This window comes from Streptomyces sp. NPDC053432, from assembly GCF_055585365.1.
The window spans coordinates 1-110,059 of the sequence record NZ_JBVJKF010000002.1; the positions used below are offsets into that span (position 1 = coordinate 1).

The 110,059-nt window shown below is 72.9% G+C and carries 102 protein-coding genes and 4 pseudogenes; 46 read left to right on the forward strand and 60 right to left on the reverse strand.

The window, feature by feature from the left end:
* Nucleotides 1-405 precede the first annotated feature (405 nt).
* On the reverse strand, nt 406-939 hold the full coding sequence (locus tag ACZ6Y1_RS03025) for a MarR family winged helix-turn-helix transcriptional regulator (RefSeq protein ID WP_469621768.1): 534 nt from the start codon (nt 937-939) through the stop codon (nt 406-408).
* Between the two features lie 97 nt (nt 940-1,036).
* Between ACZ6Y1_RS03025 and ACZ6Y1_RS03030 the strand changes: the two genes are divergently transcribed.
* Entirely contained in the window at nt 1,037-2,347 is a 1,311-nt protein-coding gene (locus ACZ6Y1_RS03030; RefSeq protein ID WP_469621771.1) for an SgcJ/EcaC family oxidoreductase, read from the forward strand.
* A gap of 35 nt (nt 2,348-2,382) precedes the next feature.
* Here ACZ6Y1_RS03030 and ACZ6Y1_RS03035 read toward each other — a convergent pair whose 3' ends face one another.
* Nucleotides 2,383-3,228: a hypothetical protein gene (locus ACZ6Y1_RS03035; protein ID WP_469621774.1), complete on the reverse strand. Its 846-nt coding sequence runs from the start codon at nt 3,226-3,228 to the stop codon at nt 2,383-2,385.
* A gap of 221 nt (nt 3,229-3,449) precedes the next feature.
* Here ACZ6Y1_RS03035 and ACZ6Y1_RS03040 point away from each other — a divergent pair, with 221 nt between their 5' ends.
* The 3 genes from ACZ6Y1_RS03040 to ppnP all read left to right on the forward strand — a co-directional run bounded on the left by ACZ6Y1_RS03040 (nt 3,450) and on the right by ppnP (nt 4,564).
* A complete protein-coding gene (locus ACZ6Y1_RS03040) occupies nt 3,450-3,809 on the forward strand; it encodes a hypothetical protein (RefSeq protein WP_469621777.1) in 360 nt (119 codons plus the stop codon).
* A 98-nt stretch (nt 3,810-3,907) separates the two neighbouring features.
* Nucleotides 3,908-4,192 carry a hypothetical protein gene (locus ACZ6Y1_RS03045; RefSeq protein ID WP_469621780.1) on the forward strand — a complete coding sequence of 95 codons (285 nt, stop codon included), beginning with the start codon at nt 3,908-3,910 and terminating at the stop codon, nt 4,190-4,192.
* Between the two features lie 90 nt (nt 4,193-4,282).
* Nucleotides 4,283-4,564 carry a pyrimidine/purine nucleoside phosphorylase gene (gene ppnP, locus ACZ6Y1_RS03050; RefSeq protein WP_469621783.1) on the forward strand — a complete coding sequence of 94 codons (282 nt, stop codon included), beginning with the start codon at nt 4,283-4,285 and terminating at the stop codon, nt 4,562-4,564.
* A gap of 34 nt (nt 4,565-4,598) precedes the next feature.
* Here the strand turns inward: ppnP and ACZ6Y1_RS03055 are convergent, their stop codons facing one another.
* Nucleotides 4,599-6,140, reverse strand: a complete 1,542-nt coding sequence (locus ACZ6Y1_RS03055; RefSeq protein WP_469621786.1) for a protein kinase domain-containing protein — start codon at nt 6,138-6,140, stop codon at nt 4,599-4,601.
* A gap of 244 nt (nt 6,141-6,384) precedes the next feature.
* Between ACZ6Y1_RS03055 and ACZ6Y1_RS03060 the strand changes: the two genes are divergently transcribed.
* The gene (locus ACZ6Y1_RS03060) at nt 6,385-7,635 is read left to right on the forward strand and encodes an SUKH-4 family immunity protein (RefSeq protein WP_469621789.1); all 1,251 of its coding nucleotides are present in this window, start codon (nt 6,385-6,387) and stop codon (nt 7,633-7,635) included.
* A gap of 347 nt (nt 7,636-7,982) precedes the next feature.
* Here the strand turns inward: ACZ6Y1_RS03060 and ACZ6Y1_RS03065 are convergent, their stop codons facing one another.
* The gene (locus tag ACZ6Y1_RS03065; RefSeq protein ID WP_469621792.1) at nt 7,983-8,414 is read right to left on the reverse strand and encodes a hypothetical protein; all 432 of its coding nucleotides are present in this window, start codon (nt 8,412-8,414) and stop codon (nt 7,983-7,985) included.
* An 89-nt stretch (nt 8,415-8,503) separates the two neighbouring features.
* Nucleotides 8,504-9,211: a helix-turn-helix transcriptional regulator gene (locus ACZ6Y1_RS03070; protein WP_469621795.1), complete on the reverse strand. Its 708-nt coding sequence runs from the start codon at nt 9,209-9,211 to the stop codon at nt 8,504-8,506.
* Nucleotides 9,212-9,526: 315 nt separating this feature from the next.
* On the opposite strand from ACZ6Y1_RS03070, the gene ACZ6Y1_RS03075 reads away from it, so the two are divergent.
* The gene (locus tag ACZ6Y1_RS03075) at nt 9,527-10,192 is read left to right on the forward strand and encodes a deoxynucleoside kinase (RefSeq protein WP_469621798.1); all 666 of its coding nucleotides are present in this window, start codon (nt 9,527-9,529) and stop codon (nt 10,190-10,192) included.
* Nucleotides 10,193-10,326: 134 nt separating this feature from the next.
* Here the strand turns inward: ACZ6Y1_RS03075 and ACZ6Y1_RS03080 are convergent, their stop codons facing one another.
* Nucleotides 10,327-10,827 (reverse strand): hypothetical protein, encoded by a 501-nt coding sequence (locus ACZ6Y1_RS03080; RefSeq protein ID WP_469621802.1) that lies wholly within the window; start codon nt 10,825-10,827, stop codon nt 10,327-10,329.
* A 174-nt stretch (nt 10,828-11,001) separates the two neighbouring features.
* On the opposite strand from ACZ6Y1_RS03080, the gene ACZ6Y1_RS03085 reads away from it, so the two are divergent.
* Both ACZ6Y1_RS03085 and ACZ6Y1_RS03090 read left to right on the forward strand, forming a co-directional pair.
* A complete protein-coding gene (locus ACZ6Y1_RS03085; protein WP_469621804.1) occupies nt 11,002-12,216 on the forward strand; it encodes a 4-hydroxybenzoate 3-monooxygenase in 1,215 nt (404 codons plus the stop codon).
* Nucleotides 12,217-12,368: 152 nt separating this feature from the next.
* A complete protein-coding gene (locus ACZ6Y1_RS03090) occupies nt 12,369-14,189 on the forward strand; it encodes a methyltransferase (protein WP_469621807.1) in 1,821 nt (606 codons plus the stop codon).
* A 210-nt stretch (nt 14,190-14,399) separates the two neighbouring features.
* Here ACZ6Y1_RS03090 and ACZ6Y1_RS03095 read toward each other — a convergent pair whose 3' ends face one another.
* The 3 genes from ACZ6Y1_RS03095 to ACZ6Y1_RS03105 form a co-directional block, all read right to left on the reverse strand.
* Complete coding sequence (locus ACZ6Y1_RS03095; protein ID WP_469621811.1) at nt 14,400-15,044, reverse strand: dihydrofolate reductase family protein; 645 nt, start codon at nt 15,042-15,044, stop codon at nt 14,400-14,402.
* Nucleotides 15,045-15,127: 83 nt separating this feature from the next.
* Entirely contained in the window at nt 15,128-16,183 is a 1,056-nt protein-coding gene (locus tag ACZ6Y1_RS03100; RefSeq protein ID WP_469621814.1) for a PP2C family protein-serine/threonine phosphatase, read from the reverse strand.
* Between the two features lie 108 nt (nt 16,184-16,291).
* The gene (locus ACZ6Y1_RS03105) at nt 16,292-17,275 is read right to left on the reverse strand and encodes an aldo/keto reductase (RefSeq protein WP_469621817.1); all 984 of its coding nucleotides are present in this window, start codon (nt 17,273-17,275) and stop codon (nt 16,292-16,294) included.
* A 107-nt stretch (nt 17,276-17,382) separates the two neighbouring features.
* On the opposite strand from ACZ6Y1_RS03105, the gene ACZ6Y1_RS03110 reads away from it, so the two are divergent.
* On the forward strand, nt 17,383-17,964 hold the full coding sequence (locus ACZ6Y1_RS03110; protein WP_469621820.1) for a TetR/AcrR family transcriptional regulator: 582 nt from the start codon (nt 17,383-17,385) through the stop codon (nt 17,962-17,964).
* Nucleotides 17,965-17,968: 4 nt separating this feature from the next.
* Here ACZ6Y1_RS03110 and ACZ6Y1_RS03115 read toward each other — a convergent pair whose 3' ends face one another.
* The 3 genes from ACZ6Y1_RS03115 to ACZ6Y1_RS03125 all read right to left on the reverse strand — a co-directional run bounded on the left by ACZ6Y1_RS03115 (nt 17,969) and on the right by ACZ6Y1_RS03125 (nt 20,281).
* Entirely contained in the window at nt 17,969-18,868 is a 900-nt protein-coding gene (locus tag ACZ6Y1_RS03115; RefSeq protein WP_469621823.1) for an NAD-dependent protein deacetylase, read from the reverse strand.
* 106 nt (nt 18,869-18,974) lie between these two features.
* On the reverse strand, nt 18,975-19,487 hold the full coding sequence (locus ACZ6Y1_RS03120) for a dihydrofolate reductase (protein WP_469621825.1): 513 nt from the start codon (nt 19,485-19,487) through the stop codon (nt 18,975-18,977).
* A complete protein-coding gene (locus ACZ6Y1_RS03125) occupies nt 19,484-20,281 on the reverse strand; it encodes a thymidylate synthase (protein WP_469621828.1) in 798 nt (265 codons plus the stop codon). Before ACZ6Y1_RS03125 ends, ACZ6Y1_RS03120 begins: the two co-directional genes overlap by 4 nt.
* A 252-nt stretch (nt 20,282-20,533) precedes the next feature.
* On the opposite strand from ACZ6Y1_RS03125, the gene ACZ6Y1_RS03130 reads away from it, so the two are divergent.
* Nucleotides 20,534-21,964 (forward strand): amidohydrolase family protein, encoded by a 1,431-nt coding sequence (locus ACZ6Y1_RS03130; RefSeq protein ID WP_469621830.1) that lies wholly within the window; start codon nt 20,534-20,536, stop codon nt 21,962-21,964.
* Between the two features lie 72 nt (nt 21,965-22,036).
* Here ACZ6Y1_RS03130 and ACZ6Y1_RS03135 read toward each other — a convergent pair whose 3' ends face one another.
* The 5 genes and pseudogenes from ACZ6Y1_RS03135 to ACZ6Y1_RS03155 form a co-directional block, all read right to left on the reverse strand.
* On the reverse strand, nt 22,037-22,546 hold the full coding sequence (locus tag ACZ6Y1_RS03135) for a hypothetical protein (RefSeq protein ID WP_469621835.1): 510 nt from the start codon (nt 22,544-22,546) through the stop codon (nt 22,037-22,039).
* Between the two features lie 174 nt (nt 22,547-22,720).
* Nucleotides 22,721-23,383 (reverse strand): CE1759 family FMN reductase, encoded by a 663-nt coding sequence (locus tag ACZ6Y1_RS03140; protein ID WP_469621838.1) that lies wholly within the window; start codon nt 23,381-23,383, stop codon nt 22,721-22,723.
* Entirely contained in the window at nt 23,380-24,510 is a 1,131-nt protein-coding gene (locus ACZ6Y1_RS03145; RefSeq protein WP_469621842.1) for an LLM class flavin-dependent oxidoreductase, read from the reverse strand. The genes ACZ6Y1_RS03140 and ACZ6Y1_RS03145 overlap by 4 nt, the downstream gene beginning before the upstream one ends.
* Before the next feature lie 121 nt (nt 24,511-24,631).
* Entirely contained in the window at nt 24,632-25,327 is a 696-nt protein-coding gene (locus ACZ6Y1_RS03150) for a response regulator transcription factor (protein WP_469621845.1), read from the reverse strand.
* A gap of 281 nt (nt 25,328-25,608) precedes the next feature.
* Nucleotides 25,609-25,752, reverse strand: a pseudogene (locus ACZ6Y1_RS03155) (IS630 family transposase); the annotation flags it as partial.
* Between the two features lie 7 nt (nt 25,753-25,759).
* On the opposite strand from ACZ6Y1_RS03155, the pseudogene ACZ6Y1_RS03160 reads away from it, so the two are divergent.
* Nucleotides 25,760-25,888 (forward strand): annotated as a pseudogene (locus ACZ6Y1_RS03160) (helix-turn-helix domain-containing protein); the annotation flags it as partial.
* 180 nt (nt 25,889-26,068) lie between these two features.
* Complete coding sequence (locus tag ACZ6Y1_RS03165) at nt 26,069-26,545, forward strand: cupin domain-containing protein (protein ID WP_469621848.1); 477 nt, start codon at nt 26,069-26,071, stop codon at nt 26,543-26,545.
* A gap of 131 nt (nt 26,546-26,676) precedes the next feature.
* Here ACZ6Y1_RS03165 and ACZ6Y1_RS03170 read toward each other — a convergent pair whose 3' ends face one another.
* Nucleotides 26,677-27,795, reverse strand: coding sequence for a nucleotide disphospho-sugar-binding domain-containing protein (locus tag ACZ6Y1_RS03170; RefSeq protein ID WP_469623654.1), 1,119 nt, complete (start codon nt 27,793-27,795; stop codon nt 26,677-26,679).
* Nucleotides 27,796-27,945: 150 nt separating this feature from the next.
* Here ACZ6Y1_RS03170 and ACZ6Y1_RS03175 point away from each other — a divergent pair.
* Nucleotides 27,946-28,690, forward strand: a pseudogene (locus ACZ6Y1_RS03175) (PIG-L deacetylase family protein); the annotation flags it as partial.
* On the opposite strand, the pseudogene ACZ6Y1_RS03180 reads toward ACZ6Y1_RS03175, so the two are convergent.
* The 6 genes and pseudogenes from ACZ6Y1_RS03180 to ACZ6Y1_RS03205 all read right to left on the reverse strand — a co-directional run.
* Nucleotides 28,655-29,158: pseudogene (locus ACZ6Y1_RS03180) on the reverse strand (maleylpyruvate isomerase family mycothiol-dependent enzyme); the annotation flags it as partial. The pseudogenes ACZ6Y1_RS03175 and ACZ6Y1_RS03180 overlap by 36 nt on opposite strands.
* A complete protein-coding gene (locus ACZ6Y1_RS03185; RefSeq protein WP_469621853.1) occupies nt 29,155-29,751 on the reverse strand; it encodes a TetR/AcrR family transcriptional regulator in 597 nt (198 codons plus the stop codon). The pseudogene ACZ6Y1_RS03180 and the gene ACZ6Y1_RS03185, both read right to left, overlap by 4 nt.
* 66 nt (nt 29,752-29,817) lie before the next feature.
* On the reverse strand, nt 29,818-30,357 hold the full coding sequence (locus ACZ6Y1_RS03190; protein ID WP_469621855.1) for a DUF3291 domain-containing protein: 540 nt from the start codon (nt 30,355-30,357) through the stop codon (nt 29,818-29,820).
* Between the two features lie 32 nt (nt 30,358-30,389).
* Nucleotides 30,390-31,109, reverse strand: a complete 720-nt coding sequence (locus ACZ6Y1_RS03195) for a helix-turn-helix transcriptional regulator (RefSeq protein ID WP_469621858.1) — start codon at nt 31,107-31,109, stop codon at nt 30,390-30,392.
* A 265-nt stretch (nt 31,110-31,374) separates the two neighbouring features.
* Nucleotides 31,375-32,541, reverse strand: coding sequence for an alanine--tRNA ligase-related protein (locus ACZ6Y1_RS03200; protein ID WP_469621861.1), 1,167 nt, complete (start codon nt 32,539-32,541; stop codon nt 31,375-31,377).
* Nucleotides 32,542-32,874: 333 nt separating this feature from the next.
* Nucleotides 32,875-34,167: an NAD(P)/FAD-dependent oxidoreductase gene (locus tag ACZ6Y1_RS03205; protein ID WP_469621863.1), complete on the reverse strand. Its 1,293-nt coding sequence runs from the start codon at nt 34,165-34,167 to the stop codon at nt 32,875-32,877.
* Between the two features lie 202 nt (nt 34,168-34,369).
* Here ACZ6Y1_RS03205 and ACZ6Y1_RS03210 point away from each other — a divergent pair, with 202 nt between their 5' ends.
* Together ACZ6Y1_RS03210 and ACZ6Y1_RS03215 are read left to right on the forward strand one after the other, a co-directional pair.
* Nucleotides 34,370-35,125 carry an alpha/beta fold hydrolase gene (locus ACZ6Y1_RS03210; RefSeq protein WP_469621866.1) on the forward strand — a complete coding sequence of 252 codons (756 nt, stop codon included), beginning with the start codon at nt 34,370-34,372 and terminating at the stop codon, nt 35,123-35,125.
* An 88-nt stretch (nt 35,126-35,213) separates the two neighbouring features.
* Nucleotides 35,214-36,455, forward strand: coding sequence for an MFS transporter (locus ACZ6Y1_RS03215; RefSeq protein ID WP_469621869.1), 1,242 nt, complete (start codon nt 35,214-35,216; stop codon nt 36,453-36,455).
* On the opposite strand, the gene ACZ6Y1_RS03220 is transcribed toward ACZ6Y1_RS03215, so the two are convergent.
* The 4 genes from ACZ6Y1_RS03220 to ACZ6Y1_RS03235 form a co-directional block, all read right to left on the reverse strand.
* A complete protein-coding gene (locus tag ACZ6Y1_RS03220; protein ID WP_469621872.1) occupies nt 36,417-37,652 on the reverse strand; it encodes an FAD-dependent monooxygenase in 1,236 nt (411 codons plus the stop codon). The genes ACZ6Y1_RS03215 and ACZ6Y1_RS03220 overlap by 39 nt on opposite strands.
* Before the next feature lie 110 nt (nt 37,653-37,762).
* The gene (locus ACZ6Y1_RS03225) at nt 37,763-38,104 is read right to left on the reverse strand and encodes a class I SAM-dependent methyltransferase (protein ID WP_469621874.1); all 342 of its coding nucleotides are present in this window, start codon (nt 38,102-38,104) and stop codon (nt 37,763-37,765) included.
* Nucleotides 38,105-38,120: 16 nt separating this feature from the next.
* Nucleotides 38,121-38,888, reverse strand: a complete 768-nt coding sequence (locus tag ACZ6Y1_RS03230) for an NPP1 family protein (RefSeq protein ID WP_469621879.1) — start codon at nt 38,886-38,888, stop codon at nt 38,121-38,123.
* Nucleotides 38,889-39,633: 745 nt separating this feature from the next.
* Nucleotides 39,634-40,509, reverse strand: a complete 876-nt coding sequence (locus ACZ6Y1_RS03235; RefSeq protein WP_469621882.1) for an SDR family NAD(P)-dependent oxidoreductase — start codon at nt 40,507-40,509, stop codon at nt 39,634-39,636.
* 132 nt (nt 40,510-40,641) lie between these two features.
* Here ACZ6Y1_RS03235 and ACZ6Y1_RS03240 point away from each other — a divergent pair, with 132 nt between their 5' ends.
* A complete protein-coding gene (locus tag ACZ6Y1_RS03240; protein ID WP_469621885.1) occupies nt 40,642-41,115 on the forward strand; it encodes a MarR family winged helix-turn-helix transcriptional regulator in 474 nt (157 codons plus the stop codon).
* Between the two features lie 243 nt (nt 41,116-41,358).
* On the opposite strand, the gene ACZ6Y1_RS03245 is transcribed toward ACZ6Y1_RS03240, so the two are convergent.
* Nucleotides 41,359-41,991 carry a TetR/AcrR family transcriptional regulator gene (locus ACZ6Y1_RS03245; protein WP_469621888.1) on the reverse strand — a complete coding sequence of 211 codons (633 nt, stop codon included), beginning with the start codon at nt 41,989-41,991 and terminating at the stop codon, nt 41,359-41,361.
* A 64-nt stretch (nt 41,992-42,055) separates the two neighbouring features.
* On the opposite strand from ACZ6Y1_RS03245, the gene ACZ6Y1_RS03250 reads away from it, so the two are divergent.
* Nucleotides 42,056-43,660: an FAD-binding oxidoreductase gene (locus ACZ6Y1_RS03250; RefSeq protein ID WP_469621895.1), complete on the forward strand. Its 1,605-nt coding sequence runs from the start codon at nt 42,056-42,058 to the stop codon at nt 43,658-43,660.
* A gap of 52 nt (nt 43,661-43,712) precedes the next feature.
* Here the strand turns inward: ACZ6Y1_RS03250 and ACZ6Y1_RS03255 are convergent, their stop codons facing one another.
* Nucleotides 43,713-45,707, reverse strand: coding sequence for a hypothetical protein (locus tag ACZ6Y1_RS03255; protein WP_469621898.1), 1,995 nt, complete (start codon nt 45,705-45,707; stop codon nt 43,713-43,715).
* 216 nt (nt 45,708-45,923) lie between these two features.
* On the opposite strand from ACZ6Y1_RS03255, the gene ACZ6Y1_RS03260 reads away from it, so the two are divergent.
* From ACZ6Y1_RS03260 to ACZ6Y1_RS03280, 5 genes are read left to right on the forward strand one after another with little or no spacing between them, the layout of a single operon-like run.
* Nucleotides 45,924-47,270 carry an ABC transporter substrate-binding protein gene (locus tag ACZ6Y1_RS03260; protein ID WP_469621901.1) on the forward strand — a complete coding sequence of 449 codons (1,347 nt, stop codon included), beginning with the start codon at nt 45,924-45,926 and terminating at the stop codon, nt 47,268-47,270.
* A complete protein-coding gene (locus tag ACZ6Y1_RS03265) occupies nt 47,267-48,199 on the forward strand; it encodes a carbohydrate ABC transporter permease (protein ID WP_469621903.1) in 933 nt (310 codons plus the stop codon). Before ACZ6Y1_RS03260 ends, ACZ6Y1_RS03265 begins: the two co-directional genes overlap by 4 nt.
* Nucleotides 48,196-49,029: a carbohydrate ABC transporter permease gene (locus ACZ6Y1_RS03270; RefSeq protein ID WP_469621906.1), complete on the forward strand. Its 834-nt coding sequence runs from the start codon at nt 48,196-48,198 to the stop codon at nt 49,027-49,029. Before ACZ6Y1_RS03265 ends, ACZ6Y1_RS03270 begins: the two co-directional genes overlap by 4 nt.
* A gap of 2 nt (nt 49,030-49,031) precedes the next feature.
* Complete coding sequence (locus ACZ6Y1_RS03275; RefSeq protein ID WP_469621909.1) at nt 49,032-50,816, forward strand: glycoside hydrolase family 36 protein; 1,785 nt, start codon at nt 49,032-49,034, stop codon at nt 50,814-50,816.
* The gene (locus ACZ6Y1_RS03280) at nt 50,813-51,826 is read left to right on the forward strand and encodes a LacI family DNA-binding transcriptional regulator (protein ID WP_469621912.1); all 1,014 of its coding nucleotides are present in this window, start codon (nt 50,813-50,815) and stop codon (nt 51,824-51,826) included. The genes ACZ6Y1_RS03275 and ACZ6Y1_RS03280 overlap by 4 nt, the downstream gene beginning before the upstream one ends.
* A gap of 26 nt (nt 51,827-51,852) precedes the next feature.
* Here ACZ6Y1_RS03280 and ACZ6Y1_RS03285 read toward each other — a convergent pair whose 3' ends face one another.
* Nucleotides 51,853-52,662, reverse strand: a complete 810-nt coding sequence (locus tag ACZ6Y1_RS03285; RefSeq protein ID WP_469621915.1) for a DeoR/GlpR family DNA-binding transcription regulator — start codon at nt 52,660-52,662, stop codon at nt 51,853-51,855.
* A 124-nt stretch (nt 52,663-52,786) separates the two neighbouring features.
* Here ACZ6Y1_RS03285 and galT point away from each other — a divergent pair, with 124 nt between their 5' ends.
* The 5 genes from galT (at nt 52,787) to ACZ6Y1_RS03310 (ending at nt 58,794) form a co-directional block, all read left to right on the forward strand.
* Complete coding sequence (gene galT / locus ACZ6Y1_RS03290; protein WP_469621917.1) at nt 52,787-53,839, forward strand: galactose-1-phosphate uridylyltransferase; 1,053 nt, start codon at nt 52,787-52,789, stop codon at nt 53,837-53,839.
* Nucleotides 53,836-55,050, forward strand: a complete 1,215-nt coding sequence (gene galK / locus ACZ6Y1_RS03295; protein WP_469621918.1) for a galactokinase — start codon at nt 53,836-53,838, stop codon at nt 55,048-55,050. Before galT ends, galK begins: the two co-directional genes overlap by 4 nt.
* A gap of 150 nt (nt 55,051-55,200) precedes the next feature.
* Nucleotides 55,201-56,592: an MFS transporter gene (locus tag ACZ6Y1_RS03300; protein ID WP_469621920.1), complete on the forward strand. Its 1,392-nt coding sequence runs from the start codon at nt 55,201-55,203 to the stop codon at nt 56,590-56,592.
* 76 nt (nt 56,593-56,668) lie between these two features.
* Nucleotides 56,669-57,373 carry a response regulator gene (locus ACZ6Y1_RS03305; RefSeq protein ID WP_469621924.1) on the forward strand — a complete coding sequence of 235 codons (705 nt, stop codon included), beginning with the start codon at nt 56,669-56,671 and terminating at the stop codon, nt 57,371-57,373.
* The gene (locus tag ACZ6Y1_RS03310) at nt 57,370-58,794 is read left to right on the forward strand and encodes a sensor histidine kinase (RefSeq protein WP_469621931.1); all 1,425 of its coding nucleotides are present in this window, start codon (nt 57,370-57,372) and stop codon (nt 58,792-58,794) included. The genes ACZ6Y1_RS03305 and ACZ6Y1_RS03310 overlap by 4 nt, the downstream gene beginning before the upstream one ends.
* A 4-nt stretch (nt 58,795-58,798) precedes the next feature.
* On the opposite strand, the gene ACZ6Y1_RS03315 is transcribed toward ACZ6Y1_RS03310, so the two are convergent.
* Nucleotides 58,799-59,767: a TAXI family TRAP transporter solute-binding subunit gene (locus ACZ6Y1_RS03315; RefSeq protein WP_469621934.1), complete on the reverse strand. Its 969-nt coding sequence runs from the start codon at nt 59,765-59,767 to the stop codon at nt 58,799-58,801.
* 19 nt (nt 59,768-59,786) lie between these two features.
* Nucleotides 59,787-61,019: a PP2C family protein-serine/threonine phosphatase gene (locus ACZ6Y1_RS03320; protein WP_469621941.1), complete on the reverse strand. Its 1,233-nt coding sequence runs from the start codon at nt 61,017-61,019 to the stop codon at nt 59,787-59,789.
* A 231-nt stretch (nt 61,020-61,250) separates the two neighbouring features.
* On the opposite strand from ACZ6Y1_RS03320, the gene ACZ6Y1_RS03325 reads away from it, so the two are divergent.
* Nucleotides 61,251-61,928 (forward strand): dioxygenase family protein, encoded by a 678-nt coding sequence (locus tag ACZ6Y1_RS03325; protein WP_469621944.1) that lies wholly within the window; start codon nt 61,251-61,253, stop codon nt 61,926-61,928.
* A gap of 110 nt (nt 61,929-62,038) precedes the next feature.
* On the opposite strand, the gene ACZ6Y1_RS03330 is transcribed toward ACZ6Y1_RS03325, so the two are convergent.
* Nucleotides 62,039-62,812: a hypothetical protein gene (locus tag ACZ6Y1_RS03330; protein WP_469621948.1), complete on the reverse strand. Its 774-nt coding sequence runs from the start codon at nt 62,810-62,812 to the stop codon at nt 62,039-62,041.
* A 19-nt stretch (nt 62,813-62,831) separates the two neighbouring features.
* On the reverse strand, nt 62,832-63,944 hold the full coding sequence (locus ACZ6Y1_RS03335; RefSeq protein WP_469621950.1) for an ABC transporter substrate-binding protein: 1,113 nt from the start codon (nt 63,942-63,944) through the stop codon (nt 62,832-62,834).
* A gap of 186 nt (nt 63,945-64,130) precedes the next feature.
* Between ACZ6Y1_RS03335 and ACZ6Y1_RS03340 the strand changes: the two genes are divergently transcribed.
* A complete protein-coding gene (locus tag ACZ6Y1_RS03340) occupies nt 64,131-65,228 on the forward strand; it encodes a DNA polymerase III subunit beta family protein (RefSeq protein ID WP_469621954.1) in 1,098 nt (365 codons plus the stop codon).
* Between the two features lie 93 nt (nt 65,229-65,321).
* Nucleotides 65,322-65,843 (forward strand): hypothetical protein, encoded by a 522-nt coding sequence (locus ACZ6Y1_RS03345; RefSeq protein WP_469621956.1) that lies wholly within the window; start codon nt 65,322-65,324, stop codon nt 65,841-65,843.
* Between the two features lie 52 nt (nt 65,844-65,895).
* Here ACZ6Y1_RS03345 and ACZ6Y1_RS03350 read toward each other — a convergent pair whose 3' ends face one another.
* Entirely contained in the window at nt 65,896-66,492 is a 597-nt protein-coding gene (locus tag ACZ6Y1_RS03350) for a TetR/AcrR family transcriptional regulator (protein ID WP_469621958.1), read from the reverse strand.
* An 89-nt stretch (nt 66,493-66,581) separates the two neighbouring features.
* Here ACZ6Y1_RS03350 and ACZ6Y1_RS03355 point away from each other — a divergent pair, with 89 nt between their 5' ends.
* Nucleotides 66,582-66,995, forward strand: a complete 414-nt coding sequence (locus ACZ6Y1_RS03355) for a nuclear transport factor 2 family protein (protein ID WP_469621963.1) — start codon at nt 66,582-66,584, stop codon at nt 66,993-66,995.
* 3 nt (nt 66,996-66,998) lie between these two features.
* Here ACZ6Y1_RS03355 and ACZ6Y1_RS03360 read toward each other — a convergent pair whose 3' ends face one another.
* Both ACZ6Y1_RS03360 and ACZ6Y1_RS03365 read right to left on the reverse strand, forming a co-directional pair.
* Nucleotides 66,999-67,319 (reverse strand): winged helix-turn-helix domain-containing protein, encoded by a 321-nt coding sequence (locus ACZ6Y1_RS03360; RefSeq protein WP_469621966.1) that lies wholly within the window; start codon nt 67,317-67,319, stop codon nt 66,999-67,001.
* On the reverse strand, nt 67,316-67,558 hold the full coding sequence (locus ACZ6Y1_RS03365; protein WP_469621969.1) for a hypothetical protein: 243 nt from the start codon (nt 67,556-67,558) through the stop codon (nt 67,316-67,318). Before ACZ6Y1_RS03365 ends, ACZ6Y1_RS03360 begins: the two co-directional genes overlap by 4 nt.
* Before the next feature lie 66 nt (nt 67,559-67,624).
* Here ACZ6Y1_RS03365 and ACZ6Y1_RS03370 point away from each other — a divergent pair, with 66 nt between their 5' ends.
* On the forward strand, nt 67,625-68,455 hold the full coding sequence (locus ACZ6Y1_RS03370; RefSeq protein WP_469621972.1) for a class I SAM-dependent methyltransferase: 831 nt from the start codon (nt 67,625-67,627) through the stop codon (nt 68,453-68,455).
* Nucleotides 68,456-68,506: 51 nt separating this feature from the next.
* Here ACZ6Y1_RS03370 and ACZ6Y1_RS03375 read toward each other — a convergent pair whose 3' ends face one another.
* From ACZ6Y1_RS03375 to ACZ6Y1_RS03415, 9 genes are all read right to left on the reverse strand, one after another.
* Nucleotides 68,507-69,112 (reverse strand): response regulator, encoded by a 606-nt coding sequence (locus ACZ6Y1_RS03375; protein ID WP_469621975.1) that lies wholly within the window; start codon nt 69,110-69,112, stop codon nt 68,507-68,509.
* A complete protein-coding gene (locus tag ACZ6Y1_RS03380; protein WP_469621977.1) occupies nt 69,109-70,422 on the reverse strand; it encodes a sensor histidine kinase in 1,314 nt (437 codons plus the stop codon). Before ACZ6Y1_RS03380 ends, ACZ6Y1_RS03375 begins: the two co-directional genes overlap by 4 nt.
* Nucleotides 70,423-70,559: 137 nt before the next feature.
* Nucleotides 70,560-70,979: a GNAT family N-acetyltransferase gene (locus ACZ6Y1_RS03385; RefSeq protein ID WP_469621982.1), complete on the reverse strand. Its 420-nt coding sequence runs from the start codon at nt 70,977-70,979 to the stop codon at nt 70,560-70,562.
* 153 nt (nt 70,980-71,132) lie between these two features.
* A complete protein-coding gene (locus ACZ6Y1_RS03390) occupies nt 71,133-71,774 on the reverse strand; it encodes a DUF4232 domain-containing protein (protein WP_469621985.1) in 642 nt (213 codons plus the stop codon).
* Between the two features lie 102 nt (nt 71,775-71,876).
* Nucleotides 71,877-73,070, reverse strand: coding sequence for a GDSL-type esterase/lipase family protein (locus ACZ6Y1_RS03395; protein WP_469621988.1), 1,194 nt, complete (start codon nt 73,068-73,070; stop codon nt 71,877-71,879).
* Nucleotides 73,071-73,083: 13 nt separating this feature from the next.
* Nucleotides 73,084-73,656 (reverse strand): TetR/AcrR family transcriptional regulator, encoded by a 573-nt coding sequence (locus ACZ6Y1_RS03400; protein WP_469621991.1) that lies wholly within the window; start codon nt 73,654-73,656, stop codon nt 73,084-73,086.
* Between the two features lie 72 nt (nt 73,657-73,728).
* Nucleotides 73,729-75,657 carry a helix-turn-helix domain-containing protein gene (locus tag ACZ6Y1_RS03405; protein WP_469621994.1) on the reverse strand — a complete coding sequence of 643 codons (1,929 nt, stop codon included), beginning with the start codon at nt 75,655-75,657 and terminating at the stop codon, nt 73,729-73,731.
* Between the two features lie 93 nt (nt 75,658-75,750).
* The gene (locus tag ACZ6Y1_RS03410) at nt 75,751-77,142 is read right to left on the reverse strand and encodes an MFS transporter (RefSeq protein ID WP_469621997.1); all 1,392 of its coding nucleotides are present in this window, start codon (nt 77,140-77,142) and stop codon (nt 75,751-75,753) included.
* A 353-nt stretch (nt 77,143-77,495) separates the two neighbouring features.
* Nucleotides 77,496-77,921, reverse strand: coding sequence for a hypothetical protein (locus ACZ6Y1_RS03415; protein ID WP_469622003.1), 426 nt, complete (start codon nt 77,919-77,921; stop codon nt 77,496-77,498).
* A gap of 599 nt (nt 77,922-78,520) precedes the next feature.
* Between ACZ6Y1_RS03415 and ACZ6Y1_RS03420 the strand changes: the two genes are divergently transcribed.
* The 3 genes from ACZ6Y1_RS03420 to ACZ6Y1_RS03430 all read left to right on the forward strand — a co-directional run bounded on the left by ACZ6Y1_RS03420 (nt 78,521) and on the right by ACZ6Y1_RS03430 (nt 83,826).
* Complete coding sequence (locus ACZ6Y1_RS03420) at nt 78,521-79,438, forward strand: terpene synthase family protein (protein WP_469622006.1); 918 nt, start codon at nt 78,521-78,523, stop codon at nt 79,436-79,438.
* A gap of 14 nt (nt 79,439-79,452) precedes the next feature.
* Entirely contained in the window at nt 79,453-80,856 is a 1,404-nt protein-coding gene (locus tag ACZ6Y1_RS03425; RefSeq protein WP_469622009.1) for a cytochrome P450, read from the forward strand.
* 69 nt (nt 80,857-80,925) lie between these two features.
* Nucleotides 80,926-83,826, forward strand: a complete 2,901-nt coding sequence (locus ACZ6Y1_RS03430) for an ATP-binding protein (protein WP_469622012.1) — start codon at nt 80,926-80,928, stop codon at nt 83,824-83,826.
* Nucleotides 83,827-83,951: 125 nt separating this feature from the next.
* On the opposite strand, the gene ACZ6Y1_RS03435 is transcribed toward ACZ6Y1_RS03430, so the two are convergent.
* The 7 genes from ACZ6Y1_RS03435 to ACZ6Y1_RS03465 all read right to left on the reverse strand — a co-directional run bounded on the left by ACZ6Y1_RS03435 (nt 83,952) and on the right by ACZ6Y1_RS03465 (nt 89,851).
* The gene (locus tag ACZ6Y1_RS03435; protein WP_469622015.1) at nt 83,952-84,209 is read right to left on the reverse strand and encodes an acetate--CoA ligase family protein; all 258 of its coding nucleotides are present in this window, start codon (nt 84,207-84,209) and stop codon (nt 83,952-83,954) included.
* Nucleotides 84,210-84,524: 315 nt separating this feature from the next.
* Nucleotides 84,525-85,910 carry a Ni/Fe hydrogenase subunit alpha gene (locus tag ACZ6Y1_RS03440; protein ID WP_469622017.1) on the reverse strand — a complete coding sequence of 462 codons (1,386 nt, stop codon included), beginning with the start codon at nt 85,908-85,910 and terminating at the stop codon, nt 84,525-84,527.
* Nucleotides 85,907-86,722: an NADH-quinone oxidoreductase subunit B family protein gene (locus tag ACZ6Y1_RS03445; protein WP_469622022.1), complete on the reverse strand. Its 816-nt coding sequence runs from the start codon at nt 86,720-86,722 to the stop codon at nt 85,907-85,909. The genes ACZ6Y1_RS03440 and ACZ6Y1_RS03445 overlap by 4 nt, the downstream gene beginning before the upstream one ends.
* Before the next feature lies 1 nt (nt 86,723).
* Nucleotides 86,724-87,542 carry an FAD/NAD(P)-binding protein gene (locus tag ACZ6Y1_RS03450; RefSeq protein WP_469622026.1) on the reverse strand — a complete coding sequence of 273 codons (819 nt, stop codon included), beginning with the start codon at nt 87,540-87,542 and terminating at the stop codon, nt 86,724-86,726.
* Nucleotides 87,539-88,021, reverse strand: coding sequence for a cyclic nucleotide-binding domain-containing protein (locus tag ACZ6Y1_RS03455; RefSeq protein ID WP_469622029.1), 483 nt, complete (start codon nt 88,019-88,021; stop codon nt 87,539-87,541). Before ACZ6Y1_RS03455 ends, ACZ6Y1_RS03450 begins: the two co-directional genes overlap by 4 nt.
* On the reverse strand, nt 88,018-89,193 hold the full coding sequence (locus tag ACZ6Y1_RS03460) for a 4Fe-4S dicluster domain-containing protein (RefSeq protein ID WP_469622033.1): 1,176 nt from the start codon (nt 89,191-89,193) through the stop codon (nt 88,018-88,020). The genes ACZ6Y1_RS03455 and ACZ6Y1_RS03460 overlap by 4 nt, the downstream gene beginning before the upstream one ends.
* A 79-nt stretch (nt 89,194-89,272) precedes the next feature.
* The gene (locus ACZ6Y1_RS03465; protein WP_469622036.1) at nt 89,273-89,851 is read right to left on the reverse strand and encodes a hydrogenase maturation protease; all 579 of its coding nucleotides are present in this window, start codon (nt 89,849-89,851) and stop codon (nt 89,273-89,275) included.
* Nucleotides 89,852-90,095: 244 nt separating this feature from the next.
* On the opposite strand from ACZ6Y1_RS03465, the gene ACZ6Y1_RS03470 reads away from it, so the two are divergent.
* Entirely contained in the window at nt 90,096-90,323 is a 228-nt protein-coding gene (locus tag ACZ6Y1_RS03470) for a DUF6243 family protein (RefSeq protein ID WP_469622038.1), read from the forward strand.
* A 20-nt stretch (nt 90,324-90,343) separates the two neighbouring features.
* On the opposite strand, the gene ACZ6Y1_RS03475 is transcribed toward ACZ6Y1_RS03470, so the two are convergent.
* On the reverse strand, nt 90,344-92,776 hold the full coding sequence (locus tag ACZ6Y1_RS03475; protein ID WP_469622041.1) for a SpoIIE family protein phosphatase: 2,433 nt from the start codon (nt 92,774-92,776) through the stop codon (nt 90,344-90,346).
* A 306-nt stretch (nt 92,777-93,082) separates the two neighbouring features.
* On the opposite strand from ACZ6Y1_RS03475, the gene ACZ6Y1_RS03480 reads away from it, so the two are divergent.
* The 3 genes from ACZ6Y1_RS03480 to ACZ6Y1_RS03490 all read left to right on the forward strand — a co-directional run bounded on the left by ACZ6Y1_RS03480 (nt 93,083) and on the right by ACZ6Y1_RS03490 (nt 94,889).
* Entirely contained in the window at nt 93,083-93,538 is a 456-nt protein-coding gene (locus ACZ6Y1_RS03480; protein WP_469622043.1) for an SRPBCC family protein, read from the forward strand.
* A gap of 266 nt (nt 93,539-93,804) precedes the next feature.
* A complete protein-coding gene (locus ACZ6Y1_RS03485) occupies nt 93,805-94,032 on the forward strand; it encodes a CbtB domain-containing protein (RefSeq protein ID WP_469622047.1) in 228 nt (75 codons plus the stop codon).
* Between the two features lie 14 nt (nt 94,033-94,046).
* Entirely contained in the window at nt 94,047-94,889 is an 843-nt protein-coding gene (locus ACZ6Y1_RS03490) for a CbtA family protein (RefSeq protein WP_469622050.1), read from the forward strand.
* Between the two features lie 88 nt (nt 94,890-94,977).
* Here ACZ6Y1_RS03490 and ACZ6Y1_RS03495 read toward each other — a convergent pair whose 3' ends face one another.
* Nucleotides 94,978-96,252, reverse strand: a complete 1,275-nt coding sequence (locus ACZ6Y1_RS03495; RefSeq protein ID WP_469622054.1) for an MFS transporter — start codon at nt 96,250-96,252, stop codon at nt 94,978-94,980.
* Nucleotides 96,249-97,616: a GH1 family beta-glucosidase gene (locus ACZ6Y1_RS03500; RefSeq protein WP_469622057.1), complete on the reverse strand. Its 1,368-nt coding sequence runs from the start codon at nt 97,614-97,616 to the stop codon at nt 96,249-96,251. The genes ACZ6Y1_RS03495 and ACZ6Y1_RS03500 overlap by 4 nt, the downstream gene beginning before the upstream one ends.
* A 247-nt stretch (nt 97,617-97,863) precedes the next feature.
* Between ACZ6Y1_RS03500 and ACZ6Y1_RS03505 the strand changes: the two genes are divergently transcribed.
* Nucleotides 97,864-98,547, forward strand: coding sequence for a hemerythrin domain-containing protein (locus ACZ6Y1_RS03505; RefSeq protein ID WP_469622061.1), 684 nt, complete (start codon nt 97,864-97,866; stop codon nt 98,545-98,547).
* A 123-nt stretch (nt 98,548-98,670) separates the two neighbouring features.
* A complete protein-coding gene (locus ACZ6Y1_RS03510; protein ID WP_469622064.1) occupies nt 98,671-99,585 on the forward strand; it encodes a TIGR03619 family F420-dependent LLM class oxidoreductase in 915 nt (304 codons plus the stop codon).
* Between the two features lie 13 nt (nt 99,586-99,598).
* Here the strand turns inward: ACZ6Y1_RS03510 and ACZ6Y1_RS03515 are convergent, their stop codons facing one another.
* Both ACZ6Y1_RS03515 and ACZ6Y1_RS03520 read right to left on the reverse strand, forming a co-directional pair.
* On the reverse strand, nt 99,599-103,006 hold the full coding sequence (locus tag ACZ6Y1_RS03515; protein WP_469622066.1) for a BTAD domain-containing putative transcriptional regulator: 3,408 nt from the start codon (nt 103,004-103,006) through the stop codon (nt 99,599-99,601).
* Nucleotides 103,007-103,066: 60 nt separating this feature from the next.
* The gene (locus ACZ6Y1_RS03520; RefSeq protein WP_469622070.1) at nt 103,067-104,125 is read right to left on the reverse strand and encodes a pyridoxamine 5'-phosphate oxidase family protein; all 1,059 of its coding nucleotides are present in this window, start codon (nt 104,123-104,125) and stop codon (nt 103,067-103,069) included.
* Nucleotides 104,126-104,493: 368 nt separating this feature from the next.
* Between ACZ6Y1_RS03520 and ACZ6Y1_RS03525 the strand changes: the two genes are divergently transcribed.
* Genes ACZ6Y1_RS03525 through ACZ6Y1_RS03535 form a run of 3 tightly spaced genes read left to right on the forward strand, consistent with a single transcriptional unit; the run spans nt 104,494 to nt 107,037 of the window.
* On the forward strand, nt 104,494-105,123 hold the full coding sequence (locus ACZ6Y1_RS03525; protein ID WP_469622073.1) for a flavodoxin family protein: 630 nt from the start codon (nt 104,494-104,496) through the stop codon (nt 105,121-105,123).
* 40 nt (nt 105,124-105,163) lie between these two features.
* Nucleotides 105,164-106,054: an SDR family oxidoreductase gene (locus tag ACZ6Y1_RS03530; RefSeq protein ID WP_469622079.1), complete on the forward strand. Its 891-nt coding sequence runs from the start codon at nt 105,164-105,166 to the stop codon at nt 106,052-106,054.
* Complete coding sequence (locus ACZ6Y1_RS03535) at nt 106,051-107,037, forward strand: PHP domain-containing protein (protein WP_469622082.1); 987 nt, start codon at nt 106,051-106,053, stop codon at nt 107,035-107,037. The genes ACZ6Y1_RS03530 and ACZ6Y1_RS03535 overlap by 4 nt, the downstream gene beginning before the upstream one ends.
* 37 nt (nt 107,038-107,074) lie before the next feature.
* Here the strand turns inward: ACZ6Y1_RS03535 and ACZ6Y1_RS03540 are convergent, their stop codons facing one another.
* Entirely contained in the window at nt 107,075-107,644 is a 570-nt protein-coding gene (locus ACZ6Y1_RS03540) for a cysteine hydrolase family protein (protein ID WP_469622085.1), read from the reverse strand.
* Between the two features lie 107 nt (nt 107,645-107,751).
* Between ACZ6Y1_RS03540 and ACZ6Y1_RS03545 the strand changes: the two genes are divergently transcribed.
* Both ACZ6Y1_RS03545 and ACZ6Y1_RS03550 read left to right on the forward strand, forming a co-directional pair.
* Complete coding sequence (locus ACZ6Y1_RS03545) at nt 107,752-108,786, forward strand: SDR family oxidoreductase (RefSeq protein ID WP_469622088.1); 1,035 nt, start codon at nt 107,752-107,754, stop codon at nt 108,784-108,786.
* Nucleotides 108,787-108,870: 84 nt separating this feature from the next.
* Nucleotides 108,871-109,818 (forward strand): Rieske (2Fe-2S) protein, encoded by a 948-nt coding sequence (locus ACZ6Y1_RS03550; protein WP_469622092.1) that lies wholly within the window; start codon nt 108,871-108,873, stop codon nt 109,816-109,818.
* Nucleotides 109,819-110,059 lie beyond the last annotated feature (241 nt).

Genomic DNA, 110,059 nt, shown 5'->3' on the forward strand with positions numbered 1-110,059 from the left:
ACGGAACCCGCGAGGGTCTTCTTCGAAGCGGCGATACGGCGGATGACGGCGTTGGACACGGAAAAGACCTTCCGACGGGAACAGGAGCAGTCGCGCGGCATGCCGCAGGCATGCGTGAGCCACTCACGCGAAGGAGAGGGGATCGTGGGCGGCGGGTTGAGCACCCGTGCCGCCCGGCGACTCATCCAGTTCTACCCACGCCCCCGACCCCTGGCAACGACCCCACCTACTAGCCGCCCTCGCAGGACAAGCGCAACGACCCCACGGACACATCCCGAGGGGGCGCCCTGCGGCACCTTCCGGGGACCACTACCCCGGCTCGTATGTGACGTGGGTCCTGTGGGGCGCCTCACCGCCGGACGGCCCGGATATCACCAGGCGTGACCGCGCACACCCGCGGCGCGGTCATTTTCCGGCCGGGTCCTCCACCTGGTCGCCCAGGGTGAGCAGAACGCGCCGGAGCAGGGCGGTGAGCTGGTCGCGTTCGGCGGTGGTGAGGCCGGCGAGCTGACGCTCCTCGCCGCTGAGGTGGTGCTCGGCGAGGCGGTTGGTCAGTTCCCGGCCGGTGTCGGTCAGGGAGATCAGCACCCGGCGGCGGTGGGCGGGGTCCACGGCCCGTGCGACCAGGCCCTTCTCCACGAGGTGGTCGATGCGATTGGTGAGGGCCGCGGAGCTGACCATCGCGGCCGAGCTGAGCTCGCCGGCGCTGAGCACGTGGGGCGGCCCGGAGCGCAGCAGGGTGGCCAGGACGTCGAACTCCCACGGTTCGACGCCGTGGACGGCCAGGTTCTCCTTGATCCCGCGCTCCAGCAGGCGCGAGGCGCGGGAGAGGCGGCCGATCAGGGCCATCGGGGAGGTGTCCAGGTCGGGCCGGACCGCCCGCCACTGGGCGGTGATGAGGTCGACTCCGTCGCGCTGCGGCTGCTGCTGCTCCGTCATTCGGCGAGTCTAACATCTCGACGTCGAAATATTTGACATCCCCGATCCCGGCTGCCTATAGTTTCGACATCGAAATTTTCGTCGTAGGGGGAATGTCATGAAGGTTCTGCTCACCGGCGCGACCGGATACATCGGCTCCGCCGTCGCCGACCACCTCTCCGCCGCCGGCCACCAGGTCGTCGCCCTCACCCGGAGTGCCGAGCCCCAGCCCGGCCGCGGCTGGCACGCCCAGCTGGTCGGCGACACGGCCGACCCCGCCTCGCTGGCCGGTGCGGTCACCCCGGACATCGAAGCCGTGATCCACCTCGCTCCCCCGAGCGGCGAGGCCGACACCGACGCCGCCGTCATCGAGGCGCTGGCCGCTCCGCTGCGCGGCACCGGCCGCCCCCTCGTCTACACCAGCGGCATCTGGGTCCTCGGCGCCACCGGCGAGGCCCAGGAGGTCGGCGAGGAGACCCCGACCGACCCGATCGGCATCGTCGGCTACCGCCCCCGGATCGAGCGTCAGGTGCTGGCCGAGGCCGCCGAGGGCGTGCGCGCCGTCGTCGTCCGCCCCGGCATCGTGTACGGCCGCGGCGGCGGCATCCCGGCCATCCTGGTCGACCGGGCGCGCCGGCAGGGGGCGCCCGAGTACTACGGCGAGGAGGGCGTGCGGTGGCCGATGGTCCACGTGGACGACCTGGCCGAACTTTTCGTGACCGCCGCCGAACGGGCGGAGGCCGGCACCGTCTGGCACGGCGTCGGCGAGTCGGCCGTCCCGGTACGTGACCTCGCGCGGGCCGCCGGCCGTGCGGCCGGGGTGCTCGCCGCGCCGCGGGTGGTCCCGGTGGAAGCCGCCGCTGAGGCCTTCGGCCCGCTCTTCGCGGACGCGCTCGCCCTGGACCAGAGCGTCAGCGGCGCCGCCGCCCGTACCGCCCTCGGCTGGCGCCCGGACCGGCCGGGCGCGGTGGCCGAGCTGGCCTCGGGCTCGTACCGGCCGGTGGAGGTGTTCGGCGCCCCCGACGGCCCGGAGACCGACGCCGAGGTCGCCGCGATCCGGCGCCTCGTCGCCGAGGTCGAGTACGCCCAGCAGAACGAGCTGGTCGACCGGTTCCTCGGTGTCTTCCGCCGTGCGGACCCGGTGTGGACCACCGGCCACGGCAAGCGGCTGTCGGGCTTCGAGGAGATCGAGGCCTTCACCCGGAAGGTGCTGCCCGGCGCGACGGCCGAGTCGACCGCCGTCTACGACGTCGAGCGCGTGCTGTTCCTGCGGCCCGACGTCGCCGCGGTGAACGTCCGCCAGCAGCCGGTCCGCCACGACGGCACCCGGATCGCCGACCAGCACGAGGGCCGCCCGTTCTACATCCTGGTCAAGGAGCACGGCACCTGGCGGGTCGGCGCCGCCCAGAACACCGTCGTGATCGACTGACCTTCCTCCTTCTCCCGCACGGCGGGCCTCGTGCGCTACGGCCGTTCGAAGGCCTGGAGTACGCCGGCGGCCGAGAAGCACAGCGCGCCGGCCAGGGTCCCCCAGTTGGCGATGCCGACGCTGATGAGGTCACCGGTCGTCGGCCGGGTGAACGCGGCCAGTGCGGAGACCATGAAGAGCACCGAGCCGAACTGGTTCACGGCCACCACCCACCAGCCGAGGCTGCGCGAGCGCAGGCAGGGCCGGGCCCGGTGGCAGATCTCGGCGAACGCGAGATGGCCCGCGATCAGGAACAGGACGCATCCGACCACATCGGGAGTCCAGATCAGCCGGTTGGTCTGCTGGGCGGTGAGTCCCTGCCGGAAGGAGTCGATCAGGTTGAGGCCGAACACGAGCGTCCCCACGAACAGGACGAACGCGCTCAGCCAGTCCAGACGCATCGGCTCGTACCCCCACCACCTCCAGCCGGAGGTGACCAGCCGGCTGCTGCCAGGGACGTGGCGGGGCGCGTTCAGCACCTGCAGGAGCGAGGTGTAGCCGCCGGTGTTGAAGAACAGTCCCCCCGCGAAGTAGACGCAGGCGCTCGTGAGCGCGTCGCCCGATCCGAACTGGGCGACGGCCGCGCCGAGCGCGAAGAGCGCGCCGCCGATGACGAACGCGCCCGAGGCGATGGCGTTGAGCCTCCGGAGGCGGCCGAGGGCTTCGGCGTCGGCCGTGGCGGACGACGTGGCGGCCGTGCTTCCCGGACCGCGGACGGCCAGCGCCCCTCGCCTGCGCGCGGGCCGTGACTCCCACACCACCGTTTCCCCTTCGGGGCGGTGCCACGTGAGCCGGGTGGTGAACGGACCTGCGCCTTCGGCGCGCTGCTCGGGCTGTCCCACGCCCCGAGCCTAGTCCCGCGTACAGCGCCCGAAGGGCAGTGAAACGTCGCATTCCGGATTCCGCACCGGGTCCGCGTCCCCCCTCCTGTCACAAGCGGGGCACAGGCCGTGTCCGTGCCCTTGCCGGGGCCGGGGAACTCGTCGACGATGCTCCACGTCCCCGGCCGCCGGCACCCCATCTGCCGGTCAGGGCATGGAGAACAGGACGAACAGGAGAGACAGTGACGAAGAACAACAGCCCGAGAAGGCGGCCGGTGGCGGTACTCATCCCGTTCCTCGTGCTCGCCGGGCTTCTGCTGGGCCCCGCGGCGGCCACCGCGGCGGCGGCCCCCGTCGCACGGCAGGCTCCCGCGGCAGCGGCGCTGCCGCACACTGCCCTCGCGGCCGGTGCGAGCGCCGCGACCGGCCTGCGCGCGCCGGTTTCGGCCCCCGAACAGGCCCTCACCGGCGGCAAGAAGAGCAAGAAGAGCAAGAAGAAGGGCGGGTTCTTCGGGAAACTCGTGATCATCGTGCTCGTCGTCGTCCTGCTGCTCGTGGTCCTGTACGTGGTCCGCACGGCGCTGCGCCGCCGGTCCGCCTGACTCCGCTCCGGCGGGTCCCGTGCCGCGGTCGTCCTGGCCCGTCGCTCACTCGTGGCGCCGGGCAGGACGAAGGAAGAACGCTGGTCTACGGTTCAGCCGTGACATGGCGCGAATGGAACGAAGCGGAGTACCTCGACTGCCTGGAGGCCGAACGGCGCGGCTACGCGTGGGTGATGGAGCATCACGGCGGAATGCCGCCGAAGGAGGCCGTGGCGGCAGCCGTGCAGTGCTACCCGTACGAGCCGCCCGGCACTCCGTACCGCGGGCTGGTCTTCCACGACGACTCGTGGCACTGGGCGATGCGGGCGATCCACGGCGAACGCTATGCGGCGGACCACCCCGAGCTGGCCTGTCCACCACCCGGCTACCTGGCCCTCGAATAGCCGGCCGGCCTGTAATCTTCCCCTCGCCGGTAACGGGCGCGACGAGCCGGCCCTTTGTTCCCGCTCGTTCCCCAAGAGGACGCAACGCACATGTTCAAGGTCAACGAATACTTCGACGGCACGGTCAAGTCGATCGCCTTCACCCAGGAGCAGGGCCCGGCGACCGTCGGCGTCATGGCGCCCGGCGAGTACGAATTCGGCACCGACGCCCCGGAAACCATGCACGTGGTCAGCGGCGCCCTGACCGTCAGGCTCCCCGGCGCCGCCGACTGGGAGACCTTCCCGACCGGCACCCGGTTCGAGGTCCCGGGCAACAGCAAGTTCCAGCTCAAGGTCGCGGTCGAAACCGCCTACCTCTGCGAATACCGCTGAAGCGCCCCGCTCGCCCCGGTCCTGCGGGGCACGCTCACAGCCGCCAGTGCTGGCCGGTGTAGTTGCCGCAGGGGTTGAGCGTCAGGTTGAGGTTGGGGGCCGGAGGGCCGTTCGTGTCCAGGCACAGGCCGCTCGTCGGGTTGGTGAACCTGCCGGTGCCGGCGTCGTACTTCCACTGCTGGCCGCTGTAGTAGCCGCAGGCGTTGAGCACGACCGTGACGCCGGCCGCCGGGCTCCCGCCCGTGTCGAGGCACAGGCCGCTGGGGGTGTTCGTGAGGTGCAGGTCCGTCTGGTCGTGGCGCCAGATCTGACCGCTCCAGTTCCCGCACGCACGGAGCACCACGTCGAGTCCCGCGCGCTGCGGGCCGTTGGTGTCGATGCACAGGCCGCTGTACGTGTTGGTGAGCGCGCCGCCGGACGGGAAGGGCGAGGCCGGCGGCGGTGTCTGGGCCGCGGCCGGGGTGGACGGTGCCGTCGCCGGAGACGTCGTCCGGGTGGCGGTGTGCCGCGGCGAGGGCGTCGGGGAGGACGGTGCCGCCGTGCCGGCCGCGCGGCTCGCGGGCGCGTTGCCGCCGGACTCCGTCGAGTACCCCTGCCCCGGTAACACCGTCCAGAGGATCCCGGCCGCCGAGAGCAGGAGCACCACCGCCGCCGCGGCGGCCGCCCGAACCGTACGGACCTTCGGCGCGGGAGCCGGCGGCGCGGGAGGTTCCGGCAGCTGCCACGCGCCGGCGAGCATCGTGGTGACGGCGTCGGCGTCGACGACGGTCGCAGGATCCTCGGCCCCGGTCAGTTGGGAGAGGATCCGGGCGGCCGTCGGACGCCGCTCGGGCGATCTGTCCAGGGCGGCGGCCAGCAGGGCAGCGAGCGGGGCGGGAACGCCGTCCAGATCGGGTTCGTCGTGCAGGACCCGGTAGAGCACCGTCTCGATCTGCCCGGTGCCGAACGGCGGCCGTCCGGTGGTGGCGTAGGCGACGGTCAGCGCCCACGCGAACACGTCGGCCGCAGGGCCCGCCTCTCCGCGCAGTTGTTCCGGTGCCATGTAGCCCACGGTCCCGACCGCGACGCCGGTACGGGTCACGGCGGTCCCGTCCGCCGTCCGTGCGATGCCGAAATCGATGACCTTCGGGCCCTGCTCCGACAGCAGTACGTTGGCGGGCTTGAGGTCCCGGTGCACCAGGCCCGCCCGGTGGATCGCCGCGAGCGCCTCCGCGAGGCCGGCGGCGAAGCCGTGCGCCATGTCACCGCGCAGCGGGCCGTGCCCGTCGACGTACTCCGCCAGCGTGGGGCCCGGTACGTACTCCATGACGACGTACGGGCTGCTCGCCTCGACATCGACCTGCAGCACCCGTGCCGTGCAGGTTCCTTGGACGAGCGTCAACGCCGCGGCCTCGCGCCGGAAGCGCGCCCGGAACCCGGGGTCCGAGGCGAGTTCGTCGTGCAGCCGCTTGAGGGCGACGTACCGCCCGTCGGAACCCTGGGCGAGGTAGACGACACCCATGCCGCCGGCGCCCAGCCGGCCGACGAGCGTCAGCCCGCCGATCCGCTTCGGGTCCCCCGGGCGCAGACCGCTCAAGCCCACCTGGCTCCTCCTCGGACGCAGCGTCGTCGCGGACCACGGAGCACGCGCCGCCCCGTCCGGCGCGGCATACCGCAGGGCCTCGCCGACGGGGGAGGCGGCGAGGCCCTTGGCGGAAGACTACTTCTACGGCCGCGCGCGGGTCGCACGATCCACGAATTGCGGGAGTCCGTCCTTTCACGCGGATCCCGCAAGTCGCCCTGCGAGCAGTGGTGTCGGGGGCGGCTGGCAGCATGTGCCCATGACTCGCGACGATCTCGACTTGTTGTTCGCCTCCCCCGCGGCCCTGCTCGACGCCGGCCCCGGGGGTCTCGGAGAGCTGCCCCCCGTGGGCGGCGGGGCGGGGCGCGAGGCCTGGGCGCAGGCCGTCACCATCCTCGACGGGGCCGAGGTGTCGCGGGCCGAGTTCGCCTCGTGGCTGCATTTCGGTGCGAAGGTGCTGGGGCACGACGCCTACGCCGAGCTCGTCGCCGAAGCGGAGCCGGGCATGCCGTGGCGGGCCGTCTGGGCCTGGTGGCGGCCGGTCGGCGCCTACCGGGCCGAGCCGAACCTCAGTGGGGACCGCGATGTCGAGGTCCAGGAGGCGTCGGACGGCCGTCTGCTGCTGAAGGTGTGGGCGCAGTGGACCCGGGAGCACTGGCTCGATCCGGCCACCGGCGAGCGGGTTCCGGCGCCCGACGAGGGGGAGTTCGACGAGCGGCCGTACGACGCTCCCGTCGAGGGGCCCGTCCTCTTCGACCCGGAGGACGAGGACCACGGCCTCCATCTGCCCGACACCTGGGAGGAGCCCGCACCCCTCGGCGGGGGCCGCGTGATGTTCTCCGAGCCGCGCGGCATCGTGGTCCTGGAGCGGAACGCCGCGGCGGAGGCCGGCGGTTCGGCGGAGTCCGGGGCCGTCTCCTGGGGTGAGGGCGGCCCGTGGTTCGCCGGGCCGACGGCGGCCGAGGCTCCCCTGGACGCGGCCCGCATGGAGGCGGCGTTCGGTGCGGACGGGATGGTGCTGCTGACGCGGGACCGACTGCCCGCCGCGCTGACCCACGGGCCCACCCGGGAGCTGGCCGTGACGGCGGGTCTGCCGACGTGGTTCGCCGCCGGGGTCGCCACCTTCACCCTGGCCTGGGCCGACGGGAAGGCGTACGCGCAGGAGCCCGACGAGCACGGCCTGCTGCACCTGGGCACCCTCGACCTCGCGTACCGCGACACCGGCCGGGTGCTCGTCCATCCCGGGACGGGCGCGGTGTCGGTGATCCGCGGGGGCGAGGGGCCGTTCCCCCTCGCCCGGGACACCGAGACCTTCGTGCGGCTGCTGGAGGCCCAGTACCGGTTCATGAGCGCCTGCTGGGACTCCTACCCGGGCGAGAACGGCAAGCGGGACTTCCTGCGCGAGGTCGCCGCCCTCGAACCGCTCGCGGTGGACGAGGACTCCCCCGCGGGTGACGTGTGGGGGCACTTGTTCGCGGCGATCGTCGAGCTCAGCCCGTGGGGGTTCTGAGGGCCCGGAGAAGTGGGCCTGGCCGCAGTGGGCGCTGACCCGGGCCACCGTCTCGCGCGCGGTCTTGAACACGATGCCGCCGAACACCATCCGCCAGCCGGCGAGCTCGGGGGCCACGAAGGCGGTGGACGGTCAGCGCCGTACCGTCGGGCCCGGTCGTCACGGCCGTGTCGTGCTGCAGGGCGGACATGCCCAGGGCGATGGTCGCGGGGATGCGGTCGTGCAGCCCCAGGGCTCCGAAGGCGCCCTCGTAGGTAGCGGCCGGCACCGCTGTCCGCGCCGACCCTGGATCACGCGCACGCCCCGCGGCCGGTGGCGGGCCGCGGGAGGTGCGCGGTCCGCGCCGGTCAGGCGGCGAATCGGCGGTTGCCGGTGAGCGACCACACGGCGGAGATCTTGCCGTCCGTGACCGCGAACATGTCGATGCCGCTCTTGACGACGACGTCACCGCCGTCGTCGGCGTTGCTCTCGCTCCACCGGCAGGCGATCTCGCCGCGCTCGGAGTCGACCAGCGGCGGGGCGTCCGCGGAGAACGTCACGCCGGTGAGGGCGTGGCTGTTGACGGAGATGAACGCCGTCAGTTCGTCCTGGCCGAAGGTGGCGGCGGAGCCGGTGCCGCCGAAGTCGTCCGCGAAGTACAGCCGGAAGCCGGGGGCGAGGATCTGCTCGGCGAGGGCGACGTCTCCGTTCCAGAGCGCCGCCCAGCCCTCCACCAGCCGGGTGCCGGCCTCCCGGGTGAGCGGAGCGGAGTCGGTGGTGGGGGTCGTCGTGACAGACATGGGTGCCTTCCGTGGTCGGTTCCTGGTCACCCAGCCTCTGGGCGGTGGACGACAACCCCCTGTCGGTGTTTAGCTCTCCGGGCGGCGGCTCAAGTCGAACCCCAGAGTCCTTCGAGTGGGGCGAAATCCGTCCCGGGGACGTCGAGTTCGGAAAGGTCCACCGGACGGGGTTCCACCGTCTCCTCCAGGGCCCGCGCCTCCCGGATGCGATCGAGACGGAAGGCGTGCACGGCGGAGCGCAGCCGGCACCAGCCGACGAGGTACCAGTGGTCGCCTCCGAGGAAGCCCAGGGGTTCGACGACGGGGTCGGTGGTCCCGCCGTGCGCGTCGGCGTAGCGCAGGTGCAGCAGCCGGCCGGCGGAGAGCGCCTCGCGCAGGGCGTGAGGGAGAGCGGACGGGCGGGCGGGCTCCACGGCGACCCGTATCCGGCCGGCGAGCTCGCGCGCGGCCTGACGGTCCCGCTGCGGCATGACGGCGAGGACCTTGTGCAGTGCCGAGCGGGCGTCCTCGGCGAAGGGTGACCCGGACAGCCGGTGCAGGGCGACGGCGAGGGCCGCGGCCTCGGGCGGGGTGATGGTCAGGGGCGGCAGGGTGTGGTCCTTGTCCACGACGTACCCGCCGCTGCGGCCGGGCTCGGCGTAGAGCGGTACGCCGGACTCCTGCAGCGCGCCGAGGTCCCGCTCGATGGTGCGGGTACTGACGCCGAAGCGCTCGGCGAGCCACCGGGCGCTGCGCGGCCGGGGCGAGACCGCGCGTAACTCCTCCACCAGGGCGTACAGCCGCTCGGTACGGTTCACAGCCAAGGACCGTAGCCGATGCCATGGAGATCCCGACACCGGGCGGGTCACCCCGTGGCGGCCGCGGCCGGGCTGCCGGTGCTCTGTCGGGCACGGGGTGAATCGTCATTTAAGATTCAGGGCGGCCGCGGAGCTGCGGATCGTCGCCGTGGGCGGCGGCTGCGGAACGGTCCGGCCGACCGGTCGGGGGGAGCGGCCGCATCGAGCTGATCATGGAGATCCGGGGAGTCACGTGACCGCCGGCGTGCGTCTCAGGGGTGTGGGACGCCGGGCACACCCGCCCACGAACAGAAGACTCCCAGGGAGAAGTGAGGTATGCCAGTGATCTGCGTCGGAGGCATGATCGGGATCGGCAAGACGAGCGTGGCCGAGCTCCTCGCCAAGGAGCTGGGCAGTGACGTCTTCTACGAGAGCGTGGAGGACAACCCGATCCTGCCGCTCTTCTACACGTCGAGCCCCGAGGAGATCCAGGCGCGGCGCTATCCCTTCCTGCTCCAGCTCTACTTCCTCCAGACGCGGTTCGCCGCGATCAAGGAGGCGTACAAGCAGGGGGACAACGTCCTCGACCGGTCCATCTACGAGGACTGGTACTTCGCCAAGGTCAATCACGACCTGGGGCGGATCAGCTCCCTCGAGATGCAGGTGTACGAGGGGCTGCTGGGCGAGATGATGCGCGAGATCGACGGCCTGCCCTACCGCAAGGCGCCCGACCTCATGGTCTACCTCAAGGCGGACTTCGAGACGGTGATGTACCGCATCGGGCTGCGGGGCCGCGATTTCGAGCAGGACGAGAGCCTCGTCGAGTACTACCGCACGCTGTGGTCCGGCTACGACGACTGGGTGCACAAGCACTACTCGGCCAGCGAGGTCTTCGTCGTCGACATGAACCACACCGACGTGGTGAACAACCCCGAGGACGCGGCCCGCGTGGCCCGGGACGTCAAGGCCGCCCTGGCGGCGGCGGTCGAGCGCCGGGCCTGACCCCTGCTCCCGCCCGGCGCGTGAGGCGATGGCGGCCCGGTCGGCCGGTCCCCCTCCAGGGTGGAGGACCGTCCGGGCCCGGGCCCGGCGCCCACGTACGGCAGCCCTCCCGGAGGTCGACGGGGACGCGTCGGTCAGTCGCAGATCCCGAGGTGCAGGACGGTGGCCCAGTCCCTGGTGACCAGCAGCAGGTCACGCCACCACATGTCACCCGCCTCCGGGCCGGTGACCTCGCCGCAGCCCCGGACGGGCCCCAGATGGGCTTCTACGAGGTCGGCGATGCCGTCGGCGAGTTCGCCCGCCCGCCGGATCGCGGCGGGGTCGCGCAGGGCGGGGTCCGCGTACCTGTTGGCGGGCTGCATGAACCCGTCGGTCACCTCTCGGCGGAGGATGTCCCGCCAGGCTCGCGGGGACTCGAAGGGGAGGGCCCGGACCGTCACGCCGTGGCCGCCGGCGCCCGCGTCGTACACGGCTCGGGCGAGGCCCGCCATGCGGTCGTCACCGGGTGCCGTCCCGGCCGCCGGGACCACGTTCACCAGGTAGACGGACGACACGTGGTTGCAGGCGTCGAGCAGCTCCTCTAGCGGTTCGGCCGCGGCCGACACCGCCTGCGGGGCGTCGAGTGGGTTCAGCATGGTGGGCCGGTCCTCCGTGCGGTTCTGCGGTTCGGCCTCAGTGTGCCACTGCCCGAACGCGTAAGCCCCTGAAGTCCCGTCCGTCCCTTAAACCTCAGGAACCCCACCCGTCGCTGTGGCATTCGGGTTATTCCCGTGAGTCCTCACGGTCTTCACTGCCTATGATCCATCTTCATGACAGAAAGTCAGAAGGCCCTGCCGGCCCAGGACTCGGCCGATGTGGTCATCCTCGGAGCCGGGCCCGCGGGGCTGGTCCTCGGGAACCTCTTACTCGAAGCCGGCATCGACTGCGTGGTCCTGGAACGAGCCGCACGTGAGCACATCCAGGCGCGGGCGCGGGCCGGTTACCTCGCCGAGCGGACCGTGCGCCTCCTGGACCGGCACGGTCTGGCCGAGGGACTGCGCCGTCGTGGACAGCAGCACGGGGTCTGCGAGTTCCGCACCGGGGGCGACAGCTTCCGACTCGACTACAGGCTGCTCGGCAGGGGCGAGCAGCACACCGTCTACCCGCAGCACGAGCTGGTCACGGACCTGCTGGCGCGGTACCTGGCCGGCGGCGGGCGGATCCGGTTCGAGACCGAGGCGGTGGAAGTACGTGACGCCGACGGGGCGCGGCCCTCGGTCGACGTGCGCGACGCGGACGGCCGCCCGGCCCGGTGGCACGCCCGGTACGTCGCCGGATGCGACGGCCGCCACGGCGCCGCCCGGCGCTCGCTCCCGGCCGGAGCGGTCCGCCGCCACCACCGCGACCACGGGGTGACCTGGCTCGGGCTCCTCGCCGAGGCGCCGCCGAGCCTCGACGCGGTGGGGTACGCGATCCACCCGCGCGGCTTCGCGGGGCACATGGCCCGATCCTCCGAGGTCACGCGCTACTACCTCCAGGTCCCCCGCGGGAGCGACTCGGACGCCTGGTCCGAGGACCGGATCTGGGAGGAGCTCGCGCTGCGCCTCGGCGCGGCGGTGCACGGCCCGCTCACGCGCGGCCCGATCTCCCAACGCACCGTCGTCGACCTGGAGTCCGACGTCCTGGAGCCGCTGCGGCACGGCTCGCTCTTCCTCGTCGGTGACGCCGCCAGCCTGATCAGCCCGTCCGCCGCGAAGGGCGCGAACCTCGCGGTGCTGGAGGCGGAGATCCTCGCCCGCGGCCTCGTCGCCGCCCTCCGGCACTCCGACCCCGCCCCGCTGGACCGCTACTCGGAGCAGTGCCTTGCGTACATCTGGCGCGCCCAGGAGTTCTCGCACTGGATGATCCGGCTGCTGCACGCGGATCCGGAGGACGCGGGCGGCGATTCGCTGTTCCAGGAGCGGATGCGCCACTCCCGTGTCCAGACGCTGCGCACCTCTCGCACCCAGCAGGACTGGTTCGCGGAGAACTACGTCGGCCTCTGAGGCACCACCACACCACCACACCCTCCCTGGTTTCCCGGGCGCATCGCGCTGCCCGGAAACCGACTCCCGCGCTCCCGTGCGCCGTTCCGTGCCCCTCATCCCTCCCCCACGCCCGCGTACCGAAGCGGACCGGAATCAAGGATGTCCTCCCCATGACGACACCGACCGCAGCACCCGCAGGAGCTTCCTCGGGAACCCCCGCCACCCCGCCCGTCCCCGCCACCCCGCACGTCCCCGACGACACCGGCCGGCTGCGCGCCGCGGTCGACTTCGTCCGGAACCGGGACACCGCCACCCTGCTCCGCCTCCTGCTGCCCGGGCTCGACGCCCTGGAGTTGCGGGCGCTCGCCGACCGCTGCCGCTTCGCGCACGCCGCGTTGCTCGTCTTCCCCGCCGATATGCCCTCCCTGCGGCGGCAGTTCACCGCCTGCGGGCTCGACGCGGAGGCGGCGGCTCAGCCGAGCGTCGTCGTACGCGAGCGGCTGGCCCTGCGGCACCGGCGCGATCCGGCGGCACTGGACGTAAGGATTCTGCGGCCCGAGGTGCGCTGCGCCGACGGCGAGCGCCGCGTGGTCGAGGTGTTCACGCTGGCCCTCCCTCCCGGCTCGGAGCTCGCGGACGTCGCCGCGCACGAGCGCTCCCGGGACCACGAGGCGCACATCGCGTTCGAGGTGGAGGAGCCGGACCCGCTGGTGCTGCGGGGCCTGTGCGAGACCTTCGCGCAGCACGGTGCGGTCGCCGACGGCGGCGGATACAACCCGCACGAGGACGGCACGGTGTTCTACTTCACCGCACCCGCCGACTCCAAGGCCGGCTACCGGCGCGTCGAGCTGTACGCGAGCGGCGACCACCGCAGCGTGCTCACCCCCCACCTCGCCGACTACCAGGCCCGTCGGCCGGCGGAAACGCTCCTGCGGCTGATGACCGGCGCATGGACGACGCAGGCCCTCGCGGCGTGCGCGCAGCTGCGGCTGCCCGAGGCCATGGACGTCGGGGACGACGGCGGTACGCGGGCCGCCGTCGGCGTGGACGCGCTGGCCCGGGCGGTCGGCGCCGACCCGGACAGCCTCGCCACCCTGCTGCGCTACCTCGCCATGCTGGGCGTGGTCGCGGCGGAGCCGGAGGGCTTCCGCCTCACCGGGCTGGGGGCGCTGCTGCGCGCGGACTCCCCCGGCTCGATGCGGTCCCTGGCGCTGATGTACGGCGGCGCCTTCTACCAGTCGTTCGCACTGCTCGCCAGCGCCGTACGCACCGGGCAGACGGGCTTCGAGCAGCTCTTCGGCGAGAACCACTTCGACTACTTCGCCCGTCAGCCCGCGCTCGCCGAACGCTTCGACCAGTCCATGGCCGCGAGCGCGCGCATGTTCGATCCGCTTCCCTCGCACCCGGTCATCGCCGCGGCCGACGCCGTGCGGGGCCGCCGGACGGTCGTCGACGTCGCGGGCGGGACCGGGGAACTGCTCGGCCGCATCCTGGCCGCACGCCCGGCCCTGCACGGCGTCCTGCTCGAACGCCCGCACGTCGTCGAGGCCGCCCGGCGGCATCTCGACGCGGCCGGGGTCGGGGCCCGCTGCACCTACCGGGTGGGCGACTTCGCCGACGTGCCGGCGAGCGGGGACGTGTACGTACTCTCGCGGGTCCTGCACGACTGGGACGACGACCGCTGCCGGGAGATCCTGCGCCACTGCGCCCGGGCGATGCCGGCCCACGCCGACCTGCTCGTCGTGGAGCGGCTGCTGCCGTCGGACGGCTCGCCGTCGCTGGCGACGGCCTGGGACCTCCACATGATGTGCAACGTCGGCGGACGTGAGCGCCGGGCGGACCACTACGCGGCGCTGCTCGACGACGCGGGCCTGCGGCTCGTCGGCCACTCGCCGCTGCCGCTGGGCGCGAGCGTCCTGCACGCCCGCAAGGCGGCCGTGGTGGCCGGCGCACGCCGTGCGGAGCCCGCGGAGCCCGCGCGCCGGAGCTGAGCGACCCGGCACGTCCGCGTACGGCGTACTCCCCGGGCCGGTGTCGCCGCTCCGACGGGCGTGCCCGCGCTCGCCGCCGCGCCCGCTACGGCGGCTCCACGGTGACGTGGGACTGCACGGCGGCTGCTCGGCAGCCGCACCGGGCCTGCACGGCACGTCTCGTGCCGGGCCGGCCGCGGTCGTGGTCCTGGTCCTGGTCCTGGCCCGTGCTCAGTCGTTGCCGCCGAGGCCGCGATCGGGGGCGCTCATGTCTCCGGTGGCGGGGATCCCGTCGGCGAGCCCGTAGCGCAGGTACACGGTGCCCTTCGGGCTGGTCGCCGGGGGTGCGAGGAGCCTGAGGTTGGTGGGCACCGCACCCTCGCCGAACACCTTCTTCCCGACGCCGAGCACGATCGGGTGCACCCAGAGGTCGAGCCGGTCGAAGAGCTTCTCGCGCAGCAGGCTCTGCACGAGGTCCAGGCTGCCGACGACCTTGATGTTCTCGTGGCGGTCCCGGATCTCGCGGACCGCGCCGGCCAGGTCCGGGCCGAGCTGCGCGGACCCGGCCCAGGAGAGGTCGGGCCGGCCCCGCGAGGCCACGTACTTCGGCACGCTGTTGAAGAGCTCGGCGATCTCGTTGTCCTCGCCGCCCTTCTGGTGGGGCCAGTACCCGGCGAAGATGTCGTACGTCCGCCGGCCGAGCAGGAGGGCGTCCGTGCCCTCGTACGCGGCTCCGATCTGCGCCCCGGTGACCTCCTCCAGGAGCGGCGCCTGCCAGCCGCCGAACGGGAAGCCCACCGGGTCCTCGTCGGGACCGCCGGGCGCCTGCCCTACGAGGTCGAGGGTCGCGAACATCTCGATGTGGATGAGGCCCATGGCTTGCTCCTGCTGAGTCGGTCGTCTCCGTCAAGGGATAGACCTGCGGGAGCCCCGGAACTCATCGGCGCGCCGGACGGCCGTCACGGGGATTGCGTGTCCCCCGGTTCACGCAGGCGTACGGCGAGGGCGGCGATGTCGTCGTCGAGGCGTCCCCTGCTGTGGCGCAGGAGGTCCCGGTGGAGGGCCGCCAGCAGTTCGCGGGGCGGGGTGGGCGGCTGCCGGCTCATCCAGGCCGCCAGCGGGAAGAACTCGCCGTCGCGGGCGCGCGCCTCGGCGATTCCGTCGGTGTAGAGGAGCAGCAGGTCACCGGGGGCGTAGTCGAAGGTGTCGACGCTGTAGTGGTCGCCGATCAGCTCCGCGAGGCTGAGCAGGGGCGAGGGGGTGGCGGTCTCCAGGACATGGAGCTTCCCGCGGTGCAGGAGCAGTGGCGGGGGGTGGCCGCAGTTGAGGATGCCGATCCGCCCTCCCCCGTGCGGTATCTCCACGAGGAGGGCGGTGGCGAAGCGCTCCGTCGGCCCCTCGGGGGGAAAGGCGGCGTTGTAGCGGGTGCTGCTGACGTCCAGCCTGCGGGCGATGTCGACCATGTCCGGCTCGTCGTAGGCCGCCTCCCGGAAGGCGTTGACGATCGCCGCGGCCGCCCCCACGGCCGGCAGGCCCTTGCCGCGCACGTCGCCGATGAGCAGTCTGACGCCGTACGGGGTGTCGGCGACCTCGTAGAAGTCCCCTCCGATGCGGGCCTCCGCCGCGGCCGCGAGGTACAGCGCCTCGATCTCGATGCCGCCGAAGCGGCGCGGCATGGGGCTCAGCACCACCTGCTGCGCCGCGTCGGCGACGAGCCTGACCTGGAAGAGGGTGCGCTCCCGCTGGAGCCGGAGATGGCTGCCGTAGGCGGCGGCCACCGTGACGGCGATGATCCCGGCGGCCGTCCACCACGTCCCCAGGTCCGGGAAGACGAGGCTGAGGCCGATCATCAGGAACAGACAGACCGTGCCGAGCAGGACGGTGGGGAGCACCGGCCACATGGCGGCGGCCAGGGCCGGGGCGGCGGGCAGGAGGCGGCTGAAGGCCATTTCCGGCGGAGTGTTGTACGCCAGGCCGGCGATGACGACGGTCAGGATGACCGGCGACAGCCGCACAAGTCTTCCCGGGCCGGGGCGCCGGCGGAGCCGCGGTCGTCCGGACTCGATCACACTTCACAGAATATCGACATACAACGGGCGCAGCGCTCTGGCCCTTCGGCGGGGTCAGCCGTTCAGCGACTTCATGAGCTCGGGGGCGTAGCGGTCTCCGGACACCACTCCGTGGGGGGCGACGGCGTCGATGGAGGCCAGGTCGGCGTCGGTGAGGGTGACGGCGGTCGCGGCGACGTTCTCCTCCAGGTAGCGGCGGCGCTTGGTCCCCGGGATCGGGACGGCGCCCATGCGCAGGGTCCAGGCCAGCGCGAGCTGCGACGGGGTGACGCCCTTCTCCTCGGCGAGGTGACGGACGCGCTCCACGACGGCCAGGTTGCGGGCGAAGTTCTCGCCCTGGAAGCGCGGGTCCGTGCGCCGGAAGTCGTCGGCGGCGAAGTCGTCCGGGCTGGTCACGGCCCCGGAGAGGAATCCGCGGCCGAGCGGCGAGTAGGCCACGAGGCCGATCCCGAGCTCGTGGAGCGTGTCCAGGACGCCGTCGTGCTCGATGCCGCGCTCGAAGAGGCTGTACTCGGTCTGTACGGCGGTCAGCGGGTGGACGGCGTGGGCGCGGGCGATCGTGGCGGCGGACGCCTCGCTGATGCCGATGTGGCCCACCTTGCCTGCGGCGACCAGTTCGGCCATGGCGCCGACGCTCTCCTCGATCGGCACGTTCGGGTCGACCCGGTGGAGGTAGTACAGGTCGATGTGGTCGGTGCCGAGGTGGCGCAGGGAGCGGTCCGCGGCCCGGCGGATGTACTCGGGGGTGCCGTTGAAGCCCCGGAGGATGCCGTCGTCGGTGAACTCGACGCCGGTCTTGGTGGCGACGACGGCGGCGTCCCGGCGGCCGGCGAGGGCCTTGCCGAGGAGTTGTTCGTTGATGAAGGGGCCGTAGGCCTCGGCGGTGTCGAGCAGGGTGACGCCCAGTTCGAGGGCGCGGTCGATGGTGGCGAGGGCCTCGGTCTCGTCGGTGGCCCCGTAGTGGGCGCTCATGCCCATCAGGCCGAGGCCTTCGGCGCCGACGTTCAGGCCCTGCGTGCCGAGTGCGCGGATCTCCATGGTGTTCTCCTGACCGGGAGCGAAAGTAACTAACTGGATAGTTTTAGTGTGGGGCGCGGGGCGCCAAGATGTCAATAACCGGATAGTTACTTGCTAGGCTGGCGACCATGGCACGGGACTCCAGCGCGACGAAGGCTCGACTGCTCGACGCGGCGTTCGCCGAATTCGCCGCGTACGGCATCGCCGGGGCTCGCGTCGACCGCATCGCGGTGGCCGCCCAGGCGAACAAGCGGCTCATTTACGTCTATTACGGTAACAAGGAGCAGCTCTTCGACGCCGTGCTCCAGCGCGCCCTGGAGACCGGTTCGGAGTCGGTGCCCTTCGACGCGGAGGACCTGCCGCGGTACGTGGGCGCCGTCTTCGACCACCTCGTGGCCCGCCCGGACCTGATGCGGCTGGTCCAGTGGAAGCAGCTGGAGCGGCCCGGTACCGGGGACGCCAAGGCGGAGTCCTACCGGGGGAAGATCGCCGCGGTGGAGCGGGCCCAGCGGGCGGGGCTGATCGACCCGGCGCTGGACCCCGCGGACCTGCTCACGCTGGTGATGGGCCTGGCCCAGGCCTGGACCGGAGCCGCGGGCGGCCCGGCCGCCGGCGTACCGGAGGCCGCTTGGCCGGCGGAGCGGCTGGCCCGGCACCGCGAGGCCGTGGTCGAGTCCGTACGACGCCTGATCCGCCCGGGGCGGCCCTGAGTCCCTAGGCTGCCGCCGGACCGTCGACGGGGATCCCCAGGCGGTCCGCGACCGTGGTGAGGGCGCTGCCGAGGGGGAGCTCCACCCGGGTGAGCGCGTGCCGGTCGCCCCGGGTCGCGTCGCGGTTGACGATCAGCACCGGCTTCCCCGCGTTCGCCGCCATCCGGACGAACCGGAGCCCGGACATGACCGTCAGCGAGGAGCCCAGGATCAGCAGCGAGTCGGCTTGCGAGACCAGCTCCCGGCAGTGCTCGACGCGTGCCCGCGGAACGTTCTCGCCGAAGAAGACCACGTCCGGTTTGAGAATGCCGCCGCACCGCGAGCACGGCACCACACGGAACTCCCCCACCTGTTCGTCGGTGAGGTCGGCGTCACCGTCCGGGTTGAGGGCCGCGGCCACCGGCTCGAAGCCCGCGTTGGCCTCCTCCAGCCGCCGGGCGAGGTCACGGCGCGGGCTGGAGGCCCGGCAGGAGAGGCAGACGACCCGGTCCAGCCCTCCGTGGAGCTCCACCACGCCCTCGCTGCCCGCCGCCTGGTGCAGGCCGTCGACGTTCTGGGTGATCACGCCCGCGAGCAGGCCGTGCCGTCCGAAGGCCGCCACGGCCCGGTGTCCCGCGTTGGGCCGGGCGCGGCCGAAGGTGCGCCAGCCGAGGTGGCTGCGCGCCCAGTAGCGGCGCCGGGCCCGGGCGCTGCCCGTGAAGTCCTGGTAGGTCATCGGGGTGTGGCGGCTCAGGCTCCCGCCCTCGCCGCGGTAGTCGGGGATGCCCGACTCCGTGGAGATGCCGGCCCCGCTGAGCACCAGCACGCCCCCGCCGCCGAGGGCGTCGACCACCGGCTCCAGGTCCGTGGTGCCCGGCGGCAGTCCCTCGGGCGGGGTCCAGCTGAGAGTGGGGCGCACGCGCATGCCGCCCAGGGTACGGAACGGGCGCCACGACCGCCCGGGCCCGGCCGCCACCCCGCCGCCACCCGGTCGGCCCGGCCCCGCTCACACGGTGCGGACGGGCGGCGCGTCAGGACCGGACGTAGCGGCGGATGCGGTAGCGCGGGCCGGCTGTCGAGGACCGCCAGCCCGTGTCCTCGGCGGCCTTCCAGGCAGGATCCAGACCCGGGGCGTAGGTGTCGCCCTCGACCTCGACGTCGACCTCCGTCACCGAGAGCTCCGTGGCGTGCGGCAGGGCGGCACGGTAGATCTCGCCGCCCCCCATCACCCAGGCCGTGGCGCGGCCGTCCGCCGACGGTGCCGCTTCCGCGGCTGCGCGTTCGAGGGCCTCGGCGATGGACCCGGCGCGGTCGGCGCCTTCCGCGGCCCACCGCGGATCGCGGGTGACGACGATGTTGCGCCGGCCGGGCAGCGGACGGAAGCGCGCGGGCAGCGAGTCCCAGGTCTTGCGCCCCATGATCACGGGATGGCCGAGCGTGGTCGCCTTGAAGTGCGCCATGTCCTCGGGCAGCCGCCACGGGATCGTGTTGTCCGCGCCGATCACGCCGTCCAGGGTCTGCGCCCAGATGAGTCCGGTGTTCACACGGCCACCGGCGCCTTGATCGCGGGGTGGTGCCGGTAGTCCAGGATCTCCACGTCCTCGTAGGCGTACTCGAACAGCGAGTCGGCCTTGTGCAGCTTCAGCTCGGGGAAGGAGTACGGCGTGCGCGAGAGCTGCTCCGTCACCTGCGCGACGTGGTTGTCGTAGATGTGGCAGTCTCCGCCGGTCCAGATGAAGTCACCCGGCTGGAGGCCCGCCTGCTGCGCCACCATGTGGGTGAGGAGGGCGTAGCTGGCGATGTTGAAGGGGACGCCGAGGAACAGGTCCGCGCTGCGCTGGTACAGCTGGCAGGAGAGCTTGCCGTCGGCGACGTAGAACTGGAATAGCGCGTGGCAGGGTGCGAGGGCCATGCGGTCCAGCTCGGCGACGTTCCAGGCCGAGACGATCATCCGGCGGGAGTCGGGGTCGCGGCGCAGGGTGTCCAGGATCTGGCTGATCTGGTCGATGTGCCTGCCGTCGGGGGCGGGCCAGGAACGCCACTGCACGCCGTAGACCGGGCCGAGGTCGCCCTTCTCGTCGGCCCACTCGTCCCAGATGCTGACGCCGTGGTCCTGGAGCCAGCCGACGTTGGAGTCCCCGCGCAGGAACCAGAGCAGCTCGTGGACGACCGACTTGAGGTGCACCTTCTTGGTGGTCACCAGCGGGAAGCCCTGGGACAGGTCGTAGCGGAGCTGGTGTCCGAAAACGCTCCGGGTACCGGTACCGGTCCGGTCGGCCTTCGCCGTCCCGGAGGTGAGCACCATTCTCAACAGGTCTTCGTACTGCGTATCCGCCATGACCAGCGATTCTACCGCCACCGGCGGGGCGCTTCGACGCGGGAGGGCGGCTTGGAGGACTGGCGGAAAGGGCCCTCCGCCCGCCGCGCGGTGACGACCGCACGCAGGGAATGGAAAGAGTTTTCCGCGAACACCTATCGAATGGTCGTTCGCTGGGCATGCTGCGTGTGATCTCCCGCCCCGCTCGACGCTCCGTCTCAGCGTTCCGCCCGGGCGGGCCTTCCGTTCTCGGCCTTCGGGAGGTAACACGCCATGCAGGAACTCCCCACTCCGCCGTCGGCACCGAGCCGCCGGGACCTCCTCGCCGGTCTCGGTCTGGCCGCCGCCGCTCCGCTCGTCCTCGGTGTCACCCCGGCCCCCGCGTTACGCGACGGACCCTCCCGCCGGCCCGCCGCGGGCGGCGGGACGGTCCTGCTCCGCGGGGCCTCCCTGGTGCTCACCATGGACCCCGCCCTCGGCGCCGGCCCCCTCGGCGCCCTCGAGAACACCGATGTCCTGATGCGGAACGGCGCCATCGCCGCCGTCGGCACGGCCCTGGGCGCGCCGCCCGGCGCCCGGGTGCTGGACACCTCGGGCAAGCTGGTGATGCCAGGGTTCGTCGACACCCACAACCACCTCTGGCAGGCGGTGATCCGGGGCGGCTGCACGGACCGGGACCTGTTCGGCTGGTTCCAGCGATGTACCGACCCGCAGCGCGGCCGTCTGACGCCCGCGGCCCTCCACAGCTTCGTGCGGCTCGCCGCCCTCGACGCCGTCCAGTCGGGCGTGACGACGCTGGTGGACTGGGTGGACATCTTCTCGTACGACCTCATCGAGAGCTACGTGCGCGCCCTGGCCGGCACCGGGGTGCGGTTCACGTACGCGATGTACCCGCCGGCTCCCGACGGGGTGCTGGTCGGGCGGGTGAAGAAGGAACTCGTCGACCGGGTGCCGCTCGCTTCCTTCCAGGTCGCGACCCATGCGGCGCGGGCGGCCCAGGACCACAACCGCGCCCACTGGGAGGCCGCCCAGGAGCTGGGGGTCATGCTCAACTCCCACGTCCTGGAGCGCCCCGAGCAGCGCGCCGACGACCCCATCGGGGTGCTGAGCGACATCGGGGCGCTGGGGCCGCGGCTCCTGATCAACCACGCGATCCACCTGACGGACGCCGAGATCGCCGCCGTCGCCGAGCACGACGTACGCGCGGCCCACTGCCCGCTCAGCAACATGCGGCTGGCCTCCGGGATCATGCGGCTGGGGGAGCTCGGGCGGCGGGGCGTGAAGGTCGGGCTCGGCCTGGACGGCGGCACGAACGACAGCTCCGACTTCCACGCCCTGATGAAAGTGGCCATCGGTCTGCAGCGCGCCCGGGCGACCGACTCCGAGGTCTTTCCCCAGGTGAGTGACGTCCTGCGGATGGCGACGCTGGGCGGCGCCGAGGTCCTCGGCATCGCCGACCGGGTGGGCTCCCTGACCCCCGGGAAGCGGGCCGACCTGGTGGTGGTCGACCCGGCCGCCCTGAACTTCGCCCCGCGCTTCGACTGGGTCGGCCAGATCGTGTTCAACGGGCGGCCCGAGAACATCGACGCCGTGTTCGTCGACGGGCGGGCCCTGAAGCTCGGCGGCCGCCTGGTCGACGTCGACACGGACCGCGTCGTACGGGAGGCGGAGGCGGCCGCCACCCGCCTCCGCGCGGCCGGCTAGAACGGCTGGAACGGCTGGGGACGGCTGGGGACGGTCCGGCTGCCGGACGGTCGCCGAGCAGAGCGGCACCGGTCAGCAGCCGCCGCAGTTGTAGAAGGTCACGTCCCAGTGACTGCCCTCGTCGGCGTAGACGTTGCCGGCGCCGGACTTCCACTGCGGAGCTCCGTCGCCGCGCAGCCCGATGTAGGTGAAGGTGTTCTTGATGTACCCGCCGATGCAGGTGTACTTCGAGAGGTCGAGCTTGTAGCCGTTCCAGTGCGAGTACGTACCGCTCGCATGCCCGGTCTCGGTGCCGCCGGTGATGTTCAGTGCGCAGCCGCTGGCGCTCTTGAGGGTCTGGGCGCCCTGCGCGGTGGCGAGGTTCAGCTGCTCGAAGGAGGTGCAGGCGGAGTTGTAGCGGTCGGAACAGCCACCCGACGATGACCAGGTGATGCCGGAGCTCCGGAACATCGACGTGGCGGTCGCGTGGCTGATCTTGGTGGCGGCGTGGGCCTCCGTGGCCCCGCCGAGGATGCCGATGCCGGGGGTGAAGAGCACACCCGATAAGAGGACCAGTGCGCTGAGGACCGTGCGGATCTTCATCGGGGGTTTCCTCCTGCTGGTGACCGTAAGGGGTCGAGCAGGACGATGGTGCCCCAGCCCTGCGCACGCCGACCAGAGGGCCTCGGCGGCGGCCACGCGCGGGGCTCGGGGCCCCGGCCCGGGGGCCCGGCCCGGGGGCCCGGCTCGGGCACCTGGCCGTCACGGCCGGGGAGGCTACTCGACCGCCAGCGCGGCCAGCCGCTGAGCGAACGGCACCACCGCGAAGCCGTGCGCCGGATCCACCGAAGTGATCGCCCCCGTCAGGGAACGGGGTGCGATGGCGGCGGTGGTGTCCACGTCCGGCGCGGACGGGGCCGCGTGGTGAGCGGCGGGCGCCATGAAGCGGGCCAGTTCCGCGCCCCCGCGGGCGATCCGCTGCGCCAGCCCTTCGTCGCCCCAGTCCTCCGAAGCCGCGTACACGGCGGTCGGCAGGACGAGCGCGCGCAGGTAGGTGAACAGCGGCCGCAGGGCGTGCTCGGTGACCAGCGAGTGCCGTGCGGTGCCGCCGGTCGCGCCGATCAGGACCGGCTTGCCGGTGAGGGCGTCCTTGTCCATGAGGTCGAAGAACGACTTGAACAGGCCGCTGTACGAGCCCGCGAAGACCGGGGTCACGGCGATCAGGCCGTCCGCGGCCGCCACCGCGTCGAGCGCGGCGGCGAGCCGGGCGGGCGGGAACCCGGTGACGAAGTGCTGGGCGATCTCCGTCGCCAGGTCCCGCAGTTCGATCACCTCGGGCTCGGCGTCCGCGTGGCGCAGCGTCTCGGCCGTGAGGCGGTCGGCGAGCAGGCGGGTCGAGGAGGGGGAGCTGAGCCCGGCCGATACGACGACGAGTTTCATGCGCGCGTCTCCTCCTTCGGGGTCTCCTGCGCGTCTTTCGAGGTCTCCTGCGCGTCGGCCGCCCGGGCCGCGCGGGCGGCGTGCGTCGGCGCGTCCGGTACGCCGGCCGGGCGGAGGTTCGCGAACTCCTTGCGGAGGACCGGTACGACCTCCTCGCCCAGCAGGTCGAGCTGCTCCAGGACCGTCTTGAGGGGCAGGCCGGCGTGGTCCATCAGGAACAGCTGGCGCTGGTAGTCCCCGGCGTAGTCCCGGAAGGACAGGGTCCGCTCGATGACCTGCTGCGGCGAGCCGACGGTCAGCGGGGTCTGGGAGGTGAACTCCTCCAGGGAGGGGCCGTGGCCGTACACGGGCGCGTTGTCGAAGTACGGGCGGAACTCGCGGATCGCGTCCTGCGAGTTCTTGCGCATGAACACCTGGCCGCCGAGGCCGACGATGGCCTGCTCGGGAGTGCCGTGGCCGTAGTGGGCGTAGCGCTCCCGGTACAGGTTCACCATCTGCTCGGTGTGGGAGGCGGGCCAGAAGATGTTGTTGTGGAAGAAGCCGTCGCCGTAGTAGGCGGCCTGTTCGGCGATCTCCGGCGAGCGGATGGAGCCGTGCCAGACGAAGGGTGCGACGCCGTCCAGCGGGCGCGGGGTCGAGGTGAAGGACTGCAGCGGGGTACGGAACTTGCCCTTCCAGGTGACGACGTCCTCGTCCCACAGGCGTCGCAGCAGGGCGTAGTTCTCGATGGCGAGGTCGATGCCGTCGCGGATGTCCTTGCCGAACCAGGGGTAGACCGGGCCGGTGTTGCCGCGGCCCATCATCACGTCGACGCGGCCGTCGGCGACGTGCTGGAGCATCGCGAAGTCCTCGGCGATCTTCACCGGGTCGTTCGTGGTGATCAGCGTCGTCGACGTGGAGAGGATCAGGTTCTCGGTGCGGGCGGCGATGTAGCCGAGCATCGTCGTCGGCGAGGAGGGGACGAAGGGCGGGTTGTGGTGCTCGCCGGTGGCGAAGACGTCGAGGCCGACCTCCTCGGCCTTCTGCGCGATCGCGAGCATCGCCTTGATCCGCTCGTGCTCGCTCGGCGCGCGTCCGGTCGTCGGATCGGGCGTGACGTCTCCGACGGTGAAGATCCCGAACTGCATGGCTCCCCTTCCCGAGGTTGTTTAGAATTCAACTATACCCCGGAACGAAGGGTGCTCCTGAGGTATTCCCGGTGTGCTGCGGGCGCGGCGGGGGCCGTCCGGTTTCGCGTTGACGACGGGGTCAGCGGGTCAGTGCCGCCACCAGTTCGTCCCGGCCGCCCGCGCCCGTCTTGCGGAACACGGCCTTCAGGTGGTCGTTGACCGTGTACGGCGACAGCCCGAGGCGCCGCGCGATCTGCTTCACCGGTGCCCCCTGCCGGAGCTCGGCGACGATGTCGCGTTCCCGCGGGGTGGCGACATCGCCCGCGCCGTCCGCGTCGAGGGACTCGGCCTGAGCGGTGCACCACCTGCCGCAGACTGCCGGGGGCGTGCGGACCAGCAGGCCCGGGACTTCGCGGTGGTGTCGTGAAGGGGCGGCCCCGGAAGGAGCGGCGCCGGAGCGGGCGGCGGCCCCGGAGCGGGCGGCGGCCCCGGAGCGGGCGGCGAGCGAAAGGGCCAGGAAGAAGGCGTTGGACGCCCATGCGGGAACGGTCCGCCTGCCGCGCGCCACCAGCACCGGCGCGTCGGGGCCGGGGCGGAGCGGGCCGGACGTCCCGTTCCGGCGGAGGGCCGCCACCAGGGCGGGCCGCAGCCGGACCGCCTGCCGGGCGTCCTGCCCGCCGAAGGGGCGGCCGCCGCAGGAACGGAGCAGCCGCAGCTCTCCCCAGACCACCCGGGAGCCCGTGAGCGGCAGGCCCGTGCGCGGCGAGGATCCGGTCGGTCTCCCGGTCGTGCCGCTGCCCGCCCGCGACATCCACGGCGCCGCGCGGGCTGCCACAGGCGCCCCGGCCCTGCGGGCCGCCCGATGCGCCGAACAGGTTCCCGAGGAGCGCCCCGGCCAGGGCGGGTTCGTACCCGTACCAGAAGCTGAAGCTGCAGAGGTCGGTACCCATGGCGGGATCCGTACCCCTGAGGCAGAGTCCGTCGTGCGCGACATAGGGGCGAGCCGGCGGGAGACGGCGGCGGCGACCTCCTCACGGGCTCGTACTCAGGCTCGCCGCCGCGTACCGCATTGGTTCGCCGGATTGGCGGTCGGGACGGTGCCCGGCACCCGGCACCGGGCACCCGGCTCGCGCCGGTCGAGGCGAGCAGCATCGTCGCGCGCCGGTAGCGCACTGAACTGGTGCTGCGCCGGCGCACGATCTGCTGCAGTTCCTGCCCTTCCTGACCGGTCGGTCTGCGTCCCCGCACAGGCTCGGCCACAACTGCCGGGTACCGGCTACCGGTGACCGCCCAACCGGTACAGGCCGACGAGGACACCGTCCGCGATGCCATCCACCGGTTCAACGAGATCGGTCTGGCCTGCCTGGATCCTCGGTGGGCGGGAGGCCGCATCCGCGCCGCCCATACCGGTGCCGACGTCCGCCGCTGGGCGAAGGAGAGAACAAGGGCATCCCGGCATCAGAGGGCGACCGGCTCGCGTCCTTGCGGCCGGAAGGGCCCCGGGCTCTGAGATGGTTGACGTGGGCTGGCGCAAACACTGCGACCGTGTACCGCCCGCGTTGACCGGGAGAGAAGTATGACCATCAAGGACATCGGGCCGGAACCTCAAAGCTTCGACCTCGAGAAGGCGACGCTCGAGAACACGAACTACCGCGCGGTCGCCTGGTCTGGTAAGTACCTCCAGCTGACCCTCATGTCGATCCCGGTGGGTGAGGACATCGGCTTGGAGGCGCACCCGGAGACCGACCAATTCCTACGACTCGACGCCGGCCGGGGCCGCGTCCAGATGGGCAGCGCGAAGGATCGCCTCGACTTCGACCGGGAGGTCGAGGACGGCTGGGCGATCTTCGTACCCGCCGGCACCTGGCACAACGTCACCAACATCGGTGACGAGACCCTGCAGCTCTACGCCGTATACGCACCGGTCCACCACGCGTCGGGCAAGATCCAAGCGACATCCGCCGACGCGGAGCGCGACGAGGACTCAGGCAACGACGAGCCGCCGAGCTGGTCGGACCAACCTGCCCGACAGCCATCGGACGAGCACGCCTGACCAGCGAGCGGCTTGTCCCGACAGCTCGATGCGGTCGAGCTCGGCCACCGCACCTCCAGCGGTCGGACCGGACGTTCCCGCCCGTCCAACCGCCCCGACCGCCATTCCGGCCAACCAACGCGGTCACAGCGCTAGGCGGCCGTCAAGGCCTCCAGGGCCGGGACGGTCTCCGCGGGTGTCGGCAAGGCGTCGTTCTCCGCGCGGAGACGGGCGGCGGCCTCGCGTAGCGCCGGGTCGCCGACGAGGCGGGCGAGGAGCGGGGTGTCGACGTCGTCGGAGGCGGACCGCAGGGCGGCGCCGGTCGCGGTGAGGGCGTCGGCGTTGGTGAAGTGATCGGCGCCCTGGGGAAGCAGCAGCTGGGGCAAGCCGGCCTGCAGTGCCGTGAGCATGGTGCCGGAGCCGCCGTGGTGTATCAGCGCGTCGGAGACGGTCAGCAGCTCGGCGAGCGGCACCCAGGGCAACGGGCGGACGTTGTCCGGCAGAGTGCCGAGAGGAGCGAGGTCCGCGTCGCCGACGGCGAGCAGGAACTCGGCGTCCGCCGAGGCCGCGGCCTCGATCAGACGGCTGATGGCCCGGACGCCGTCCAGCTCGGTGAGCACGGTGCCCAGCGTGACGACGACGCGCGGGCGGGAGCCCCGCTTGAGCAGCTCGGCGGGGATGGTGCCGCCGCCGTTGTACGGGAGGTAGCGCATCCGCAGCCCGGTCGGGTCGCCGCCGAGCGAAGCGGGCACGATGTTGAGGGCCACGGGCTCCGCCGGGCCCGCCACGCCGTACGTCTCGTACGCCTCGGTGAAGTTGTCGGCGAACCGGCGGACCATGTCGAGGCCGGAGGTGACGCCGAAGTTCTGCAGCACCGACGGGATCTTGAGCTTGGCTGCGACCAGCGGGGCCGACGCCTGGAAGGAGTCGTAGACCAGTAAGTCGGCGCCCCAGCTGCCGGCGGCCTCCAGGAGGTGGTCCACGGTGGAGCGGGACACGCGGGCGAAGACACGGGCGGCCATGTCGAGGATCTGGTCCGTGGTCTTGTCGCGGTTCACATAGCTCAGCTCCCCGTCGGACTGCTCGAACACCTCCCGGATGGTGCGGCCGTCGCCTATCTCGACGATCGGGAAACCGGCCTCGCGCAGCCGGTCCAGCGGCTGAGCGCTCGCGAACAACACCTCGTGCCCGGCGGCACGAAGGGCTTGCGCGGTGGGGATCATCGGGAAGAGATGACCGGCCGCGGCCGGTCCGGTGAAGAGGATGCGCACGGTTTCTCCTTGCCAAAGGTCTGCCGGTTCGGGGACGGGGCGTCCGGGGGGCGCCTCGATCCCTCCGGGTGAACTGCCGACGCGGCATGCTTCGTTCCCACGAAGAGGATCGAAATCCGGACATTCTGTTGCAGGAAGGTACGTGCGCCCATGACCCCGACCCGACCCGCCGCTCCCCTCCCCGCCGCTCCCCTCCCCGCCGCACCCCTCGCCTCGCTCCTCGGCGTCTTCGCCCACCCGGACGACGAGTCCCTCCTCGCCGGCGGCGTACTCGCGCAGCACGCCGCCTCGGGCGCGGCGACCGCCGTGGTCACCGCCACCTGGTCCCCCCGAGAGCCACCGGGCCCCCGAACTCGCCGACGCGCTCGCCGCCCTGGGCACCGGCGAGCCCCGGATGCTCGGCTTCGCCGACGCCCGCGTCCCCGGCTCCGCGCCCGGCCGGCCCCGGCTGTGCGACGCCCCGATCGACGAGGTCGTCGGGCTGATCGTCGGGCACATCCGCGCCGTCCGGCCCCGGATCGTGGTGACCCACGACGGCTACGGCCAGCTGACCGGGCATCCCGATCACGTCCGCACCCACCAGGCGACCGTACTGGCCTTCCACGCGGCGGGACTTGAACACTTCCGCCCCGAGAGCGGAGCTCCTTGGCAGCCCGGGGCTTTGTACGCGGCCACCCATCCGCACTCGGGCGTCGGCGAACTCGCCCCGTTGTTGAAACGCGTCGGGAAGAGGGTGCTGAGCGTCCCGGACGAGCACGTCACCGCGACGGTCCACGTGACCGGCCGACGGCTCGAACAGAAGTGGGCCGCGATCCTGGCACACCGCAGCGAAGTGGCCCGGGAGCGCGCCCTGCCCGGCATCCTCGCCCGGCTCCCCGCGCATCCCCGTGGCCGCGAACCGGTCCGCCATGGGCGCGATGGCCGTCAGGCACGCTCCGACGGCTTCGGCGTCGAGGGACGTCCCGACGCCTGCGGCCTGCGCGAGATCCCAGGTGTGGACGAGCGGCTCGATCACGGCGGTGGCGAGCACCCACTGCGCCGTCACCTCACCGTGGGGCGAGGCGACTCGGAGGCCCGGTTCCATGCGGGACACCAGCCCTTGCATGGATGTGAAGGTGGCGGCCCATACGGCGGCCGGCGCACCCGCGACGGCCTCGGCCGGATCGGGCAGCGGTTCGCGCGGCCCTTGTCCGGACAGCAGGGATGCGATCTGCTGTTGACCGTCGATGACGTGTCCCAGGACGTGCAGGCACGTCCAACCCTCACAAGGCGACGGGCCGTTGCAGCGGTCTGCCGGTACGCGGTCGACGACGTCGCCGACCTGTGCGAGCACCCGCAGATAGCGCTTCGTGGTCGGGTTCATCGTGTGTCCTCCTGGCTGTGGCCGGGCAGCAGCGGGTGCAGGGCGTTCCAAGCGGCCCGGGACAGCACGGTCGCCGCGCTGCCGGGCGGTTCAGTCCCGGTGAGCAGCCATCGGCGCGTGTACTCGTGGGCGGGGCCCATCCACACGGCGACGACGACGCCGAGGGAAGGTTCCCCGCCCCAGCCACGGTCCCGCAGCCACTGGGCGACCGCGTGGAAGAACTCCCGGCTGCGGGCCGCGATCCCGGGTGTGTCCCGGGGGGCGGACCAGCCGGGCGGGGCGGCCAGGAACGCGGCGAGCCGCGGATTCTCCTGCCCCCAGGCCAGGTGACGGCGCACCACGCCTTCGATGCCGGCCCGCAGCCCCGTCTGCGGGAGCAGGACGGCGAGCAGCTCGCTCTGGTGCAGGTCGAGCCCTTGGAGGTAGACCGCTTCGGCCAGGTCCTGCTTGGTTCGGAAATGGTGGAAGAAGCTGCCGTTGCTGACGTCGGCCCGCTTCCGGACCTGCTCGACCGTCGTGCTCTGCACTCCGTTCCCGAGGAAGCAGTCCAGGGCTGCGGTGAGGATGCGCCGGCGTGTGTCCAAGCCCAACATGCCGTCGGAGTAGCGCTCTGGAGTGATGCTCTGGCAGGGGCATTTCAGGCCATGCGCCCCGGGCGGTCAGACGATCGGCAAGGCCTCTGCCCGCGTCGGCCGGGCGGTTTCGCCGGCATCGGCGGGCTCGACGGCGTGGGCGGCTTCCTCGGCGGTGTAGGACGAGGCGAACGTGAACGCGCGCGGGGACGGCCCGTTGACCCGGAGCTCCGCCAGCCGCTCCAGGGCTTCACCGACGGTCGGGAGGTGACCGGCGGGGACCCACCAGAGCACCATGTGCGCCTCGACATGCCGTTCGAACCATTCGCGACGCCGCCGCATCACCTCCAGGTGCCGACTGCGGTAGGCGAAGTCCCAGAGGGCCTCCTGGCTCTCCCACACCGACAGGTTGATGACGACGTCCTCCCCCGCCGGACGCAGGCCGGTCGCGTCGCCCTCCCCCTCCTCCACGAGCCGCCACACGAAGCCGGGCGCGCCGTCGGCGGCGGCGTTGACCGGGTCGAGCAGCTCGACGAACGGCGCGATGCGGGGGTCGTCGAGGGGGTGGCGCAGAGCGGCGACATTGAGCTGGGCGAGGTGGGCGGCGGCATGCACGGATGGGGTCATGGGCCTCATCCCAGCACGCCCCCGTTTCTATGTCAATGTTCATTGTTTTTAGAAGCTTGCACCACCACGCAGCACTCCCCCGGCCGTGCGTCCATACGGGCACGGACCGCGCCGTCGGTGCCGAGCAGCCCCTCCAGCAGGGCGAGGTTCATGCCGCAGACGAGCGGCGGGAAGCGTTCCGCGACGGCGTGGAAGGGGCAGTTGCGCATACGGACGACGGGTTCCGCGGTCCCGGTCACCCCCTCGGCCACCCGCTCGGCGCCGCGGGCCCCCTCAGGGCTCTCGGCATCCTCCAGGTGCGGCTCGTAGCCCCGCGCGGCCAGCACCTCCATGGCCTCCTCCAGCCCGGCGCAGGGTTCCGCCGAGCCGCGCAGGGCTTCACCCCGGCGGCGCGCGGCCGCGCAGAGCCCGGCGTCCAGTCCGGCCTGCTCGGCGGCCTCGGCGAGCAGCTCGGCGGCGGTGCGGTAGTCGCGGGCGGGCAGCGACACCGACCGCTCGGTGCGGGCCCGCGTGTACACCTTGGCGGGACGGCCCGCTCCCGGCCCCGTGCGGCCGGTCAACCGCCGGCTGCCGCTCTCCAGCAGGCCGACCTCGGTCAGCTTGTCCAGATGGTGCGCGGCCAGCGTCCGCGCCACTCCGGCCGCCTCGGCGGCCTCGTTGCGGCCGACCTCACGGCCCTGCGCGGCGACGTACTCGTACAGGCGGCGCCGCACCGGATCCTGCAACGCGGCGATCGCATCGATGTCCTCCATCCGGCCATTCTAGGAACAACACGGGTTGGATATAGAAAGCGCCGCATGCCGGTCGGACGTGGCAGGGGGCGCCGGCAGGCGGCGGAGACCTCGCGTGCCGGGTGAGGCCGGCACGGGGCCTTCCCCGGCAACACGCGGGTGCTGCGTGGGCACGCACTCGATCGCATGGCGCGACTACGCGCAACTGGACGGGCCGGCCGGGGAGTTCCGCAGTCTCGCGGTATTCGTCCAGCCGAAGCCGGCAGGGTCGTCGCCCGGAGTGCGCTCACTCCTGGCGGAGGCTCGTGATCAGGTCGCGCGGCAGGCCGTGGGTGTCGTGGAGGTAGTGGAAGTCCTCCTCGGTCAGGCGGCCTCGGAAGCGGGGGCGGGTGAGTACCTGGCGGCCTCGCTCCAGGAGGCGGCGGAAGCGGTGTTCCTCCTCGCGCAGGACGCACAGTACGTCGCCGTGGTGCATGTCCTGGCGGAAGTGGTCGAGCGTGTGCCGGACGAGTTCCTCGGGGAGGTCGCCGAGACCGCGCGAGGGATCGTCCCGCCACAGGACGGTGAGCACCCTTCGGACCAGGCGGCGCAGGACGTAGCCCCGGCCTGTGTTGGCCGGGCGCACGCCGTCGGCGAGTACGACGACGGCCGAGCGCAGGTGGTCGCACACCACGCGCAGCGAGGGTTCGTCCAGGTGCCACAGGGGCGGGACGAGGCGGCGCCACGGGTCGAAGACGTCGCACTCGAACACGGAGGACCTGCCCTGGAGCAGTGAGGCCAGCCGCTCCACGCCGAGGCCGGTGTCGACGTTGCGCTGCGGAAGCGGCACGAGCGAACCGTCGGCGAGCCGGCGCTGGCTCATCGTGACGTGGTTCCAGATCTCCACCCAGCGGTCGTCCCGGGTGGGTGTCGACCGGGGCGGGCCGTCGCCGCTCCACAGGAAGATCTCCGAGTCGGGTCCGCACGGTCCGACGGGCCCGTTCGACCACCAGTTGTCCTCCACGGTGGGCTCCACGGGTACGCCCAGGTCCTGCCACAGGCGGAGGGAGTCGGTGTCCGGCCCGGTCTCGCCGTCGCCGGCGTGGACGGTGGCGTGGAGGAGGCCGGGGTCGATGCCCAGTCCCTCGGTGAGCAGCCCGTACCCCCAGCCGAGGCTGAGGGGGCCGCCGTAGTCGCCGAGCGACCAGGTGCCGAGCATCTCGAAGACGGTCAGGTGCGTGGCGTCGCCGACCTCCTCCAGATCCGTGGTGCGCAGACAGCGCTGTACGTTGACCAGCCGTCGGCCCAGCGGGTGGCGGCGGCCCTCCAGGTACGGGGTGAGCGGGTGCATGCCGGAGGTGGTGAAGAGCACGGGGTCGCCGGGAGGCGGCAGCAGTGTCGAGCCGACGATGCGGCGGTGGCCGCGCTCTTCGAAGTACTCGACGAACGTGGTGACCAGTTGTTCCGTGTTCACGGGACGGCTCCTTCGCTTCGAAGCGTGGGAGGCACCGGAGAACGGGACCGTTCGGTCTCCGGCCGGGCGGGGGCGCCACGGCATGACCGGCGGACCGTGTTCCGGTCGCCGGGGAGAGGGGGTTGAAGTCAGGCGGCGGCAACCGGCGAGCGGGGCGCTCGCGCGGTCGCGGTGGTGCGGGGGCCGGTGACGTTCATGCCCGTGACCATAGCCCGGCCCGGTCCCCGCAGCACCCGGATTTCACGCCCCCCGGCTGCCGCTGTCGACGGTGCGCCTGGCCCCGGCTCCCGCTCCGGGGCCCACTGCGGCCGCTACGCCGGGGCCGGCGGCGGCTCAGCGTGCCGGGGAGGCCCCCGCACCGCGGTACCTGACGTTGACGGCCGCGGCCCTCGCGAGGGCCGCGGGGTTCAGGAAGCGCAGGGGGCCGATCAGGCGGGCCGCGAACAGGTACATGTGCCGCGCCATCGACTCGTCGCGGGCCGCCGCCGAGAACACCAGCCGTTCCCCGGGGTTGAACGGCCGGGCCTTGGCGAAGTCGACGGCCACGGACTGGTGGCCGCGCAGCCGGCGCCGGTGCCGGCGCGCGTACAGGGCGAGCGCGCGGTCGAGGTCACCCCAGCCGTCCGCACCCCAGTCGGTCGCGCCCCGGCCCGCCGCACCCCGGCCCGCCGCGGTCGGCCCGACCGCCTGGGCGAGCCACCGCGCGGACTGCAGCGCCCATCCGCATCCCACTCCCCACAGCGGGTCGCCGGTCAGGGCGGCGTCGCCGATGAGCGCGATGCCCGGCGCCGTCGGGTCGCGGGTGACGAGCGGGTAGTCGACGGTGCCGATGAACTTGGTGATGCGCTCGGCGGTGTCGATGGGCGGCGCCCCGGGCAGGGCGCGGACGAACTCCAGGAAGCTGCCTTCCAGGTCCTCCCTGAAAGCCGGCAGCCGCTCCTTGTCCGGGAGCACCGCGAGGACGGTCACCCCGTCGTCGTTCGGGAAGGCGTACGCCATGTCGGGTTCGAGGAACCAGGTCTGGCCGATCCCGCCCTGCAGCGGCAGGTTGCGGAAGTGCGCGAGATAGCCGAACCGCCTGTTCTCGTGCACCTTGGTGGGCACGTCGGCGAACTTCGCCACGGCCGAGTCCTTGCCGTCGGCGCCGACCACCAGCCGGGCCCGGATCGTGACGTCGCCCCGCGGCGTCGCCGTGCGCACCCCGACCGTACGTCCCGCTTCCCGGACCAGACCGGTGACGCGGTGGCCGAGGAGCAGGTCGACGCCGGGGGTTTCCGCCGCGCGGGACCTGATCAGCGGGTCGAGGGTGCTGCGCCGGATGTTGTACCCGTACGGCAGCGCGGGCCCCTGCGGAGCGGCCCGCGGCTCGATCCACCCCCAACGCGTGTACCAGCGTGCGTCGTTGCGGAGCGCTCCGGCCTCCTCCAGGGCGGGTACGAGCCCGAGTTCGTCGAGCACCGGGTGGGCGTTGGCCGTGATGGAGTGGGTGCACAGCACCTTGTACGCGTCGGGGTCCGAGCGGCGTTCCAGCAATGCGACGCGGACACCGCGCCGGGCGAGCAGGATCGCCGCGGTGCAGCCGGCGAGGCTGGCTCCGCTGATGACGACGTCGTAGTCGTGGGTCATGTACGGGTCGCTCCCTTGGGGTGTGGTGCCGTTCACGGGAGTGGTGCGGTGCCGAATCCGTCGGCTGGTTACCAATGGTAGGAGCTGCGCACCGGGTGCGGGACGGCCAGGACGGACGGTCAGGACGGTCAGGACGGGCCGAACCGCCCACCCCCGCTCCCCGGCGCGATCCGGTGATCACTCGCCGCCTAGAGTCGGGCGCATGACTCTCGCTCATGACGTAATCGGGGACGGCCCCGCACTGGTACTGCTGCACTCCGCGGTCTGCGACCGGCGGATGTGGGATCCGCAGTGGTCCGCCCTGGCCGAGGCCGGATACCGGGTCGTGCGCCCCGACTTCCGCGGCTTCGGCGAGACTCCGCTGCCGGACCGGCGGCACAACGACGCGGAGGACGTAGTGGACCTCCTGGACTCCCTGGGCATCGAGGAAGCGGCTCTGGTCGGCTCCTCCTACGGCGGACGCGTGGCCGTGGAGATCGCCGCACGCCGTCCCGACCGGGTCTCCTCCCTGGTGCTGCTGTGCTCCGGGCTGCCCGGACACGAACCCGGCGATGAACTGCGGGCGTTCGGCGAGCGGGAGGACGCGCTCCTGGAGGCCGGTGACGTCGCGGGAGCCGTGGAACTGAACCTGGACACCTGGCTGGGGCCGGACGCCGACGAGGCGGTGCGGGAGCGGGTGCGCGAGATGCAGCGGCGTTCCTTCGACATACAGCTGGCCGCCCCGGAGGGGGCCGGCCGGAGGGCGGTCGAGGCCGATCCGGCGGCGGTCAAGGCGCCCTGCCTCGCCGTGTCGGGCGGTCACGACGTCACGGACTTCCGGCAGATCGCCGCCCGGCTGCCGGAGCTGCTCACCGACGCCCGGCACCTCGAACTGCCCTGGGCCGGCCACCTTCCCGGCCTGGAGCGGCCCGCCGTCGTGACGGACCTGCTGCTCGACTTCCTGCGCGGGACGGCCTGACCAGTTGCCGCATATCTCTTGCTCTTGCGAGTAACAGGCAGAAAGCTGGGTGAGTTCTTACTTCCACCTCGGAACGCGGAGCTTCACCATGCCCGGACTGATGCCGGATTCCGGCCCCCAGCGCGTCATCGCCGCCTCGAACTTCGTCTACACCGTGGGCAGTGGCCTCTATCTGACCGCCGGGGTCCTGTACTTCACCGAGGCGGTCCACCTCCCGCCAGCCCTGGTCGGCCTCGGACTCGGCATCGCCGGTGCCGTCTCGCTGGCCATGGGCATCGCCGTCGGCCATCTCGCGGACCGATACGGAGCACGCGGTGTCTACGCGGTCACCCTCGTCGTGCAGGCGCTGGCCACGGCCGGGTTCGTACTGGCGGACAGCTTCCGGCCGTTCGTCCTGGCGGTCGGCATCGCCGCCGGCGCCAAAGCGGCCGGACTGGCCGCCCGCAGTCCGCTCATCAGGCACTACGGAGGGGACCGTCCGCAGGAGTTCCGCGCCTACCTGCGCGCCGTGAGCAACCTGGGCATCTCCCTCGGCGCGCTGCTGGCGGGCTGGGCCGTCCAGGTGGGCACGCTCCCCGCGTACCGACTGCTGGTCATCGGCAACGCGGTCGCGTTCGCGGCCTCCGCCGTGATCCTGGGCCGGCTCCCCGCGGTCGCGCCCGTCGCCGCCGTCGGCGGTCCCCGCTGGATCGCCCTGCGGGACCGCCCCTACCTCCTGCTCACCGCTCTCGACGGCATCATGGCCGTCCAGTTCAAGGTGCTGACCGTGGCCGTCCCGCTCTGGCTGGTCACGGCCACCACCGCCCCGCGCTGGCTCATCTCCGGCACCATGCTCGTCAACACGGTCATCGTCATCGTGTTCCAGATACGGGCCAGTCGCGGCATCGTCTCGCCGGCGGCCGGCGGGGCCGCCTACCGGCGAGCGGGTGTGGCGTTCCTCCTCTCGTGCTCCCTGATCTCGCTGTCGGCCGGGATCCCGGCGTGGGCCGCGGCCGCGCTCCTCACCGGGGCGATGGTGATCCACACGGTCGGCGAGCTCTGGCACTCCGCCGCGGGTTTCGAAGTGTCGTTCGCCCTCGCTCCACGGCACGCCACCGGCCAGTACCTCGGGGTGTTCGGCCTCGGCGCGGGACTGGCCGAAGCCCTCGGTCCGGCCCTGCTCATCTCGCTCTGCATCAGCTGGGGCCGACCCGGGTGGTTCGTCGTGGGAGCCCTGTTCGCCGTGACGGGTCTGGTGACGCCGCTCGCCGTCGGCCGGGCACAACGCCGGCAACGGCCCCCGGCGGGGGACTCACAGCCGGAAGCCGCCCGGAAGGGGGCGGTCGTCTGATCCGGGCAGGTGGAAGCCGTTGAAGAGGTCGTCCATGCCGCGCAGGGCCAGACGGTCGGGGACCGCCCGGACCGCGAGGTCGCGGGCCGCCGCCGCGAGGGGGTGGCGGAGGGCGCCGAGTCGGCCGACGCGGCGGGCCCGGACGCGGACCGCGTCCGTGCGGTCGCTGCGGGCGGCGGTGTAGGCGGCCAGGGCCGCCGGGACGGGATCGGTGCCGTGGGCGCTGTCTCCCACGGGGAGCAGGTGGGCCAGGACCACCGCGTCCTCGATGGCCTGGCAGCCGCCCTGACCGAGGTTGGGGGCCATGGCGTGGGCGGCGTCGCCGAGCCAGGCGATCCGGCCGTGGTGCAGACGTGGGAGCGGGGCGGCGAGGTCGTGGAGGTCGTTCTGCAGCACGTCGGCGGCTTCGAGGCGGCCGACGCGGTCCAGGAGGGCCGGGATCGGGTCGTGCCAGGTGCCGAAGCGGTCGCGGAGTTCGGCCCGGGGGTCCGCCGACCGGGTGCCGGCCGGGGCGACCGCGGTGGCGTAGAGGTAGTAGCGGCCGTCGGAGAGCGGGGTGATGCCGAACCGCCGGCCCCTCCCCCAGGTCTCGCTCATGGCCGGGATCCGCAGGTCCGGGGCGTGCACCAGGGCCCGCCAGGCGGTCTCGCCCAGGTAGTTCAGGCCGGGGTGGTCGGGGAAGTGCGCGCGGCGCAGCGGGCTGTGGATGCCGTCGGCGGCGACGACCAGATCGGCGGACAGGTCCGGTCCGGTCTCCGTCCGGACGGTCGGGCGGCCCCCGGGTTCGCCGCTGTCGTCGACGGCGGTCACGGCGGTCACGGCGGTGCCGTAACGGATGGTCCCCGGCGGCAGGGTGGCGGCCAGGGCGGCGGTGAAGGAGGGCCTCGGGACGGCTATGGGGGCGATGCCGTAGCGGGCCGCCATGTCCGCGGTGCGTGCCCGGGTCAGCCACTGGCCGGCGGAGCGGCGTACGCCCATCGCCTCGGGCACGGCGCTGCCGGTGGCGCGGACGGCGTCGACGCCGATGGCGTCCAGCGCGCGCAGGGCGTTGGGAGCGAGGCCGATGCCGGCGCCCGTCACGGGCTGCTCGGCGGCGCGCTCGCAGACGGTGACGTGCCATCCGCGCCGGTGCAGGGCGATGGCGGCCGTGAGACCCCCGATGCCCGCCCCGGCGACCACCGCGTGACGTATCGGCATGACACACCTCATCGTTCGGTTCGAGCCGGCTCCACGGCTGCGCCCGGCACCGCAACTGTAGGACGCGGACGCGTCACGTCCTGCCCAGCCGCCGGCTCCACGCCGGTCCGCTACGGCTCGACGAACAGGGGGCTCAGGGCGGCGCCGGCCGGGACGGCGAGGGACGCGGCCCGGCGCGGTGCGACCACCCCCGGATTGCGGCGCCGGAACTCCGCGGCCATGCCCCCGCCCGGCTCCACGGCGACGACGCGCGCCCCGCTCGCCCCGCCCGCCCGCAACAGGGCGGTGGCGATGCCCGTACCGGCCCCGATGTCGGCGGTACGGGCGCCTGCCGACGGGGAGCCGGCGAATCCGGCGACGGCGTCGAGGAGTTCGGGCGGGCAGGAGGGGCGGTGGGCGGCATGGCGAGCGGCTGTCGCGCTGACGGAGCGGGCCCGGGTTTCGTTCGTCATGCCGCCCGTGAGGGGGCTACTGGTACGGGTTGAAGGGGATGCCCGCCGGTTTGGCCTTCGCCAGGTGGTCGGCGAAGGCGCTGTCCTTCAGGCCGAAGTGCGCGCTGCCGAAATCGGCCTGGCTCAGCTTGTCCCGCAGTCCCGCGGGATAGCCCGACCATCCGACGAGGGCGGGGAACTGCCAGGTGCCGCGGTGGTTCTCGGGCGGTTCGTCGTTGGTGTTCGCCGCGCGGAAGCAGTGCGTGCCGATGCCGTCCTTGTGGTAGACGATCTTGGGGTGGGTGCCGTCCCAGCGGATCTGGTCGCGGGAGTGGACGACGAAGTCGCCGTGGGCGGAGGTCGAGACGTACTTGGCCTCGTCGCCCTGGATCCACACCACGACGTGTTCCCAGTCGTGCCGGTGGCCGCCGAGGCTGATGCCGGGGATCGCCTGGTCCTTCTCGAAGTACAGACCGTAGATCACGGCGCACCAGCCGTTGTTGCAGGTCCAGCGGGAGTAGCCGTTGGTGTTGGCGAGGTCCGAGGCGTCGTGGCAGTTGCCGTTCAGGGCGCCGGTGGGGTTCAGTCCGCCATTGAGGACTCCGGTCGGGCCTATGGCGGGGGTCGGGTAGCAGCCGTCGGTGTCGTAGTCGTACGCCGGCTGGAAGGTCAGCTCGATCGCCTCGGCCTGGCTGGGCAGTGCGGGCGGTGGTGCGGCGAAGGCGACCTGGGGCACGGCGACCACCAGCGCGAGGGCGGCGCCGACGACCGCTAAGGACCTGCTGATGTGACGGTTCGTCCGCAAGACGTGCCTCCTGGCCGGCCGGGGTCGGAATGGCGCGTGCATCGCGACCACCGTCGGCCGACACGCCGGGCAGCATCATTCGCGAACCGGCGCGGTGCGGCAAGGGTGCGGGCAGCCCGTCTTTCCGGCACGAAAGGCCATGAACTGCCTTACTAGGGACGCCCGTTGACGCCGCTTCCGAGCGGGACTCGAGTCACTCCGGGCGCGGCGGCCGCCCGCAGCACGGACTTCAGCGGACTTCAGGAGACAGGACCGTGACGTTCGTCGTCCGAGCCGCACCGGGGGTCCCGCTGAGCCTCCAGTTCGAACCCCCGGGGACCGAGTTCGAGCTCGCTCCCGGCGACCGGCTCACCTTCCAGTGGCCGGTACCGCCCGCCGAGGGGGCTGCCCGGCGGGGTGACGCACGAGCCGACCGGCTCACACCGCGCGCGCTCGACCGGGGCACGACCCGCCTCGGGAACTCGCACGTTCAACATGCCGGTCTTCGGCCATGAGCCGGCCACCGTGTCGCGCCGGTCTCCCGCCGGCCGGCCGACGGGCCCACCCGTCCGCCTCACACGGTCACGGTCAGAGGGTGTTCATCAGGATGATGGCGGCGAGGTCCAGCAGGATCACCGCGATGACGGCGATGACCGTGGCCCAGGCTCTGCGCGACTCGTCCATGCGTACGAGTCTCCCCCCGACCCGGTCCTCCCGCGAGGCAGACGCCCGGCACGCGTCGACGGCCGGGCGTGGGACCGGCCGGTCAGGAGACCCAGGCTCCGGTCATGCCCAGGACCGCCGAGCCGTCCTGGTCGGCCAGCTTGGTCCCGGTGAAGCCGCGGGCCCACTCGGAGGTCTGGATGCGGAACGCGGGCTTCTGGGCGGTCAGCGCCTCCATGACGGCCTCGGCCGCGCCCGCCGGGGTCTGGGCCCCGTTCGTGAACTGGCCGACGGTGCGCTCGATGTAGTGGCGCATCGCGTCGGCGTAGGGGCCGGCCGCGGCGACGGTGGCCTCGATGTCGATTCCGATGTTGTTGACGAACTCCGTCGCCACCGCGCCGGGCTCGACGACGGAGACGGCCACGCCGACCGCCGCCGCGACGGGCGCCAGGCTCTCCATGTACCCCTCCACCGCGAACTTCGCGGCGCAGTAGGCCTCGTTGAAGGGCTGGCCGATGACTCCGCCGACGCTGGTGACCGTGATCAGCCGGCCTCCGGTGGCGCGCAGGTGCGGCAGGGCCGCCTTGGACACGTTCAGCACGCCGAAGAAGTTGACCTCCATGACCTCGCGCACGTCGGAGACGGACTCGAGTTCGAGGGTGCCGACGTGACCGGCGCCCGCGTTGTTCACCACCGCGTCCAGACGGCCGTAGTCGGCGATCACCCCGGCCACGGCGGCGGCGACGGAGTCCTCGTCGACGACGTCGAGCTGCCTGATGTCGATGTCGACGCCCGCTTCGGCGGCGGCCTTGCGCAGGGCGTCCGCCCGGCCGGTGTCACGGAGGGTGGCGACCGTGCGCCATCCGGCGCGAGCGGCGGCCACGGCTGCCGCCAGGCCGATGCCGGAGGAGGTACCGGTGATCAGGACGGTCCGGAGGGAGGTTTCGGTGGTGGTGTCGGGGGTGAGGGGGGTCGACATGGCCGGAGCCTTTCACTGGGAGTGCCACGAGTGTCGTGGGGAGGGATCGCCTGTGTCACCGGGCGTGATTTATGTGCGTGCACACACACTATAAATTTATGTGCGTGTGCACGCAAGCCCTACACTGCCGACATGGCGAAAAAGCTCACCGAAACCCAGATGCCGACGGCCGACTACGCCTTCTACGGGCTGGTCTGGGCCGGCGCCACCCTCACCGACCGGGTCGACCGGGCCCTCGTCAAGGCGCACGACCTCCCGGTGTCCTGGTTCGAGGTGATGCTGTGGCTGGCCTCCAGCCCCGAGCCGGTTCCCGCCTCCACGCTGGGGAACAGCACGCTGCTCAGCCGCAGCCAGGTCTCCCGCGTCGTCGACGCCCTGCGCAACCGGGGCCTGGTGACCCGTACTCCGTCGGCGCGCGACGCCCGGTCGGTGGAGGTCTCCCTCACGGAGGCGGGACGCACGCTGTTCGCCGAGGCCGACGCAACTCGCCGCGAGGCGCTCGCCCCGGTCTTCACCGAGCTGCTCGACGAACACGACCTGGAGGCGCTGGAGAGGGTCTGGCGCAAGCTCAAGGCCGTCAAGGCCTCGCGGCCCGAGAAGGGGTAGTACGCAGGCGGCCCCGTCAAGCCGCCGACATCCCGGGCGGGGCCCGACTCCACGGGCACCGGACGACGGGCTCCGGACTCCCCAGGCTCCGGACCACGGGCTCCGGACTCCCCACGCTCCGGACGACGGGCCCCGGACCACGGGCTCCGGACGACGGGCCCCGGACCACGGGCTCCGGACTCGACGGGCACCACGTCGGCGGGCCCCGCGTCGGCGGGCACCGCACCGCGCGGGCTCCCGGTCTCAGCCCGCCCGGTCGTCCGGGGTGAGTGTCGCGGCGGCCGCGAAGAGGCGGGCGCAGCGGTCCGTCATGGCCGCCGGGGTCTGCTCCGGATGCTTGACCCACCAGCGGACGAGGGTGGCGACCAGGTCCCGCCAGACGTACTTGAGCGCGTCGGCGTCCAGCGGGTCCGCGGAGCCGGCCGCGCGCAGCAGCTCGGCCGTGCCGCCCGCGGCGAGCCCGTCGATGGCCGACCAGTACTCCGATGCCCGGCGCTCGGCCTCGCCGCCGGGCGGCAGCGTGGTGTCGTACAGCACGAACCACGCCTCCCGCCGCCCCTCCAGGGCCTCGAAGATGCCGCGCAGCACGCGCAGAGGCGTCTGCGGACCGGTGCCGCCGGCGCCCATCGCCGTCCGGACGGCTTCCAGGAGGCGGTCCCCTACGGGCACCAGGCAGGCGACGTAGAGCTCCTCCTTCGTGCCGAGGTACTGGTGCAGGAGCGTCTTGGTGACGCCCACGCGCGCCGCGATCGCGGGGAGCGACGCGGCCGCGTAGCCGCGGGTGCCGAATTCCTCCGTGGCGGCCTCCAGCATCTGCTGCCTGCGGTGCTCCCGCGGGACTCCCTTGGTGCCGGCTCGGGTCGGAGGGGTTGCCATGCGCCGATATTATCAGTAAGTAATTTACCCCTAGGTAAATTACCGCGACCTCCGGAGCGCATCCATGGCCGGCACCACCCCGCAGCCGCAGTCCCGCATCCGCTCCTGGTGGGGCTGGGGCTGGACGGACGCGCATCCCGACGACGCGGAGTGCGTCGCGATGGGCTCGCTGATACCCGGCACCCTGCCCCGCCCGCTCCCCGTCCCCCGCGTCCGCGACCTGGGCATCGGGGGCCCCGCCGTCGAACCGCCGCACAGCCTCGGACACCTGGTCTCGGCCGACCCCGGGGACCGCGCCGCCCACGCCATGGGCAAGGCCTACCGGGACGTGGTGCGGGCGCTGCGCGGGCGGCCCGGCCGGATTCCCGATCTCGTCGCCCGCCCGACGGACGAGCGGGAGGTGGCCGACCTGCTGGAGTGGGCGGGCGACCGGCGGGTGGCCGTCGTCCCGTACGGCGGGGGTTCCTCGGTCTGCGGTGGCGTGGAGTACCGCGGGGACGCCCACGGGGCGGTGGTGTCCCTCGACCTGACGGCGATGGGCCGGGTCCTGGAGGTCGACACCGGCGGACGGGCCGCGCGCATCCAGGCGGGCACCCTCGGGCCGGACCTGGAGGACCAGCTGCGGCCCCACGGGCTCACCCTGCGGCACTTCCCGCAGAGTTTCGAGTTCTCCACCCTGGGCGGCTGGCTGGCCACCCGCGCGGGCGGCCACTACGCCACCGGCCGCACGCACATCGACGACTTCGTGCAGTCGATACGGGTGGTCACCCCGGCCGGCACGAGCGGTTCCTGGCGGCTGCCCGCCTCGGGGGCCGGGCCCTCCCCCGACCGGCTGTTCCTCGGCTCCGAAGGCGCCCTCGGCGTCATCACCGAGGCCTGGGTCCGGCTGCAGGAACGCCCCCGCCACAAGGCGTCCGCCTCGGTCGCCTTCAGCCGCTTCGACGAGGCGCTCCGGGCGGTGCGCACCCTCGCGCAGTCCGACCTCTCGCCTGCCAACTGCCGTCTGCTGGACGCCGGTGAGGCGGCGCTGTCGGGTGCGGCACAGGACGGCTCCGCCGTGCTGGTCCTGGGCTTCGAGTCGGCGGACGAGCCGGTGACCGCCCGGCTCGAACGGGCCGTCGGCCTGGCCCGCGCGCACGGGGGCCGTCCCGGCGGTACGGCCGGTGCCGGCGAGGGCGGCGGAGGTGACGCGGCCGTCTCCGCCTGGCGTTCGGCGTTCCTGCGGATGCCCTACCTCCGCGACGGTCTGGCCAGGATGGGCGCCGTCGCGGAGACCTTCGAGACGGCTGCCACCTGGGACCGGATCCCCGGCCTGATCGAGGCGGTGCGCAGCGAGGTCGGTGCGGCGGCGCTGAAGGCGACCGGTCACCCCGCCATGGTCAACTGCCGTCTGACGCACGTCTATCCGGATGGGGCGGCCCCGTACTTCACCGTCCTGGCGGCCGGCCGGGACGGCGACGAGGACGCCCTCTGGGACGACCTGAAGGCCGTGGCGGTCGAGGTCCTGCACCGGTACGGGGCGACCGTCACCCACCACCACGCCGTGGGCCGGGACCACCGTGCGGGCTACGACCGCCAGCGCCCCGAGCCGTTCGCCCTCGCGCTGCGCGCCGCGAAGGGCGCGCTCGACCCGCACGGCATCCTCAATCCCGGCGTCCTGGTGGACTGACCTTTACCGGGGCCGCGGGCCGGCCACGGCGATGGCCGGCCCGCGCCCGGTCTCAGCCCACCTGGACGGTGACGGTGCTGCCCGGGTACACCCGCTGCGTGACGTAGGTGTACGTCGCTCCGTCGACGACCTTGGTGCGGGCCGGGCGGGTCACCCCGTCGACCGTGACCGTGGAGTAGGTGCCGGGGAAGCGGGCCTCCCAGGTGTAGGCGGAGCTGCCGGAGGTGTGGCTGAGCGAGGATTTCGTCGCCCCGTCGTGACGCAGGGAGAAGACCGAGTCGCCTATCCGCAGGTCGTCGATGCCCAGCCAGGTCATGCCCGACGGCAGCCGGGACTGGGTGCTCAGGGCGTGCGCGGGCGCGTCGGGGACGACGCCCAGGAGCCCCTCGACGGTCTGTCCGAGCAGGGTGAAGGAGACCTCGGGGTAGTCCCCGTTGGTGCCCTGCTTGGTGTTGACGTGCTGGACGTCCTTGCGGTCGTAGACGTGCTTCATCCACTTCCAGGCGGTGTCGTTGCGGTTGTTGCGGAAGAAGGTGTCGGGCAGGTAGGTGAGTGCCTCGATGTTGGCGGGCCGGTCCGTGCCCGAGGCCTGCTGGTCGATGTAGTCGAGATAGGCCTCGCGGCGGGCGCCCGGTTCCACGATCTGCTTCATCGGCATGAACCAGCTGTTCTCCTTGCCCCAGCCGGTCAGCGCGCGTCCGTCCGTGGTGTAGCCGCGCACCATGTCAGCGCCGGAACCGGTGCCGCTCCAGGTCGTGTTGAAGTACGCCTTCAGGTCGCGGGCCTTGGCCTCGTACCGGCCCGCGAGCACGCAGTCGCCCTTGGCGCGGGCGAGCGAGGCCACCGCCAGGTACGCCTGGTACTGGGAGCCGATGGCGTCGCCGGCCTCGGCGAGCGGTTCGCCGCTCTGCTCGTTGTAGCTCGCGGTGCCCTGGAAGATGCCCTGGCCGGTGCCTTCGGCGACCTTGACCGCGCCGTTGTCCTTCAGCCCGTCGTGCAGGGTGACGAACTCGTCGGTGGCGTGCCGGTAGAAGTCCCACAGGACCGGGTCCTCGATGTAGGAGCGGTCCCCGCTCCAGCGGTACGCCTCCTCCGACTTCTGCACCAGCTCGAAGGTGGCGGGGACCTCGCGGACGAAGTTCGAGGGGCTCTTGTAGTCGATCGACAGGTACGTCGTGGTGTCGAAGTTGAGGGCCCAGGCCGGGTAGTACTTGTGCGCGGGCGTGGCGGACGCGGCGAAGGAGCGGAGCATCGCCTTGTTCTCCGCGTGCAGTCCGAGGACCCCCGCGCCGGTGAGCTGGTGGGCCGTGTCGCGCGAGTAATAGCCGCTGCGGTTGGCGTATCCGGCCCAGTAGGAGGCGCCGTAGGTGCCGGTGCCGCTGCCGCCGGTGCGGTTCTCGTCCACATTGAGCGGGCCCTGGGTGCCCGGCAGCTGGACCCAGCTGTTGGCCTTGCGCTTGGACCAGTCGAACATCTCGACGATCTTCGGGTCGGAGGAGCTGATCCGCGGGTCCGCGGGAGACGAGGGCGAGACCATCACGTCGTCGGCGTTGACCCAGGCGTCCCCCGACTCGAAGGCGATCTCGAGCTCGTCACCGGGGGCGAGGGTGATCCGGCCGAGGGTGTGACGGCGGTAGTTGGAGGCGCTCGGCAGGGTCTGCGCGGCGGCGACCGCGCCGTTGACCCGGGCGACGTACCGGCCGTTCGGGCCGCCCGTCGCGATCCAGGCGGATATGTCGTACGTCCCGCGGCCCGTGGCCGTCACGGTCTGGGACACCTTCATCCCGGGCCCGCCGTCGAGGTAGGCGAGCCGTGCCCCGCCGTGCGGATAGTTCGTGGCGACGCCGGTGCCGGCGGTGAACCGCCATCCCGTACCGCCCTGTTCGAATCCGGGGTCGGTGACGGCGAGCAGGGCGGGTGCGGCGGGCGCGGGCGGCCGGCCGGCCGCGCCGGGCGGCGCCGCCGCGGCCGGGCCGCCGAGGACGAGGGGGGTGAGCGGCGCGAGCAGGGCGAGGGCGGACAGCAGCGGCACACGGGAACGCGTCATCGGGTTCTCCCGGGGTGTGGTGGGGCGACCGGCCTGCACGGGGCAGGGCGCGCGGCACGCTAGCAACAGTGACAGATGGATTGCAATCATTCCTGCCGTCATTCTTTGCTGGATCGAACTGAAAGTTTTCGTTGTTGTATTGCAAGTGTCGTGCGCATCTGGCTACAGTCCGGCCATTCGGCTTCCGCAACGGTGCGAGCAGGGGTGGGTCAAGGCATGGAACTGGAACGTCGCAGAGTGCTACGGATGGGCGGCGCGCTCGCTGCGGGTGCCGGGCTCACCGGCCTGACGGCCTGCTCCGGGACGGGTGACACGGGCGCGACCGGCACCGCCGGGGCCAAGGACAAGGGGAAGATCTCCGTCTGGTCCTGGCAGGGTCCGGCCGCCGAAATGAAGGCGCTCGTGCCGGAGTTCAACAAGAGGTACCCGGACATCGAGGTGACGGTCGAGGACATCGGCAACCCCGCGATCTGGGACAAGATCACTACCGGGCTGGCGGCCGGCGGCCAAGGCCTCGCCGACGTCCTGCACATCGGCGTCGACTACCTTCCGGGCTACGTCGAGAAGTTCCCCGGCGGCCTCGCCGACCTCGGCCCGCTCGGCGCGAACGCCTACCGGGACGCCTTCGCCCAGGGCATGTGGCAGACCGTCTCCCCCGCCGGGGGGCGCGTCAACGCCCTGCCCTGGGAGGCGAATTCGGCGGGCTTCTACTACCGCGCCGACCTCTTCGAGAAGGCCGGTGTGGACGCGGCCGCCCTCCAGACCTGGGAAGAGACCATCGAGGCCGGCAAGGAGATCAAGCAGAAGACCGGCGCCCATCTGCTCGGCATCGACAAACCGGCTTCACAGGCCGACGCCGCCAACTTCTTCCAGATGCTCCTCCAATTGCAGGGCACCTTCTACTTCGACCTCGCCGGGAACATCACCCTCGACTCCCCCGAGGCCGTGAAGGCCATGACCCTCATCAAGACGATGAACGACGCCGGCCTCGTCAGCGATCTCGCGGGCGGCTGGAACACCCTGATGAGCTCCCTGAAGGAGGGGACCGCGGCCGTGCTGCCGATGCCCACCTGGTTCGGCGGCATCATCGAGGAACAGGTTCCCGGTGAGGCGGGCAAGTGGAAGGTCAGGCTTCCCCCGGCCGTCCGCCGGGGCGGGTCCACCGCGGCCACGGTCAACTCCACCCACCTCGCCGTCGCGGGCAGCAGCAAGCACCAGGCCGCCGCCTGGTCCTTCATCGAGTTCGTCCTTACCCGCCCCGCCTCCCAGGTGCGGATCTACCGGGGCAAGGGCATCGCCCCCGCGCTGATGAAGGCCTACGACGACGCCGTCTTCCACGAGCCCTCCGCCTTCTTCAGCGGGCAGAAGAAGGGCGAGGTCTTCCTGGAGGCACTCAAGGCACCCTCGCCCGCGTTCCAATACACCGCCGACTACGCCCGCGCCCTCAAGCTGGTCACCGACGCCCAGTCCAAGGTCCTGCTGGCGGGCGCCGACCCGGCGAAGGTGCTCAAGGAGGCCGCCGAGCAGCTGGGCCGGCAGACCGGGCGCAAGGTCTCCCGATGACCGCGACGCTCACCGGCCGAACCCCCCGCGCCGTCCCCGCCCCGGGGCCGGCCGGGGCGGCTCCCCGGCCCCGGCCGCGCCGGCGCGTCGCTCCGTACCTCTTCGTACTCCCCGCGCTGCTGCTCTTCGCCGCCTTCAAGATCTACCCCATCGGCCGGTCCTTCGTGATCAGCCTGCACAAGACCGTCGGCGGGACCGAGCGGTTCGTCGGCGCCGACAACTACACCCGGCTGCTGCACGATCCGCTGTTCTGGACCGCCCTGAAGAACACCGCGGTGATCCTCGCCGTCCAGGTGCCGGTGATGCTGGCCCTCGCGACCGGGATCGCCGTGGCCCTGAACTCCGGCCTGCTGCGCGGGCGCGCGGTCTTCCGGCTCGGCTTCTTCCTGCCGATGGTCACCGGTCTGGTCGCCTACGGCATCATGTTCTCCGTCCTGCTGAGCACGGACTACGGGCTGGTCAACTGGCTGCTCGGGCTCGTCGGCCTGGACGCCGTGCCGTGGCTGACCGACCCGCTGTGGGCGAAGGTCTCCCTCGGGCTGGCGCTGACCTGGCACTACACCGGGTACAACGCGGTGATCCTGCTCGCCCGCCTCCAGGCCGTCCCCGCCGAGCTCTACGACGCGGCGGCCGTCGACGGGGCGGGCGCCTGGGGCGCCTTCCGCCACGTCACCCTGCCGGGTCTGCGCCCGGCGCTGCTGCTCACCACGGTGCTCTCCACCATCGGCACCCTGCAGATCTTCGACGAGCCGTACGTGCTGACCGGCGGTGGCCCGGACAACGCCACGCTGACCATTGGCGTGTACCTCTACCAGAACGCCTTCAAGTACTTCGACTTCGGATACGCCTCCGCCATCGCCTACGCCCTCGCCGTCCTCATCGGCGTCCTCGGCGTGATCCAGTTCCGGCTCCTCGGGGAGAAGCCATGACCGCCGCCGCCCGGCACCGCGGCAGGAGCATCCTGCTGACCTCCGGACTGGCCGTCGCGCTCGCGGCCGTCCTGGTCCCCTTCTACTGGCTCGTCGTCGCCGCCACCCACAGCTCCCGGGAGATCTTCGACAGCCCTCCTCCGCTCCTGCCCGGCAGCCACCTGGCCGCCAACCTGCGCACGCTCCAGGACACCGCCTCCTTCGGCCGGGTGGTCCTCAACTCCGTGCTCATCGCCGCGGTCTACACCCTGTGCGCGGGCGCCGTCTGCACCCTGGCCGGGTACGGCTTCGCCAAGTTCCGCTTCCGCGGCCGCGAGGCCCTCTTCGGCCTGCTGATGCTCGGGCTCGTGGTCCCCGCGCAGGTCACCCTGGTACCCCTGTTCCAGATGATGGCCGAGCTGCGCTGGCTGAACACGTACCAGGCCGTGATCATGCCCAACCTGGCCCTGCCCTTCGGCATCTTCCTGATGCGCCAGTCGATGGCCGCGCTCCCCGACGAGCTCCTCGACTCCGGGCGCATGGACGGCTGCGGCGAACTGCGCCTGTTCTGGAGGGTGGTGGTCCCGCCGATGAAACCCGCCCTCGCCGCCCTGGCCATCTTCCTCTTCCTGTACCAGTGGAACGACTTCGTCTGGCCGCTGATCGTCCTGCGCGACAGCGCCTCGTTCACCGTGCCGGTGGCCCTGGCCTCGCTGCAGGGCCTCGACGAGACCGACTACGGCGCGATCCTCGCCGGAACCGCGGCCGCCGCGATCCCCATGGCCCTCGTATTCCTGGCGCTGCAGCGTCAGTTCGTGTCCGGCCTGCTCGCCGGCGCCGTGAAGGAGTGACCGTGCACACCACCAGCGCCCCGGCGCAGGTCCCCGAACCCGTGACCACCGCGGGGCTGGCGCCCGCCCGCTTCGAGCCACTGCTCGACGGGGTGTCGATCTCCGTCCTCGCCCACGCCCGCGGCGTCGAACCCGTCTGGTCCCTGGGCCGACCCGCCGGCGGAGTGCGCATGCTGGAGGTGCGGGCCGACGGCGCGCCCGTCGAGGTCCGCTTCTCCGTGCCGCTCGGCGACGCCGCCGGGTACTGGCATCCCCAGGGCGGCTGGCGGCGCACCCTGCTCGCCGACTGGGAGGGCCGCTCCCGGGTCTCGCTCGTCGACGGGCACGCCGCCGGATGCCTGTACGACCACTCGGGGGCCACCCTGCTCGCCTTCGCCGCGGCCGACCCGGTCCCCGAGGCGACGCTGCGCTTCGGCGTCTCCGAGGAGAACGACACCCACGTCGTCCACCTCCGCCTGCCCGCCTCGCGGGACCCGCACAGGATCCTGCTGGTGCCTCGCTCGCCGTCCGTGTCCGGGGCCTTGCGGGCCGTGCGGAACTGGTTCGCCACCGCACTCGCCCCCATGCCGGTGCCCGACGCGGCGCGCACCCCCGTCTACTCCACCTGGTACGCCTTCAACCAGGACGTCAGCGCGGCCGCCGTCGAGACCCAGGCCGAGCTGGCCGCGGCCCTCGGCTGCGGCGCGCTGATCCTCGACGACGGCTGGCAGGAACTGGGCCACGGGCGCGGCTACGCCGGCTGCGGGGACTGGCTGCCCGACCGGGCCAAGTTCCCGGACCTGGCCGGGCACGTGGCCCGGGTCCGGGCGCGGGGTCTGTCCTACCTGGCCTGGGTGGCGCCCCTGCTGCTCGGACCCGGAGCGGCCTGCCACGCCCGGTGGGCGGCCTGCGCGCCGGCCCCCGCCACGGTGCCCGGCGCGTACGTGCTCGACCCGAGGCGCCCCGAGGTCCGCGCGCACGTCGTCGGGGTCTGCGTGCGGCTGGTAGGGGAGTACGGGCTCGACGGGCTCAAGCTCGACTTCCTCGACCAGGCCATGGTGTACGCGGGCGACGGCACGGGGGACGTCGGACAGGCGATGGTGGTCCTGCTGACGGAGCTGCGGGCGGCACTGGAAGCCGTACGGCCGGACCTGCTGCTGGAGCTGCGGCAGCCCTACACCGGTCCCGGCACGGCCCCGTTCGGGAACATGCTGCGCTCCTTCGACTGCCCGGCGGACGCGACCGCGAACCGGGTGCGCACCGTGGACACGGCGCTGCTCGCCGTCGGGGGTGCCGTCCACTCGGACATGCTCCTGTGGTCCCGGGAGGCGCCCGTGGCGGCGGTGGCCCGGCAGCTGATCGGGGCCCTGCACGCGGTGCCGCAGATCTCCGTACGACTGGATCGCGTCCCAGCGGGGCACCTGGAGACGATCGCCTTCTGGCTGCGGCAGTGGCGGCAGCTGCGCGGGCTGCTGCTGGACGGGGAGGTGGAGCCGGGACGCCCCGACGAGCTGTACCCCCTGGTGCGGGCGAGCGCCGGGGAGGAGTGCCTGATCAGCGTGCACGGCGATCGGGTCGTCCCGCTGGACTTCGCCGCGCACCGGCGCTTCCACCTGGTCAACGGCTCGGACCGGGACCGGGTGATGGTCGAGGTGCGGGGCGGCGGGGGCCGCATCCGGGGCACGGTCCACGGACCCGACGGCCGTATGATGGACGGTCCGCCGCCGTTCCTGCCGGAGGGGGCGCACTCGCTGGCGGTGCCGCGCGGAGGTCTCGCGGCGCTCACGATCACGGAAGGACCGCGATGAAGGTCGGTATCACCGAGGTCGCAGCCCTCGCCCAGGTCAGCGAGGCGACCGTCAGCCGGGTGATCAACCGACGCCAGGGCGTGTCGAAGAAGACCCGGGACGCCGTCGAGCAGGCCATGTCGGAGCTGGGGTACGAGCGGCAGACTCAGGGCCAACTGGTCGCGGTGATCACCGAGTTCGTGTCCAACCCGTTCTTCGCGGACGTCGCCGAGCGGATCGAGTCGGCCCTGGCCCCGCACGGGCTCAAGACGATCCTGTGCCCCGCCTTCCCCGGTGGGGTACAGGAGCGGGACTTCATCTCCGCGCTCGTCGACAAGGGCGTCGCGGCCGTCGTCTTCCTGTCCGCGTCCAACACGGTGGAGGGCTCCGACACCGACACGTACGAACTGCTGCGCCAGCGCCGGGTCCCGTACGTCGGGATCAACGGCGAGTTCGCGGACGGCGTGCCCGTGCCGGTCTTCTCCACGGACGACGCGCTCGCCGCCGAGCTGGCCGTCGACCACCTGCACCGGCTGGGCCACCGCCGGGTCGGGATGGTCTCGGGGCCGGCCGGCAACCAGCCGGCCGACCGCCGGGTCCGGGGCTTCCTGGAGGCGATGGCCAAGCGGGGGATCGACGACCCGGAGCGCTGGGTGGTCCGGCAGTCCTACACGGTGGAGGGCGGCCAGGCCTCGGTCGGCCCGCTGCTCGCGCTGGGCGCCACCGCGATCGTCGCGGCCAGCGACTACATGGCCCTCGGCGCGATCCGGGGCGTCCGCCGCCAGGGTCTCTCGGTGCCGGGGGACGTGTCGGTCGTGGGTTACGACGGTTCGGCGGTCACGGAGTTCACCGATCCGCCCCTGACCACGGTGCGGCAGCCGGCCGACCGGCTGGCCCTCGAAGTGGGACGCAGCGTGCTGGCGCTGGTCAGCAACCGGGACGTGCCGAACGGGGAGCTGCTGTTCGACCCCGAACTCGTCATCCGGGCCACGACCGGTCCGGCGCCCGCGGAGACCGGTTCCGGGGCCTGAGGCCGACCGGTCCCGGCCACGCGGGTTCAGCGCTCCTCGCCGGCGACGACGAGTTCGCCCACCGCGTCCGCGAGGACGGCCCGGGCGGGGGCGGGCATCGCGGCGTCGGTGACGAACCAGTCGGCGCGGTCCAGGGCCGCGAATCCGCTGAGTCCGACCACGCCCCACTTGCTGTGGTCGGCCACGACGGCGACCCGCCGGGCCGCGGCGACGAGCGCCCGGTTGGTCTGCGCCTCCATGAGGTTCGGGGTGGTCAGCCCCGCCTCCTCGGCCACCCCGTGGGCGCCGAGGACGAGCAGGTCCACGTGCAGGGAACCGATCACCAGGTCGGCGAGCGGACCGACCAGGGCGGCCGAGGGGGTGGGCGCGCCGCCGGTGAGCAGCAGCGTGGGGGCTCCGCCGCCCGGTTCCCCGTCCGCGGCCCGTACCAGCTCGGCGACCGGGAGCGAGTTGGTGACGATCGTGAGCCGCGGGACGCGGAGCAGCCGGGCGGCGACCGCGTGCGCGGTGGTGCCGCCCGAGACCGCGACCACGCTGCCCGGTTCCACCAGGGCCGCGGCGGCTTCCGCGATGGCCGCCTTCGCGGCACCCTCCAGATCGGACTTGGCGTCGAATCCGGGCTCGTGGCCGCTGGCCCCGCCCGCGGCGACGGCCCCTCCGTACACCTTCTCCACGGCGCCGGACCGGGCCAGGGCGTCGAGGTCCCGGCGGATCGTCATGTCCGAGACGCCGAGCCGCCCGACGAGGTCCGCCACGCGCACCGCTCCGTCGCGCCGGACGGCGTCCAGGATGAGCGCGCGCCGCTGGTGGGCCAGTTGGGCTGCCTGTTCGGCCACGATCGCTCCCCCGGTGTCGGCCCGTGTTCGGAAGGCAGCAAGATAACACGGCGGGCTGTTGAACTATGGCTGACTTCAAGCATCTTGCTGGTGCCTGCTGTTCGGTTCTGTTTATTCTTGAGGGGTGAAGAAAACACTCGCGAAGCTCGCGGACGGCCGCGAACTGATCTACTTCGACACCGACCGGAGCGCCGTCCGCGAGGCGCCCGACCTGCGCCCGCTGGAGCCCGTGGAGAGCCGGCCCGAGCTGCGGCAGGACGAGGCGACCGGCGATTGGATCACGATCGCCTCCCACCGGCAGGGCCGCACCTACCACCCGCCCGCCGGGGAGTGCCCGCTGTGCCCCTCCCGGGACGGCCGGCTCGGCGAGATCCCGGCCGCCGACTACGAGGTGGCCGTCTTCGAGAACCGCTTCCCCTCCCTCGCGGGCCCGGTCGGACGCTGCGAGGTCGTGTGCTTCACCCCGGACCACGACGCCCGGTTCGCCGACCTCACCCCGGCCGCCGCCCGCCTGGTCCTGGACGCGTGGACGGACCGCACCGCGGAGCTCTCCGCCCTCCCGGGAGTGGAGCAGGTGTACTGCTTCGAGAACCGGGGGGCCGAGATCGGGGTGACGCTCAGCCACCCGCACGGCCAGATCTACGCCTTCCCGTTCGTCACGCCCCGTACGGCCAAGATGACCGCCGCGGCGGCCGCGCACCGGGCCGCCACCGGGCGCAACCTCTTCGAGGACCTGGTGGCACGGGCCCGCGCCGCCACCGAGCGCGTGGTGACGGCCGGGGAGCACTGGACCGCGTTCGTGCCGTACGCCGCCCGGTGGCCGTACGAGGTGCACCTCCACCCGCACCGCCGGGTCCCCGACCTGACCCGCCTCAACGAGGCCGAGCGGGCCGAGTTCCCCGGCATCTACCTGGACCTGCTGCGCCGCTTCGACCGGCTCTTCGCCGTGGCCGGACAGCCGCAGGAGGCGTCGGCTCCCACCCCGTACGTCTCCGCCTGGCACCAGGCGCCCCGTACCGGCGGCGGGGAACTGGCCCTGCACCTGGAGCTGTTCACCATCCGGCGGACCGCCGACAAGCTCAAGTTCCTCGCCGGCACGGAGTCCGGTACGGAAGCCTTCATCAACGACGTCGCCCCCGAGGCGGCTGCGCGGCGGCTGCGGGAGGCCCTGGCGTGAACCGGACGGACCAGTGGGACGACGCCGGCCGGGCGCGGCGCGTCGCGGACGAGTTCCGGCGGCTCTTCGGCCATGCCCCGGACGGGGTCTGGGCGGCGCCGGGCCGGGTCAACCTGATCGGCGAACACACCGACTACAACGACGGGTTCGCCCTCCCCATGGCGCTGCCCCAGAGCACCCTGCTCGCCGTTCGCCGCCGTACGGACGGTGTGCTGCGGCTGCACAGCGCGCAGGGCGACGGCCGGATCACCGCACTCGACGTGGCCGCGCTGGCCCCGGGCGCCGTGACCGGCTGGGCCGCCTATCCGGCCGGAGTGGTGTGGGCGCTCGCCGAGGCGGGGCACCCGGTCACGGGCGCGGACCTGCACTTCGACAGCACGGTGCCCACCGGGGCCGGCCTGTCCTCCTCGGCCGCGCTGGAGTGCGCGGTCGCCCTCGCCTGCGACGAACTGCTCGGACTGGGCCTCTCCGGTGCCGGTCTGGCCCGCATCGCCCAGCGCGCGGAGAACGCCTTCGTCGGCGTGCCATGCGGGATCATGGACCAGATGGCGTCCATGTGCGGCGCCGCCGGATCCGCCCTGCACCTCGACGCCCGCAGCCCGGAGCGGCACCGGCACGTACCGTTCGACCTGCGGGGCCAGGGGCTGCGACTGCTGGTGATCGACACCCGGGTCGCCCACGACCTCGGTGACGGCGCCTACGCGGCCCTGCGCAAGGGGTGCGAGAGGGCGGCCGCCCTGCTCGGCCTGCCCGCCCTGCGCGATCTGCCCGACGCGGACCTCCCGCGTGCGCTGGAGGGGCTGCCCGGGGAACTCGCCCCGCTGGTCCGGCACGTGGTGACGGAGAACGCCCGGGTCACCGAGGCCGTGTCCCGTCTGCGTGAGGGGGACGCGGTGGCGCTCGGCCCGATCCTCACCGCCGGCCACGCCTCGCTCCGCGACGACTACCGGGTCTCCTGCCCGGAGACCGACCTCGCGGTGGCGGCCGCACTGGACGCGGGCGCGCTGGGCGCGCGGATGACGGGCGGCGGATTCGGCGGTTCCGTCATCGCCCTGGTGCGGGCGGGTCGGGAGGACGCCGTGGGCGACCACGTCACGGCCGCCTTCGCCGAAGCCGGCCACCGCCGCCCGCACCTCCTCACCGCGACTCCCTCGGCGGGCGCCCGTCGTGTCACCCTGCCGGCGGAGGGGGCTCGCTCCGCGCTTTCTTAGCGGCACGTTAGATCTCGCTGCCGGACCTTGTCCGGCCGCGGCGGCGGACGCATGCTCTGGGAACTTCCCCAGCACGGGGGGCTGGGGAAGTTCCACGTCTCGCGTTCCTCGTCCCGCACCGGGGACCGGGGACCTCCGTCTGGAGCCGCCATGTCCTCGTCCGCCGCCCTGCCCGGACCATCCTCCGCCGACGAGCGCGGGAGGCGCCGCCTCGCCCTGATCGGCGGCTCGCTCGGCAACCTCGTCGAGTGGTACGACTGGTTCGTCTACGCCAGCTTCGCGATCTACTTCGCCGACTCCTTCTTCCCCGGCGACAACCCGACCACGCAGCTGATGAACACGGCGGGGATCTTCGCGGTCGGCTTCCTGATGCGTCCCGTCGGCGGCTGGATCCTCGGACGCGCCGCCGACCGGCACGGCCGCAAGAGCGCCCTCACGCTCACCGTGACCATGATGTCGGTGGCCGCCCTGCTGATCGCCGTGGCACCGACCTACGGCCAGGCGGGCTACTTCGGCGCCCTGGTCCTGCTGCTGGCGCGGCTGCTCCAGGGCATGAGCATCGGCGGCGAGTACGCGGCCAGCGCCACCTACCTCACCGAGGCGTCGGCCCGGAACCGCCGCGGCCTGGGATCGTCGTTCCAGTACGTGTCGATGACCTGCGGCCAGCTGCTCGGCCTGGGCATCCTGATCACGCTCCAGCACACGCTCAGCACGGCCCAGTTGACCGACTGGGGCTGGCGCGTCCCCTTCCTCCTCGGCGCCGTGTTCGCCGTGGTCGTCTTCTGGCTGCGACGGCGGCTCCAGGAGACCGACGCGTTCAAGGAGCAGTCGGCGGACGGAGACGCCCACGAGGACGGCACGCGCGGCACCCTGAAGGCCCTGTGGGAGCACCGGCGCCAGGCGGGCCTGGTCATGGCGCTCACCCTCGGCGGCACCGTGGCCTACTACACGTACACCACGTACCTCACGAAGTACCTGGTCGGCAGCGCGGGGATGGCCAAGACGACCGCCACGCTGGTGAGTTTCACCGCGCTGACCCTGTTCGCCGTACTGCAGCCGTTCGCCGGGATGCTGTCGGACCGGATCGGCCGCCGCCCCCTGCTGATCACCTTCGCGGTGGGCTGCACCGTCGGCACGTACCCGATCATGACCGCCCTCGGGTCCGCCTCCTCGTACTGGTCCGCACTGGGCCTGTCCCTGCTCGCCCTGGTCATCGTCACCGGCTACACCTCGATCAACGCGGCCGTGAAGGCCGAACTGTTCCCGACCCGGGTGCGGGCCCTGGGCGTGGCGCTTCCGTACGCGATCGCCAACGCGCTCTTCGGCGGCACCGCGGAGTACGTGGCGCTGTGGTTCAAGAACAGCGGCCGCGAGACGATGTTCTTCTGGTACGTCTCCGGGTGCGCCCTGGTCTCCCTCGTGACGTACGTCCTCATGCCGGACACCCGCAACGCGGCGCTCAGCCGCTCCGAGGCCGAAGCCGGCGCCGAAGGCGCTGCCGGTCCCCGGCCGGCCGCGGCGCCCGCCGATGCCGTGCACTGACGCGCCCCGGTAGCCTGTCCGACGTCACACGTCACACGTCGCAGGTCACCGGCTGTCGGTCACGAGGAGGCCGTTCGTGCACGCGCTGCTCGTCGAGGACGACGACCGCATGGCCCAGGCGCTCGGCACGGCCCTCGCCCAGCGCGGGCACACCGTCCGCCGGGTCGCCCGCGCCCTGGACGCCCTGCGGCACGTCCGCGAGGCCGAGTTCGTCCTGCTCGACCTCGGCCTGCCCGACCTGGACGGGATAGAACTCCTGCGGCGGCTGCGCACCGTCTGCGACGCACCGCTGATCGTGGTGACCGCCCGCTGCGAGGAGCGCGACATCGTGCAGGGGCTGCGGGCGGGCGCCGACGACTACGTCGTCAAGCCGTTCCGGATGGCCGAGCTGATGGCCCGTATCGACACCGTGCGCCGCCGGACGGACGCCCACGCCGCCGGCGCAGCCCCCACCGGCGACGAGCCCGTGCGCACCGGGGACGTCGAAGTCGACCTGGCGGGCCGCACGGTCAGCGTCGCGGGCACCGAAGTGCAGCTGACCCGGCGCGAGTTCGACGTGCTCGCGCTGCTGGCCGCCCGCCCCGGCGAGGTGCACTCCCGGGAGGAGATCCTGGACCGGATCTGGGGGGACGCGTTCCTCGCCGCCTCCCGCTCGCTGGACGTCCACGTGGCGGGCATCCGCGCCAAGACCGGCCGCTCCGGCCTGGTGCGTACGGTCCGCGGGTTCGGCTACCAGCTCGGCACCCCCGCCTCCCGCGGCGGCCGGGACGGCGCTCGGTGAGACGCAGGCTCCTCGCGGTGCTGACGGTGCTCATGGGGGTCGCGGCACTGCTGCTCTGCCTCCCCCTGGCCGACGCCTACGCACGAGGGCGGACCGAACACCTCCTCCTGCAGCGGCGCTCGGAAGCCGTGCGGTTCGCGGACCTCGCCGACCGGATGCGCACCGACGCCGACCGGTCGGAACTGTCCGCCGAGATCGGCCGGTACGCCGAGCTGTACGGGGCACGGGTGGTCGTGGTCGACACGGCGGGCACGGTGACCGCGCAGGCGGGCACGGGTGCGGATGCCGAATCCGGCACCGGCTCCGGCACCGGTGCCGGAGCCGGTGCCGGGGGCGTCTCGGCCGCTTCGGACGCCTGCCGGCGCGCCCTCACGGGCCGCTCCACCGACCGGCTCCCCACCGTGCGCCCCTGGGGCCCGGCGTCCGTCGTACTGGCGGAGCCGGTGGGCCGGGACGAGCGGGTCAGCGGCGCCGTCCTGCTGACCGTGCCGACCGCCGCGGCCCGCCGGGACGTGACGGTCCGCTGGTCACTGATCGCCGCCGGGGCGTTCGCGGCGTTCGCGGCGGCGGCCCTGGTCGCGGCGGGCATCTCGCGGTGGCTGATGCGCCCGCTCCTCGACCTGGACCGGGCGGTGGAGGGCCTGGCCGCCGGCAGTCTCCACGCCCGGGCCGTCTCCGCCACCGGCCCTCCCGAGCTGCGCCATCTGCGCCGGCACTTCAACGCCATGGCGCAGGCCGTCTCCGAGTCCATCGGCCGCCAGCGCGACTTCGTCGCCGACGCCTCCCACCAGCTGCGCAATCCGCTGGCCACCCTCGTGCTGCAGCTGGAGAACGTCGAACCGTACGTCGCCCCCGGTCCGGGCCGGGCCGAACACACCCGCGCCCTGGACGAGGCCGGACGCCTGGAGGAGCTGCTCGACGGCCTCCTGGCCCTGGCCCGGGTCGAGTCCGGTGCGGCGGAGCCGAAGGAGCAGGACGTGTCGCGGGCGGTACGGGAACGGGTGCACGCCTGGCAGCCGGTCTTCCGCGACGCCGGGCTGGTCCTGGCGGCCGCGGACCTGGCCGAGGACCTGCGCGCCCGCGCCCTCCCGGACGCCACGGGCCGGATCCTGGACTCCCTCCTCGACAACGCCGTCAAGTTCGTGCCGCGGGGCGGCAGCGTCGAGGTGACCACCGCGCGGGGCAAGGACGGCACGACGGCCGTGGTGCGGGTGTCCGACGACGGCCCGGGAGTGCCTGAGGACCAACTCGCACTTCTGGTAAGGCGCTTCGCGCGCTCTCCCGAGCACCAGAACGTTCCGGGCAGTGGTCTCGGACTGGCCATCGCCGACGAGATCGCCCGGATCAGCGGCGGCCGGCTCGAGGTCGGGGCCAATGCGCCCCACGGCCTGGTCGTCGAGTTCCGGCTCCCCGGCGCGTGAGCACTCAGCCGTACACCGAGCGGTAGTACGCCACCGCGCCCGGGTGGAGCGGCACCTTCCCGGTCGAGATGGCGAACCGCGGCTCCAGGCGCGCGCCCGCCGTCACCTCGCGCAGCAGGTCGCGCCAGCGGTCGAACACCACCTGGAGCACGGTGCGTACGGCGCTCGCCGGTACGTCATCACGGGCCAGCAGGTAGTTGCCGACGCCTATGGTCCCCACCGGCTCCGTCAGCCCGTACACCGAAGCCGGGAAGGTGACCGCCGTGTAGACGGGGCCGTAGCGTTCCCGCAGGGCTCCCACGAAGCCGTCCAACGGCAGGAAGCGCAGAGGGAGTTCCCCCGCCAGTCCGGTCAGGGCAGGAGTGGGCACGCCGCCGGACCAGAACAGCGCGTCGACCGTGCCCGTGCGCAGCGCCAGCGCCGATGCGGTGAGGCCCAGTTGCCGCTCGTGGGCCTGGGACGGGCCGTCGCCCAGCCCGGCCGCGACCAGCACCCGTGCGGCCACGACCTGCACTCCGGAGCCCGTCGCACCGGCCGCGACCGGACGGCCCGCCAGCTGGTCCACCGTCCGCACCGGGCCGTCCGCGGGCACGAGGAGGTGGGTGTAGTTCACGTAGATCCGTGCCAGCGCCGTCACCCGGGCGGGCCGGGAGAACCACTCGCGGCCGAGCGCTGCGTCCTCGGCCACGTCCGCCATGGCCAGCGCCAGGTCGGCGGAACCGTCTGCCAGCTGCCGCAGGTTGTCCACGCTGGCGGACGTGCTCACCGGTACGACGTCCAGCGGGGCGCCGCTCGCGGCGACGGCCTGCGCCAGGGCGTGCCCGAAGGCGTTGTACGGACCGCCCTCCGGCCCCGTCGCGAGTCGCAGGCGCCGCACCGGGGCGGACTCCCCCGAGCAGCCGGACAGCGCGAGTGCGAGCGCCCCGGCCCCGGCTGCGACCGCCCGTCGCCGGCTCCACCGTTGGCTGCTCACGGCCGAAGCGTAGCCGCCCTCACAGCCGCACGACGATGAGGGCGGTGTCGTCGGTGACTCCGGCGAGCGGGATGAGGTCGGTGAGGAGGGCGTCGGCGAGGGTGTCGGGATCGGAGGTGTGGTGGCGGGCGAGGGAGCGGGCGAGCCGGTCCAGGCCGGTGTCGATGTCCTCCCGCCTGCGTTCGACCAGCCCGTCGGTGTAGAGGACGAGTACGGAGCCCTCGGTGAAGGCGGTCTGCGCCTGCGGGCGGGGGACGTGTTCGGGGCGGACGCCCAGGGGAGGGTCGGTCGCCCCGTCGAGGAAGATGACGGTGCCGTCGGGCCGGCACAGCGCCGGCGGGGGGTGTCCCGCGCTGCTGTAGGCGAGGGTGCCGCGGGTCCAGTCGATGAAGACCGACACGGCGGTGGTGGATTCGGCGCCCTCGACGGAGCGCGAGTACAGCCCGACGACTTCGAGGGCCCGGGCGGGGCCGTCGGCGACGCGGGAGGCGGCGGACAGCGCGCTGCGCAGCTGCCCCATGACCCCGGCCGCGCTCAGTCCGTGGCCGACGACGTCGCCGACCGCGACGGCGGTGCGGTGTCCGTCGGCGAGGTCCACGAGGTCGTACCAGTCGCCGCACACGTTCAGGGCCCCCACGGCGGGCCGGTAGCGGACGGCGGCCTGGTGGTGGGCCAGCGGCCGGGGTGCCGGCAGCATCGCCTGCTGGAGGTGGAGCGCCACTTCGCGTTCGCGGGCGATGGCCGCGCGCAGCCGCTCGTTGAGTTCCTGGAGCTCCCGGGCACGGGTGTAGAGCTCGGCCTCCAGGACCGAGGCGTGATCGCTGCCGGAGCGGTCACCTCGGGCGCGGATGAGCTCCGTGACCTCCTCCACGCGGTGCAGCAGCAGCGCCACGGAGCCGTCGGCCGCGAGGACGGGCACGTTGACGGGGCTCCAGTAGCGTTCCTCCCACACGCCGGGCCGGTCCGTGTACTCCACGTCGTAGCGCTGCAGCGCCATGGTGTCGCGTTCGCCCGTGACCGCGACCCGCCGCAGGGACGCGTACAGGTTGCGCATGCCGGTCGCGCCGGGGTCATTGGGGTTGTCGGGGAAGACGTCGAACAGGTAGCGGCCGATCACCTGCTCTCGGCTGCGCCCGGCCATGGAGAGGAACGCCTCGTTGGCGTCCGCGTACACCAGCTCGGGGGTCAGCAGGGCCACGGCGCCGGGCAGGGCCTGGAAGACCGCCTGGTAGTCGATGACGGGTCCGCTCATGTCGTCCACCTGCCCGAAACGCCGGCCCCCGTTCCGATCACGTTCCCACCATGCCACGAGGGCCGCGGACGGGCCGTTCACGTGACGCGGGTGTGTCGGTGCGGAGCGGCGACGACACGGTCCGGCACGGTGGGTCACTGTGCGCAGCCGTCCGCGCGGGGCGGCGCCCAGAGGTACGTGTGAGGGGTTCGCATGGCCGGGAACGAAGCCGGACGGCTTGCCGGGAACGGCATGTCCGCAACCAGCCGCCGGGCGGTCCTGCTTGCCGCCGGGTCGGCCGGGGCAGCGGCGCTGACCGCGGCCTGCGGCGGCCGGGCCGGCACGGGGGCCGCGGCGGGCCGGCCGTCCCGGCCGCCGGGCGGGAACGCCGGCCCGGGCTGCGTCCTGGCCACGGAGGCGGGCGCGGGCCCGTACTACATGGATGTGGACCGGGTCCGGTCCGACATCACCGAGGGCCGCGGCGGCGTGCCGCTGCGTCTGGACCTGACGGTGGTCAAGGTGTCGGACGGCTGCCGGCCGCTCGAGGGCGCGGGCTTCGACGTGTGGCACGCCGACTCCTCGGGCGACTACTCCACCGGGAAGGCCACCTTCCTGCGCGGCACACAGGTGACGGACGCGGCGGGCCGGTGCGTGTTCCGGACGATCGTGCCCGGCTGGTACGCGGGGCTGGCGCCGCACATCCACTTCAAGGTGCACCCGGACGCCCGTACCGAGACGACCTCGCAGTTCTTCTTCCCCGAGGACCTCCTGCTCGAGGTGTACGCGCGCCAGCCGTACGCGCGCCGCCCCGCGCCGAAGCACCCCAACAGCCGGGACAGCCGCTACCGGGCCGCCGGCGCCACGATGACGCTGCCCCTCTCACCGGACGGCGACGGGTACCGCGCGGCGTTCACGGTGGGCATCGCTTGATGTTCCCGCTGGAGGAGATCGTGCGGGCACCCGAGCACATGGAGTCCCACACCCGGTTCGGCAAGCTCGTGGTCACCGTGGACCACTGACACGAACCGGATCGGCTCGCCTCAGGCCGGGTAGCGGATCGATCCCAGGGGCGGGCAGGGGATGAGCAGGGTGCCGGCACCCGGGTGTTCGACGAACGCCCGGGCCGCTGCGGCCTGCTGGCGGCGGGTGTCGAGCGCGTCGGCGTGCCAGGCGTCGCGCCGGGCACTGGTGTAGTCCCACGTGTCGTCGATGAGGCTGAGGCTGGTGTTGCCGGCGCTGCGCTGGAACTCCGCCCTGATCGCCGCCTGTTGGAGGGCCGTCTGGGTCGCGGCCAGTTCGATGCGGGTGATCAGGACACCGGGGGTGTTCGGTTCGCGGGTCGGCATGGGGGCCTGCGGGAGGAGGGACACCCCGGTGTCGAGGCGGCCGAGGTTGTCCACGGTCGCGTCCCGCGCCTCCCTCGTCATGATCTGCATTTCCTGGTGCAGCCAGAGGAATTCGTCGAGGTCGGCCTGCGTGACGCGCATCCGCTCGTACAGGGCCCGGAAGCGGGGTTCGCCGTGCAACGGGCGTATGGGGGCGCTGTGGAGCGCCACGCAGTCGTTGAAGCCGCCCGCCACCGCGGCCTCCAGGTGGTGGATGACCTGGTCCGCCTGTCCGCGGGCGAGGGCCAGGCCGCCCAGGGCCCCGTGGCCCGAGGCGGCGACCCAGGCACCCTCCGGGCCGAGCCTCGTGGCCCGCGCCACGACGTCGTGGAACGCCGCGGTGGGATCCCCGGCGGCCCCGCCGCTGGTCATGAACGAAACCAGCAGTTCGTGGATGCGGGCGGCCAGTGAGTTGACGGTGTCGACCATGGGTCTCCTCGGATTCCTGTCAGCCGGTGTGGAGGACGCGGAGGCGCTCGGGTTCCGCCGGATCCCGGTCTACGACCTGGACCGGCGGCCACGCCCATTGCCATACGCCGATCCCGGGCGCACGGGTGAACCGGATCCGTCCCCGGGTGCCCTCGGCCTCGACGCGCGACCAGGATCCGGCGATGCGCGCCCGGTCCGTGCCGTGGGTACGCAGCACCTCGGCGAGGACGGTGACCGTGTCGTACCCCTCGAAGGCGACGAACGAGGGTGCTTCGGCCAGTTGCGCGGCGAGGGCCTTCTCGACTCCGGCGCCGAGCGGGGTGAGGTTCTCCGGCAGGTAGCGCAGGAACGGGACCGCGGCGCCCTCATCGCCCAGTGAGGCCGCCCATTCGGCGAACTCCGGCTGTCCGGCGGGAGCACCGATCATGATCCCGGCGAGGCGCCGGTCACGGCGGACGGACCGGACGATCGGCACGGCCGGCTCGGGGAAGCCGGTCAGGAGGAGGAGGGCGGTCGCGCCGCTGCTCGCGAGTTGGTCGCACACGGCTGTGGGGGCGAGGGCGCGCGCATCGAGCGCGGTCACGGTGCCGCCGTGCGGGGCGAGGTGGTCCCGGAGGATGCGGGCCCCGGACTCCCAGTACACGCTCGGCTCGGCGGCCACCGCGATGCGACTGTGGCCGGCGCCGAGGAGGAAGTCCGCGTAGGTCCTCCAGCCGTGCGACTGGGCCGGGGCGAGGCGCGCGACCCAGGGCGTCGGCTGTTCGGTGAGGGCGTCGAGCACCGCCGACGAGCAGAGGAACGGCAGGCCGAGGGCGTCGGCCCGGGCGGCCGCGGAGCGGGCGACGACGCTGTGGTACTCCCCCACGACGGCGGCCACACCGAGGCCCGCCAGTTCGTCCACGGCCCGCGCGGCCCGCTGCGGGTCGGCAGCGGTGTCCCGGACCAGCAGTTCCAGCGGCCGGCCGTCGATCCCGCCGGCGTCGTTGACCTCGCGCACGGCCAGTTCCAGGCCGGCGAGCAGATGGCGGCCCGCCTCGGCCCAGCCGGGCCTGGTCAGCGGAGCGAGGGCGCCGATCCGGACGGACGCACCGTCAGTTCGCCTCGGTCCGGGCTGAGATGGTGGCGTGTGCATACGCTCGGCGTCCCCCGTTCGACGATCTCTGCCGCAGCTTATCCGGAAGTACGAGCGGATCGTCGTCGCGGGGAACGGGGCGGCGCCACCGCTCGGCGGGAGGGGACGTCCGGTCAGTAGGGTCGGCCGGGCGGGATTGACCCTCGACCTGGTGGAGGGACCAGAGTTCCGGGTGTGGAGAGCGAGATGCGCAGTATCGGTGAAATGGCCCGGGACAGTGGGCTCAGTGTGAGTGCCCTGCGGTTCTACGACCGTGCGGGGGTGCTGGTCCCGGCCTGGGTGGATCCGGTCAGCGGCTACCGCTGGTACGGAGCCGAGCAGCTGGAGGAGTCCCGGCTGCTGACGCGGCTGCGCCGGGCCGGGATGCCGCTCGCGGACATCCGGCTGGTCCTCGCCGGGTGGTCCGGTGCGGACGCCGACCTGGTCCTGAAGCTGCTCGACGCGCATCTGCGCCGCCTCGAACTGGGGCTGTCCGATGCCCGCGGCGAGTTCTCCACGGTCCGAGCACTACTCGAACACAGGGAGAGTCCCATGACTTCGCTCCGTACCACCACCACCATCCGGCCGGCCGTGTCCGCGTCCGAGCTGGCCGCCGCACTGGACGCGGTCCGCTTCGCCGCCAGTGCCGATCCGGAGCTGCCGATGCTCGGCGGCGTCCTGTTCGACATCGAGGGCGGGGCGCTGCGCGTCGTGGCCACCGACCGGTACCGGATGGCGGTGGCGCAGATCGCCGCGGCCGGTGATGCGGGGCCGCGCGTGCAGGTGATCGTGCCGTCGCCGCTCGCCGACGCGATGCGGGCACTGCTGAGCGACGACGCTCCCGTCGAACTCACCGTGGAAGGTGACCGCGTGGCCATGGAGACCGGCGGCCGTCAGGTGGCGGGCCGGTGCCTGGACCACGAGTTCCCCGACTACCGCCGCCTCGTGCGCCTGCCGGCCGGGCGCCGGGTCCTCGTCGACGTCCCGGCCTTCCGGGAAGCGGTGGAGAGGGGCCCGGCCCGTGCGAGCGAGGTGCGCGAACAGGACGGCGTGGCCCGCGATCTCACCGTGCTCAAGGTGACGGGCGACGGGGCGGTGGCCGTCTGCGAGGACGGCGACGAGAACGGCGACGAGGACCGGGAACGTGTCGCGGTGAACCGCGAGTTCCTGCTGCAGGCCCTCGCCGCCGGGGCCCGGGACGAGCTGGTCCTGGAACTCGGAGCCCCGACGGCGCCCCTGGCGATCCGCCGCACGGACACCGAGGACACCTTCTCGCTGCTGATGCCCGTCCGTCTGGACAACTGACCTCCGGGTCGAGCGACCCCGATGATCACTCGTCGGGGTCATCTCCGCGTGCCGTCGGCGCGGGGACGGGCCCGGGTGCGCCACAGTGATCGAATGCGCCGCCGGACCCTCCCCCTCCTCCTCGCCGCCCTCCTGGCCGCCTCGGGCTGTGTCACCGTCTCGGGGACGGGTGCCGGTGACGGCAAACCGCCGGCGGCCCGCCCCACCCCCAGTGCGCCCCCGGCCGCCTGGCCGCTGCGGGAGCTGCCCACGAGCCCGGGGCCGGCACCGGCCCCCGCGGTCGCCGGGCCGGAGAAGACCGCACCGGACGCGGGCGGGCAGCGCCCCGAACTGCGCCGGGAGCCCGCCTCCGGCGCCGACGCCCGCCGCCCGGCCGCCGAGCGGCGGGCCGGATCCGTACCGGAGCCGAAACCGCGGCCGAAGGTCAGGCCGAAGCCCAAGTTCAAGGCCGAGCCGAAGCGGCGCGCTCCGGGCACGAAGCCGGCGGCGCCGCGGCACGGCGGACCGGCGCACGCGCCCGGCCGCATCGACATGGCGGAGCTCTGCCGTTCCTCGCAGGGGGTCACGAGCCCCGCGATCACCCAGCTCTGCAACGGCACGTACGCCCGGCGCTAGGGGGTGTTGCGAAGGTCCTGTGCGGCACCGTGCGGGTCTTTCGCAACGCCCCCTAGGACAGGCCCGCGTCGATGACGTACTCGGCGAGTTCCCGGGCGGCGGCCGCGGGCCGGGGGCCGGGGCGGGTCGCGCCGGCGGCGAGGAGGCCGTCGACGAGGATGAGCAGCTGGTCCGCGGCGAACTCGGGGCGCGCGTGGCCGAGGGCGGCCAGTTCGTCCCTGAACAGGCCGTGGACGGTGGTGCGGTAGGCCCGGGTGACCTCGTGGCCCGGGTGGGCCGGGTCCGAGAGCGCGAGGTCGGCCGCGAGGTAGCGGCAGCCGTGGAAGTCGGGGGCCGCGGCGATCGCGCCGAGCCGGTCGACGACCGCGAGGAGCCTGGCCCGGGGGTCCTTTCCGGCGCCGGCCATCGTGGCGCGGTATTCCGCCTCGTCCTCGGCGGTGCTGCGGCGCAGCACCTCGGCGATGAGGCCGTCCTTGCCGCCGAAGTGCTCGTACAGCGAACGCCGGGCGACGCCGGCCGCCTTGAGGAGGGCGTCCACTCCGACGCCGACGCCCTGGGTGTACGTGAGCTCCTGGGCCGCGAGCAGCAGCCGCTCCCTGGGGCCCGGCTTGGCGGCGGCGGCAATGGCGGTGGTCGGTGAGGCGGTCATGGGCTGATTCTGCCAGCCCTTGACACGGTAGATCAACCGGTCTATCTATATGAGTAGACCGAACGGTCTATCCCTTTCGAGGAGGCGTCATGTCCGTCCGCACCACCGCCGAGGTCATCGAGCGTTTCAACCGCGCGTTCATCGAGCACGAGGCCGGTCTCCTGCACGGCCTGATCGCCGAGGACTGCGTGATGGAGAGCGTCCAGCCCGCGCCGACCGGCGAGCGGGTCGTCGGGCTCGAAGCCTGTACGGCCTGGTGGGGAGCGCTCGCCGAGGACCGCAGCACGCAGTTCACCCCGCAGGAGGTGCTGGTGGCGGGCGACCGCGCCACGATCCTGTGGACGTACCGCTTCGGCGACGGCCCCGACCAGTGGGTGTCCGGGGTCAACGTCATGCGCGTCACGGACGGCCGCATCACCGAGGCGCTCGGCTTCAGCAAGACCGCGGGAGAGGTTCCACTGGCCTCCGAGGAGCCGATGCGGCCGGTGGAGAACGCCGGCTGAGGGCTACGACCAGTCGGCCGCGATGGCCCTGAGCGCGGCGAGGTGGCGCCGGTACGCCGCACCGCCCTCCGGGTTCAGGGAAAGCCAGGTCCGCGGGCGGCGGCCCACGCGGCCCTTCTCCACGTCGACGTAGCCGGCCTCCTCCAGGGCCGCGACCTGCTTGGAGAGGACCGAGTCCGAGACCTCGACCAGGTCGCGCAGAAAGCCGAACTCGGCCTTGTCCAGCGGCGCGAGGGCCCCGACCACGGACAGCCGGACCGGGGCGTTGAGCAGCGGATCCAGCCCGTGCCGCGGGTGGGCGCCGGGCCCCGGGTCGGGGCTCACGGCTGCCGCCGCAGTTCGAGCACGGCGCCGACGGCCGCGGGCCGCGCGCAGACGAGCGCCCCGGCGGCGGCGAAGGCCACGCTGTCGGCGAAGACGGTGACGCCCAGGACGACGGTCGCGCCGAAGAGCACGCTCCAGATTCCGATGATCACCACATGCCTGGCCCCGGCGCCGCGCCGCATCACGCGCTGCCTGGCCGCGTGGACGCTCAGGCCCCCGACGATCACGGCCTGAGCCACCGCGAACAGAAGACCTGCGGGACGCCCCGACATGTGGCATCCGTTCCCGCTTGTCACAATGGCCGCATGGCCGGTACGGGGCACCCGAGCGGGGGCCGTTACGGTGAGCGGGTCTTCCGTCCCGAGGAGCGGGGCGAGGACGAACGCATCGACCTCGGCGCCCTCGTCTACGACGACACGACCATGGCCCGGCTGCGGCAGCTCGGCGCGGGACCCGGCTGGAGCTGCCTGGAGGTCGGCGCGGGAACGGGCACCGTCGCGCGTCGGCTGCTCGGCGAGGCGGGAGTGGACCGGGTCCTCGCGGTGGACCGCGACGTACGGTTCCTCGCGGCGCACCCCGTGCAGGGCCTGAGCACCCTGCAGGCGGACATCACCTCCGAGGACTTCTCCCCCGGACTGTTCCGGCTGGTCCACGCCCGGTTCGTACTCATGCACCTGCCGTCGGCCCGGCAACTGGTCGCCCGGCTCGCCGGCCTGCTCGCCCCCGGCGGGGTCCTGGTGGTCAGCGACGCGGTCGACCTGACCACGGACTCGGCGCCCGAGACCCCGTACACCCTGGCCATGCGGGCCATGTGGCGGGGGCTGCGCGACACCATCGGGACGGACGTCTCCCAGGTCACCCGCCGTCCCGAGCTGCTGCGGGCCGCCGGGCTGGAGGGGGTGGCGGCCGAGATCCACGTACCGCCGCTCCTGCCGGGCAGCCCGATCAGCCGGTTCTGGGCCGACACCTGGGGCCGCGCCCGGGCGGCGATGGTGGCGACGGGACTGGTCGACGACGCCGGGCTCGACGCGGCGGTGCGCTACCTGGACTCCCCCGAGTGCACCGGACTGTCCCCGGGCATGCTCACCGCCTGGGGCTGGAAGGGCGAGGGCACCGGGCCGTCGAACGGGCTCTGACCCGGCACCGGGACGGGAGCGGAGGGGCGGGGGCCGAGGGCACGCCCCCCGTCAGAGCCAGCCCTGGCGGCGCGCGGCGCGGACGGCCTCCATGCGGTTGCGCGTGCCGGTCTTGCCGATGGCCGAGGAGAGGTAGTTGCGCACCGTCGACTCCGACAGGAACACCTTCGCCGCGATGTCGGCGACGGTGGCCCCGTCCGCGGCGGCGTTCAGTACGTCGACCTCGCGCGGGGTCAGCGGGCTGGGCCCGGCGCTCAGCGCGGCGGCCGCGAGCGAGGGGTCGATCACGGTCTCCCCGGCGAGCACCCGGCGTACCGCGGCGGCCAGTTCCTCCACCGGCCCGTCCTTGACCAGGAACCCCGCGGCTCCGGCCTCCATCGCCCGGCGCAGGTAGCCGGGCCGTCCGAAGGTGGTGAGGATCAGCACCCGGCACCCGGGGCAGGCCGCGCGCAGCTCGGCGGCCGCGTCGAGGCCGCTGCGGCCGGGGAGTTCGATGTCGAGCAGGGCCACGTCGGGCCGGGCCTCCAGGGCGGCGGGCACGATCGCGTCACCGGCGGCGACCTGCGCCACGACCTCGATGTCCTCCTCCAGCCCGAGCAGCAGGGCCAGTGCACTGCGCATCATGCCCTGGTCCTCGGCCAGCAGGATCCTGATCATCGGCGCCCCTCATCGGCTTCGACGTCCGCTTCGACGTCCGCTTTCCCGTCCGCTTCGACGCCGGCTTCCTGGGCCGGCTCGACCGGGAGTTCGGCGGTGACCCGGAAGCCCCGGCCCGGTGCCGGGCCGCTGCTCAGGGTGCCGCCCGCCGCGGCGAGGCGTTCGGCGAGTCCGGTCAGACCGCTGCCCGGAGGGGTCGAGCCTACGCCGCCCCCGTCGTCCGTGATCACCAGGGCGGCGCGTTCCGGCCCGCCGCGCACCTCGATCTCGCAGGTGGCCGCGGCGCTGTGGCGGATGGCGTTGGTGACGGCCTCGCGGACCACCCAGCCGAGCAGCGCCGCCGCCTGCGGGGGCAGCGGGTGTCCGGACTGGCGTACGACGGGCTCGATGCCGGCGGCGGTCAACGCGCCGCGGGCCCGGTCGAGTTCGGCGGCGAGGCTCGCCTCGCGGTACCCGGTGACGGCCTCGCGGATCTCGGTGAGCGCCTGGCGCCCCACCGACTCGATGTCGCGGACCTGTTCGAGGGCGGCGTCCATGTCGCGGGCGGCGATCCGGCGGGCCGCCTCCGACTTGACGACGATCACGGACAAGGTGTGGCCGAGCAGATCGTGCAGGTCGCGGGAGAAGCGCAGCCGCTCCTGTTCCACGGCGGCCCTGGCCAGTTCCTGGCGGGTCTCGCGCAGTTCCCGCACCGTCTCGGCGAGGGCCAGGATGGCCCCGGTGACCATGCCGGAGAGCAGGGTTCCGTAGACGATCCCGATGGCGTCCCAGCCCTCGTGCAGGGCCGAGACCGCGGCCGCCAGTGCCGTGACGGCGAGCATCGCCAGGCCGAGCGCGCGGCCCCGGAGCACCGCCCCGGTGGCGAGGCCCAGCAGCGGGAAGAACAGCAGCCAGCTGCCCCCGTACGCGAGGGCGAGCGCGCAGGTCACCAACCCCAGCGCGACCAGGCACCAGCGGGTGCCGGCCGCCTCCCGCGCCCGCTCGTGGAAGGCGCGGAACACCAGGGTGATGTAGAGGGAGTTGAAGGTCAGCAGCCCCAGGGCGCCGACCCAGGGGTTCGGGGTCTCCCCGTGGACGACGTTGGAGACGGCTCCCATGCCGAGGAGCAGCCAGGGCAGGAGGGTGAAGGCCCGCGGCCCGCGCCCCGGACCGGGGTCGAGACCGCCGTCACCGCCGCAGCCCCGGTCGGGGCCGTGGTCCTTCCCGGAGGGCTCCGAGCCCGCCCGGCGCCTCTGTCCGGCGACCTTGCCGCTCATTCCGGGTTCCCCGTTCCATGGCCTGGACAGCTTCGGCTTCGTCGTCTGCGTCATGCCCACCACGCTAGGGAGCGGGGCGGTCGCCGCGGCAGATGCGCATGTACGGACGCCGGCAGTACAAATGTCACGGCCCCGCGGCCCTGCGGCCGGTGACGGGGCCGGAGGCGGCTCAGCGGCGGCGCGGCGGGCGGTCAGGCCGAGGCGGCGGCCGGTCCGGGCATCGTCCAGGCGGAGTTGTGGGCGGTGAACCCGACGTGCGGGTAGTAGTCCACGGCGGCGGGGGCCGCCAGCAGGATCAGCTTGGCTTCCGGGGCGGCCTCGCGGGTGGCGCGGATCAGGTCGCGGCCCACTCCCCTGCCCTGGTACGCCGCGTCGACCGCGAGGTCGCTGAGGTAGGTGGAGTAGACGCCGTCGGTGATCGCGCGGGAGATGCCGATGAGGCGGCCGTCCTCGTCCCGGGCGACGATGACGAGGTTGGCTCCGGCGAGCATCCGCGCGAAGCGCTGCGTGTCCTCCACCGGACGGCGCTCGGCGAGGGTGGACGCCCGGTAGAGAGCGGCCGCTTCCGCTACGTCGAGTTCGCCGCCGACGACCTGTTCACACTTCCACATGCTGCTGCAGCTCCTTGCCGGTACCGAGGTTCTCCCCCCAACGGTAATAGATCAGATGCCATCCTGGCTATTACCCTCTCCCGTGCGGCCCCCGTACGCCGGCGCCCGAGGCGGTCGTACGCGGGTTGTGCACCGCCGTGGGCGCAGCGGCGGCTACAGGCTGAGCGCGTCCTCCGCGTTGTCCATCCACGGGGTCACGGAGTTCTTGTCGGGCGAGACGTACAGACCGGGCGTGGAGGCCTTGAGGGGCGTCTGCTCGAGGTCGGACTCGGTGCTCATGGTCATGGCGATGCCGTTGACGGTCTTGCCCTTGCCGTCGGCGGCGCCGCCCGTGAGCCCGGCGTAGGCGGTCTCGCCCGGGGCGAGCCTGATGGCGTCCTCGATCGCGGGGGCCTTCCCGCGCTCGGTGGCGTGGCCGTCCAGGTCGCCGAAGGTCACGACGGGGTGACCGAGCGCCTTGCAGGTCTTGGTGCCCTTGTTGGTGATCTTGAGCAGGTAGCTGCCGGTCGTCGGCTCCGCCAGGCTGGCGGTGAACGTCACGTCGAAGGTGCTGCACGGGAAGACGTCGTAGTCGGGGTCGGCGGACGCCGTCGGCTTCGGCTTGGGCTTCGGCTTGGCCGGCGTCGCGGCCTTCGTCTTCGCCGGACTCGCCGACGGCGTCGCCGCCTTCGTCGGGCTCGCGGGCGGCGTCGCGGACCCGCCCGCCGCGTCGTCCCCGGTGGGCCCGCAGGCGGTCAGCGCGGCGAGTGCGGACGCGGTGGCGAGGAGGACGGCGGTTCTGCGGACGGTGCTCATGAGTTCCCCCCGGGTGAGAGGCGCGAGGTGCGCTGGACTGGGCACCAGCGTCCCGCCGTAGTTTCACGGCTTGGTGACGGCGTCTTCCCGAGTCCACCACGATCAGCGGCGCGTCGAGAACGGCCCGTTGGCCGCGAAGGCCAGCTTCGCGAAGCGTTCGGCGATGAGAGCGTGCGTCGCGGTGTCCGGGTGAAGGTTGTCGGGCAGCGGCCGTTCGGCCGCGTCCGGGGCTCCGTAGAGCTCCCGGCCGTCGAGGTGGTGGAGGTTCGGGTCGTCGGCGGAGCGCTCGCGCACGATGCGGGCCAGCTCGCGGCGGATGACGCCGAGAGTCAGCTTTCCGGCGGCGACCTCCGCCGGGTCGCCCGCGGCCCGGAATTTCAGCTGCCCGGCGGCGACGGTGGACGGGTCGACGGCGGTGGGACCCGGCGTGTCCTCGTGCATGGGGCACAGGACCGGCGAGACGACAAGCAGCGGCGTCGTGGGGTGGCCTTCGCGGATCGTGTCGAGGAAGCCGTGCACCGCGGGGCCGAAGGCCCGCAGCCGCATCAGGTCGAGGTTCACCAGGTTGATGCCCAGCTTGACGCTGATCAGGTCGGCGGGGGTGTCGCGCAGTGTGCGGGCGGTGAACGGGTCGAGCACCGCGCTGCCGCCGAACCCCAGGTTGACCAGCTCGGCGCCCGCGAGCGCCGCGGCGCGCGCGGGCCAGATCGCGCTGGGACCGGTGGCGTGGGAACCGTGGCTGATCGAGCTGCCGTGGTGCAGCCAGACCGGTAGGCCGCGGTCGGGCATCGGCTCCACGGGGGCGTCGGTGCGCAGGGCAACCAGCTCGGTGGTCTCGTCGTGCGGGAGCCAGATCTCCACGTCCTTGGCGTGGCCGGGCAGGCCGGCGAACCGGACCGTGGAGGGCTTGCCGGGGCGGAATTCGGTGCTCCAGTCCGTCATGTCGATGGCGAGGGTGTTGCCGCCGACGCAGGTGCCCTGCGCGGTGAGCCGGCCGTCGACGAGCAGGTCGTACACGCCGTCCGGCCGGGGCGGGGCGCCGGCGTAGACGCGTTTGGTGGGCAGGGTCTCCAGTTCGACGGTGGTGGCCGTCGTACGGAACGCGAGCCGCATGCCGGAGGGCTGGGCCTCGGCCATGGCCAGCTGTCCGTCGGTGCACTGGGCGCGGGCCCGGGCCGGCAGCCGGTGCGGCAGCAGTCCGTGCGCGGTGCGCTCCAGCTCGATGGCGCCGCGCAGCAGCCCGTCGGTGATGGGGGTCGCGATCGGGGCGGCGGTCCGGGTCGGTTCGGCGGTCATCGTCTGCTCCTGGTCAGGGGGTGGGCCAGTTGGACAGCAGGGAGTCGAGGGCGTCGACGGCCCGCTCCCAGCTTTCCTGGCTGTCGGGGGCGCTGTGGCTGAAGCCGCCGGCGTTCTCGAGGCTGACGTAGCCGTGGAAGAGGCTGCCGAGCAGCCGGACGGCGTGGGTCTGCTCCGGTTCCGCCAGGTCGTAGCCGCGCAGGATGGCCCGGGTCATGCGCGCGTGCCGTACGCCGGCACTGGCCAGGGCGGTCTCGGTGTCGAGGGGGAACTGGGTCGCGGCGTAACGGCCGGGGTGCTCTCGGGCGTAGGCGCGGAAGACGCCCGCGTACGCGGCGAGCGCGTCCTTCCCGGACCGTCCGGCCAGGGCGTCGGCAGCCTCGTCGGCCATTTCCTCCAGGGCGAGGAGGGCGATCCGGGTCTTCAGGTCGTGGGAGTTCTTCAGGTGCGAGTACAGGCTCGCCACCTTCACGTCGAAGCGCCGGGCGAGCTCCGACAGGGTCACCCGGTCGAAGCCGATCTCGTCCGCCAGCTCGGCACCGGCGCGCACCAGCCGCTCCGGGGTCAGCCCGACCCGCCCTGCCATGCCGCCTCCTCCGCCCATCGACCTAAGAGGAGTATGCGATTGCCTAAAGCTTTTAGGCAAATCGCTGCAGTCTCATGGCCGGCTCGTCGTGTGGGCGCTGACGCCGGGCGGCGACACCTGGGAGATGCGGAGGGCGAGCTGGAGTTCCAGCGCCCTCTCCGGGCGCTGCCAGTCCCGGCCCAGCAGCTGACCGATGCGGTCCAGGCGCTGGACGACGGTGTTGATGTGGACGTGCAGGGCCTCGCGCGCCTTCGTCTGGTTCATCCCGGCGGCGAAGTACACCTGCAGGGTGTGCAGGAGGTCGGTGCCGCGCCGGGCGTCGTAGTCGAGGACCGGGCCGAGGGTACGGCGGACGTAGCCGCGCAGGTCGGCCTGGTCTACGAGGAGTACGCCGACGAACCCGAGGTCGGCCAGTGCGGCTCCGCGGCCCTCGTGGCCCAGCGCCCTGAGGGCCGACAGGCAGCGCAGGGCCTCGGCGTGGGCGTCGGCGAAACCTTCCGGCCCGGCGACCGGTCCCGCGGCGGCGACCGTGACCGGTGCGGCGACGGCCGGCCCCAGTTCGTCCGCCAGGCGTGCGGCGCAGGCGCTCGGGGTGTCGGAGGGGCATACGAGGACCACCTCCTCGCGGTGCGTGCCGGCCAGTCCGTGGCGGTCCTGCGCGGTGCGGGAGGCCGCGGCCAGCAGCCGGGGCCGGGGGACGGCTGGCGCGTGGAGCACGAAGACGGTGTGCGGACGGTCCAGGTCCACCTTGAGCCGCCGGGCGCGGGCCGACAGGGTGCCGAGGTCGGCGGCCCCGGTGAGGAGGTCCCCCAGGAGTTCGCCGCGGATACGGTCCTCGGTCTCCGCGACGGAGCGGCGCAGCAGCAGGAGCAGGGCCGTGACGACGCCGGCGCGCTCGAAGAGGCGCCGGTCGGCCTCGCCGAGGTCGGGGCGGCCCGTGAGGGCGATGCTGCCGAGGAGTTCGTGGCCGGCGAGTACGGCGCAGACCCACGTCCCGTCCACGGGTACGGCGCGCCCGCCGGCCCGCGAGGCGGCCACGGCCTGCGGGGGCGGCAGCAGCGCTTCGGCTCCCGCCCGGGCGAGTTCGGCTCCATCGGCGTCGTGGATGAGGGTGCCGCCGCCGAGGATGCCGCCGATGGCGGTGGCGACGTCGGTGATGCCGCCGCCGCGCAGGACGAGGTCGGTGAGCCGGTCGTGGGCGTCCTCGGCGCGTCGTACGGCCTCGCTGTGCGACGCGATGGTCTGCGAGGCCTCGTTGAGGTCGACCAGGGCCGTACGCGTCTCGTCCATCAGCCGGGCGCTGTCGATGGCGATGGCGGCGTGGTCGGCCAACGAGGAGAGGAGCGCGACCTCGTCGGGGCCGAAGGTGCGGGCGGTGCGGTCCGCGGCGTAGAGGACGCCGATCACCCGGGTGCCCAGGCGCAGCGGCACACCGAGGATGGCGTGCAGTCCCTCCTCCATGACGGCGCTGTCGATGGTGCCGGTGTGCTTGAAGCGGGTGTCGTCGCGGTAGTCGCCGGTCGTGTAGGGGCGGGCGGATTCGGCGACGAGACCGCCGAGGCCCTCCCCCATGCCCAGCCGTACCTGCTGGAACGCGGCGGAAACACATCCGTCGGTGACCCGCATGTAGGTATCGCCGGCTTCGTCGTCGTTGAGGGAGAGGTACGTGACGTCCGTGCCCAGCAGCAGTTTGGCCCGGTGGGTGATGGCTCTCAGGACGGCGTCCAGGTCCCTGAGCGCGGCGAGGTCCCCGGCGGTGTCGAAGAGGGCCGCGAGCTCGGCCTCGCGGCGCCGGTGCTGGCTGAGGGTGCCGCGGATCCGCAGGGCCACCCGGGTCGCTTCCGCGATCGCCTCGGCCTCGGCCGCGTCCGCGCCCACGGCCTCTTCGGCAGCGAGGGTGAAGTGCTCGGGCGGCGCGCCCTGGGCGAGGAGGTCGAGGAGGCGCCGCAGGGCGGACCACGGCTGCCGCCCGGTGCGGGGATCCTTCAGGGTGCTGGACATGGGGGTTTGCTCCGTGGTCGCGTGCGGTCGGGCGGCACCGGCCCCGCGTCCGCCGTCCACCGGGGCGGGGCAGAGGCGGGGCGGTGGGACGACTCACCCGGCGGCGGAGGCCGACCGGTGTTCTGTCTGGCGCGCGCCGGGAACCGCGGCGCCGGCCGGGGTGTGGTTCCGGGCCAGGTCGCGCCCTCGGGTCTCCTTCGCGACGAGGACGGTCAGCGTGGTGACGACGACCGCGGCCGCGAGGTAGAGCGAGACGGGAAGGGACGCCTCGTAGTCCTTGAGGAGTTCGACCGCGACGATCGGGGCGAGGGCGCCGCCGATGATCGAGGCGAGCTGGGAGCCCATGGAGGCACCGGAGTAGCGGACGGTGGTGTCGAACATCTCGGAGATGAAGGCCGCCTGCGGCCCGTACATGGCGCCGTGGAAGAGGAGTCCGACGGTGACGGCGGCGGCTATCACCGGGAACGACTTGGTGTCCAGCATCGCGAAGAAGGCGAAGGCCCATCCGGTCATGCCGACCGAGCCGATCAGGGTCACGGGACGGCGTCCGACGCGGTCGGAGAGCGCGCCCCAGGCCGGGATGGTGACGAAGTGGACGGCGGAACCGATGAGGACGGCGTTCAGGCCGTTGCTCTTCGACAGTCCGAGGTGGGTGGTGACGTAGACGAGGAGGAACGCGGTGAGGATGTAGTACGAGATGTTCTCGCCGAGGCGGGTGCCGATGGCGGTGAGGACCCCGCGCCAGTTCGTACGGAACACCTCGGCGACGGGGAGCTTCTCCTTGGCGCCGGCGGCAGCCTGCGCGGCCGCCCTGGCCTGTGCCTCCAGGAAGACGGGCGACTCGGCGACCGACACCCGGATCCACAGTCCGACCACGACGAGGACACCGGAGAGCAGGAAGGGGATGCGCCAGCCCCAGGCGAGGAACGCCTCGTCGGACTGGACGGCGGCCAGCAGCGCGAGGACACCGGTCGCGAGCAGGTTCCCGCCGGGCGCGCCGGCCTGCGGCCAGGAGGCCCAGAAACCGCGGCTCTTGTCGTCCCCGTGCTCGGAGACGAGCAGGACCGCGCCGCCCCATTCGCCGCCGAGGGCGAAGCCCTGGATCAGGCGCAGCAGGGTGAGGAGGACGGGTGCGCCGACGCCGATGCTCGCGTGGGTGGGCAGCAGGCCCATGGCGAAGGTGGCGCCGCCCATCATGAGGAGGCTGAGGATGAGGAGCTTCTTGCGGCCGATCTTGTCGCCGTAGTGCCCGAAGACCACACCGCCGAGGGGGCGGGCAGCGAAGCCGATGGCGTAGGTGAGGAAGGCCAGGAGGGTGCCGACCAGGGGTTCACTGCTGGGGAAGAACAGCTTGTTGAAGACGAGGGCGGCGGCGGAGCCGTAGAGGAAGAAGTCGTACCACTCGATGGTGGTCCCGACGAGGCTCGCCGCGACGACTCTCCTGATGTTGCCGGGGCTCGCTGACGGTGTGGCAGAGGCGGCCATGAGTACCACTTCCGGGCTGGGGGCGGGGACGAATCCGTGTCGCCACACCATAGGAACGCGCAGGTCAACGGCACATGGTGCCGGTCGCCACACTTCCCGCCCCGAGGATGTGGACCGCACCCATGTCTCCGTCCGACCGACCCTGCCGGGGCCCCTGGTCGGGACCGTCCGCGCGTCCGGAGGGGGCGCAGACGGGTGGTCCGGGGTCGTCGTGGGTGCGTACCGCCGGCAGCCGGGCGGCGGCCTCGGGGATGTCCGTCAGGTGCACACGGAACCAGTCGGGGGTTCCCATGCCGTGCTCGGCCTGGCCGGCGTGGCGTCGGTGAGGACGTCGGCTGCTGCCGGCGGTCCCGTCAGGGAGCCGGGGAGTCGGTCGCGCGGGTGATGCCGTCCAGGCGGCCCTCGAACCACGCGTGTCGCGCCGCGTCGCGAGCGGCCGGGGGCGTGCCGGGGTGTCGGTCACGGGTGCGGGGGTTCTCCACGACCGCCCAGCCCTTGCCTCCGTCGAAGGTCCTGAACTCGACCAGGCGGTGGTCAAGGTGTCCAGTGATCATCACTGCCATGAGGGACAGGTACTCTCCCCGGAGGTCGGGGGTGAGCCCGCCCTCCTGCGGCTCTCCCAGGAGTACCTGCTGCTCCTCGGCCAGGAGCGTGCAGGTGGTCTGGACGGCTCGGACGAGTGCCTCGAACTGCTCTCCGCTCAACCGCGTCCGCAACAACTCCAGATGGGAGCCGAGGACGTCGGCCTCCAGGCCGCCTCCCGGCCCGCCGGTATCCACCGGCGTTCCAGGCTCTCCAGGGTCCGGCGCATGATTCTCGGTCACGCTTCCGCCCTTCTCCAACGGCTGTTGCCCTGCGCAGTGTAGGCAGAGGCCCCCGCTCCGAGGGCGCTCTTCGGCCACCCGGCCGGCCGGGCTGTCTTCTCTCAGGCACCTCTGGCCCCAGGCACTCCGAACGCAATCGACTATGCCAATTGCACATTCGAAATGATCGCGATTTCGGCAATTCCGGGATGGATTACCTGCGTTCACTCCGCCAACATTGACAGCGTGCTGCGTCTTGGGGGTAAATGAGTTCACAGGTGGCCTGATGTAGCCGCAGACGGGCTGGATCAGGCCAATCCGTGACCGGTTCAATCCGCCCGTCACCTGGCGTGGACACGGCGATGTCGCAGGAGAGGGGCGTTGGAGTCGCGGGTGTACAGCGCGGTCGGGCAGTGAGCGGGTATTGACGAATCCGATTCTTCCGTGGGGGATCAATGGCCCAGCTCGGTTCTTTTTCCGTCCCCGATTTCCACCTTCCGTTCGGAAACTCCAAGCATCCCGGGGCCGCCCGGGCGAACGCCGAGGCGACCTCGTGGGTGTTGCAACACGAACTGGTGACCACCGCAGCCGAGCAGTTCTCGGGCATCGGCGTGGGCCACCTGGCCGGTCGGGTGAGCGGTGACGTCCCCTACGAGCGGGTCCTCCTGCTCGCCGAGTGGATGGCCTGGTCGTTCGTCCTGGATGACCAGCACGACCACCTCATCAGGGCCGGAAAGGTCGCGGCCTGGCGACCCGTCACCGATGCGATCACCGGCTATCTGCGAACGGGGCGGATCGAGAGGTCGACAGCGGGCCGAAATCCGTTGGTGACGGGATTCGTGGACCTGTGCGACCGGATCCTGGCGGGCATGAACGAGGGGACCGCGGCCCGTTACCGCACACATGTCCCCCTCATGCTCGACTCCTTGGACCAGGAGGCGGGCAACCGCGCCACCACGAGCCGCCCGGGGGTCCAGGAGTACGTCCTCATGCGCCGCCACAGCTCCCAGATCCTTCCGATGATGGACATGGTGGAGGCCGGGCTCGGGATCGACCTCCCGCAGGACGTCCACGACCTCCCCGAGTTCCGAGCTCTCGCCGCGAGCGTGCTCGATGTCATCTCATGGGGCAACGACGTGTTCTCCCTGCCGAAGGAGCACGCTTGCGGGGACCCCAACAACCTCGTCTCCCTCATCTCCTTCTGGGAGAAGTGCTCCCTTCCCGACGCCGTCCAGGCGGTCGAGGGGCGCATCCAGGAGCGCATCGAGCAGTATCTGACCCAAGAAGAACGTCTGGTTCAGGCCGTCGGCGCGCTCCCCGGGGCGGACCCGTCGCTGGTCGACGCGGTCACGCGCTGCGTGCGCAGTTACGAGGACTGGATGATCGGCGCCGATCTGTGGCAGCGTTACGAGTGCACGCGGTACAGCGACGAACGGTTCGCGGCCGGACTGGAGTCTGCGTACACCCGCCCGGATCTTGTCTCCGCGGCGTGACGGAAAGTCAGCTCATGGCATCTGAGACGCATTCCGGTCCCGAGGTCCATGCTCCGGTCGCTCCAGGACGGTTACCGCTCCTGGGTCACGCGCTGCAACTGTGGCGCCGGCCGATCGCGTTCCTGGAGTCGCTCCGGGAACACGGCGACATCGTACGGCTCGACATCGGCACCTGGCCCGTCCACGTGCTGACGAGCCCGGAGCACGTCCACTCCGTACTGGTCCAGCAGGCGCAGCAGTTCGGCCGGGGAAGGATCTTCGACAGGCTCCGCCCGGTGTTCGGCAACGGGATCGTGACCACCGACGGTGACTTCCACCGCAAGCAGCGCCGCATGATGCAGCCCGCCTTCCATCAAAAAAACATCACAGAGTACGCCGAGGTGATGTGCCGGCAGGCGGAGGTGATGTCCGCGTCGTGGACGGCCGGCCGTGAGATCTCCATGGTCACGGAGGCGCGCGGGTACGCGATGTCCTCGGTCGCCGAGATGATCTTCTCGGGGGACCTGAGCCGGCCCGCCGTCGACGAGGTGCACCGCTCGCTGCCCATCGTCCTGGAGGGCATGCTCGTGCGGGCGGTCATGCCCAAGTCGCTGGACCGGCTGCCCATTCCCTACAACCGGCGGTTCGACGGCGCAGCCGCCCGGCTGCGCCGCATCATCGACGAGGTGATCGAGCAGTACCGTGCGGAGGCGCCGACCGGGCGCGGCGACCGCCACGACCTGCTCTCGCTGCTGCTGGCGGCCGTGGACTCCGAGACGGGCTCGCCGATGGATGCCGAGCAGGTGCGGGACGAGGTCATCGCCATCATGCTCGCCGGCACCGAGACCTCTGCGACCACCCTGTCCTGGATCTTCCACGAGATCGGCCGGCACCCCGAGGTGGAGGCGCGCGTCCACGCCGAAGTCGACTCAGTGGTGGGGTCACGGCCCGTGCGTCCCGAAGACATACCCGCGCTGACGTACACGCACGACGTCTTCCAGGAGGCCCTGCGCCTGCATTCCCCCCTGCTCTTCACCCGCAGGGCCCTGGCCCCCCTCACCCTCGGCGGAACCTCGATCCCGGCCGGCGCCGAAGTGGCCTACAGTCCGTACGCGTTGCACCGGGACCCCGTGCTCTTCCCCGACCCCGGCGTCTTCGACCCGGACCGCTGGCAGAAGAGGGCGAAGGAGCGCTCCCGCACCCACAGTTACGTACCGTTCGGGGCCGGCCAGCACAAGTGCATCGGCGATTCCTTCGCCGTGACGGAGATCCTGACCGCGGTGGCAACCGTCGCCTCGCGATGGCACCTGAAGCCGGCCCCGGGCATCACCGTGCGCGAACGTCCCGCGGGGATTCCGCAGCCCAGCGAACTGCCGATGATTCCCGTGGCGCGGAAGATACAACACTCTTCTCATATGAGTGACGAGATTCCGCAATAGTGTGCTGAAACAACATCAACTCCTCCTCCGACCCGTACACTCTCCCGCACGTGGTGGAGGGGGCAAAGGATGTCGCAGGTCACGGAACCGAGTAGCTGGAACACTCAGCCCCTGCTGGAGCGGGAGGCGGAAGTCCTCGCGATCCAACGCGCGGTGGACGTCCTCTGCGGCATCGCGGGCAATGGCTCGGCCAACCGCAGCGGGGGTGTCCTGACCTTCGCCGGATCGGCCGGCATAGGCAAGACCACCCTCCTGAACGAGGCCCGCCGCCACGCCGCCGACCGCTCCTGCACCGTGCTCTTCGCGCGCGGCGGCGAGCAGGAGAGGCAGGTTCCGTTCCACGTGATGCGCCAGCTCATCCAGCCGGCGCTCGCCGCCATGAGCGAGGACGAACGGCGCGAGGCGCTCGGCAACTGGTACGGCATCATCGCCCCCGCGCTCGGGCTGACGGCCGCCCCGAAGGGTCCGACGGGGCCCGACCCGCAGGGCGTGCGCGACGGACTCGACTGGGTGGTCACACATTTAGCGGTACGCAACGCCCCCGTCGTGCTGATCGTCGACGACGCTCACTGGGCGGACGCGGAGTCCCTGAGCTGGCTCACCTCCTTCGCGGCGCGCGCCGAGGAACTGGCCATGCTGATCATGGTGGCCTGTCGGCCCGACGAGATCCCCGCCGGCGCCGCCGCGCTGCGCGCCCTCATGGGACGCCAGGGGACGCGCCCGCACGAGCTGGCTCCCCTGACCACGAGCGCCGTCGCGCGCATCGTGCGCGACGCCCTCGGTGAGAACGCTGACAACCTGTTCTGCCGCGAATGCTGGGCGATCACCGGCGGAAACCCCTTCGAGGTGGTCGAGCTGGTCATGAAGGGCCGCGACCGGGGGCTGAAGCCGTACCAGGGCAACATCCCCCAACTGCGCGAGCTGGCTTCCGCGGTCAAGGGTAGCGGCCTGATCGACCGGCTCGAACAGCTCGGCACGTCCACCGTTCGGCTCGCGTGGGCAGCCGCCGTGCTCGGTACCGCCGTCCCCCTCGGCATCGTCAGTGGCGTGGCCGCCCTCGGTGAGGCCCAGGCCGCCGAGGCCATCGACCGGCTGCGGGCCGCTCGCATCCTGACCGTCCTCCCGGGCGTGCGGCGCAAGGAAGTCGTGGAGTTCTTCCACCCGCTCATCGCCACCGCCGTGTACCGCTCGATTCCGCCCGGGGTACGCGTAGCCATGCACGGGATGGCCGCCCAGGCCGTGATCGACGACGGGCAGGGTTCCGCGGCCGCCGCCCGCCACCTCCTGGAAATGCACCCCGAGGGCGACCCCTGGGTCGTACAGCAGTTGCGCCAGGCCGCGCGCGAGAGCTTCTCCGCGGGCGCTCCCGATGCCGCGCGCCGCTACCTGGCCCGTGCCCTGCGTGAGCCCCCGGAGATGGAGGACCGCGCCGAGGTCCTGTTCGAACTCGGATCCGCCAACCTCCTGCACGACCCCGCGACGACGATCAACCAGCTCAGGGCCGCGCTGGAGGAGCCCAAGACCGACCAGGCCCTGCGCGAGGCGATCACGTACCGGCTCGCCCAGGCGCTCGGCCACACGGGCCAGCTGGGTCCGGCGGCAGAGCTCCTCGCGGACGAGGCCCGGCGTGCCACGAACTCCCGTACGCGGCTGCGCATGCAGGCCGAGCAGTTCAAATGGAACGCCGTCCGGTTCGACGAGGAGAACTCGCCCGCCCGCTCCCGGCTCCTCGCCCAGTTCGCCAAGCGGCTCACCGGCCGGGGTCTGGCCGAGCGGCACATCCTCGGTCTGCGGGCCTGGGACGCCGCGATGCGCGGAGAGCCCGCCTCCACCGCCCTGGAGTACGCGGAACAAGCGCTCGACGGGGGCATGAGCTGGACCGACCAGGACTTCGGCTTCGAGGTGCCCGCCGTCCTCGCGGTCACGCTCATGTACTGCGACCAGCCCGGCCGGGCCGAGGACCTCTTCAACACGGCGATCATCGAGTTCGAGGAGAAGGGCTGGCGCGGCGCGCACCTGTCGTTCGTCTACACCCTGCTGGGCTACGTCCGCTACCGGCGCGGGCAGCTCGCCGAGGCCGAGGACTTCGTACGCAACGGCCTCCAGATCGCCGACCGCGTCGGCACCGGGACACCGGCGCAGTGGTACGCGATCGGTACCCTCATCGAGACCCTGCTCGCCCGGGGGAACACCGCCGAGGCCCAGCGCATCGCCAATGCCTACAGGCTGGCGGACGGCTTCCCCCAGGCCGTGGTCTATCCCGATCCGCAGGCGGTGTGGGGCAAACTGCTCCTGGCCCAGGGCAGGATCGAGGAGGCGGAGCACCACCTCACCGCAGCCGGCCGGCGCCTGGATCTGCGCGGAACGCGCAATCCCTCCTGGAGTCCCTGGCAGCTGGACCTGGCGCTCGCACAGGCAACGCACGCGCCCGAGCAGGCACGGGCCACGGCGGCCGAAGCTGTCGCACGGGCCCGCGCGTTCGGGACGTCCAGCGTGATCGGACACGCCCTGCGCGTCGCGGCCACGGCCGCGGACCCGTTTCAGGCTGCGGGCCTGCTGCAGGAGGCGGTGGAGTACCTCGAACAGTCACCGGCCGCCTGCGAACTCGCGCACGCGCTCATCGACCACGGCATGGCCCTGCACGCCATCGGCGACCCGCACCAGGCGGCACAGCAGACCTACCGCGGCATGGAGTTGGCCGCCGACTGCGGCGCCGACGGGCTCGTGAGCCGGGCCAGGACCCAGCTGGCCGCGGCAGGTCTTCGGCCCCGCCGTCTGCGCACCTCCGAGCAGGACACCTTGACCGTCGCGGAGCTCACAGCTGCCCGCCACGCCTCGGCGGGGATGGACAACAGGTCGATCGCCGCGGCGATGCGCACCGACGCCAAAACGGTGTCCGAGCTGTTGTCCGCGGTCTTCACGAAACTGGGCACCGACCGGCTCGGACTGCACCGGGCGCTCGGGGCCTGATCGCCCGGACGGCCGGGAAGGGGAGTCCGGGCCGGAGTCCACGCGTGCGCAACCACACACGCGAGTCGGCCGCAGCGCCGGTCCGCGGTCCACGGCCGGCCGTCGGCCACCACAGCGTCGCCGCGTCAGCGAAGCCGGCGCAGGTACGGGTCGTACGGCCGGGCGGGGGCGAGCCGCATCCGGACGTCCACGATGTCGAGGCCGTCAGGACGGGCGATGACCGGGTTGAGGTCGGCTTCGGCGAGCTGCGGCAGGTCGTCCGCCAGCCGGGACAACGCGGCCACCTCCGCCAGATCGTCCGGGCGGACCGGCCGGACGGCGACGGTCGCCCCGTCCGCGAGGAGGACATGGACCTCCCGCGGCGCCGCCACCGTCCGTGACATGGCCGTCCTCCTTCCGGAGCATGCGGCCGGGGCCTCACCTGCCGGGCGGGGCCCGGGGAGCCGCAGAAACCGGCCGGGGCGTGAAAGAGGCGACCCCGCCCCACGCGCACGAGGGGGCGGAGGGAGTCCATCCGCTTCTCGCGGATCCTGATGGTGCGGTGCACGGCCGCCGGCCGCTTCTCCGCAGCCTCCCGGGACTCCTTCCGTCACTTTCATCACACCACGGTCCGGTGGGGCCCGCCACGGCCCGACGGCCCCTTTCCGTCCCCGGGGAGCCCCGGCCACGTACGCGGTGTCGGGCAGCGAGCGCGGTGCTCACGAGGGGTCTTGGCGGATGTGCTCGATGTCCAGTTCCAGGAAGTGCGCCGAGCACGAGATGCACGGGTCGTGGTTGCGGACCGCACGTTCGCACAGCCGGGTGAGCTCGGCCTGCGAATCCTCGCCGCGGTCGAGTCCGGCCTGGACGATCCGGCGCAGATCCTCCTCGATGGCGCCCTGGTTCTGCGCCGTCGGCGGAATGAGACGGGCGTCGGTGACAAGGCCGCTGTCGCCGAGCTCGTAGCGGTGGTAGAGCAGGCCCCGCGGCGCTTCCGTGGCCCCGTGTCCGGTGCCGGCGCGGGCCGGCACCTCGACGTACGGGTGGGGCGGCGGCTCGTACGCGGCGATGATGCGCAGCGCTTCCTCCACGGCGTACAGCACTTCCACCGCACGGATCAGGATGCTGCGGTAGGGGTTCCTGCCGACCGGACCGGGCCCGGCGCCCACCGCCCCGGGGAGCAGTGGAGGCCCGCCCAGTCCGGCTTCCCGGGCCGCTTCGAGGGCCGTGGGTGACAGCAGGTGGCCGCTGATGGCCCAGCGCGCGAGCGGGCCGGTGAGGTGCCTGCGTCCGTCCAGCCGGGACTGCAGAGCCGTGGAGTACGGGACGTGCACCTCGGTGACGTGGTCGCAGAAGTCCTGGAGCGGGAAACCGCGGGGCGCCGGGGGCTCGCCGTACGGCAGCACGGTGGGGGTGCCGGACTCGATGGCGTACGTACCGGTCTCGGCGAGGGCGAACAGGTCGGCGTCGCACTCGGCGTCGGGGAAGTCGAAGCCGGCCACCCAGCGGACGGTGTCCCACGCGTCGTCCAGGGCGGTACGCAATCGCTCCGCGAGGGGCCGGAGCTCGTTGCGGGTCGGGGTGCGGTGAAAGCCGCCGAGCCGGACGTTCACGGGGTGGATCGCCCGCCCCCCGAGCAGCTCGACCACCGCGTTGCCGGTCTGTTTGAGGCGCAGTCCGCGCTCCACGTGCTCCCGGTGGTCCCGGGACAGGCCGATCACGTCCTGGTGGCCGAGGAAGTCCGGCGCGTGCAGCAGGTGGATGTGCAGGGTCTGGCTCTCGATCCACTCTCCGCAGTACAGCAGGCGGCGCAGGGCGGCCAGTTGTCCGCCGACGGTGACGCCGCACGCGTCCTCGATCGCCCGGCAGGCGCTCAACTGGTAGGCGACGGGGCAGATCCCGCAGATGCGGGAGGTGAGGTCGGGGGGCTCGGTATGGGCTCTGCCGCGCAGGAAGGCCTCGAAGAACCGCGGGGGCTCGTAGATCGCCAGTCGCGCCTCGGTGACGGTGCCGTCATGGACGCGCAGGTGGAGCGCGGTCTCGCCCTCGACGCGGGTGAGGGCGGGGATCCGCAGGAGCCGGGAGCGTGGGGTGGGCCGGCTCATCCGGTTCCTTTCGTGTCCGTCACGCCGGGTCCCTGCTCCTCGACGGCGGTGAACGCGGTGACGTTGAAGGTGTGCAGGAACCTGCCGATGTCCTCCTCGTCCATCCCGTCGCGGTGCAGGAGCGGTACGAGCGCGGGCAGGTTCGTGGTTCCGGCCGGACCGAAGCAGCCGTAGCAGCCGCGTCCGTAGGTCGGGCACAGGGCTCCGCAGCCGGCGTGGGTGACCGGGCCGAGGCAGGGCGTGCCGTGGGCGACGGTGACGCAGACGTTGCCCCGGCGCTTGCAGGCGAAGCAGACGCTGTGGTTCGGGATGCCCGGTTTGCGTCCGGCGAGGAAGGCCGTGATGACTTCCAGCAGCTGTCCGCGGTCGATGGGGCAGCCGCGCAGCTCGAAGTCGACGGGGACGTGGGCGGAGATGGGTGTGGAGGTGGCGAGGGTCGCGATGTAGTCGGGGCGGGCGTAGACGGTCGCCAGGTACTCCTCGGCGTCGGCGTGGTTGCGCAGGGCCTGGACGCCTCCGGCGGTGGCGCAGGCGCCGATGGTGACGAGGTGGCGGGAGTCGGCGCGGACGCGCCGGATCCGGTCCAGGTGCTCGGGGGTGCTGACCGAGCCTTCGACGAGCGCGAGATCGTACGGGCCGGGCGCGACGTCGCCGGACGCCTCAGCGAAATGGGCGATCTCCAGCTCGGCGGCGATGCCGAGCAGTTCGTCCTCGCAGTCGAGGAGCGTGAGCTGGCAGCCGTCGCACGAGGCGAACTTGAAGACGCCCAGCCGGGGGCGGGCGGTCCGCTGCGGCGCGGTGGGGGTGTTCATCTCACAGCTCCCGTACGGTGAGCAGGGATTCGGCCCGGTCGTAGCCGATGACGGGGCCGTCCCGGCAGAGCAGCAGGGGGCCGAGCTGGCAGTGGCCGCAGTGGCCGGTGGCGCAGCGCATGTTGCGTTCGAGGGAGACCTGGATGTGGGTGGGGTGCACGCCGCGGTCGACCAGGGCGCGCGCGGTCGCCCGGATCATGACCTCGGGACCGCAGACGAAGGCGGTCGTGTCCGCCGGATGGAACCGGGCTTCACCGATCAGTGCGGTGACGACTCCGACCCTGCCGGTCCAGTCGGCGGAGGGCCGGTCCACGGTGGCCTCCGCGAACGGTCGTCGCCACGCGGGGAACTCGTCCGCGTACAGCAGATCGCCGGGGGTCCTGGCGCCGGCGAGGACGCTCAGCCGCCCGTAGGCGCCCGGCTCGGCCAGTACGGCGTGGACGAGGGGGCGCAAGGGGGCGAGGCCGATGCCTCCGGCGACGACCAGGACGTCCCGGCCGCGGGCGGCGGCCGTGTCCCATCCGGCTCCGAACGGGCCCCGGACCCCGACCTGCGCGCCGGGCCCCAGCTCGTACAGTGCGCGGGAGACCGCGCCGACCGCCCGGACCGTGTGCGCGGTTCGCCGCCCGTCGGGGAGTCGCGACACGGAGACGGGGATCTCGCCCACGCCGAACGCGTACAGCATCGCGAAGCGGCCCGGGGTGAAGGCGGGCAGGTGCTCACCGACGGGCTCCAGCGTGAGCGTGACCGTGTCGTGCGTCTCCTCCCGCCGGTCCACCACACGGTGCGGAAGCGGTGTCAGGGCCGGTGTCGGGGTCACGGCGTGGGCCCGCTCTGCGGCGGTCCGTACAGGTCGAGCAGCCGGGTGCGCGTGGCCCTGAGCCTTTCGCCGATCGTCCCGGCGACCTGCGTGACGAATGCCAGACCGAGCGCGGGCCGTTCCGTGCACAGGGCGCGTACGGCGGCGGCGTCGAACTCCCAGGCGCGGGTGGGTTCCCGGGTCTCGGCGCCGAGGTGCCACTGCCGGGGCGGGCACAGCCACGACCAGCCGAGCAGGCCTCCCGCACCGATCGTCTCGACGACCACCCGGCCCCGGCCGGGCACCTGGACGTCGAGTGCGACCGTGCCCGAGCGGATGATCCAGAAGCGGTCCGCCTCGCCGCCTTCCTCGAACACCCGCGAGGCGCCCGGCATGAGGACGTCGCGGGCCAGGGCCGCCAGCCGCTCCCGGTCCCGCTCCTCCACGGGCAGGCCGGCGAGCAGTCCCCCGCCGCCCGGCGCCTCCGGAGCCGTGGTCACGGCCCGCCCTCCTTCCGTACGGCCTCCTGGTGCAGTGCGCGGGCCTCCTCGGTGAGGTCGATACCGGTGGGGCACCAGACGATGCAGCGGCCGCAGCCGACGCAGCCGGAGCTGTCGAACTGGTCGTGCCAGGTGCCCAGCTTGTGGGTGAGCCACTGGCGGTAGCGGCTGCGGGGGGAGGACCGGACCGGGCCGCCGTGCAGCAGCGAGAAGTCCAGGTCGTAGCAGGAGTCCCAGCGGCGCCACCGCTCGGCGTGGTCGCCGGTCAGGTCGGTCACGTCCTCGGTGGTGGTGCAGAAGCAGGTCGGGCAGACCATGGTGCAGTTGCCGCAGCTCAGGCACCGGGCGGTGACGTCGTCCCAGCGGTCCGCGTCCAGCGTGTCCCGCATCAGCGCGCGCAGGTCCACCGGCGGCATGGACCGGCCCATCCGGGCGGCGGCCTCGCGCACCCCGTCCTCGGCGGCGGCACGGACGGCGTCGTCGGCGGCGTGGGACGGGAGTTCCGCGAGGACCGCTGCCCCCTCCTCGGTCCCGCTCCGGCACAGGAAGCGGTGGCCCCCGTCGTCGACCACCTCGGTGAGCGCGAGGTCGTATCCGGCGTCCACGGCCGGTCCCGTGCCCATCGAGACGCAGAAGCAGGTGGCGCCCGGCTCGGTGCACTCGACGGCGATCAGGAAGGCTCCCGTCCGCCGGGACAGGTAGGCGGGATCCCGGAAGCGGCCGCCGGACATCACCCGGTCCAGGATCCGGATGGCGCGCAGATCGCAGGGCCGCACGCCGAGGAACGCGTACGAGACCCTCTCCGGCTCCTCCTCGCGCACGGTCAGCGCCCCGCCGGGCCCCCGGTCGGCCGACCACTGCCGGACCCGCTCGGGGTGCAGGAACGACTTCCAGGACTGGGGTCCGGCGCTGTGCGCGAAGGCGGCCCCGTCGTCGCGCCGGCGCACCCGGTACCGCCCCGCCTCCAGCTCCACGCCCCACCCGTAGGGCAGCTCGGCGGCGGAATCCAGTTCGTCGAGGACGATCGCTCCGTCGCGCAGGGTCGGGCCGATCACCGTACGGCCGCGGCCCTTCAGGACCCGCACGAGCGCGTCGAGACCGCTGCGGTCGAGCACCGCCTCGGCACCGCGGCCGGGAGCCCGTCCCCTCGCGGTGTCCTGGGGATCGCTCATGCCTGTACCTCTCCTCCGCGCACGAAAGCCCGGGGCGGAGCCCGCGACGCAAACGGCCCACCTGCTCACGGACAGGGTGTCAGGCGGGTGGCCGCCGCGCCCCGAACGCCGTCCGGCGAGTCCCGGCGGGTGGTGGTCCCGTACCGGAGCCGCCGTGGCGCGAGGACACGTCGTGCCGTGCGATGTCCGCCTCGATGCGCCGGGCCAGACGTGGCACCGCGGCCGCCACGCCAGGGGTCGTGCCCGCACCCAGCGAGCGGTCCGCGCCTTCGACCGCGTACACGACCAGACGGCCGGGGCGGCGCCCCAGAACCTCGCCGAGCCGCAGCGCCTCGGCCAGCCCCAGCCCGTGCGTACTGTGTCTCCCCGGGCCGGCCGGACGCAGCGTGCTCCCTTCGGTGCCCTCCCACCGGTGCGTCCGCCCCGGCTGCGCCGATGGCGGGAAGCAGGCATCGACGACGACCGCGAGGCCGGCATCCCCCCAGAGGTCGAGCAACCGCCCGGGATCCCCGTCGCACTGCGCGAGGACGGTGCCCGGCGGCAGCCGCCGCTGCGCCGCCCGCCCCCTCAGCAACGAGACGACGGCCCACCCGGCCCCGTCGTCCCGGCGGAACTCGTTGCCGATCCCGATGACCACCGTGCCGCTGAACCCGACCACTCGTCCCCGCTCCAGTCTTCGACGACCTGCCCCGCGTCCGCACCGCTCGGGCCCGTCCTGGACCGCTGCGCCCGTGTGCCGGTCAGGGGCCTGCGCGGGGCGGGTGGCGCCGGGCCACTGATCGATGATCGGCCCGGGGCCCGGCGTCCGCACCCCGAGGCGCGCGGGGGCGGGGAACCCGGGTAACGTCAGCGTCCTCACCGATGAATCCGTAGATCACTTCACATCACCACCGGGAGAACCCGTGCCCGACAGCAAGAACATCGACAACCCCGTCGGCCAGGGCGGCGGCCAGCGCAAGAGGCAGTCCCGCGCCGAACGCCAGAACAACGGTCCGCACCGCAACCTCGACCGCCAGGGCGCCGCCGACAGAAAGGCGGAGCTGGTGCGCAAGATGCGCGAGAAGGCGGCCGCGGCCGCGGCCGCGGCCGCGGCCGCCGACCAGGCGGGCGGCGCCACCGCACAGAACTGACGCACCGCGGCGACCGTGCGTCAGGCGCTCGCTCGGTGCCAGGGAATCTCGGCCCACACCTGCTTGCCTCCGCTGAGCGGCACCGATCCCCAGGCCATCGTCATCGCCTCGACGATGAGCAGCCCCCGACCGCCGGTCTCTTCCCAGCTCACCGACATCGGTTTGACGGGGCTGCGCGGCGACGCGTCGTTCACGGCGATCCGCAGTCGGTCCGCCGACAAGGTCAGGTCCATGCCCACCGCGCCCTGGGTGTGCGCGATGGCGTTGGTGACCAACTCGGACACGACCAGCAGGGCCGCGTCGAGTTCCTCCGTCACTCCCCAGGCCCGCAGGGTCCGCGCCGTGAAGCGGCGCGCGTGCATGACCGCGTCGGGCAGCCGCCACACCGTCCAGTGGCTGCGCATCGGCCGGTCCCGTGTGCCGTCGTAGCGCAGGAGCAACAACGCGACGTCGTCATGACGACGGCCCACGGTGACGACCAGTTCGTCGGCGACCCCTCCCACATCCACCGGGTTGGACGCGGCGAGCACCTCGCGCACCCGCCGCATGCCCTTCTCCAGCGGCAGCCTGGCGGACTCGACCAGTCCGTCCGTCAGCAGCATGAGCAGGGTTCCGGGAAGCAGCCCCGCCTCGGTCATGGGGAATTCGGCTTCCGCGAGCACTCCCAGTGGAGGGCCGCCCTCGACCTCCAACTCCTCGGTGACACCGTCGGGATGGCGCAGTACCGGCGGCAGATGGCCCGCACGTACAACCTTGGCGATGCCCTCCTCCATGTCCAGGTCCACGTACGCACAGGTGGCGAACAGGTCGGTCTCCATGCCTACGAGCAGCCGGTTGGCCCGCGCGACGACCACATCGGCCGGGTGGCCCTCCACCGCGTAGGCCCTGACTGCCGTACGCATCTGGCCCATGATGGTGGCCGCTGCCGCGCTGTGCCCCTGTACGTCCCCGATGACGAAGGCCGCGTGACCGTCACGGAGCGGAATGACGTCGTACCAGTCGCCGCCCACCTCGAGTCCCGCCGTCGCGGGGAGATAGCGGGCCACCGCGACCGCGCCCGGCAACTCCGGGAGCTTGCGGGGCAGCAGACTGCGCTGGAGCATGCTGGCGAGTTCGTGGCCCGCGTCCAGAGCGCGGGCCCGCACCAGCGCCTGCCCCGCGAGCCCTCCTGTCGCGGTCAGCAGCGAACGCTCCTCCGGTCCGAACCGGTGCTCCGCGTCCCACCCCACCAGACAGGCGCCCGTCATCCTGCCCTCGGCGGGCAGCGGCAGCACCGCGAGACCGCCGGGGCCCACGCCCAGCAAACCGGTTTCGAGCGCCGCGCCGGGCGGCCACAGACTCATGTGCCCCTCACGCAGCGCGCTCCGCAAAGTGGGCAGGTCGCCGAGCGGGACGTCGGGCCACACGGATCGCCATTCCGAGCGCCAGACCTCGGGCCAGGCATCGGGCTCCGGCGGGTCGAGGGCGGTGACGACGAGCCGTTCCGGCTCCAGTACACCGACCGCGACCCGGGAGGCGCCGAGCGGCTCGCGCAGCGCGGCGACCACCAGCCGGCTGACCTCCCGGATGGACGCCGCTCCCGCCAGCGCGGCCGAAAGCCGCTGCACGAGGGAGACCTCGTCGGCACTGGGCCTCAGATACGCGGCATCGGCCACCACGCCCAGGACGCGCTGCGGAGCGCCCCCGGAGTCCACTTCCACGCGGCAGCGCAGACCCAGCCAGCGCAGCTCACCGTTCGGGCGGCGGATACGGAACGCCAGCTGCTGCCCGTCGGCGGCCAGCCGGTCCGGCTCCACGATCGCCATCAACGCGGGCATGTCGTCGGGGACGGCGCAGGCGAGCAGGGTCTCCACCTGCCCGTCGAACCGCTCGGGAGGCAGACCGAGCAGTTCCAGCACGTGCGCATGGGCCTCCATACGGCCGGTGCTCAGTTCCAGGATGAAGGCGCCGCCTTGTTCCGGTACCAGGGACTGTCCCAGATGCACCTGCGGGGCCGCACGTCCGGCGGAGCGGGCGGCCACCGACTGGAGTCCGGCGGCGACCTGATCGGCGTAGAGCTCCAGAAGGCTGCGGTCGTCGGCGCTGAAGCCGTCTCCGACGGCTCCCGCCACGATCAGGCACCCGAGATCTTGGTCGCCGTGTCCCAGGGGCAGCGCGCCCAGCGAGGTCCTGGCCGGCGAGTCGGGGCCGTCGTCCCGGGCGCGGGTGGGGACGTGGTGGGGATCTTGCTCGATGAACGTGGCGAGTTCCTTGGGATCCAGCCACAGCGGGCGGCCGGACCTGAAGGCCGCGGCGGCGGGCGAATGGCCGGCCACGGCGAGCACCGCGGGCAGCCCGTAGAGGACACCGAGGTTGCCGGTCAGCTCGGCGAGATGCAGTTCCCTGCCCTGGTCGGCGACCACATAGACAGCGGCAAGCTCGGCGCCACAGAACGCAAAGCCATCACTGGTCACTGTCCGTATCGCCTCCTCCGAGGCATTGCGCCGGCCGCCCCTCCCTCCATGCTGTCGCGCCCCGGGCCATCCGGGCGAGTCGGAACGCGGGCCGAAGGGGCCGTGCCGCCTCGCGCTGCGTTCCGTGCGGCGCCTCGACGACGGCGTCCCCCCACGCGAAGTTGCCAGAGCCCGCCTGCCCTCGGCGCGAGTCACTCGTCCGGAGTGCTCGGGCTGCACGGACACCGCGCCCGGTATGAGGCTGGAAGCCAAGCCCGTGGGAACTCGGGGGTGCCGCCGTGCCGCCCCTCCTCCAGGAGCGTGAACATGGCCCGGAACCGCCGTCTGATCCTCAGCTCGCCCGCCGAGGTCTGGGACCTGCTGTCCGACGGCCACCGCTACGGCGAGTGGGTGACGGGAACGCGGCAGGTCCTCGCCGTGGACCCGCACTGGCCGGAGGCCGGGGCTCGGCTGAAGGTCCGCGTCGGTGCCGGGCCCCTCACCCTTGACGACACCTGCGTCGTCCGCATCTCCGAACCGCTGCACCGCCTGCAGCTGGAAGCGAAGGCCGGACCCTTCGGTGCGGCCCGCATCGCCATGCGGCTGCTCCCATGGGGCGAGCACACCCTCTTCACCCTCGACTGGCACCCCCTCCGGGGCCCCGGCACGCGGATGCACGGCCTCCCCGTGGACTACGTCGTCGCGGTCCGCAACGGCATGATGCTCACGAAGCTGGCGCGGATCGCGGTGCGCGAGCACGCCGCGCAACTCCCGAACCGTTAAGCGCGCTGACGGGACGTCCGGGGCGTCCGGGCTGTGATCAGGAACTCATCCGCTTGGTACGACGGCCTGCCGGGCTGTAGCGTCACGTCGACATCTGCACATAGCGACGACGGCGAGACGGAAGTCCGGTGTGAATCCGGCATGGTCGCGCCACTGTGTGCTGCGACGGCGCTCCTCACCGGGGGTGGCGTCGCGGCGAGTCAGACCCTCGGACCGTCGTTCCGCACCACCACATGGGACGCGTCGTTCCCCGAGGAGGTTCCACCATGGCCGAGGCCCTTGCTCCCGCCGCCATACCCGCCCCCGCCGTCTCGCCGTCGGCTCCGCTGCCCGTCAAGGCCGTCCTGCCCTGGGCGCTGTTCGTCGGTCTCCTGATGCTCGTGGCCCTGTACTTCGTCGGCGCCGAGCAGGGTGCCACCGCCGTGTTCTCCGGCGAGGGCGTGCACGAGTGGGTGCACGACGGCCGTCACCTGCTCGGCTTCCCCTGCCACTGAGGGGCCTGCACATCATGTACGCCTCCACCGTCAGAGGCCTTCTGGTCCGCGGCATGCTCGCGGGCCTGATCGCCGGACTCTTCGCCTTCGCCGTCGCCTACGTCGTCGGTGAGCCCCCGGTCCGGGGCTCCATCGCCGTCGAGGAGGCCGCGGCCGCCAAGGAAGCCGCCCCCGCGGGCGGTCACGCGGGTCACGGCGCTGCCGCGCCCGCCGAAGCCGCCGCCGGCGCCGCCGAGGAAGAGGAAGAACTCGTCAGCCGGCCCGTCCAGTCCACCGTCGGCCTCGCCACCGGTGTGCTCGTCTACGGGGTCGCGCTGGGCGGCATCGCCTCCCTCGCGTTCTCCTTCGCCCTCGGCCGGGTCGGCGGGTTCAGCCCCCGGGCAACGGCCGCGCTCACGGCGGCGGGTGCCTTCGCCACCGTCTACTTCGTGCCGTTCCTGAAGTATCCGGCCACCCCGCCGGCCGTCGGCAATCCCGACACCATCGGGCAGCGCACCACGCTGTTCTTCCTGATGATCCTGCTCAGCGTGCTGCTCGGCGTCGGCGCGATCATCCTGGGACGGCGGCTGGCACCGCGTCTGGGCAACTGGAACGCCACCCTGGCGGCCGGTGCCGGCTTCGTCGTCGCCACCGCCCTGGCCTTCCTCGTCCTCCCGGACAACAGCGACGCCGTCAAGCCCGAGTTCCCCGCGGCCCTGCTGTGGGAGTTCCGGGTCGCGTCGGTGAGCGTCCAGGTCGTGATGTGGGCCGTGTTCGGAATCGTCTTCGGCGTCCTCGCCCAGCGGCTCCTGGCCCACCGCACCGACCCCGCCGGTACGGAGGCGGCCGCGCCCCGGCCTGCCTCGGCCCTCGGCTGATCCCCGCACCGCGGCCACCTGTGGGGCCCTGCCGCTCCGGACCTCCGGAGCGGCGGGGCCCTGCTCGTCTCCCCGGGCCCGGGCCCGGTCAGGGCACCGAGCGGATGCGGCGCACGAGGAGCGAGCCCGCGAGGGCGAGGCCGCCCGCGAGGGCGTACAGAGCCGTGTACCCGCCGAGGTGGGTGACGACCGGCGCCGCGATCACCGGGGCCAGGACCTGGGGCAGCGCGTTGGCGATGTTGATCACGCCCAGGTCCCTGCCCCGGTCCTCCGCACTCGGCAGCACGTCGGTGAGCAGGGCGAAGTCCACCGCCGTGTAGACGCCGAAGCCGAGGCCGAGGACGAGCGAGGCGACGACCGCGCCGGTCCAGGTCTGCCAGACGGCGAGCAGCAGCGTGGCCCCGGCGATGACCAGCCCCGACCGGATGACGTAGGACTTCCGCCGGCCGCTGCGGTCCGAGCGGATGCCGCTGATCACGACCGTGGCGAGCAGGGTGAGCGCGTTGAGCGCGGTGAGGATCAGCACGCCGGTGTCCGCGTCACCTCGGTAACGCACCGCGTCGGTCAGGTAGTAGAGCAGGTACATCGTGCTGATCGAGTACGAGAGGTTCATCAGGAACCGGGTGAGCCAGGCCCAGCCGAAGTCGGGGTGGCGGCGGGGGTCGATCCAGAAGCCGGTGAGGAAGGCCCGCCACCGGAAGGCCGGCCGGTCGGCCGGTGCGAGCGTCGAGTCGCGCCGCATCAGCACGTACGGCACGGCGGCGAGCACCGAGAAGCCCGCGCAGGCCAGGTAGCCGGCGGTGATCCCGCCCGCGACCGTGGCCAGCGCCGTGCCGGCCAGGATGCCGACGACCTGGGAGACGCCGAGCCAGCCGCCGACCAGGCCGCGCCGGCGGGGCGGGACCTGGTCGGGGACGGCCGCGGTGAGGGCGGCGAAGGCCGCGTTGAGGGCGAGCTGGACCAGGCACCAGCCCGCGATCACGGCCGTGACGCTCGACGCCAGGGAGAGGAACACCAGGCCGGCGGCCCCGCCCGCGACCCCGGCGGCCACCCAGGGGATCCGGCGGCCCGCGCGCGCCGTCGTACGGTCGGACAGCGCTCCGAAGACCGGGTTGGCGGCCATCGAGACGGCCGCTCCCAGGCCCGTCACCAGGGCGAGGGTGGCCGCCTTGTGTTCGGGGGTGAGCTGCTCGGCCTGGCGCGCCAGGAGCAGTTGCAGCGGGCCGAACCAGCCGACCCACACCCCGATGTTGGCCAGGGACAGCGCGCCGATCCACCGGCCGCCGGGCGCGGTGCCCGGTTCCTCGGGGTCCTCGGGGTCCGCGGGGTCCACGGCGTCCGCGGCCCTCGGCCCGGCGGTCATCTGCCGCTCTTGATCAGGTCGCGGTACCAGGCGTACGACTCCTTGGGCGTCCGCGCCAGCGTGTCGTAGTCGACGTGGACGAGCCCGAACCGCTGTCGGAAGCCCTCCGCCCATTCGAAGTTGTCGAGGATCGACCAGATGAAGTAGCCGCGGACGTCGGCACCTTCGGCCATCGCCTGGTGCAGGGCGCGAAGGTGGCCGTCGTGGTAGGCGATCCGGCGTGCGTCCTCGACCCTGCCGGTGCCCGGGTCCGGGCCGTCGCCGTACGAGCAGCCGTTCTCGGTGATGTACAGGGGCGGCAGCCGGTCGCCGTAGCGCTCGCGCAGGGTGGCGAGCAGTTCGCGCAGCCCGTCCGGGACCACCGGCCAGTCGAAGTCGGTGCGTTCGTACCCCTCGATCTCCCTGATGGCGAAGGGGAGTCCGGAGGGGATCTCGATGCCGCCGAAGGCGGAGGCGGCGGCCGGGGTCGGCGCGCCGACGAGCATCGGGTTGTAGTAGTTGACCCCGTACCAGTCCAGCGGGGCCGAGATCGTCCTGAGGTCCTCCGCCACCGGCCCGGGCAGGAGGGAGTCCAGGCCGTCCGGGTAGGCGCCGGTCAGGATCGGGTCCGCGAAGAGGCGGTTGGTGAGGGTGTCGTACAGCTCGGCGGCTGCGCGGTCCTCGTCGCTCTCGCCCGCGGCCCAGACGGGACTGTGCGAGGCCGCTATGCCGATCCGGCGGGCTCCCGCCGCGCGCAGGGCCTGTACGCCCAACCCGTGGGCCAGGAGCTGGTGGTGGGCGGCGGGCAGGGCGTCGAAGACGAGCTCCCGGCCGGGGGCGTGTTCGCCCAGACCGTATCCGAGGAGGGTGACCTCGGCGGGCTCGTTGATGGTGATCCACATGGGCACCCGGTCGGCGAGGCGCTCCGCGACCACGGAGGCGTACGCGGCGAACCGCTCGGCGGTGTCGCGCTCCAGCCAGCCGCCCCGCTCCTCCAGGGCGAGCGGGGTGTCCCAGTGGAAGAGGGTGGGCGCCGGGGCGATCCCCGCGGCGCACAGTTCGTCGACGAGCCGGTCGTAGAAGTCCAGCCCGGCGCGGTTGACGGGACCGTGCCCGTCGGGCAGGACGCGGGACCAGGAAACCGAGAAGCGGTAGGCGTCCACGCCGAGTTCGGCCATGAGCGCCACGTCCTCCCGGTAGCGGCGGTAGTGGTCGGTCGCCACCTCCGCGTTGGAGCCGTCCTTGACGCGTCCCCGCTCGCCGGTGAAGGCGTCCCAGGAGGAGGGGCCGCGGCCGTCGGCCGTGGGCGAGCCCTCGATCTGGAAGGCGGAGGCGGAGACGCCCCAGAGGAAGCCGGCCGGGAACCGGGGTACGGGCACTGTCATGCGGACTCGCTTCGGTCGGGGAGCGCGGATCCCCGCAGGGGCGGGGAGGGCGCTGCCGGGCGTGCGGTGGCGCAGCTGCTCACGGAACTCTCGGGTCCCGGGACCCGCCCTGTCAATGGAAAGTGAACAATCCTCAACTTTTCCCGGGCGGGGTGGACGGGCAGTTGCCCGGGTGCGTCCGCCTGGCGCCTCCGACCGGCAAGTCGGCTGCAAGTGGGCTGCAATCGGCCTCCGAAGACTGGAAGGCATGACCACGAACGACGTTTCAGATTCCGCTGCCCACGCCTACACCCGCGAGATGGCGATGATCCACCAGGTGTTCCGCCGCGAGTCGCGGCTGCTGGCCGAACTCGTCCAGGACGTCCAGCCCGCCGACACCGCACGCGCCCGGGTCCTCGCCGAGCACTGGCGGCTCTACACCATCGGGCTGCACGCCCATCACACCGGTGAGGACGAGATGCTCTGGCCCGTGCTCCTCCCCCACCTGGATCTCGACGCCGAGCAGGTGCTCGCGATGGAGGCGCAGCACCGCGAGCTGAGCGAGGGCAGCGGTGAGGTCCGGGTGCTGATGGACCGGTGGCAGGCGCTGGCCCGGGCGGAGGACCGGGACGAGCTGGTCGAGGCCTTGCGGCGGCACCACCGGCAGCTGTCCGCCCATCTCGACGAGGAGGAGCGTGAGGTCATGCCGCTGGTCGCGCTCCACGTGACCGAGGAGCAGTGGCGTGCCGTCGGGGAGCGGGGCCTCGCCGAGACGCCCCGCAACCGGCTGATGATCGCCCTGGGCGCCATCCTGGAGGACAGCTCCCCCGAGGAACGCCTGGAGTTCCTCACCCGTCTGCCGGTCCCGGCGCGGGTGCTCTGGAAACTCCTCGGGCAGCGGCAGTACCGCCGTGAGACCCGGCGGATCCGCGGCCGGCACGCCACCGCGTGAACCCGTCCGCCCGGTCCCCCACGGCCGGGCGGACGCCCCCGGCCGCCCCACGGCCGCCCCCGGCCGCCCCCAGGTCGCCTCCCTCCCTCCCTCCCTCCCTGTACCGATCGAGGAGTTCCACCGATGCGCATCGGATTCTCCGTACCGCAGTTCGGCCCGTTCGCCGACCCCCACCGCTCGGCCGGCCTGTGTACGGCCCTGGAAGCGCTCGGCTGCGACAGCCTCTGGGTGGCCGACCGGCTCCTGGCCCCGATCCTGCCGCCAGGCGGATACCCGGGCGGGAAGCCGATGCCCGTCCGGTACGGCACCCATCTCGACCCGCTGCTCGCGCTGGGCGTGGCGGCCGCGGCGACCGGGCGGGTACGCCTGGGCAGCAGCACGCTCAATGCGCTGTGGCAGCCGCCCCTCGTGCTCGCCCGGGCCCTGACGACCCTCGATCTGATCAGCCGCGGCCGTCTGGACGTGGGCCTCGGCCTGGGCTGGATGCACGAGGAGTACGAGGCCGCGGGGGTGCCGTGGCGGGGGCGCGGCGCCCGGCTGGAGGAGACCCTCGACGTCCTGGAGGCCGTGTGGGGGTCCGGGACGGTCGCGCACAGCGGGGCCCTGTGGAGGATCGCCGAGTCGACCGTGCTGCCGAAACCGTGCCAGAGGCCGCGGCCGCCCGTCCTGCTGGGCGGCTTCACCGCCGCGGCTCTGGAGCGGGTCGGCCGGCGGGCGGAAGGGTGGCTCGGGGCGTCGATGCCGCTGCCCTTCCTCCACGGTCTGTGGGCGGTGGCCGTCGAGGCCGCCGAGCGTGCCGGACGCGACCCGGCGGCACTGCGCCGGGTGTTCCGCGTGAATGCCGACGTCACCGCGACGGACGCCCCGGCCGGGGAGACCCATCACCGCGGAACCGTGCGCCAGATCTGCGATCACCTGCGGCTGATGTGCGCGGCGGACACCGATGAGGTGCTGGTGGACCTCCAGTTGACGACGGACTCCCCCGACGAGTTCCTCGATCTGGCAGCACGGTTCACGGCCGACCTGCGCGGGAGTTGAGACGGGAGCCGGGCTACGCGGACTCCGCGGGCAGTCCGGCCAGGGCTGTGCGGGCGGCGTCCGCCCAGTGGGGCGAGTCCCACGCCGCCGCCACCCGCGCCGCTTCCAGGTAGTGGCCCCGGGCCTGGTCCGGCCGGCCCAGGAAGGCGGCGAGTTCGCCGAGGGTCTGTGCGACCGGCCGGAAGACGAGGCTGAGGCTGCTCGCACCGCCCGCCAGCCCCTGGAGGGGCAGCAGGTCACGGTAGACCTCGCAGGCCGCTTCCCGGTCGCCGAAGGCGATGGCGGCGGCGCCGCGCAGCCCGGCCAGGATGGAGTAGGCGAAGTCGCGCCGGAGCGGCACCCGCATGCCGAAGACCTCCCGGGCCTCCTCGGGGCGTCCCGCTGCCCGCAGCGCGAGTGCGGCGAGAGCTTCGTTGTGGGGCTTGTACTGCTCCCACACCGCGAGGAGCACGGGCAGCATCTCTGCGATCCGGCCCTGCTGCACCCGCATGCACCCGATGCTCAGGGCGGCGAGCCCGCTGAGGTCCACCGCTCCACGGGCCCGCAGCTCCGCGACCGCGGTCCCCATGGCGTGCTCCGCCTCCTCGAAACGGCCCTGGGCCATGGCGAGCATGGGATGGCGCAGCCGGGCCACCGCGAACGCGCCCTGGAGCCCGTACGTGCGGGCGATCTCGTCCGATCGCGCGAGACACCGCTCCATCTCCACCGGGTCGTTGCGGGCGGCGGCGATCCGGGCGGCGACGTAGGCACTCATCCACGCGTACTCGGGGCCGTCCTGGGCCTCGGCCACCTCGGTGAGCTCGCGGTGGAGCTCCCCGTAGGCGGCCGGTTCGAGTTCGCCGTCGACCTTGCGCAGCAATGAAGTGAGGGTCAGTCCGCGCAGCCGGGGATCGCCGGCGGCCCGGGCGAGCTCGACGGCCCGGCGCGCCTCGGCCACGGCACGCGGATCGGTGTCGTCGAGCGCGTCGGCCAGCTGGTCGAGGAGCAGGCACCGCTGCCGGTCGGTCAGTCCCGGGTCCTCCAGCAGGACCTCCAGTTCGGCGACGGCCTCCGGGTCGGACGCCGCGTAGGGCCGCACGCGCCAGGGCGTCGGTTCGGTCCAGGTCGTGTACGCGGCGGTCAGCAGGTCGGCCCGGCCCTCCTCGCGGGCCACCGCCACGGCCTGCTCCTGTGCCTCGCGGGCGGGTACCACGGCGCCCATCCGGATCCGGCAGTCCACCAGCTGGCCCAGCAGCGTCACGCGCAGCAGGGCGACGTCCTGGTCCGCGAAGGCCGCCGGATGGTCGTCGAGGAGACCGAGGGCCGCGTGCAGGATGTCCTCGGCGTTCTGCGGCGCGTAGCGGCGTACGGCCTGTTCGCAGGCGAGCCGGGCGTGCTGGACGGCGGGCCCCGCGTCGGCGGTGACGACCGTGGCCGCCCGCAGCAGGTGGTGGGCGGTGGCGGCGACGTCGTCGGAGCCGAGGGCGATCAGGCTCCGGCCGAGCCGGGAATGCATCCGGGCCAGCCGCAGCCGGGTGAGGTCGGCTTCCAGGGCGTCGCGTACGAGGGCGTGGCTGAAGCGGACCGTGCCGGGACGCGGCTCGGTGAGCAGTCCGGCGGTGACACCGGCCTCCAGGGCGTCGAGGAGCTGATCGGCGTCGCTGTCCGCGGCATGGACCAGGAGGGCGACCGGCGCCTCGCGTCCGGCTACGGCGGCCAGGCGCAACCCGGCCGTCACGGTCGGCGCCAGCAGGGCCAGCCGTCGCCGCAGTACGTCCTGGACCCCCTGCGGGATGCGGTCCAGCGCCTGTTCTTCGCCCTCACTGGCCAGGAGCAGCGAACTCTCGCGCAAGTAGAAGGGGTTGCCTCCGGCCCGTTCGGCCAGAGCCGTCGCGGCCCGGTCGGTCATGCCGGTCGCGACGCGGCGCAGCAGGGCCTTCGCCTGGGCGTCTGAGAGCCCGCCCAGGGCCAGGCGCACGGGAGAGCGGGCGGCCAGGCGTGCCAGTGCCTCGGTCAGGTCCCCCTCGCCGGTGCGGTACGAGCCGATCAGGAGCAGCGGTGCGTCGCGCAGCTGTTCGGCGCAGAGCAGGAACATCTCGATGCTCTCCCGGTCGCCCCGGTGCAGGTCGTCCAGGACGATCGCGAGCGGCTGCCGCCGGGCGGTGTCCCGGAGCCAGCCGAGCAGGGCCCTGTGCAGGCGGAAGCGCCGTGCCGGGCTGCCGTCCGTCTGTCCGGGGGTGCCCGTGGCGCCGGGGGCCAGGAGCGGGGCGAGCTCGTCGGCGTACGCTCCCGGCGGGGCGGAGCGTGCGAGGTCCGGCAGCATGTCGAACCAGGCCCGGCCGGGCGGGGCGCCCTCGGTCTCCGGGCACTGCCCCGAGCCGACCAGCCAGCCCTGTCCGGGCAGTTGGCGCAGGGCGGCCTCCAGGAGGCTGGACTTGCCGATACCGGCCTCACCGGAGACCAGGACCACCTGGGCCCGGCCGGTGCGTGCCCGGTCCGCCGCGGCGGCGAGCAGGGCCAGTTCTCCGTCGCGGCCCAGGAGCCGGTCGGCCGTGAGCAGCGTGGGCGCGGCCGGCGTCGGCGTCCGGGGCTCGGTGGCGGGGACGGGGGACGTGGCCGGCCGCACGGCGGGGGCCGTGTCCGTGCGTACGAGGGCCGCGGCGGGGGCGGTGGTCGAGCGGTGGAGCAGGTCGAGACGCTGGTGCAGGAGGGCCTGTTCGAGTTCGAGCAGCGCGGGGCCGGGCTCGACGCCGAGTTCCTCGCCGAGGACGTGCCGGGCCCGCCGCAGCGCTGCCAGGGCGTCCCCCTGGCGGTCGCGGGCCCACAGCGCCAGGGCCAGCAGCCGCCAGCCCTCCTCGTGCAGGGGCTGCTCCGTGGTCAGGGCGCCCGCGTCGGCGACGGCTTGCGCGGCCTTTCCGCAGGCGAGGCGCGCGGCGGCCAGCCGTTCGCGGGCACTGCGGTGCAGCTCCTCCAGGCGGGTGCGTTCGCTCGCGGTCCACGGCTCGTCGGCGAATTCCGCGTACGGCTGGCCGCCCCACAGGGCGAGGGCGCCGGTCAGGTGCTCTTCGGCGAGGTGCGGCGGCGTCCCCGCCGTCGCGCAGGCCGCCACCCGGTCCTCGAACACCCACGCGTCCACGGCTCCCGGGTCCAGGGCCAGGGCGTAGCCGTAGGGGGCGCTGACCAGGATCCGGGCGGGGGTCCGCGGTGCCCGTTCCGGTTCGAGAGCGCGCCGCAGACGTGCGACGTACGCGTGGAGCGAGGTCTGTGCGCTCGGCGGGACGCTCGTCGGCCAGAGCCTTCCGATGATGCGTTCCGTCGGCACGACGGCGCCGCGGGCGAGCACCAGTTGGACCAGCACCATCCGTGCGAGCCGGCCACGCGCGTCGGCCGGACGGCCGTCGACCTCGACCCGGAACGAGCCGAGCACCTTCAATGTGATCATGACAAGAACATCGTAATCGGCACGCGGGGGCGCACCGGGGCCGGACCGGCTCCCCGGCGCTCAGTGGTGCGGCGATCCCGTCACCACCGGGGGGCCGGGAGAGTGGGCCGGCTTCGGCGACGGCGCCGGGTCCGCGAGGGCGCGGAACAGGTCCCACCGCACCTTCGGGCGGCGCAGACCGCGCCGTTCGAGGTACCGGTCGGTGGACCGCTTCGTCCGGCGCAGGACGCCGAGGGCGTCGCCGGCCCGGCCGGAGCCCATGGGTTCGATCACGGTGGACGGGACCAGCACCCACCCGGCGTCAGTGCGGCGCAGGTCGCCCCGTACGAGCGCGTTGTACATGTGGTCGAGCCGTTCGTCATGACGGTGCACCAGGAGGCTGGCCGGGCCCCGTTCGACAGGGCAGTCCGGCGGCACCTCGACGAGGTAGCCGGCCGGTGTCGGCCGCGGCCGGGTGCGGGCGAGGACCGGAGCGCCCGAGGCGTCGCGCGCGGCCAGGACGGCGGTGGGCAGGCTCGCCAGCTGGGCGGCTCCGGGCAGGGTCACGGTTCCGGTGGCGGGTGCCGGCTCGACCGGTGGCGGCAGTTCCGCGAGGGGCGGCCGCACGAGCACCAGTTCGGGCTCGACGGTGATGAGCAGGCGCAGGTAGTACCAGGACATCACCGGCCTCATGGGACGCAGGAGGTACGAGCGGCTGTGCGGCTGCCGCTCGAAGAGCCTGCGCCAGTACTCCTCGGCTCCTCGCGGACTTGCCATGACCGTGTCGGGGCAGTGGGCGCGGCCGCCGACGAAGATCTGCGGGGCGAAGTCGAGACCGCTTCCGGTCGGGTCCGAGAAGAGCAGTCCGACCCGTGCGTCACGACGGATGTTCAGGGCCTTCTGCGCGAACGCGAGTGAGGTGGTCAGCAGGAGGGTCCCGTCGTCCCGGCGTTCGACGGCCGTCGGCCAGGCCAGCGGGGTCCCGTCCTTGCCCAGGGTGACGAACTCGCAGGTCCGGTAGGCGTCCAGGACCTCGTGCGGAGCGGAGTCGAGAACCGTCGTCGGACTGCTCCGGAGTCGGGGGCGGACCCCGTCCGCCTCATGGGCGTGGAGGCTTTCGGAGGCACTGCTGGGGGACATGCTCGGACACTCCTGTATCGCTGGCCGGCAACGGATACAGAACGGTGGCCCGGCCCTCTTGGCCCCGACTTGCCATCGGCTTGCCACCGCATGCCGGCGCGGCTGTGTACATCCCCCGGTATCCCCCGGTTCAGGGGGTCGCGGTGGCGGGGATCCGGCCCAGCACGGGAAGGGAAACCGGAACGTCCGCGGGCGGCGCGCACCGCGAGGCCGGCCGCCGCAGCGTACGGCCCGGCCCCCTCCTGCGAACCCGCTCGGTGACCCGGCCGGACCCCGAGGGGGTGCGGACGGCCGCGCCCGCGATTCGTCCGGTACCACGGCAAGGCGAAGGGTGGGATAGGCACCGGTGATCCGGGTAGCCGGAGCACATGGACACAACGACCCAAACCACGCCGCTGCGCGCCGTCGCGCTGGTCTGCACGCTTTCGCCCTCGCCGAAGCGGTCCAGCTCCCAGCTGCTGGCCGAGCAGACCATGGCGGCCCTGGCCGACCACGGCGTCACGGGAGAAGTGATCCGGATCGCCGATCACGACGTCAAACCGGGCGTCGAGGTCGACATGGGCGGCGGTGACGCCTGGCCGGAGATCCGCGAGACCATCATGGGCTGCGACATCCTGGTCCTGTCCACGCCCATCTGGCTCGGCCACCCCTCCAGCATCGCCCAGCGGGTCCTGGAACGCCTCGACGCCGAACTCGGCGAGAGCGACGACGAGGGCCGCATGCTCACCTACGGCAAGGCCGCCGCGGTCTGTGTGGTCGGCAACGAGGACGGCGCCCACCACGTCAGCGCCGAACTCTTCCAGGGCCTGAACGACGTCGGGTTCTCCCTCGCCCCGAACGCCGTCACCTACTGGGTCGGCGAGGCCATGCAGGGCACCGACTACCAGGATCTCGACAAGACCCCCGAGAAGACCGCGGCCACGACGAAGACCCTCGCCGTGAACACCGCGCACCTCGCGCGCCTCCTCAAGGCCGCCGCCTACCCGCCCTCCACCTGAACCCTGTCCCTGCCCCTCCCCCTGCCGGAAGGAGACCGCGATGCCCTCCCACGACCAGACCCTCACCGATCCGGTATCGCTCCATGCCCGTCCCCCGTTCCCCGAGCAGGACCAGGACCACCCGGGCTCGACCGAGGCGATGGATCCCCGCCCCGACCACGGCGAGGAGAGCTACCGGGGCCACGACCTGCTCCACGGCCGCAAGGCGCTGGTCACCGGAGGGGACTCCGGAATCGGCCGCGCCGTCTGCGTGGCCTTCGCGCGGGAAGGCGCCGACGTGGTCTTCACCCACCTGCCCGAGGAAGCCGCCGAGGCCGAGGAGACCGCCCGCCTGATCCGCCGGGCCGGGCGCACCGCGGTACCGGTGGCGTGCGACATCCGGCACGAGGACGAGTGCACCTCCCTCGTCGACCGGACGGTGAGCGAGCTGGGCGGCATCGACCTGCTCGTCAACAACGCCGCCTACCAGATGGCCCAGCCCGACGGGATCGAGTCGATCACCACCGAGCAGTTCGACCGGGTGATGAAGACCAACCTGTACGGGATGTTCTGGCTCACCAAGGCGGCGCTGGCGCACATGCCGCGCGGCGGATCCGTGATCAACACCGCTTCCGTGCAGGGCTACCAGCCCAGCCCGCACCTCCTCGACTACGCCATGACCAAGTCCGCGATCGTCTCCTTCACGCACAGCCTGGCCCAGATGCTCGCCGAGCGTGGCATCCGGGCCAACGCCGTCGCGCCCGGACCGGTCTGGACCCCGCTGATCCCCGCGACGATGCCCGACCCGACGAAGTTCGGCGAGCAGTCCCCGCTGGGGCGGCCCGCGCAACCCGCGGAAATGGCCCCGGCGTACGTCTTCCTCGCCTCCCCCCAGGCCTCCTACATCACCGGCGAGATCGTCAACGCCACCGGCGGAACCCCCCTGCCGTGACCCCGGACGAAGCCCTGCGCCAGATCGCCTTCCTGCTCGAATGGCGCGGGGCGTCGCCGTACCGGGTGCGGGCCTTCCACACGGCGGCCGATGCCGCCCGCGCCCTGGAACCCGGACCGGTGGACGCCGCACGGGCCAGGCAGCTGCGCGGGGTGGGCCCGGTCACCGCCGAGGTGATCGCGCAGGCCTCCAGCGGGGCGGTGCCGGACTACCTCGCCCGTCTGCGGGCCGAAACCGGTCCGGCGGCCCGCGCCGGCTGGGACCTCGCGGCCGCGAGCACCGGGGACTGCCACCTGCACTCCGACTGGTCGGACGGCGGCAGTCCCCTGGAGGACATGGCCGACGCGGCCCGCGCCCTGGGGCACCAGTGGGCCGTTCTGACCGACCACTCACCGCGGCTGACGATCGCCCATGGACTGAGCCCGGACCGGCTCAGAAGCCAGCTGCAGGCCGTGGCCGCCGTCAACGCCGCGATGGGCCCGCACTTCCGGCTGCTGACGGGCATCGAGTGCGACATCCTCGAAGACGGCTCGCTCGACCAGGAGGAGGACCTGCTCGGCCGGCTCGACGTCGTCGTGGCCTCCGTGCACTCCAAACTCCGTTCCGAGCCCGAACCGATGACCGCCCGCCTGCTGGCCGCGGTGCGCAACCCGCACGTCGACGTCCTGGGGCACTGCACGGGGCGGATCGTCACCGGTCGGGGCCGCCCGCAGTCCCGCTTCGACGCCGAGGCTGTTTTCGCCGCGTGCGCGCGGGCGGGCACCGCCGTGGAGATCAACTGCCGGCCCGAACGACGCGACCCGCCGGACGACCTGCTCGTGCAGGCCGCCACCGCGGGCTGCCTCTTCGCCGTGGACACCGACGCCCACGCCCCCGAACAGCTGCACTGGCAGAGCTCGGGCTACGCACGCGCGGCACGAATCGGCCTGGGAGCGGACCGGCTGATCACGACCTGGTCGCTCGGCCGGCTGCTGGCGGCCTGAAGCCGCGGGGAGCGGAGGCGGCCGGCCACGCCGTGGCTCACCCTCCGTCGGCGCCGTCCCCCGGGCCGTCGTCGAAGACGATGCCGTCCACCCCGCAGATGGTGGCGGACATGTTGCGACTCATCATCTGCAGGGCCGCCGAGGCCAGGTCCGCGTCGATGTGCGCGACCGCGTCCTCTGCCACGACGACGTCGAAATGCCGGATGTGGGCGTCCAGGGCCGAGTACAGCACACACTGCTCGGTCACCTGTCCGCACAGCACCAGGCGTTCCGCCTCCAGTTGGCCCAGCAGGTAGGCCAGGGGCGTTTCGTAGAAGATCGAATGCCGCGCCTTGACCACGAAGAGCGAGTTCTCGTCGGGGGCGATCGGCTCCACCAGGTCGCCGTGCCGGCCCGCCAGGGTGGCCCGCAGGATCTCCCCGTGGTGGGAACGCCACTCGCCGAAGTTGTCGTTGACGTACACGACCGGCGATCGGCTGGCGCGGGCGTTTCTCAGCAGCGTCGTGATCCCCGGGAGTGCCTTGCGGACCGAGGGAACCAGGGCTTCGGCGTCCTCGTGCTCGTAGGTGTTGAGCATGTCGATGACGATGAGCGCCGTACGGGGCATGAGGTGGGCGCCTCCTCTCGCTCCGGCTGTGGGGGTCCTTTCCAGTCTCCGTCATCCCTCCGGTGGCGGGTCCGTTTGCCGCGCCGCATCAGGGAAAGGCGAGCAGCATGGACGATGTGGGAACCGCGCCGCGCTGTGTCGTCGTCACCGGAGCCAGTGGCGGGATCGGCAGAGCGTGTGCCGTGGCCTTCGCCCGGCGGGGCGACCGGCTGGCCTTGATCGCCCGCGGGCGTTCCGGCCTGGACGGGGCGGTGCGCGAGGCCGAGCGGGCCGGCGCCGCCCAGGTCATCGCCATCGAGGCGGACGTCGCGGACGCCGAAGCCGTGGACGCCGCCGCCCAGCGGGCCGAGGACGAGCTCGGGCCCGTCGACGTGTGGGTCAACGACGCCTTCGCCTCCGTCTTCGCCCCCTTCACCGAGATCACCCCCGAGGAGTTCCACCGCGTCACGGAAGTCACCTACCTCGGCTACGTCTACGCCACCCGGGCCGCCCTCAAGCGGATGCTGCCCCGCGACGCGGGGGTGGTCGTCCAGGTCGGCTCGGCCATCGCCTACCGCGGGATTCCGCTGCAGAGCGCCTACAGCGGCGCCAAGCACGCCATCCAGGGCTTCAACGAGGCGCTGCGGTGCGAACTGCTCGCCTCCGGGACCCGGGTGCGGACCACGATGGTGCAGATGCCTGCCGTGAACACCCCGCAGTTCGACTGGGTCCGCTCCCGCCTGCCCGAGCGGGCCCAGCCCGTGCCGCCGATCTACCAGCCCGAGGTCGCCGCCAGGGCCGTGCTGTACGCGGCCGACCATCCCGGGCGGCGCGAGTACTGGGTCGGCGCGGGCACCGTCGCGACCCTGGTGGCGAACGCCGTCGCGCCCGGACTGCTGGACCGCTACCTCGCGAGAACCGGGTTCCGCGCGCAGCAGGACGGCCACCGCCGCCGCCCTGGGGAGCCCGACAACCTCTACGCGCCGGTGGACGCCGGGCGGGACTTCGGCGCCCACGGCCGCTTCGACGACCGCGCCCGCGACCACAGCATCCAACAGCGTGCCGCGCACGCCCTCGGCTCCCTCGCCCGTGCGGTCCGGCACACGGCCGGCCGGGTGGCGGCCGGCCTGTCGGTCACCGGCCGGCCGTCGCGGGAGCAGTGACGGGGAGGACCAGTCGGGCGCCCCGCTGGTCCGTCCGGCTCAGCCCGTACCGCGCCGGTGCGCGAAAGCGGGCAGCGTGAGCCCATGCGAACCCTCATCGCCCGTCTCACCACCGCCGCCCGGCCGGCCGGCGATCACTGCGACGGCATCGGCGTCCGTGCTCTGAAGGTCCTCGACGCCGTGGCCGGTGCCGAGGAACTCGACCCGGTCACCGAGCCGCTGCAGCGCGCGGTCCGGGCGCTGCCGCTGGGGCGGATGCGCGGGGTGCTGCACGGTCGCCCGCTGGGGCACCCGCTGCACCCGGCCCTGGTCCAGATTCCGGTCGGCGCGTGGATCTCCGCGGGCGTTCTCGACCTCGTGCCCGGCTCGGAACGGGCCGCGCGCCGGCTCGTCGCGGTCGGCCTCGTCACCGCCGCCCCGGCGGCGTGGACGGGCTGGGTCGACTGGGCCGAGCAGCACGAGCCGCAGCTGCGCACCGGGCTCCTGCACGCCGCGTCGATCGCCGCCGCGGTGGGCCTGTACGGCGTGTCGTGGGCCGTGCGCTCGCGGGGCCGCCACGGGCTGGGGCGGGCCATCGGCTTCGCGGGGCTGGCGGCGGTCGGCACCGGGGCCGCTCTGGGCGGCCACCTCGCCTACCGGCAGGCGGCCGGTGCGAACAAGACCGGGTCCGTCCCCCGTCTGGTGGCGCCCGGCTGGCACACGCTCGGGCCCGTCGAGGAGTTCACCACCGGCCGGGGGGTGCGCCGGATGGTCGGTGAGGTACCGGTGCTGGTGGTGCGGGAGTCCGACGAGGTGTTCCACGTCCTCGCGGACCGGTGCAGCCACTTCTCCGGCCCCCTCTCGCAGGGCGAGATCGCGGACGGCCACGTGACCTGCCCCTGGCACGGCTGCGTCTTCCGCCTCTCCGACGGCTGGAACGTGGGCGGCCCGGCCACCGCCCCCCAGCCGGTGTTCGACAGCCGGACCGACGGCGCAGGCAGCCTTCAGGTCCGCCTGCCCGGCGCGAGCCGGCCCGGCTCCGGCACCAACTGATAGGCCGGAGCCGCTCATTGACCACACGTGGTCGTCCAGTGCGCCGGATACGGCTCGACGGGGCCACGGGCCGCCCCGTTTGAGACCCGCCCGAGTGGACAGACGCCGAGTGCGGCGCACCGGGCCTGTCGGCCCGTACGTACCAGCCACGCCCTCCGGCATCCTCCTCCCTCAGTGCCGGGGGGCGGTCGGCGATCCCGCAGGGCCCGTACGGGGATGCATACGGAGACGGATGCGGAGC

Coding starts and splice junctions, on each gene's coding strand:
- ACZ6Y1_RS03025 (WP_469621768.1), bottom strand. CDS start 939: ATGACGGAGCAGCAGCAGCCGCAGCGCGACGGAGTCGACCTCATCACC.
- ACZ6Y1_RS03030 (WP_469621771.1), top strand. CDS start 1,037: ATGAAGGTTCTGCTCACCGGCGCGACCGGATACATCGGCTCCGCCGTC.
- ppnP (WP_469621783.1), top strand. CDS start 4,283: ATGTTCAAGGTCAACGAATACTTCGACGGCACGGTCAAGTCGATCGCC.
- ACZ6Y1_RS03060 (WP_469621789.1), top strand. CDS start 6,385: ATGACTCGCGACGATCTCGACTTGTTGTTCGCCTCCCCCGCGGCCCTG.
- ACZ6Y1_RS03065 (WP_469621792.1), bottom strand. CDS start 8,414: ATGTCTGTCACGACGACCCCCACCACCGACTCCGCTCCGCTCACCCGG.
- ACZ6Y1_RS03075 (WP_469621798.1), top strand. CDS start 9,527: ATGCCAGTGATCTGCGTCGGAGGCATGATCGGGATCGGCAAGACGAGC.
- ACZ6Y1_RS03080 (WP_469621802.1), bottom strand. CDS start 10,827: ATGCTGAACCCACTCGACGCCCCGCAGGCGGTGTCGGCCGCGGCCGAA.
- ACZ6Y1_RS03085 (WP_469621804.1), top strand. CDS start 11,002: ATGACAGAAAGTCAGAAGGCCCTGCCGGCCCAGGACTCGGCCGATGTG.
- ACZ6Y1_RS03090 (WP_469621807.1), top strand. CDS start 12,369: ATGACGACACCGACCGCAGCACCCGCAGGAGCTTCCTCGGGAACCCCC.
- ACZ6Y1_RS03095 (WP_469621811.1), bottom strand. CDS start 15,044: ATGGGCCTCATCCACATCGAGATGTTCGCGACCCTCGACCTCGTAGGG.
- ACZ6Y1_RS03105 (WP_469621817.1), bottom strand. CDS start 17,275: ATGGAGATCCGCGCACTCGGCACGCAGGGCCTGAACGTCGGCGCCGAA.
- ACZ6Y1_RS03110 (WP_469621820.1), top strand. CDS start 17,383: ATGGCACGGGACTCCAGCGCGACGAAGGCTCGACTGCTCGACGCGGCG.
- ACZ6Y1_RS03115 (WP_469621823.1), bottom strand. CDS start 18,868: ATGCGCGTGCGCCCCACTCTCAGCTGGACCCCGCCCGAGGGACTGCCG.
- ACZ6Y1_RS03125 (WP_469621828.1), bottom strand. CDS start 20,281: ATGGCGGATACGCAGTACGAAGACCTGTTGAGAATGGTGCTCACCTCC.
- ACZ6Y1_RS03130 (WP_469621830.1), top strand. CDS start 20,534: ATGCAGGAACTCCCCACTCCGCCGTCGGCACCGAGCCGCCGGGACCTC.
- ACZ6Y1_RS03135 (WP_469621835.1), bottom strand. CDS start 22,546: ATGAAGATCCGCACGGTCCTCAGCGCACTGGTCCTCTTATCGGGTGTG.
- ACZ6Y1_RS03140 (WP_469621838.1), bottom strand. CDS start 23,383: ATGAAACTCGTCGTCGTATCGGCCGGGCTCAGCTCCCCCTCCTCGACC.
- ACZ6Y1_RS03145 (WP_469621842.1), bottom strand. CDS start 24,510: ATGCAGTTCGGGATCTTCACCGTCGGAGACGTCACGCCCGATCCGACG.
- ACZ6Y1_RS03165 (WP_469621848.1), top strand. CDS start 26,069: ATGACCATCAAGGACATCGGGCCGGAACCTCAAAGCTTCGACCTCGAG.
- ACZ6Y1_RS03185 (WP_469621853.1), bottom strand. CDS start 29,751: ATGTTGGGCTTGGACACACGCCGGCGCATCCTCACCGCAGCCCTGGAC.
- ACZ6Y1_RS03190 (WP_469621855.1), bottom strand. CDS start 30,357: ATGACCCCATCCGTGCATGCCGCCGCCCACCTCGCCCAGCTCAATGTC.
- ACZ6Y1_RS03195 (WP_469621858.1), bottom strand. CDS start 31,109: ATGGAGGACATCGATGCGATCGCCGCGTTGCAGGATCCGGTGCGGCGC.
- ACZ6Y1_RS03205 (WP_469621863.1), bottom strand. CDS start 34,167: ATGACCCACGACTACGACGTCGTCATCAGCGGAGCCAGCCTCGCCGGC.
- ACZ6Y1_RS03210 (WP_469621866.1), top strand. CDS start 34,370: ATGACTCTCGCTCATGACGTAATCGGGGACGGCCCCGCACTGGTACTG.
- ACZ6Y1_RS03215 (WP_469621869.1), top strand. CDS start 35,214: ATGCCCGGACTGATGCCGGATTCCGGCCCCCAGCGCGTCATCGCCGCC.
- ACZ6Y1_RS03220 (WP_469621872.1), bottom strand. CDS start 37,652: ATGCCGATACGTCACGCGGTGGTCGCCGGGGCGGGCATCGGGGGTCTC.
- ACZ6Y1_RS03225 (WP_469621874.1), bottom strand. CDS start 38,104: ATGACGAACGAAACCCGGGCCCGCTCCGTCAGCGCGACAGCCGCTCGC.
- ACZ6Y1_RS03235 (WP_469621882.1), bottom strand. CDS start 40,509: ATGTCGACCCCCCTCACCCCCGACACCACCACCGAAACCTCCCTCCGG.
- ACZ6Y1_RS03240 (WP_469621885.1), top strand. CDS start 40,642: ATGGCGAAAAAGCTCACCGAAACCCAGATGCCGACGGCCGACTACGCC.
- ACZ6Y1_RS03245 (WP_469621888.1), bottom strand. CDS start 41,991: ATGGCAACCCCTCCGACCCGAGCCGGCACCAAGGGAGTCCCGCGGGAG.
- ACZ6Y1_RS03250 (WP_469621895.1), top strand. CDS start 42,056: ATGGCCGGCACCACCCCGCAGCCGCAGTCCCGCATCCGCTCCTGGTGG.
- ACZ6Y1_RS03255 (WP_469621898.1), bottom strand. CDS start 45,707: ATGACGCGTTCCCGTGTGCCGCTGCTGTCCGCCCTCGCCCTGCTCGCG.
- ACZ6Y1_RS03260 (WP_469621901.1), top strand. CDS start 45,924: ATGGAACTGGAACGTCGCAGAGTGCTACGGATGGGCGGCGCGCTCGCT.
- ACZ6Y1_RS03265 (WP_469621903.1), top strand. CDS start 47,267: ATGACCGCGACGCTCACCGGCCGAACCCCCCGCGCCGTCCCCGCCCCG.
- ACZ6Y1_RS03270 (WP_469621906.1), top strand. CDS start 48,196: ATGACCGCCGCCGCCCGGCACCGCGGCAGGAGCATCCTGCTGACCTCC.
- ACZ6Y1_RS03280 (WP_469621912.1), top strand. CDS start 50,813: ATGAAGGTCGGTATCACCGAGGTCGCAGCCCTCGCCCAGGTCAGCGAG.
- ACZ6Y1_RS03300 (WP_469621920.1), top strand. CDS start 55,201: ATGTCCTCGTCCGCCGCCCTGCCCGGACCATCCTCCGCCGACGAGCGC.
- ACZ6Y1_RS03320 (WP_469621941.1), bottom strand. CDS start 61,019: ATGAGCGGACCCGTCATCGACTACCAGGCGGTCTTCCAGGCCCTGCCC.
- ACZ6Y1_RS03325 (WP_469621944.1), top strand. CDS start 61,251: ATGTCCGCAACCAGCCGCCGGGCGGTCCTGCTTGCCGCCGGGTCGGCC.
- ACZ6Y1_RS03330 (WP_469621948.1), bottom strand. CDS start 62,812: ATGGTCGACACCGTCAACTCACTGGCCGCCCGCATCCACGAACTGCTG.
- ACZ6Y1_RS03335 (WP_469621950.1), bottom strand. CDS start 63,944: ATGCACACGCCACCATCTCAGCCCGGACCGAGGCGAACTGACGGTGCG.
- ACZ6Y1_RS03340 (WP_469621954.1), top strand. CDS start 64,131: ATGCGCAGTATCGGTGAAATGGCCCGGGACAGTGGGCTCAGTGTGAGT.
- ACZ6Y1_RS03345 (WP_469621956.1), top strand. CDS start 65,322: ATGCGCCGCCGGACCCTCCCCCTCCTCCTCGCCGCCCTCCTGGCCGCC.
- ACZ6Y1_RS03350 (WP_469621958.1), bottom strand. CDS start 66,492: ATGACCGCCTCACCGACCACCGCCATTGCCGCCGCCGCCAAGCCGGGC.
- ACZ6Y1_RS03355 (WP_469621963.1), top strand. CDS start 66,582: ATGTCCGTCCGCACCACCGCCGAGGTCATCGAGCGTTTCAACCGCGCG.
- ACZ6Y1_RS03370 (WP_469621972.1), top strand. CDS start 67,625: ATGGCCGGTACGGGGCACCCGAGCGGGGGCCGTTACGGTGAGCGGGTC.
- ACZ6Y1_RS03375 (WP_469621975.1), bottom strand. CDS start 69,112: ATGATCAGGATCCTGCTGGCCGAGGACCAGGGCATGATGCGCAGTGCA.
- ACZ6Y1_RS03380 (WP_469621977.1), bottom strand. CDS start 70,422: ATGACGCAGACGACGAAGCCGAAGCTGTCCAGGCCATGGAACGGGGAA.
- ACZ6Y1_RS03385 (WP_469621982.1), bottom strand. CDS start 70,979: ATGTGGAAGTGTGAACAGGTCGTCGGCGGCGAACTCGACGTAGCGGAA.
- ACZ6Y1_RS03390 (WP_469621985.1), bottom strand. CDS start 71,774: ATGAGCACCGTCCGCAGAACCGCCGTCCTCCTCGCCACCGCGTCCGCA.
- ACZ6Y1_RS03395 (WP_469621988.1), bottom strand. CDS start 73,070: ATGACCGCCGAACCGACCCGGACCGCCGCCCCGATCGCGACCCCCATC.
- ACZ6Y1_RS03400 (WP_469621991.1), bottom strand. CDS start 73,656: ATGGCAGGGCGGGTCGGGCTGACCCCGGAGCGGCTGGTGCGCGCCGGT.
- ACZ6Y1_RS03405 (WP_469621994.1), bottom strand. CDS start 75,657: ATGTCCAGCACCCTGAAGGATCCCCGCACCGGGCGGCAGCCGTGGTCC.
- ACZ6Y1_RS03410 (WP_469621997.1), bottom strand. CDS start 77,142: ATGGCCGCCTCTGCCACACCGTCAGCGAGCCCCGGCAACATCAGGAGA.
- ACZ6Y1_RS03425 (WP_469622009.1), top strand. CDS start 79,453: ATGGCATCTGAGACGCATTCCGGTCCCGAGGTCCATGCTCCGGTCGCT.
- ACZ6Y1_RS03430 (WP_469622012.1), top strand. CDS start 80,926: ATGTCGCAGGTCACGGAACCGAGTAGCTGGAACACTCAGCCCCTGCTG.
- ACZ6Y1_RS03435 (WP_469622015.1), bottom strand. CDS start 84,209: ATGTCACGGACGGTGGCGGCGCCGCGGGAGGTCCATGTCCTCCTCGCG.
- ACZ6Y1_RS03440 (WP_469622017.1), bottom strand. CDS start 85,910: ATGAGCCGGCCCACCCCACGCTCCCGGCTCCTGCGGATCCCCGCCCTC.
- ACZ6Y1_RS03445 (WP_469622022.1), bottom strand. CDS start 86,722: ATGAACACCCCCACCGCGCCGCAGCGGACCGCCCGCCCCCGGCTGGGC.
- ACZ6Y1_RS03460 (WP_469622033.1), bottom strand. CDS start 89,193: ATGAGCGATCCCCAGGACACCGCGAGGGGACGGGCTCCCGGCCGCGGT.
- ACZ6Y1_RS03480 (WP_469622043.1), top strand. CDS start 93,083: ATGGCCCGGAACCGCCGTCTGATCCTCAGCTCGCCCGCCGAGGTCTGG.
- ACZ6Y1_RS03485 (WP_469622047.1), top strand. CDS start 93,805: ATGGCCGAGGCCCTTGCTCCCGCCGCCATACCCGCCCCCGCCGTCTCG.
- ACZ6Y1_RS03490 (WP_469622050.1), top strand. CDS start 94,047: ATGTACGCCTCCACCGTCAGAGGCCTTCTGGTCCGCGGCATGCTCGCG.
- ACZ6Y1_RS03495 (WP_469622054.1), bottom strand. CDS start 96,252: ATGACCGCCGGGCCGAGGGCCGCGGACGCCGTGGACCCCGCGGACCCC.
- ACZ6Y1_RS03500 (WP_469622057.1), bottom strand. CDS start 97,616: ATGACAGTGCCCGTACCCCGGTTCCCGGCCGGCTTCCTCTGGGGCGTC.
- ACZ6Y1_RS03505 (WP_469622061.1), top strand. CDS start 97,864: ATGACCACGAACGACGTTTCAGATTCCGCTGCCCACGCCTACACCCGC.
- ACZ6Y1_RS03510 (WP_469622064.1), top strand. CDS start 98,671: ATGCGCATCGGATTCTCCGTACCGCAGTTCGGCCCGTTCGCCGACCCC.
- ACZ6Y1_RS03515 (WP_469622066.1), bottom strand. CDS start 103,006: ATGATCACATTGAAGGTGCTCGGCTCGTTCCGGGTCGAGGTCGACGGC.
- ACZ6Y1_RS03520 (WP_469622070.1), bottom strand. CDS start 104,125: ATGTCCCCCAGCAGTGCCTCCGAAAGCCTCCACGCCCATGAGGCGGAC.
- ACZ6Y1_RS03525 (WP_469622073.1), top strand. CDS start 104,494: ATGGACACAACGACCCAAACCACGCCGCTGCGCGCCGTCGCGCTGGTC.
- ACZ6Y1_RS03530 (WP_469622079.1), top strand. CDS start 105,164: ATGCCCTCCCACGACCAGACCCTCACCGATCCGGTATCGCTCCATGCC.
- ACZ6Y1_RS03540 (WP_469622085.1), bottom strand. CDS start 107,644: ATGCCCCGTACGGCGCTCATCGTCATCGACATGCTCAACACCTACGAG.
- ACZ6Y1_RS03545 (WP_469622088.1), top strand. CDS start 107,752: ATGGACGATGTGGGAACCGCGCCGCGCTGTGTCGTCGTCACCGGAGCC.
- ACZ6Y1_RS03550 (WP_469622092.1), top strand. CDS start 108,871: ATGCGAACCCTCATCGCCCGTCTCACCACCGCCGCCCGGCCGGCCGGC.